The sequence below is a fragment of the Nostoc sp. genome, from assembly GCF_036917355.1.
GTDB lineage: Bacteria > Cyanobacteriota > Cyanobacteriia > Cyanobacteriales > Nostocaceae > Nostoc.
This window is the reverse complement of the sequence record NZ_JBALDP010000092.1, coordinates 57,672-157,857: the sequence shown is the minus strand read 5'-3', so window position 1 is coordinate 157,857 and position 100,186 is coordinate 57,672. Positions and strand designations below refer to the sequence as shown.

The following is a 100,186-nucleotide window of genomic DNA, read 5'->3' as shown; positions in this document are numbered from 1 at the left end:
TCTGCGATTTCAATCTCAAAAGGACGGCTCATGAGTATTCAAATTTATCAAGTTTGCTTCCCTCTATTATATGCAGCTTCATATTAAATTGGTATCAGGAAATATAGATTAGGATTTAACACTTGACACAGAATCAAGAGTATGATTAATTTCTTCGGTAGAAACCAATATCATTGCTCTTAAATCTTCAGAGGGATTTGGTAAAAAACTACTAGGAAATCTATCTGCTAGAAGACTGATTTCCATAACTTGTTTTTTTGGATACATATTTCCTTTTATCTATTTAGTGCGTAAATTTTAGAGATAACAGTGTTTAGTAAGAGTAAAAGTTGGATATATTTGCCAAACCAAAATATCATAATCTTTGTTTAGGCATTAAACTCGCAACTCAAGGCTAAAAGTATGACTTTATCGATCGCACATTTAGGACCCCCCGGCACTTATGCAGAACAAGCAACTATTTTTTATGTCGACTGGTTGAGCAAAAGTAGGGGAATTGAAGCTAGATTATGTCCCTATCCCAGCATTTCTCAATCACTGCACGCTGTTGCGAATGGTCAAGCGCAGTTGGCTGTTGTGCCAGTGGAAAATTCAATTGAAGGGAGTGTTACTACAACACTGGATACACTTTGGCAGTTGGACAGTTTGCGAATTCAGTTGGCTTTGGTATTACCCATTGCCCATATGTTAATTTCTTGTGCGCCTAATTTAGATAGTATTAAAACTGTTTACTCTCACCCCCAAGCTTTGGCACAATGTCAGGGATGGTTAGAGCGGTTTCTGCCTACTGTACAGATTATTCCCAGCAATTCTACAACCGAAGCACTACAGCGATTGGAGCAAGAGACAACAACAGCAGCGATCGCTTCTAGCAGAGCGGCTCAACTCTACAAATTGCCGATACTTGCCAGTAACATCAATGACTATCCAGAAAACTTTACTCGTTTTTGGGTAGTAAGTCAGGGAGAAGTGGACGCTGGATATGAGACAACAAAAGCGGCTACTAGTCACACATCGCTGGCTTTTAGTATGCCTGCCAACACACCCGGAGCATTAGTCAAACCTTTGCAAATATTTGCTCAACTAGGGATTAACCTCAGTCGGATTGAATCTCGTCCGACGAAGCGATCGCTAGGAGAATACTTGTTTTTCATAGATTTAGAAGCGGATGCAAAGGAAGCACAAATGCAATCTGCTTTAGCAGAATTAACTACCCACACAGAGATTTTAAAAATTCTTGGCGCTTACAATGTTTTACCGATCGCCACCCTTACTTAAAAAGTTAGAAGTTATTTGTTAAGAGTTATCATTTAGGATTTACCAGTTATCAGCTAGGAAATATAAATTATAAGTTGTCGAGCTTTTATTTTTGTTTTTTCTTCCTAACTCCTCACCCTTAACTCCTAACTCCTCACTTTTCAGTAAACGTATCTTTGAGAACAGCGCGAGCTGCCAAGTGATTCCGAGTAGAAGTTAAAATTTCTGCTTCCCGCTCTAGACGAGTTACAGTATCCTGCATTTCTAGCAATAATTGCTGCTCTGCGGCGACGCCATAAAGGTTACTGGCTACCCAATAAGATAACTCTGTTGGTAGATCGGGCAAATCTTCTGGGAGCTCGATATTTTGTTCGGTTAATTTTGCTGATAGACGCACCACATCTCGCAGTAGTTGTTCTACTTCAGTTGATAAAGGTCGCAAATCTTTAGTCGGTGGTTGGTCTTCAATCCATTCAACTAAGCCAACGCGATATGGTTTTTCACGAACATACTCTAAGACACGAAATCTTTGCTGCCCCAAGGTCATCATCTTGATCCGATCGTCTGGCAGCCGTTGGTGATGAATGATTTCGGCACAGCAACCAGTGTTTGCAATTGTACCTTTGACTGGATCAAACATTAAAACACCGAACCTGCGATCGCTCTCCAAAATCGTATTCATCATGATTCGGTAGCGAAATTCAAAGATGTGCAGGGGTAATGGTCTGGTAGGAAACAGAACTACTTCGGGTAACGGGAACAGAGGTAGTTCGCGAACTGCAATTTTAGAAGATGATGTCATTGTTACTTTGGGATAAACTTAATCTTTAAAATTTCTTTTTCTCTGCTTTTCCCGTACTTTATCTACATTCTATCATTTGTTTCCTAGCTAAATAAAAGCCCTGAGATATATTTCTTCAGGGCTGTGTAAATATTCATACTAATGTCATTTGTCTTTTGTCCTTCGTCCTTTGTCATTTGCTAATGACAAATGACCAATGACTAAATTAAAGTTTGACTTCAATATCTACACCCGATGGTAGATCCAATTTCATCAGGGCATCAATAGTCTTAGAAGAGGGCTGGTAAATGTCAATAATCCGGCGATGAGTACGGGTTTCAAAGTGCTCCCGTGAGTCTTTATCTACGTGGGGCGATCGCAGCACACAATAGATCCGGCGTTTTGTTGGTAAAGGAATTGGGCCTATAGCTGTAGCGTTAGTGCGGTTAGCCGTGTCTACAATCTTCTCGCAAGATGTATCTAATAAACGCCTGTCAAAGGCTTGTAAGCGAATTCTAATCTTCTGCTGCTGTAGAGTTGCCATCTTTAATTTTCCAGGTTCTGCGTAATTAGGGGAGTATTTACAGGTTAACGGTTACAAGCTATCGGTTACAGAAAACTATTACCTGTCCCCTGTAACCTATTACCTTATTTATAAGAGGGAAGAGAAAGGAGCAGAGAGGCAAAATAAATACCATCTCTGCTCCTTTGTTATGAGCAAAAAGGTGCTTGCTACTTGATAATTTTGGAAACGACACCTGCACCAATGGTGCGACCACCTTCGCGAATAGCGAAGCGCATTCCTTGTTCAATCGCGATCGCGTTGATCAATTCTACTGTCATCTTGATGCGATCGCCTGGCATCACCATTTCTACTTCTTTGCCTTCATCGGAAGTGTAGGCTTTGATAGTACCAGTTACATCGGTTGTCCGCACGTAGAACTGGGGACGGTAGCCAGCGAAAAATGGAGTCTTACGACCACCTTCTTTTTCTGTTAAGACATACACCTCACCTTCAAATTCATTGTGAGGTTTAATCGAACCAGGTTTGGCGATGACCATACCTCGTTCAATATCAGCCTTCTGGATACCCCGGAGTAGTACCCCAGCGTTATCTCCAGCCATACCTTGGTCGAGACTCTTCTTGAACATCTCAATACCAGTTACGGTAGTAGCGCGAGTATCTCTGATACCCACTAGTTCAACGTTATCGCCAACTTTGACTACACCCCGCTCAATCCGACCGGTGGCGACAGTACCACGACCTGTAATTGAGAACACATCTTCTACAGCCATCAGGAAGGGTTTATCAACATCCCGCTCAGGAGTGGGAATGTAAGAATCTACAGCATCCATCAGTTCATAGATTTTGTCTACCCACGGATTTTCACCGCGTTTGGTCTTGGGATTCTTGGTCATTGCTTCCAGAGCTTGCAGACCAGAACCTTTGATAATAGGGATATCATCGCCAGGGAAATCATAGCTGCTTAACAGTTCTCTCAGTTCTAGTTCCACTAGTTCCAGGAGTTCTGGATCATCCATCAAGTCTTCTTTGTTCAAGAAGACAACCAGACTAGGAACACCAACCTGTTTTGCCAACAGAATGTGTTCGCGGGTTTGGGGCATAGGGCCATCGGTAGCAGCAACTACGAGGATACCTCCGTCCATTTGGGCAGCACCGGTGATCATGTTCTTCACATAGTCAGCGTGTCCTGGACAGTCTACGTGAGCATAGTGCCGACTTTCGGTTTCATACTCTACGTGAGCAGTATTGATGGTAATACCCCGTGCCTTTTCTTCTGGGGCATTATCAATTTGGTCGTAGCCCTTAGCTACAGCTTGACCAAGAGCTGCCAATGTCAGGGTGATGGCTGCTGTCAAGGTAGTTTTACCGTGGTCAACGTGGCCAACTGTACCGATATTAATGTGGGGTTTATTCCTTTCAAACTTTGCGCGTGCCATGAATACTCATTTCCTTATTTTAACTAAGCGTTCCCTTTGCTTTTTGCAATGATAGTTTCAGCTACGCTGCGAGGCACCTCTTCGTAGTGGCTGAACTCCATCGTGAAGATACCCCGACCTTGCGTTTTTGACCGGATATCAGTGGCGTAGCCAAACATGGTCGCCAGTGGAACTTTGGATGCGACCTTAGCAAGTCCCTGTTCGGTGCTTTGGCTTTCAATCTGCCCTCGGCGGGCGATGAGGTCGCCAATGACGTTCCCGATATAGTCTTCAGGAACTTCAACCTCAACTTTCATCATAGGCTCTAAGAGGACGGGTGAAGCTTTCAGCACAGCCTCTTTCATCGCCATTGAGCCAGCGATTTTGAAAGCCATTTCCGAAGAGTCCACATCGTGGTATGACCCATCAATTAGCGTTGCTTTAACGTCAATCAATGGATATCCAGCTAGAACACCGGATTCGCAGCTTTCTTTCATTCCTTGTTCTGCGGGGCCAACGTACTCTTTAGGTACTGAACCACCGGCAATTTTGGAAACGAATTCAAAGCCAGTACCGGGGTCTCCAGGCTCCAAATTGATCACAACGTGACCGTATTGACCTTTACCACCACTTTGGCGGATGAATTTGCCCTCAACTTTGTTCACAGCTTTCCGAATTGTTTCTCGGTAAGCTACTTGTGGCGCACCTACATTCGCTTCCACCTTGAATTCTCGTAACATCCGGTCTACTAGAATTTCTAGGTGTAGCTCTCCCATCCCCGCGATCACGGTTTGGTTTGTTTCGGGATCGACGCGGACACGGAAGGTGGGGTCTTCTTCTGAGAGAGATTGCAGAGCCTTGGACAACTTGTCCATGTCGTTTTTGGTTTTGGGTTCAACCGCCACCGATATTACAGGCTCAGGAATGAATAGGGATTCCAGAATTACTGGCGATCCATCATCACAGAGCGTGTCACCTGTCAAGGTGTCTTTCAATCCCAAAGCTGCTCCCAAATCACCCGCTCGCAGTTCATCGACATCTTGCCGATCGTCTGCCTTCATTAGAACTAAGCGGGAAATCCGTTCTTTTTTATTCTTACTAGCGTTGAGAACGTAGCTGCCCTTTTTCAGGACACCAGAATAAACACGAACAAATGTCAGGCGACCGTAAGGGTCAGCCATAATCTTGAATGCCAAAGCTGCTAGGGGTTCGTTGTCATCAGCCCGCCGCTCAACAGTATCGCCATTGGGCAGTAAGCCTTGAATTGGCGGTACTTCACTTGGCGCTGGCAGGTAATCTACAACGGCATCCAGCATCAACTGCACGCCTTTGTTTTTGAATGCTGAACCGCAAAGTACTGGTACAATTGTCCCCGCAATTGCGCCTTTACGCAGGGCAGTCCTAACTTCCTGTTCTGTAAGTTCTTCGCCGTCGAAGTACTTAGTCATCAGAGCATCATCGGTTTCCGCCGCGGCTTCTATTAGTTTGGTGCGGAATTCGTCTACCTGCGCTTGCAATTCTTCCGGGATATCAGTTTCCTGAATATCAGTTCCTTGGTCATTAGCGTAAATATACGCACGTTGCCGTACTAGGTCAACGATACCTCGGAAGTCGTTTTCACTACCAATTGGTAGTTGAATGGCGATCGCATTCGCCCGCAGGCGATCGCGGATTTGCTCGTGAACTTTATAAAAGTTCGCTCCGGTGCGATCCATCTTGTTGATAAAGGCTATCCGAGGAACTTTGTAGCGTTCTGCTTGCCGCCACACTGTCTCAGACTGCGGTTGCACGCCGCCCACAGAACAAAATACTGCGATTACACCATCTAACACGCGCATGGAACGCTCAACTTCAATTGTGAAGTCTACGTGACCCGGAGTATCGATAATGTTAATTTGATGATCTTTCCAACTGGTACTGATAGCAGCGGCAGTAATGGTAATTCCCCGTTCCCGCTCCTGCTCCATCCAGTCTGTGACGGCAGTTCCTTCATGAACTTCGCCAATTTTATGAATTATCCCAGAGTAAAATAATATTCTCTCTGTTGTTGTTGTTTTGCCCGCATCTATATGCGCCGCAATACCAATGTTGCGTACTTTCTCTAGCGGGATCGTGCGTGCCACAGCTACCTCCTATAGTTTTTGCCTCATGATATCTTGTATATTACTCTTTGTTAAGATTCTATACTTTTACGGAAAACCGTCTTTTTTTGTAAATCTACGATATACCGCTTTGGCAAGGCGATATATCGCTTTTTTACTTAGTAACGATAATGTGCGAATGCTTTGTTAGCTTCCGCCATCCGGTGTGTTTCTTCGCGTTTGCGAATGGCATTGCCAGTTTCGTTGGCAGCATCCATTAACTCATTTGCCAATTTGCTGGCCATTGTCCGGCCTGGTCTTGACCGGGAATATTGCACTAACCAACGCAGTGCTAAAGTAGTGCCCCGTTCTGTACGCACTTCCATTGGTACTTGGTAGGTTGCTCCACCAACTCGCCGAGCCTTTACTTCTACTAAAGGCGTGGCATTTCGCACTGCTCTTTCAAAGGTTTCTAAGGCACCAGCACCAGTGCGTTCTTCAATAGTTTTTAATGCATCATAAACAATGCGTGCGGCAAGTGATTTTTTGCCATGACGCATGATCCGTCTGATAATCATGCTCACAAGGCGACTGTTATATACGGAGTCAGACGGAACTGGGCGCCTTTGAATAACACCACGACGAGACATACTTCACCTTTAATTCGGAATTGGCAACGAAATTATATGCTATCAGACACCGGAAACTAAAAGTGGTAGAACCCAACCCTCAGACTTCCTCTATTTTTTTTCGACCGTTGTAGCAAGGCTGACTTATTTACTGCCAATTCTTGATTTTTGATTTTTGATTTTGGATTAAAAGTTTTCGGTATATATTCCGATCGCAAGGATCTGAACAAATCAAAAGTCTGTAAGCCTAATTCCCTTGTGGGTTCGACCAATCCAAAATACGCTCAATAACTCGCTAACGCTACGCTATCGCAAATCTAAAATCAAGAATTGTTTGACTTACTACCTGCAACTGAATACTCAAGGCGACAAGATTATAAACTTTAATGTTCAGATGAGGAATTCGCTGTGGGTTACAGCATTTTCCTCCTCAGAACTTCTACACTTGCTCGCTTAGTGTAGATGTAGCTTGCTTGATTTTTTGAAACAGACTTTAGCAGCTTTCATCACTACTGTTAGAACAAAGACGGCGCTCCTTCTTTTACCCTTGGGCGTTTTTAAGGTAGACGATTAATCGTATTGGATGCGATTAATCGCCTAATCCTATTTTTTCGCTTCTTTAGGACGCTTGGTTCCATACTTGGAACGGCCTTGCTTGCGGTCTTTGACTCCGGCTGTATCTAGGGTGCCACGGATAATGTGGTATCTCACGCCTGGTAGATCCTTAACCCGACCGCCACGAATCATCACAACTGAGTGTTCTTGTAAGTTGTGACCAATGCCTGGAATGTAAGCTGTGACTTCAAATCCAGAAGTAAGTCTGACTCTTGCTACTTTGCGTAGGGCTGAGTTAGGCTTTTTTGGTGTGGTCGTGTAGACTCTGGTACAAACTCCCCGACGTTGGGGACATTGTTTCAGAGCCGGGGACTTGGTTTTCTGACGCGCTTGTTCGCGCTCATTTCGTATTAGCTGCTGTATTGTTGGCATGAGTTACAGCGCGTAAAGCTGCTTATGGTCTAAGTTTTAACAAATCCTGATTATATCTTTTTTTACGGCTTTATGTCAATTTCTATTTTTTCTTAGCGATCAAACATCTGTTTTTTGACTAATTGTTCAATCACTAAGGACTCAAGGAAAAGGAATTGCCACAGCCACAGGTAGCGATCGCTTGGGGATTGTGGAAGCGAAAGCCACCACCCATTAAGTCTTCTGAATAATCAACTCTCAAACCGTTGAGGTAATTTAAGCTTGCGGCATCTATGACCACTTGAATCTCATCCAAGTCGAAAACCTGGTCGTCTACTTTTATTGCTTCATCGAAGGACATATCATAAAAGAACCCGGAACAACCACCTGGTTTTACTGCCAATCGAAACAAGACATTTGGCTGCTTGGACTTTATTCGTCCAATCTCACTTACGGCTGCTTGACTCAGATGAATCATGGAACTCGTTTTTTGCAATTGAATACCCCATCTTCCATTTTACAGATAGGTTGACCCTTGCTTGTGCAAAATTCCAAATTACCCAAGGTATGAGCGCGATCGCTATTACTACATTTATAACACTAACATGCTTCAGCCCCCACCTTAACTAGGTAGGGACTTCTGGGGTGTAGTAGTTCGTTTACAAAGACGGTTTACACAAAAATGTATTCAGCTTTGGGATTAGAGCTTTAATAGCGTTCTTTTGGTTTTAATCTTTGGTACGGGCATAGTCATCTTGGTAGCGGATAATATCATCTTCTCCCAAGTATTCGCCATTTTGGACTTCAATCAATACTAAGGGGATCACGCCAGGATTCTCTAAACGATGAGATGTACATTGGGGTACATAAGTTGACTCATTATTGCTCAGTAATACTTCTTTCTCGCCACAAACTACTCTAGCTGTACCAGAGACGACAATCCAATGTTCGCTGCGGTGATGGTGCATTTGTAGACTGAGGCGGTGTCCAGGCTTAACTTCGATGCGCTTAATTTTGTATCCGCGCCCTTCTTCTAAAACTGTAAAAGCACCCCAAGGACGTAATTCAGTTGCAGCAACGCCCCTGGAAGTTATGGTTGGAGGGAGGTGTAGAGTTTCAGTCTGTGTAGTTTCTTGATATCGAGCCATAGTTACCTCATTTGAAGACATAACAAACCGTTGGTACTCTTAATTATTGATAAAAAATCTGGCGCTATCTTGCAACCTTGAAAATCAGCAGTTTTGTCGCACTTTGATAAACATAGCAAAATCAAACCTTATGGTGTAAACCATCACTACTAAAATTCTGATGTCTACACCAAGTCTTCATCAAGCAAAATGACGGCTTGTTCTAAACTTTAAAAAGTGGCTAGGATTGGGGATTGAGTTTTTTCCCTATTCCTTCATTTTCGTGGTTGCAAGAAAATACCAATTCCGTTATGAACACGAGCAGCGGTACTGGGCGATCGGTCGAGTAGTTGCCCTCCTAAATAAAGGCTGGTAGAACTACCGCCATCCAAATTTAAAGCATCCACACAGCCCATCTGTTGCATCAATTGAGCATGTTCTGCCAAATTAGGCCCATAACCGCCAACACGATTATGTGTGGCAGTAATCATCAATGTGCCTGTTGGTGTTGTGCAAATACCACTACGAATAGCCTTTTCGGCAATAAAGGCATTGCTGAATTTTTCGCCTTTGGCATCAAGGACAATTTGACGATTTTGGACTAATAGCGGCCCAGCACCGATAATGTAGGGATAACGACTAAAATCAGCTGGAGTAGTGGTGCTGGAAAGACTTACTGCGCTTCCAATAGGTAGCTGGGAAGCAGCAGTAGTAGCGTTAGCGCGTAAAGTTAGCAGGTAGCCATCCTGGGGAATCGGAACCGCTCTCGCACCAACTTTGCCGCCTGGTAACTGATTAGTAATTTGGTCTTTTTCTACCACTAAGATAATTTCGTTATCTGTTAGGGGTGTGTAAGTTGATCCCCAAGCTGAGGTGTAACGAGCAATGCCACTCTGGACGTAGCCGCTGTTGAGAAACAAAATTGGTAGGCGCTGGTCATTTGCTGCAATTAAAGTTTCTTCTAAGGTGAGACGACCAAAGTAAAATTGGCCTGAATTATTCCAAGCGATCGCACCTCGGTTAAGAATCGGGCCTGATAACCACTGACTATCCCGACGAATCGCACCCAATGGCAATCTATTATTACGGTTAAAATAACCACCATTAATTCCAGCTACAGCTAAGTAACGTTGTGCTGTTTGAATTATGGGAGCAGTACCCGCAAGCCCATCAGGACTAGCCCACATAGGTTTTAAGGTTAGCCCAAATTTGCGAGGATTAACTTCTAACCAGACTATAGGAAAACGCTCTGTGCCTAAGTTGACATAATGCTGTCGCCAACGCAATCCTGGGGCCCAAGCAATATCTCGTTCTTCTAGAGGATCGGGTCGAATATTGATAATCAGGCGATTGGGGTTATCTACAGTACTAACTTGAGGTGATAAACCAAAGGGAACGCTCAGACTAATAATCGTTTGGTTTTTCACCACCTCCACTTTTTGAATCAGTGGTTCAGGGGTTGGAGCTGGTGCTATTGGTATTGGTTGTGTTGGTGTAACTGGTAACAATTGTTTGAGCAAGTTTGGCAGCAATGTTGGTGGTGCTGTCGGTGCTACTGGTGGCTGGGGGGTATAGCGTTCTATCAAAACGGGATCGGCGATTCCATCAAGAGTAATTGTCCACTCTCGATTTGGTGGTGCAGTGGGTTTGGAAGTTGGCGTGTCTGGATCAGAGGATGGAGTTTGGGGTTTTGCGATCGCTGACCCTTGTGCAACTTGCCAGGGAGTGGGACGATCTAAATCGACAAGAATCCGAGTCTGTTGCAAAGGGGTACTCGCTTCTGGAGGTTCCTGACTCTGAACAATATTTGTGATTTGTGTTTTTGGGGTAGCAATCACCAAAGTGTTGCCATTAGCTTGAATTTGCCAGCCAGATGTTTGAGCAAAATTAGTGATATCCAGATAGCGATATGCTCCTAGTAGCCTGGTGGCTAATACCAGTGGCTTTGTCACCGATGAAAACCACTGTATTGGTTGCTTCGCTGAATTACTACTGTTTAAGAAATTTACTCCAATTAATTGCCTAAATGCCCCATCACTGATGTTGGTTGTCACCTGGCCAGATTTTCCAGGCCGCTGTAACCAAGTTCCTGGTACAGTACGACCATTGAGGGAAATTTGATTACCAGAGGATGCTACACCTGCTAAAGGAGGTACTGGTGACTGGGAGATTAACCTGGATATAAATTTGGTCGTTTTCGGGGACTCCTGGGCGTTGGTAGCACAAGTAGTCGTTAAGCACAGTACGGTTAAAAGTATTGGTGACACAGTAGCCCGGAAGAATCTGCGATCGCCCTTGGCCTTTGCAGAGCCATCGCTAATCTCTGATTGGCAACAATTCGGCATTTTTACCATATTTTACTAGATACTTTGGAAAACTATTACCCAAGGTCTAAACTAACCAATTATTTGGAAATATAAAGGAAACATGACTTTATTTTTGAATAAATATGGTAATCTATATATTGGCTACTTATCTCTTTTAGAAACACATTAATTTATTTAGACGCTAAAGCCACTGCAATCAAGTTTTTTAACTCCCACTAATTCTAACCACACTATATACGGTAGTTTTGGTTATCAAAATTGGATTAAGATATTTAATCCTAGCTGAAGGTTGCTACTGTTATTACTTCAGTAATGTCTAGTTAATAGTAATACATGCGGCAAGTGGTAAGCGGCAAAATTCTAGACAACAACAATATTTGGGAATTGTCAAATGGGTATATATTGTAATACGCTGATTTTATTGCTGGATCGGGATAACCAAATAATTACTAATTCGTAATTCGTAATTCGTAATTAAAAGGGTACACCACATCAGACTCAATTTTTAATTCAATGCTTAACAAGACAATGGAGGGTAGAACCCCTCATTGATTGCAACCACGAATTAAGGTAGCGTAGCGTAAAGCCTTTAGCATAGCTTCTCTAAAAAACGCAAGGCGAGTGGTTAGAGTGAGTTCTTGATCGTCACGATCAATTACGAATTATCTGGGCTTTGGCTTTAAATATAGTGCAGCGTTCAGTTTTAGTTTTGTTTCAGGTGAGCCGAAATAGGCTCCATAAGTAGCTAGCGTGCATCTGGAAAAAGAAATTGAAAAAATACTTAGCTTCAAAATATAAAAAAGAAACTGTCAGGGCAAAAATGATGTCTTGGCGGAGGTAATTTGTCTAACACCGCATAAATACATAAAAAATACGCAAATATTTTAACACGGGTTGACTAACAAAGTAAAACCGAAGTTAAAATTTTTTTTCCCTAAATTTCGGTGCTTATATATTTTTCCATCGCTGAATTTAGAAATTTTTTCCCACAATGTAGTGGCAAAATTGGTAACTCAATACTTCAGGAACAGGGTATGAATAATAAACCGATGAATCAAGACCAGAAAATCACAGCGGATATCAACTCAAGAGATACCTATCAGGGGCAAAAGTGGTTAGTAGAGGAACGAGATGCCTGTGGTGTCGGTTTTATTGCTCATCGCCAAAATCATACCAGCCACGAAATTGTCGAAAAAGCCTTAGCTGCTTTAGCCTGCTTAGAACATCGAGGAGGTTGTAGCGCCGATCGCGACTCTGGTGATGGTGCTGGAGTATTGACAGCAATCCCTTGGGAGTTGTTCCAACAAGACTTTGCCCAAAGGGGGAAGGAATTTCCATCTAGCAATAATATAGCTGTGGGAATGATATTTCTACCACAAGACCAGCAAGCTGCACAACAAGCGAGGGTGACTGTCGAGCAAGTAGCTGCTGAAGAGAAATTAATTGTATTGGGTTGGCGAGTTGTGCCAGTGCAATCTGATTTGCTGGGGGTACAAGCAAGAGAAAATCAACCCCAGATTGAACAAGTTTTGTTAGCTTCCGTTGACAAAAGCGGTGATGAATTAGAACGGCAGTTGTACATTACCCGCCGCCGCATTAGTAAAGCTGCAACTAACATCTCAGAAGAATTTTATATCTGTTCGTTGTCAAGTCGCACAATTGTCTACAAGGGTATGGTGCGTTCCGCTGTCTTGGGCAGCTTTTATGACGATTTAAAAAATCCAGCTTACAAAAGCGCCTTTGCTGTTTATCACCGCCGCTTTAGTACCAATACCATGCCCAAGTGGCCCCTAGCCCAACCGATGCGGCTTTTGGGTCACAATGGCGAAATCAATACCTTATTGGGTAACATCAACTGGATGATGGCGCGAGAAGCTAGCCTGAATCATCCTGTATGGGGCGATCGCATCCAGGAACTCAAGCCATTAGTTCATATTGATAACAGCGACTCAGCTACCCTAGACAACGTAGTGGAATTACTGGTTTGCTCTGGACGCAGCCCCCTGGAAGCTTTAATGATTATGGTTCCAGAGGCTTACCAAAATCAGCCTTCTTTACGTGAATCTCCCGAAATTGTTGACTTCTACGAATATTACAGTGGTTTGCAAGAAGCTTGGGACGGGCCAGCACTTTTAGTATTCAGCGATGGCAAAAAGGTTGGTGCAACTCTAGATCGTAATGGTTTAAGACCAGCTCGTTACGCGATTACCAAAGATGATTACATTGTTGTAGCTTCGGAAGCAGGGGTGGTGGATTTCCCAGAAGCCGATATTGTCGAGAAAGGTAGACTCGGCCCTGGGCAAATGATTGCCGTGGATTTAGAAAATCATGAAGTGCTGAAGAATTGGGATATAAAGGGGCGCATTGCCAAGCAGCACCCTTATGGAGAATGGCTGCAACAGCACCGTCAAGAATTAAAGTCATTGGTCATTGGTCATTCGTCATTAGCAAATGGCAATGGCAAAGGACAAATGACAAATGACTCAGGACAATTGACTATTGACAAGCAAACCTTACTTCAGCGTCAAACTGCTTTTGGCTACACCACAGAAGATGTAGAAATGGTGATTCATCCAATGGCGATCGCCGGTTCAGAACCGACTTTCTGCATGGGTGATGATATTCCCTTAGCGGTGCTGTCACAAAAGCCCCACCTGCTTTATGACTATTTCAAACAGCGCTTTGCTCAGGTGACGAACCCAGCGATCGATCCCCTGCGGGAAAAGCTAGTAATGTCTCTGAAAGTTGAATTAGGTGAAAGGGGTAACTTATTAGAACCTAAGCCAGAATATGCTCGGAGATTGAAACTCGAATCACCAGTGTTAACTGATAGTGAATTAGAGGCAATTAAGCTGTCAGGATTTGCTACGGCTGAGTTGTCAACCCTATTTGCGATCGCTAGCGGCCCAGAAGGACTGAAAGCCGCAGTGCAATCTTTACAAGCACAAGCAGCTGAATCAGTCCGAGCAGGTGCAAAGATTTTAATATTAAGCGATCGCGATCGGGTCAATGACAGTATCAACACAGAATATACCTACATTCCTCCCCTACTAGCAGTGGGTGCAGTGCATCACCATCTGATTCGTGAGGGGTTGCGAATGAAAACATCCCTGATTGTGAATACTGCTCAATGTTGGAGTACCCATCACTTTGCTTGTCTGATTGGCTATGGTGCTGGTGCAGTTTGCCCGTACATGGCTTTAGATACGGTGCGTGATTGGTGGTCCGATCCCAAAACTCAAAAGTTAATGGGTGTGCAAAAAATTCCCACCCTCACCCTAGAACAAGCTTTAGGAAACTATCGCAAAGCAGTAGAGTCAGGTTTGCTGAAAATTCTCTCCAAAATGGGAATTTCTCTGCTTTCCAGCTATCAAGCAGCCCAAATCTTTGAAGCTATTGGCATCGGTGGAGATTTAATCGACCTGGGATTCCGTGGGACGACTTCCCGCATCGGTGGTTTGAGTGTTACCGAACTTGCTGATGAAGTGCTTTCCTTCCACGTCAAAGCTTTCCCAGAACTAACGACCAAGAAGTTAGAAAACTTGGGTTTTGTGCAGTACCGTCCTGGCGGCGAGTACCACATGAATAGCCCCGAAATGGTTAAGGCACTGCATAAGGCTCTAGATGGCAAAAACTACGACCACTACGAAGTTTACAAAAAGCACCTCCAAGGCAGACCAGTAACAGCCTTGCGAGATTTACTAGACTTTCAAGGCGATCGCACCCCAGTTCCTCTAGAAGAAGTGGAATCGGTATATGAAATAGTCAAACGCTTCTGCACCGGTGGCATGTCTTTAGGCGCTTTGTCAAGAGAAGCCCACGAAACTTTAGCGATCGCCATGAACCGCATTGGCGGTAAATCAAATTCTGGAGAAGGCGGCGAAGATCCAGTCCGCTACACAGTTTTAGATGATGTAGACGAGTTTGGTCACTCGCCAACCCTACCTCATTTAAAAGGATTGCGAAATGGCGATCGAGCTTATAGTGCCATTAAGCAAGTGGCATCGGGACGCTTTGGTGTCACCCCAGAGTACCTAGTCAACGCCAAACAAATTGAAATCAAAATTGCCCAAGGTGCAAAGCCTGGGGAAGGTGGACAACTGCCAGGGCCCAAGGTGAGCCAATACATTGCGATGTTAAGGCGCTCCAAGCCAGGTGTGACGCTGATATCGCCACCACCGCACCACGATATTTATTCGATTGAAGACCTAGCACAACTGATTTTTGATCTGCACCAAATTAACCCCAAGGCAAAGGTGTCGGTAAAGCTAGTTTCAGAAGTTGGCATTGGCACGATCGCGGCTGGTGTAGCTAAGGCAAACGCTGATATTATCCAGATTTCTGGTCATGATGGTGGTACAGGTGCATCGCCACTCAGTTCGATTAAACATGCTGGTTCACCGTGGGAACTGGGTTTAAGCGAAGTGCATCGCGTCTTGATGGAAAATGGCTTGCGCGATCGCGTGATTTTACGCGTAGATGGCGGACTCAAGAGTGGTTGGGATGTGGTAATAGGTGCATTGATGGGCGGTGAAGAATTCGGTTTCGGCTCCATTGCCATGATTGCTGAAGGCTGTATCATGGCGCGGATCTGCCATACAAATAATTGCCCCGTGGGTGTCGCCTCTCAGAAAGAAGAACTCCGCAAGCGGTTTACGGGAATACCGGAACAAGTTGTTAACTTCTTCTACTTCATTGCCGAAGAAGTGCGCAGTTTGTTAGCCCGACTTGGCTACCGTTCTTTGTCAGAAATTGTTGGACGTGCAGATTTATTAAAACTGCGCCCAGAGGTAAATCTCACCAAAACGCGATCGCTAAATCTCGACTGTTTACTTCAGCTACCAAATAGCAGAGACAATCGTAGCTGGTTGGTGCATGAAGAAGTTCACAGCAACGGCGTAGTTTTAGATGACAAGTTCCTTGCCGATCCTGACATTCAGGCTGCTATTAGGGATCAGTCTACTGTCACCAAGACTTACCCAATTATCAATACTGACAGAACAGTGGGCACAAGATTAGCGGGTGCGATCGCTTCTCAATACGGTGACAGTGGCTTTGAAGGACAAATTAATCTCAACTTTACAGGTAGTGTTGGGCAAAGCTTTGGTGCTTTCAACCTCCCAGGCATAATTCTGAGCCTAAAAGGAGAAGCAAACGACTACGTAGGTAAAGGGATGCATGGTGGTGAAATCATCATCAAACCTCCAGCTGATGCTACCTATAATGCATCACAAAACGTGATAGTTGGCAATACCTGCCTTTATGGTGCTACTGGTGGCATATTATTTGCCAATGGTCTAGCAGGAGAACGCTTTGCTGTGAGAAACTCCAAAGGCATCGCAGTGATTGAAGGCGCTGGGGATCACTGCTGTGAATACATGACAGGTGGTGTGATTGTCGTCCTTGGCAAAGTAGGACGTAACGTAGCTGCTGGAATGACTGGTGGACTCGCATACTTCTTGGATGAAGACGACTCATTTCGTGAGTTAGTCAACCCAGAAATTGTCAAAATTCAGCGGGTGATTACCGAAGTAGGTGCAAAGCAACTGCAAGAATTAATCCAAACTCATGCAGAACGCACTGGTTCACCAAAGGCGAAGAAAATTCTGCAAAACTGGCAAGAATTTTTGCCGAAATTCTGGCAGTTAGTTCCGCCTTCTGAAGCTGATAGTCCAGAAGCCAATCCTGAAAAAACAACTGAGTTCAGTTTAGTCAGCAGTCATTAAGAGACTTCCAACAAATAAATTCAATCTTGTGAGGCAGGCCAGAAGGCCTGCCTTTTAATAAAACAAGGTTTTCAGCGGCAAAAAACTTTCGTAATAGTTATGTAATAACTATCAATACAGGATAAATATTTGGGCAATCGTTCTTTGAAGAAAAATTTTTGGTTCACAGCTAGAGTGCCCTTAATTATCAGTCTCTAACCGAACGCAAAAATAACCATGTTAACCAAAAAAGATAATTTTAGTATTTAGCCAATTACTATTGACTAATGACTAATTATTTATAATTAATAATTATTACTTTTTGTTAGCAAGCAACTTTTGGTCTGTATCTTCGAGTTCTAAAAGTTCTGGAATAGTCACAAAGCGATAGCCTTGCTTTTTAAAATTGTTAATAATTTCTGGTAAAGCTTGCACAGTTCTAGAACGATTACCACCACCATCATGCATTAGCACAATGCCACCAGGTTTAGAATCTTTAATCACGTTATCGATCAACTTTGGTACAGTTGGTAACTTGTAGTCTGTGGAATCAGCCGACCACATCACCACAGCATACTTTTGTCCTTTAGCATAACCAGCTAATCCATTGTGTAGCATACCACCAGGCGGTCGAAACAGATTTGTTTTGACACCTGTAACTTGATAAATTAAGTCTGTTGTGCGCTCAATTTCAAAAGCAGCTGCTTGTTGATTAAAGAAGTGATACCAGTGATGCCAAGTATGGTTGGCAATGACGTGACCTTGAGCGACAATCTGCTTTCCTAACTCTGGATAATTTTTTAGGTTCTGCCCGACTACAAAAAACGTCCCTTTGATATTATTTGATTTCAGAATACTTAGAACTTGCTCTGTAGTCTGAGGCCAGGGGCCATCATCAAAGGTGAGAGCAATCACTTTCTCACCCTGAGTAAGCTTTGCATCCTTAATGATTTCCCCTTGAAAACGTGATGGTATGGGGTAGGCTAGACCCTTTGTTTGTGCTTCTTGCTGCCAACTTGTAAGCATCGCCGCCTTTAATTTCTCAATACGCTGCTGAGTTCCTACGTTTGCAGATACATCCTTGATATTTATACTTGGTCTACTCTGAGCATCCGAAGCATTTGGTCTTAGAAGCATCATAAAAGCAAGACTAAAAACACCGCCTAAAGCAAGTAGCGCAATTAATATTCCTTCTGGCCACAGAAACGACTTATTATTTTCCACCTCAACGCTCCTTCAAAGATCGAACCATCACCACGGTTATGACGGTACGTTATAGCACATTTTTATTAGATATTTAGATACCAGTTACTTTCTGGTAATCATGAAAATTTGGATTGGTACTAACGGGAATTCAGAATTGATAAGACAGACTATATTGCTTTAACTGAAATCTATATGCTCTAGATTTGGACAGCGTTGAATATACAATACTTGCTACTGTTTAATTTCAACCCAGTCATAAAAGTTAAGCTTTGCGCTTCCACATTCTTACCACTAGCTCTAAGAAGGAGAGGAACACAATCAAATAATTAACCACACCCCAAAATCCTCTTAAATAGGAGTTCTGAATTAGTTGCTGTTTTTCGCTTCACCGCTAAGGCAGCATTATCCTTTCAAGTTTTATAGCTTTTCAAATAAGATGAACTTAGTTGTCATACCTACAATTTGCACTTTTAGCAGACTGAAGTTTTTTTAGTCAGACTTTCTTACTGTGAAACTGTATAGTTTACAACTTAAGTGAATTGTTTGATTAACATACAAAATTACTTAAAAGGGTGGGGTTTCTTGAAAATAAGAGTCTGGTAAACTATTAGTTCTATCTTGATAAGATATATTTTACTGCCTGTTGCCATTATTTCTTTTTTAAGAAAAAGTTAAATTTTCAACTGACAGAATGTTACCTTGTACTTTCTATGAAATAGACCAGACGAAAATTGATTCAATATAGTTTCTTATTGCCAAGGGCCATTTATTCTTTCAATCTAGTCACCTTTGAGTTATTCAAGAAAAATAATTCTATCAGCAGCTTACTTCGATTTCGGATGCTGATACTTTAGCTCAAATTGCTAGTAGCTTTCTGTCTGTGAATGTTTTTCTAGATAATTAAGTATGTTTATATCTTAATTAATAGTACAGTTTAATATGCACTGTCACCGTGTAATTACGGAAATTAATTTCGCAGATGTAGGTAAGTGATTAAAATCACAATGGAATAGAATTTATCCATTGAAGCAATAAAGTCTATATTTCATCTCTGAAAGTAGTATTTTTTACTAAAAACGCTGTTTTTAACCAGATTTATGCATTTATAAATACATTTAAATTTTGGCTAGATTTATGTAATATCACTTAATGATATAGACCAAAATATATTTTCTTGCAACTCAACCTCCAGCAAGACTGTCCTCTGACTTTTTCAGTAAAGTGAGGTAGATACTGTCAAACATGAGGTAGACTATTTTGCAACTCTATGACCAATTTTCTGTTTAAAGAAAGAACCTAGTGGTTGTATCGCTCTAGCAGTATGTAACTAGCTTCTTTTGCAGGAAGAAAGAAAACTTACAATTTTCTCATAACTTGCCTTATAATTACAGCAATTAGAATTTTTTATTTTTAATTATCTATTTAGCAATCCTAATTATTAGCTTATATTACCTTAGATAAGTCATAGTTTCTTTACAGTACTTTTGCTTATCTTTAGCAAATGGATAAGTGTATTATTTAATGTCTGTATAGGTTGACCCGAAACCCTGTTTTCCTATTAATATAACTTTTGAGTCAAAATAATCAAGGTATTTGTCTCACTTCTGAAACTGGCTAGAAACTTTTATGATTCCTCACGAAAGTGATGCAAAAAAAGAGCGTGCGTCGTTAAAAGTATGGCGTAGTTCGCAAGAAAATCTGATTTTAATTGCGATCGCACTGTGTTTGGCATTCTTAATCAGGACTTTTATTGCCGAACCTCGGTATATACCTTCTGACTCTATGTTACCCACCTTACATACTGGCGATCGCTTGGTAGTTGAAAAAATCTCCTACCATTTTCACCCTCCCATAACTGGGGATATTATTGTTTTTCAGCCACCCGCAGAACTACAACGTCGAGGATATCCCAAAGACCAAGCGTTTATCAAGCGAGTTATTGGCCAGCCTGGTGAGGTAATTAGTGTTGCTTCTGGCAAAGTCTACCTCAACGGTCAACCTTTGGCAGAAGACTACATCGCGGAACCTCCAAATCAGCCATACCAACCAGTAAAAGTCCCAGAAGACGAATTTTTCGTTATGGGAGATAATCGCAACGATAGTAATGACTCTCGCTATTGGGGCTTTTTACCTAGAAAAAATGTCATCGGTCGGGCAACGTTTCGCTTTTGGCCTCTCGATCGCATTGGGTTCATTTAATCAATTTTGGATTTTTATTTCAATCCAAAATTGCTAGAGTTAGGAGTTATTTTAAGACTTCTAACTTTTAACTTAAAACCTCAAATAATACATTATCTGGGCGATCGCATCACCAGTTAACTCCAGCCGTCGCTGGAAATCAGCCAGGTTACGGTAAGGACCGGCTGATTGCCGATTTTGCACCACTGTTTGCGCTAGAGACAAATCTATAAATGGAATTTGTGCTAATTTTTCAACGGTTGCTGTGTTCGGGTTAATTAAATGGATAGGATTTTCTAAAGATTCGTGGTCATAGTAAATAAAATTCAGCAGAGGCTTTAATGGCTCTAAGCGCGGCGCTGGTATACCCAAAGCCGCAGCGATATCTTCAATACAGTAAAATTTCACACCTGAATGTGAAAGTTCTACAAGCGATCGCGCTTGGTGAATTGACAAACCTGGCAGACGTAACCAATCATCTACAGTCGCTTGATTAGCATCAATGCGGATACCTAATTGAGCCGCTATCTGAATTTCTTCCCCAGATTGTAGGCGATAGTAGGGATCGTTGAGGAGCTTGGCGCGGAGTTTTTGCAGCCTGGAATTTAAAGGTAGCCAGTTATTCATGATTGTTGCTTACCTCAAGAAATCTGGTCTAGCAATTGGCGGCGCTTTTGTTCAAATTCATACTCTGAAATCAGTCCATCCTGGCGCAGAGCATCTAATTCCCGCATTGCGTCAGCGATCGCTCCTACCTGATTAATCGCTTTTTGTGAGTTTCTTGCCGCTGACTTGCCGAGATTAAAATTACGATCAAAAGCTTCTTCGTCTTGGGCTAAATACCAAACTCCCTCAATCGCACTAGCTACCTTGGGGATCGGTGTCCAAGAAAGCAACACATACAAAACACCCCACAGCGGCTGTCCCAGGTAGAATTTATGTAATCCTGAAATTGTCAGCGTGCCAGAAAAAGCTAAAACAGCGGCAACACTTCGACTTTTGCGCTTAGTCAACATATTTCTAATAAATATACGAATACCATAGTTCCTACAATAAGATAGCCAAAAGGCACAGAAACAATTAAAAATGTTCGTGTAGCGTCTCGTAGAGAAGAACGCATGGCTGCGGCTGCCCCTAAGCTTTAAGGAAAACAAATTGAATAAATTTCGCCATGTCGAGCATATACACCAAAACCATCAGCAAATTGAATTGCAGGCTCTCCATCGGTATGGAGTTTACCTCGATCGTCAAGCAGTAATTTTGTTGGACGATCGCAAATTATGTAATGTCTAGGCGATGGTAGAAACCACCAGCCACACTCACTACATACAGCTTGGTAAACATTCCATTGCTCTTGATCGTGTTGATAACTTAGTTCGTTGATACAAAAATCGAATAACCCAGCGTAACTTGCCCATTCTGAGTCAAGATCAATAAAGTTATCGTAAAAACGGTAATAAGCATTAGGAGTATCTTTCAACTCACTCCATAACCTTTCGGTAAGACAATTCCATAAAATTTTCCACAACTGTTTATGAATTGTCATACCTACTTCATCTACAAGATTTTTTGTTAAAACTTCCCAAAGCTCCTGATTAATTTGGGGATTCAATTCGATAGGAGATAAATACGTATGCAAATCAAACCATAAATCAGTTCTTACCTGACCCTCACCACGAAGAGTTTGTAAACTAGCTACTTCATTGATTACCTCATCATCAGTCAGACCGTTAAAGTTAGCTGTTGCAAGTATCAACTCAGCACTAAAGGCACCATAAGGACTCTCAAAAAAAATGACTTCAGGCATTGGGCCACCTTCAGGATACAAACTATATACTTCCTCAAGTACAGCTAATAGTTGCTTGCGGTCAATACGCTCTGTTGATAAGCTAATTGCTCTCCATTTTCGTTGATATGATGCAATCAACTCTTGTTGTTGAGGTGTCAATTTTGTAATCATTACTTGAATTTATGTTCTTTTATTTAGCTCGACTTTATCCAAATTAAGAACTCAGTTTTCTATATCCAGCAAAAACCCTGACTCATTTATGTTTCGCGGATGAGTCTATTTTAGTCAACTACCCTGTTTTGCCCTGCCGACTTTTGGGTGGTAAGCCCCACAATTTAATATTTAAATAAATTTGAGTAAGTTTCACATGACTGTGCATTGAGCTTTGATGTTAATTTTAAGTTTTTAACGGATCAGATTACTGCAATGTCACAGACCTTCCTACCGCCAGAATGGTTTAAACAGCTTTGTGATCCTTACGCTGTGCTAGGAATTTCTGTGAGTGCTGACGATCGCCAGATTTTTAAACGCTATCACACTTTAGCGAAACTGCTACATCCCGATCGCTATGCTAAAAGCTGCAATCCAGACCAAGAATTAGCAACAGCGATACTTAGCTATTTAATCAATCCAGCTTATGAACAACTCAAAAATCGACACAAGCGCTTGATTGCCATAGCCATGCTGCGATCGGACGCAAGAGTATTAAAGCAGCAAGCTTTGTGTGGGCAAAGTGCCATAGCTAAGGAAATTATAGAAATGTCTGCACCCCAAGCAGAACTATTTTACGAAGAAGCGATCGCCTCCTATGCAGAAGCTCAATACAAATCACTCCACCAGTTTTATCAAATTACACAACAAATTAGCATACTGAATTTAGTTTACTTACAGTTGCATAAACCTGACTTGTTTATACCGCAAAAAGCTGTTCGCATCACCCCTGAGATAGAAGTCAAGCCAGTTGAATTGACATTAAATGAAAAAACTAATGTCAAACCAGTTTTGACAAACTACGCTCAACGTCACTACCAGCGAGCTATTGAGTACGTCAGGCTAGCCAATTGGCCCCTAGCCGTACAAGAACTGCGAGATGCTATCAAGTTAGAGCCAAATAACAGCGACTATTATGCCTTATTAGGTTTAGTACATCTAAAACAGAAATTTATCGGCATGGCCAGGGTTTACATCCGTCAAGCATTAAAACTTAACCCGCAAGATTTACTCGCTCAGAAATACGCTACCAGGTTGAAAATTGAACCAGGTGAAAATACCAATCCTAAATCAATGGCTAAAGCTCTGAGTATCGCGGCTTTATTAAGTCGATTTAACAAGGGGAAACCTTCTCAAGTCAAGTGTTGAAATTTCGGTAACAAACCGTACCAAAACCGAAGCTTCGTGACTAGATTACTCCCCTAGACTAAAATAATAAATAGAAGTAAAACTATTAAGCTACTGAGCCTGGGTGCTCAGTTTAATATAAGCAATATGGGATTCTTCGATTCGGAAATAGTTCAGCAAGAAGCAAAACAGTTGTTTGAGGATTATCAAGCGCTGATCAAGCTTGGCAACAGCTACGGCAAATTTGACCGCGATGGCAAAAAGCTGTTTATTGAGCAAATGGAAACCATGATGGATCGGTACCGTATCTTTATGAAGCGCTTCGAGCTATCAGAAGATTTCATGGCACAAATGACAGTAGAACAACTGAAAACGCAATTAGGTCAGTTCGGTGTCACCCCGCAACAAATGTTTGACCAAATGCACCTCACTTTAGAACGGATGAAAGCCGAGCTAGAAAAACAGCCTTAGTCAATTTTAGATTTTGCGGAAAGTCAGATCGCCGGGAGTCGACGTTCCAACTTTCCAAGACAGATTTTGGATTCATTGGCCATCCAAAATTCAAAATCTAAAATTCAATTATTGTGACTTGGGACGAGAAAACTGGGAAGGGGGCTTGAAGTTTTCTACAGGTACGTTCTTAAGTGCCTTCTCCATAAAATCTTTCCAAATGGGAGCAACCATAACACCACCTGTGGCATGGTCAGCTAATTGTCTGTTGTCATCTCTTCCTACCCAGACAGCAGTTGTCAACTGTGGCACAGTACCAACAAACCAAATATCTTTTTCTGATGATGTTGTTCCGGTTTTCCCTGCGGCTGGGCGACCGAGAGCAGCACCTTTACCTGTACCTTCAGTGATTACCGATCGCATCACATCTAGAATTGCGGCTGATGCCCAAGGATCGAGGACTAGCTGTGGTTTAGGGGTGTTATCTAGCAACACGTTACCACTACTATCGGTGACACGGGCAATTACAGTTGGTGGAGATTGCCAGCCATAATTAGCAAAGGTAGCGTATGCACTAGCCATTTCCAGAGGGGTGACACCAATTGCACCAAGTGGTAAGGAAGTCACAGGTTCCATTGGACTCATAATGCCCAAGGTACGACACGTTTCTATGACTCTATTCATCCCCACAGCCTTACCAATCTTGATCACCGGAATGTTGCGCGATTGGGCTAAAGCTCTGCGGATTGGCATAGCTCCACTAAAACCGCCATCATAATTTCTGGGAAAGTACCAACCGTTACCATCTCGATAGCTAACTGGAGAATCTACTACTGTTGAGTCTGGCCCATATTTACCAGTAGCAAAAGCAGTATAGTATACAAACGGTTTAAAAGAAGATCCGGGCTGGCGCTGAGATTGAGTTGCACGATTAAATTCACTGGTCTTAGGATCTATACCACCCACCAGTGCTTTGATAAAATGTGTGCGCGGATCGATTGCCACTAGGGCCATTTGATTCTTAGATAATCCTTGTCCCAGAAGTGTTTTATGCCACTTAACGACAGTTTCCTCAGCCATGATTTGGAAGTTGGCGTCAACTGTAGTTTGCACCCGCATTCCGCCTTTGAGTAGTGTCTCACGCCCAAACTTTTTAGCCAACTCCTGCGCTACGGTATTGGTTACATAAGGTAAAGCACTACCTTGAAAGGATTTAATTCTGCCAAGTTTGATTTCTTGCTTGAGGGCATTGTCGTATTCTGACTGGTTGATCCAGTTCAATTCCAGCATCCGTCCTAGCACTTCTTTTTGTTTCTGTTTTGCCAGCTTCATGCTCACAAACGGGCTGAATTCTTCTGGTGCTTGGATCAAACCCGCCATCATTGCTGACTCACCCAAGCTTAAATATTCTGATGATTTATTAAAGTAACTGCGGGCTGCCGTTTGTACACCATAATTGTTATGACCCCAATAAACTTGATTGAGGTACATTTCTAATATTTGGTCTTTAGTGAGAATTTGCTCTAACCGAATTGCTAGCACCCCCTCCGCTAACTTCCGGGTAAAGGCGCGCTTACGAGACAAAAATAAGTTTTTTACCAATTGCATAGTAACAGTAGAGCCACCCTCTTTAACTCCACCGGCTACAGCGTTAACTACTACAGCACGTCCAACACCAGTAGGGTTGATACCGTGGTGATCGTAGAAGTGGCTATCTTCACTTGCCAATACTGCCCGTTTTAAATTTGGGGAAATTCTATCTAAGGGTACGACTTCTCGGTTGGCTTCCCCGTGAATACTCGTTAAGAGTTTGCCCTTAACGTCATAAATGTAAGTCGTTTCTGAGGGAAAGAAGTTACGTAGCTGTCTCACATCTGGCAAATTACGGAAACTGATGGCTAAACCAACCAGTCCTCCGGCTACAATGGAACTTGCCAGCATGGTGATTGAGAGGAGAGTACCGCCAGTTACCTGACCGACTCCTTTCAAAAACTCAAAACCTGATGAAGCCCGACGCTGTGGCTGTTTATCTTCAAAAGTCCTAGACGACGACACGGCTATTTCACTTCCTCACTTGTAAATTTAACTGTAATTGATTGGGTGAAGCAAGGCGGTTAGTTTTTTGCAATTATAGTAGTTTGGCAGATGAGAAAGTGGATAAATTGCCAGTGAATATAACCAACTTAACTTCTAGTGTGCAAAACATAGCTAATAATGAATCTCTTGGAATGACGCAAGATTTTGCTTGGTTGCGTCGTGGTGTAGTAGAAGTATTCCCACAATCAGTTGATGTTAACAGCGAAAGTCTAGAAAGGCTCTTACTAACTACAAACCAACCTTTAAGGGTAAAATTAGGGATTGACCCTACTGGTACTGATATTCATCTAGGTCATAGCATACCAGTACGAAAACTGCGAGGTTTTCAAGATGCAGGTCATACAGCAGTTTTAATTATTGGCGATTTTACAGCACGTATTGGCGATCCAACTGGTAAATCTGAAGTGCGTCGTCAGCTTACAGAAGCAGATGTAGCTCAAAATGCTCAGACTTATCTGGATCAAGTACGTCCTATTTTGGATTTTGACACACCAGGAAGGTTAGAGGTGCGCTATAACTCCGAATGGCTCTCTAAGCTCAACTTAGAGAAAATTTTGGAGTTACTCTCCACGATGACCGTGGGGCAGATGTTAGCGAAAGAAGGATTTGCCGATCGCTATAAAAAAGAGAATCCAATTTTTATCCATGAGTTCCTGTACCCGTTAATGCAAGGTTTTGATTCGGTTGCAGTTGAGGCAGATGTGGAATTAGGCGGCACCGATCAGAAATTTAATATTGCTGTAGGCAGAGATTTGCAGCGCCATTTTGGTCAAAAGCCCCAATTTGGAATGCTGCTGCCAATTTTGATTGGCACGGATGGCGTGCAAAAAATGTCTAAGTCTTTAGGTAATTATATCGGATTGTCAGAACACCCAGGACAAAAGTATCAAAAGTTGCAAGGAGTTCCCGATAATCTCTTAGAACAGTATTTTGAACTGTTGACGGATTTACCTTTGGATCGACTGCCAGAAAATCCTCGCGATCGCCAAACACTCTTAGCATGGGAAGTTGTTAAACAGTATCACGGCGAAACCGCAGCCCAAGAGGCAAAAGAAGCAGCCCAAAGCGGCGGCAAGGAAGGTGCAGTTCCAGAATTTTCTCTAGCTGGCGTGCAGCAGTTCCCTACTAAGTTAGCGTATATTCTCAATGTCACTGGCTTGTGCAAAAGTACGGGAGAAGGAAAGCGGAAAATTCAAGAGGGTGGAGTGCGCCTAGATGGCGATCGCATTACCGATGCTGATACTACTTTCGATGCTCCTGGTGAATTACAAGGTAAAGTTTTACAAGTTGGGAAAAATAAGTTTGTGCGCTTAGTGCTTTAAATGGGGAGTGGGGAATGGGGAATAGGGAACAGTTAGAACAACGAGTTATTGTGGCTTTGGATGTACCAGATGAGCAAGCTGCGATCGCTCTTATAGATCGGCTACCGCAAGTTAGTTTCTGGAAAGTCGGTTTAGAGTTGTTTACCAGCACTGGCCCGAAAATTCTAGAAGTGTTACAGTCTCGGCAAAAGCGCATTTTCTTGGATTTAAAGTTTGATGATATCCCCAATACCGTTGCTGGTGCTTGCCGGAGTGCAGCTAGATACGGAGTGGATTTACTGACAATTCATGCGACTGCTGGTAGAGATGCCCTGAAAGCCGCAACTGAGGCAGCTCAGGAAGGAGCTGCAAAAGCAGGTGTACAGCCACCAAAGTTAATTGCGATTACCCTGCTAACAAGCATTTCTGCTCGGCAGTTGGCATTTGATTTAAAAATCCCCCTAGAATTGCCAGAATATGCTCTAGAAATGGCCCTCTTGGCTCAAGAATCTGGTTTGGATGGGGTAGTTTGTTCGCCTCAAGAGGTGGCACAGCTACGACAAACTTGTGGAAATGACTTTTTGCTAGTTTGTCCGGGGGTTAGACCAATTTGGGCAGATAAAGGCGATCAAAAGCGATCGCTCACTCCAGCCCAAGCAATTATTGCCGGTGCAGATTATCTAGTGATTGGGCGTCCCATCACCACTGCTACTGAGCCTGAGCTAGCCTGGAAGAGGATTTCTGAGGAGTTAACCACGGTGGCATGAAGCTAAGAGTCAGTGAGAAACTCAGAGTGCAGGGTGTCGGGGAGAACAATCTTGCCTGTTCGCTCAGTCAGAAAAATTATAGTTTCCTTTTTGCTTGTGGCTTCTGGGTTGTAGTCTCAAATAGCTTTGCTTACCCAGCCTTCTCGATAAACCCTACCCCTAAACCCTCGGCGCTAGCAAAAAGGGAAAATTTCAACAGTGGTGCGAAGTCTTTGTGTTCTGAGCAAAATTTAGAAACATTAACTATACAGCTACTGCAAAAATTACCTAGTTATACCAATCGTGCTAGTCAACGCGCCCGCCGCCTCACTAGAAGCAGTCAGGTTTACAGTTATATGTTAGTGGCAGGAAGACCTGAGTTTATTCCTCTGCCCCTTAACCTTGAAGAATATAGTGCAGATGCATCTAAAAGCGCTGCATCAGGAGTTGAGCAAGTTTTCTTTACTACCTTGGAGCGGCAGTACATAGGTAAGAAAGTTGTAGAATTGCAACAATTTCACTGGCTGTTATTGACTAAAACTAAAAGTGGTTGGCAACTAGTGATGATGTTTTCTCAAGCTGGTTCCCATTCACAACAGCAGCCACTATCCCCGCCACGCGATAGTAGTAATGGGACTGTTGCCCAAGGGGTTAAAGCTTGGCTGCGCGATTGTGAAGCTGGAAGTTTACGTCAATAAAACCAAATTCCTAATCTTCCTAAATTAGAAGAATATTAAGTAATGTCTAAAAATACTTACTCAAATTCTCTATAAACAGGATTATAACTTGTGGTTAAAAACTACATTGAAATAATTGCAAGAACGAAATTTAGAGCATCTTGATTGGGATCATTTGATTAAGGAGATTGAAAAATTGGGTAATGAGCAAAAACATAAGCTCGAAAGTTATTTACTTCCTTTGAAATGCTCTAGCGCGGCATAGACCCTTGCTCAAGATCGGCTAAATTTTTACAGCATGGCATAAATAAACTACCCATTTAAAATTAGTAAAATGCTTACACTGTATTCATTTTAAATTTTATTAGCGAGTCCGCAAGTGTCATTATGAATTTTGAATTCACCTTGGGCTACTCAGTTTCTTTGATGAAGATACATCACTTAATTAGCTTGTATTAGTATGATTTTGCCTGTATCTTTAGGAATATTTTTAGGAAAAATAGCTAATAAATAGCCAAAAAAAGCAGACATTATTTAAAAACGCAGATTGGCTTGAATTTAAGCGTTGTAACTCCCGTTTTTTGGCGATAACATGGAAAGAAGTTTATTTCAAGCTTTATCAAACCGCGTTTAGCGTCAGTTTTTTTTATGGACATTCAGTTAATCAACATCGGCTTTGGTAACATCGTGTCTGCCAACCGAGTAGTTGCCATTGTCAGTCCAGAGTCTGCCCCGATTAAGCGGATTATTACCGATGCACGAGACAGAGGTCAACTGATTGATGCAACTTACGGTCGTCGGACTAGGGCTGTAATTATCACCGATTCCAGCCACGTAATTCTGTCAGCGATTCAGCCAGAAACGGTAGCGAATCGCTTTGTGATTTCTCGCGAGCATCAAACTGTAGATAATTGACTAGCAGTGGGTTTTTCCCACTCCTCTTTGCACCGTATCGGTAGTACCATGTGAATTAGACAAATTTTCTGTCACTCTTGCTACAAATTTTTTAGTCACCAGTGGACTAGACCAGGAACACAAGACTAATGAATAATATGTATTGATTGATTCACAGGTTGAGGGGATGATGCCAGTTTTACCCATCCAGAATAGTGCGACTACCGAAGAATGCTTACATTTAGGCAGGTTAATTGTTTTAACTGGTCCCAGTGGGGTCGGTAAAGGCACTTTAATGCGATCGCTCCTAGAGCGTCATCCAGAACTCTATTATTCCGTATCCGTGACAACTCGTTCTCCCCGTCCAGGGGAAATCGATGGAAAAAGTTATTACTTCATCAGCCGCAGTAAGTTTGAACAATTAGTTGCTGAAGGTGAATTTTTAGAATCGGCAGAATTTGCTGGTAACTATTACGGCACACCCCGTGAAGCTGTACTTAACCAAATTCATTCCGGTAAGTTGGTGGTGCTGGAAATTGAACTAGAAGGGGCAAGACAAATTCGTGCTTCCTTCCCCAGTGCCCTCAGCATTTTTATTTTACCGCCTTCCTTTGATGAATTAGAGAAACGAATACGCTCTCGTGCCCAAGATTCTGAAGAAGCGATCGCCCGTCGTCTGCTCCGTGCCCAAGAAGAAATTCAAGCCGCAGATGAATTTAATATTCAAATCGTTAATGACGATTTCGAAACTGCTTTAAATGATATTGAAGCTGTTTTGTTTAAATAAGTTAGGAGTTAAGAGTTAGAAGTCATGAATTTAAACTCCTAACTCCTAACTCCTAACTCCTAACTTCTAACTCCTAGTAATTAACCAAATAGACCTTGAATTAGTGCCAAATTACTAGTTAAAAAGTAAGCAACTACTGCACCACCAATACCACCAATCAAGAAAGAACTGGCGAAGTTGTTCCAGCTTTCTTTAGAGTTAAAAGCATCTGCTGGTGGCTTAGGTACTGTAACACTAGGAAGTGCTTTAGGTGGATTGCTATTGGCATACAGCGATAGGGCGCCAGTAAGAACAACAACCAGGCCGATACCTCCCAGTAACCCAGCTAAGTTAGCATTATCTGTGTCCCGCAGTGGGCCTAATTTGGCAAAGGGGCCAAATAGCCAGTAACCATGAGCCATACCAACTTCTAAACCGCGTCTAGCAGGAGCCAGACCTGGGCGGTAGGCAGGTAAATTATTAATGAACCCCTTGATCAAGGGAGAAGAATTAACCGGGGTTTCTAGATTGCCTAGCTGTGGATCGCCGAATGCGGGAAAAACAACTTCCCGATTTCTGGGATCGCTGGGAAGATTCTTTGATGCATCTACTGCTTGTGCCATATTTTATGTTCAGCCTCTAAATTAAAATGGTGGCATTTTTATATTAATAATAATTGTAGCCAAAGATGTCTTTTTGCTAGGAAGTTTAGAAAAATTAATTTAGCTTATTTGAAAACTGTGAAACTCGCGATCTGTAAACAGTATCACGAGTTTCAAAAAACTATTTTTGCTGTCTATTTTGGTGATAATTCTGCCTAACTAAGCTGAATACATCAACTACACAATATTAAGCAAGAAACAATACATTCACTCAACAGTCCTAAATCCCATTTGACACTTATGGCAGTGGGTGGAAAAGTAGGTCGGGGAAAAAGCGGTTGAATTCAATCAAGATACCTGCTGTGATCGTCAGCCAGATGGTAGCTGCTACAGGCGCAGTGGAAATGAATTTAATCAAATAAGCTGATTGGTCGCCTTTGTCTGCCATGAATTTAGTCTCCAAAACAAATGAATTAGTGAAGCTGATTTAGCGTGGAGAAATGGGGATTTCTGTATCCTTGGCTGCTAATTTTCCAGAGAGAAATTCTTGGACTGCTGCTGCTGGCCAAGCAAAACCTGACGCTATTATCGGTAGTGCCAAACCAAGATCGATTTGGATTTCTTTGAGTTCAGTGTCAGATTCCTTTTTGATTGCTTGCAGATAGGCACGACCTACCCAACCAATCCAACCAGCAATATATAGAAACAAAATGCTGGGGATTAAAAAGTCACCAGCACGATCTAGACGACCATCAACAATCAAGTGAGGATATCCTTCAGGGCCGCACAGCGCCTGAGAATAACGCTCAAACCGCTTTCTCCCAGATTCGGGATCGGCGGTAGTATTACGGGCATTAGCAGCTAGCTCTTGAAAAGCGGGATTGTCTTTACACGGTGTCAAATTAGCTCCTAAAGCTTGCGCTGGGGGGGCAAAGTTGAACCAAAGACTAATCGCTAACATCAAAGCAAACAATCGTCGCATAGAGTTGTTTCCTTTTATTACAAAACAAGAAGTTTTTTGTACAAAACGAAGCGGCTTGTACAGTTGTTTATTTGCATAACTAGGAAGTCATCATACTCTTGGGTGGGAACCGAGTAAAGTTTAAGTAAATAAAAGTTAAAGCTTCTCAACCAAAATAGAGTGTTGAGTTCCCAGTTAGAGCGTCGAGTATAAGAATTGTTGTTGTAGGGTAGTAAAGAAGCAAGATTTTCTCTCTATTCTCTATTACTCAGGACTCCAGACTCAGCACCCAGCAGTGATTACTCTCAATGACAACCGTTTTAGCAATAGAAACCAGTTGTGATGAAACAGCCGTCGCAATTGTTAACAATCGTAAAGTTTACAGCAGTATTGTAGCCTCACAAATTCCAGTCCATCAGCAGTATGGCGGGGTAGTACCAGAAGTCGCCTCTCGCCAGCACCTGGAAACGATAAATGTTGCGATCGCACAAGCCTTAGAGCAAGCCCAACTAGACTGGGGAAAAATTAACGCAATTGCCGCCACATGTGCCCCTGGACTCGTAGGAGCGCTATTGGTAGGGTTAACTGCTGCCAAAACTCTAGCGATGGTACATAACAAGCCATTTTTGGGAGTTCATCATCTCGAAGGTCACATTTACGCAACTTACTTGAGCGAATCAACTTTAAATCCCCCTTTTCTTAGCTTACTGGTTTCAGGCGGACATACAAGCTTGATTTATGTCAAAGATTGTGGTATTTACGAAACCCTGGGACAAACCCGTGATGATGCTGCAGGTGAAGCCTTTGATAAAGTAGCGCGATTATTAAAACTGGGTTATCCGGGTGGGCCAGTGATTGACAAGTTGGCACAGCAGGGTAATCCTCAAGCCTTTGCTTTACCGGAAGGAAGAGTTTCTCTACCCGGTGGGGGGTTTCATCGTTATGATGCGAGTTTTAGTGGCTTAAAAACGGCTGTATTACGTTTAGTGCAGCAGTTAGAGAAAGATAGCGGACAAATACCAGTGGCAGATGTAGCAGCTAGCTTTCAGGATGCGGTAGCGCGATCGCTAACCAAAAGAGCGATCGCCTGTGCCCTTGACTATGGTCTAGACACAATTGCCATTGGCGGCGGTGTAGCAGCTAATAGCGGGTTGAGAAAAAATCTTCAAGCCGCCGCTGTTAAACATAACCTACGCGTCCTATTCCCACCTCTAAAATTCTGTACCGATAATGCTGCTATGATTGGCTGTGCCGCCGCTGACCATCTATCCCGTGGTCATACGTCTCCCTTGACACTAAGCGTTGAATCTAGATTAGGGCTTACTCAGGTGATGAAGTTGTATCAACCTGTTGAGTAGTCATTTGTCATTTGTCATTTGTCATTTGTCATTTGTCATTTGTCATTTGTCATTTGTCATTTGTAACTACCAATGCCCAATACAACTCTTGGAGAGGCTGCACTTCTCTACGAGACGCTGCGCGAACGACTACGCTCAGTGACCACGCCAACGACTTCTCTTCGAGACGCACTCGCTTTCGCGGTAGTTGAATCTCGACTTCGCTCGATTACCGCGCAGCGATGCACTGAGCGCAGTCGTTGTGTCGAAACTCAGTACAAGTGCCCAATGCCCAATGCCCTATACCCTATAACTATTGACTATCGCCCGGATGTGATCGGCTACTGCATCCGGCTGTTCCAACATAGCCAGGTGTCCGCAATTAGGAATTTCCAGAACATTGTCCCCACAATATTGAAAAAGCCTGTGAAAGCTAGCTAAATGGCGCACATACTTGGGTTCCATAACCTTGTCTTCCGCGCCAGCCAAAAAATAAACTGGCTGCTTCAGTTGGGATACTAGCTCAGGTAAACGATTGATTTCTTCTTCAGTTGTGGAGTCTAACAAAGTTCCTAGAGCCGCTTCTGGGTCAGCCACAACGAAATCTATTACTCGCTGACGTGCCCAATAGCGCTCCAAAGGACGAGCCACACTAGCTCTGGTAAACAGCAAATCAATCAAAGGCACTTGGGACAGCCAGCGCGGACGGACTTGCAAAAATTTCTGACCCGCCGAGCGAAACTGCTCAAAGGCTTCTTTGAGGTAAATACCACCGCCAGCGTTGATACAGATAACTCCCTTAACACGCTCAGGCATTTGATCTGCTCCCCAAAGAGCGATCGTCCCGCCTAATGAGTGACCAATTAGCCAAGCACTTCTAATATTCAACTGTTTCAGGAGAGCTGCTAAATCTTGAGTATACGCAGCAGGAGTATAAAGAGAATCGAAAGATGAGTCAGCCGTACTACTAGAGATGGGCGTCAGACTCAAAGACGTTTGTGCTCGACTAAAATCGGTTTTTACCTGGGATTGGGATTCACCAAAACCCCGCAAATCATAGGACAGGCACTGCAAATCATCTGATAGGCGGGAAATCACAGGTTGCCAATATCCACGGCTATTGAGCCAACCGTGGATAAATACTAAAGCATGGGGGCAGGAAGTGGGAGCCGTTAGCTCGTATGCGTGTGGAACGCCCAAGATTTCGATAGTTGCCATACTTGTATCGTACCCTTAAGGACGGGTGCGACTAAATACTAAAATGGAAAGAGTTAGAAGTTAGGAGTGAGGAATTTTGAACTCATAACTCATAACTCATAACTTCTCACTTTTTTTATTTACCGAGCAACCTCTGTCGCACTCCTTCAGCAATTTTGTGACCCAGATATTCAGGAATGAGGCTTTCATTCGGCCCTAACAAGTAGAGAATTAGCCGTGTACGTCCGCGCCAAACCAATAAATTGGCATTGACTACCAAAAGGTCTTCCTGCCAGATAGCGTACATCACTTTGTAGAATAATCCTGGTTGATTATCAGCTTCAATAACTAGGGCAGGGAGATGAAATACTGGATCGACATAAAACTCAGTTTGTACCTGCTCTAAGCCAGTGTCAAGATTAAATTCTACTGCCAGCATCTCTTCTACCTCAAACCGACCTCCTAAAGCCTCGCGAATGGCGCGACAGACATTTTCTGCGGTTTTCTCGGTCAAGGCTTTACTACCACGAGATACCAACAGTTTGATAAAAACTAACATTGGCGGACGGATTTGACCGTATAGACTTAAGCCGTGGATAGTCAACCCATAAGCTGCTAGTACACCAAAAATATCGCTGAGGAGAAAAGACTGGTTGCGGTAAGCAAAATGCAGGGCACTTTTGCTACCTTCCGGTTTCAGCTCTATAACAGCGCGTCTAGTTTTATAGAGACGGTAGGCTAGCCGCAAATTTTGCAGTTGAATTTCACTACTGACGAATTGCTCATAAAACTGGGGAAACGCTCGGTTAAAGCGCTTTAGAAGTTCCAGTGTCGAAGATTTTAAACCAGAAGCCATTGTTAAGGGTAAAACTCGCTTGCTTTCGTCATCTGGGGGCTGGGTGTTGGGGGCTAAGTGTTAATGGCTGGAGACTGGGAAGACAAGGGGATAACACGAAGAGTGTTCTCGATACCCAATGCCCAATCCTGTGTATACAATTCACTCCTAAGCTAACCTGCATTTAAGCTCTATAGGAGCAATTGCCAGGATTAGGTTTTTCCATTATGAATTTTGAATTTGAAATTGTTTATATCCTTACGCTTTTGGTGAATTTCTCCTAGCCTTTACAACAAAATGCTAAAGTTGAAAATGATTGGTGTGAAACACGCTCTAACTGGCTGTTACCATTGCAAATCCCGAAAGCAACCGAAAAACTTTGAGTGTAATAGGGTAATAAATGGGGGTAGCCATGTTAAAAGTGAATCAACACTCCTGAGAGTGGAAACCAATTCAGTTATACTACCCGAACCGCGTTGGCATGGGTTTTTGGAAAACTTGGTTTAGTACTCCTGAATCTGTAGGGACAAGTAGGACAAATCTCTTTGAAGAGCATACAGCAGAAACTGCGGGCAACTCTAGCCCCAGTAGCATTAGCGAAGCTGCTTCAAAGGAGGCTCGGATCGTGTTCAGCACGGAACGAGATATTGACCTATATGAGCTAGAAGAACTCTGTGATGCAGTTGGTTGGTCGCGTCGTCCTCTAAGAAAAGTAAAAAAAGCTATTGAGCATAGTTTTCTCGTTGCTTCAATGTGGCAAGTGAGAGGAAACCAAAAGCGGCTCATTGGTTTTGCCCGTGCTACCTCAGATCACGCCTTTAATGCCACTATCTGGGATGTAGTGGTTCACCCAGACTTTCAAAGTCAAGGGCTGGGCAAGGCGCTGATGAAATACGTTCTCAAAAAACTTAGGAGTGAAGAAATTAGTAATGTCACTCTCTTCGCTGACCCCCATGTTGTAGATTTCTACCGAACTATGGGGTTTATGGCCGATCCAGAAGGCATCAAAGGTATGTTCTGGTATCCTCACTAATGCTCAATCCAAATAAAACCCGATTCGCACAATAAAATCAGGTATAGTAGTACAAATCTATTATTTAAATTTGGTTTGACGAGGTTTAGCCGACGAACGCACAAGTAATATCTCTTGTAAAACTAAGTCGGCAGACAAACCTTTATCAGTCTAAATATCTAATCTAGCTAGTATTTGCAGAAGATATAAATATATTAGGCATGAGCGGTGTTATGTGATATGATTGCCTTAACGCTTTTGTGAAAGCGCGATCGCTTTGATGGGGAGTTAAAACCAAACCCAAAAAAGTGGATAAGTATAACGGGATGTAGCGCAGCTTGGTAGCGCGCCTGCTTTGGGAGCAGGATGCCGCAGGTTCAAATCCTGTCATCCCGATTTAATTAATATAATTAACAGTTAAGCAGTTAGTTAGGTTTTGTTTACTAACATCTGCAATTTAATTGGATATTTTTATGGAGAAGACTAATTAAGCTGTTTTCCTGTTGAAGCTTAACAGGTAAATTTCATAATTAAGTAGTAAGGTAATTTTTAACACTGAGCTTTGTATAGATTTGAGAAGATGTTAAAGCAATCGCAGATGGAACGATTGATTAACTAATAGCGTCAACCAATTTTAGAAAAAGCCGATAAAATGGCATTTATCATCTCTAAGCTTGGAGAGATGGAGAGACTTTTTGCTGTTTGAGAAGACATATAATAAGCATCTACGGCATTTCGCGGTCAATAGCGAAGCAAAACCTAGAAAAACATAACGTTAGCACAGCCAATTTGTGAAAACGATACCATAGCAACTCTCAATAGTTAAGGAACATTGGATTTTGACCGTTGAGCTTAACACTCAACCTCAACGCGCACAATGAATTTTTCACAACTGAAATAGATTGCTATATAACTAAAGCTAGTTGGTGCTGTGCAAATCCAACCATTTGTTTAATTTAATTGGACTATTGATGCGAGGAGCAGTCATGAAATCATTTATTCGCTTAGGCGCAACATTGGGTATAGCTGGCAGTGTATTTTTAACAGGGCTTTCAGGAATAGGCAATATACCAGGAATGGGCAATCTAGAGGCGATCGCTCTGCCACAAGATCAGGTAGTGAAAAAGCTCCAAGAAGTACCAGTATTCACGCTCACCAATCCTAAAGGCGAATTCGTAGTTCTTTCGAGAAACAACGCATCCAAGCCTGTATCACAAGTGGGATTTTTTATTAGCAAGCAAGATGCTCAGAAATTCCTTGATAATCGACTCAAAAAAGAAAATCCCCAGTTGGCAAGCACTCTACAGGTTAGACCTTTGTCCTTGGCAGACTACTATAAAATAGTCCAAGAAAGCAAAAAGAAATCAGATTCTGTGATTTATACTTTAGTCCCGACGCAAGCACAGGTAGCTTCGGCAACAAGTATGCTCAATCAAAATGGTAAAAAGGGAGAGCAATTCAATGGTATTCCCTTATTTGTACCCAAATTTAAGAAAGATAATAGTTATTTGACTATTCCCCTTGCCAAAGGTAATGAGCGATACATCCCTTTCTTTTTTGAGAAAGAACAAGCAGTGGCTCTATTAGAGGAATTCAAAAAAGCCGTGCCAAAGGAAGGAGCCAATACTGAAATTCAGGTAGTGGATTTGTACGGTGTTATGGAAGCTCTCAATAGCAGCAGCGATCCTAGTATCAATAAAATTGTTCTGTATCCATCACGGGAGTCGATCAACTTTATTCGCTCCCTAGCGCCAAATCAATCACCCGCTGCCAAGCCAGCTGCTGCCCCCGCTCCGAAAAAATAACGGATATGCGCTCCAAGGTTGAGGTATGGGGGAGAAACATCTGATAGTCTCTGGTTTACAACTTTGGCAGTGGCGGAATGCAGCTCTCGAAGCAGCGATCGCCACTGATGTTCCACCAATGGAGGTAGATTGGCTGCTTCTTGAAGTTGCAGGTTTAGACCGCTTGGCACTACGTTTGGAGTCTTTTAAAAGCTGGCCGCAAATTCAACTGCAATTGCCGCTAGAAGAGTTAGACCATCTGTGGCAGAGGCGATTAAACGATCGCTTACCAGTGCAGTACATTGCTGGTGTGACACCTTGGCGTAACTTTCAAATTGCAGTGTCGAGTGCGGTTTTGATTCCCAGACCAGAGACAGAGTGTTTAATCGATTTAGCTAAAGCATCTACTAGCAATACTTCAGGACATTGGGCAGATTTAGGGACTGGGAGTGGAGCAATCGCCATCGGATTAGCAGATGTCTTGTCAAAAGCAACAATTCATGCAGTTGATTACAGTTTAGAGGCTCTGGCGATCGCTCGAACCAACGCTGATAATTTGGGTTTTGCTGACCGGATTCGATTTTATCAAGGTTCCTGGTGGGAGCCACTGACATTCTTAAAAGGTCAGTTCAGTGGTATGGTGTCGAATCCCCCTTACATCCCCACCAGCACCTTACTGACTTTGCAACCAGAAGTCGTTAACCACGAACCACATCTAGCTTTGGATGGTGGCCTTGATGGCTTAGATTGCATTCGTCATTTGATCGAAGTCTCCCCTAGTTATTTGCAATCGGGTGGCGTGTGGCTAATTGAGATGATGGCTGGACAAGCGAATGCAGTGCGAGAACTTTTACAAAATCAAGGTAGCTATTGTAAGATTCAAATTCACGCTGATTTAGCTGGAATTGAACGTTTTGCCCTGGCCTACAAAAGTTAGGAGTGATGAGTTATGAGTTATGAAATTCCTCACTCCTAACTTCTAACTCCTAATTTTGTAAACATGACCCAAGTTTCTCTAATAAATCTAATAGCTGGCGCACGTGCTGGTCTTTTGGTAAGCTTTCCGACGGATACTGTTCCGGCACTTGCAGCGATGCCAGAAAAAGCAGCATTAATTTTTGCTGCGAAGCAACGCAGTCAAGATAAACCTTTGATTTTGATGGCGGCTAGTGCTGAAGATTTGTGGCCGTATGTCAAAGGCAGTGAGAATGAGTATAAAATTTGGCAAAAATTAGCAGATAAATATTGGCCAGGAGGGCTGACATTAGTTTTGCCAGCGAGCGAACGCTTACCAAAAGTTATGAATCCCATCGATCCAACAACAATTGGGATTCGAGTACCAAACAGTGCGATCGCTCAAACTATTTTGGCGCAAACAGGCCCTCTTGCCACCACTAGCGCCAATTTTTCTGGTCAGCCGCCTTTGCAAACAATGACAGAAATTGAGACTCAATTTCCCCAGGTTCTGACTTTAGCAACGACAGAATACCAGAGTGAAATACCAGGGATGGGTATACCTTCCACCGTTGCTAAATGGACAGGGATAAATTGGCAGATTTTACGACAAGGTGCCATCGAGTTAGATTTATCGAGTGATAACCAAGTATAGGTAGCTATAATGTTGTTTTCGTGGTGTTAACAACAGAGAAATCTGAAACTTTAGTTTGCGCTGTTGTACTTAATTAGCAAATTAATAATTGCCAGATATGAATTGGAGCAACTGGATATATCTAGGAGCAGGAATAGCACTAGGTATGATTTTCCGTCAGTTATTTGGGCGATGGCTACGCCCAAAGCAGGCATCGCCTAATGTTTCATCTAGCTCATCCCCAGCAGTGCCATCAGATCAACAGGGTATGTCACCAATATTGCAACAGCTACAGCAAACACAGCTGGCATACCTGATGGCAAGGGAAATGAGCCAGTTTAAAGCTGGTTTTTTGGCGCGGACTACCCATGAATTGCGATCGCCTTTTAATGGTTTGATTGGCTTACATCAATTAATTTTGTCAGATTTGTGTGAAAATCCAGCTGAAGAGCGAGAATTTATTGCCCAAGCTCACGAGCGAACGCTGAAGTTGCTGAAGCTAATGGATGAAATTCTCAACGTTGCTAGAACTGAACACGGCACCAATAAATTAGATATTCAGCCAAGACCCTTAGCTCAAATTTTAGAGGAGGTTCATGACTTAACTTATATGCTGGCGGCAAATCGCAATTTTCCCTTAAAATTATTACCCACCGACTCAGAAATTTATGTTTTGACAGATTACCTCTGGCTCCGCCAAGTATTGATAAGTTTAATAGACACTGCCATTACTCAAATGGAGGAAGGCAGCATTTGTATTTCCAGTAGCACTCTACCTACAAATAATTTTGTAAACATTTGGCTAGATTTACCAACCCATGCTGTACCATCGAGCGAACCGATTGATTTGCTCAAATTTGAAGAGCGGTTGACTCCGATTGACCAAAAGAACGCTGTTCTTTCCCCAGGAATGAGGCTATTAATCAATCAGACTCTGCTGGAAGTTATGGGAGGAAAGTTAGAAATCCTGCCCTCGACCATTGTGAAGGAACCACTTCAACAGCTTACCAGACTACAAATCTCTATCCCCCTAGCGATTTCTGAAACTGAGCTTCTGTAGCAGAAACGAAAGTATGGTTAGCTTGATTGTGTAACACCATCGTAGTGGTAGTGTTGCTTTGAAAACCAATCTTTTCGTAGAAACCCTGTTGGAAAGTAGTCATCAGGTAAACTCGCTCAACCGACTTCATACGAGGATGTCTCAAAACGGTTTCTACTAAATTGCTTCCCAACCCACTATGTTGATACTCTGGATGAATGACAACATCCCAAATTGTGGCCCGATAGATGCCATCAGATGTTGCTCTTGCAAAGCCAATGAGCCGATCGCTATTCCAGACGGAAATCACTGGCTCACTATTGGCAATAGCTATACCTAAGTCTTCAATACTGCGTCCCTTTGCCCAGAAAGCGGAAACGTTTAACAGTTCTTGGATTTGGTAAAGGTCAATTTCAGACTTGCGATCGCTAAATTTAATCTGAAGATCGTTCATGTATGGCATCCACTTTTAGCAGTATCTTTGAGCAGACATTTGGTGAAATTAAATATGCATGATCCAGAAATCTTGTAGAGACGTAGCACTGCTACGTCTCTATATTCTTTTTCAGCAGATGTCTAGTAGTTCGCCAAGGAAACTTGGCGGGGTAATGGGGAAGGGGGAAGGGGGAAAGGGTTTAAATCCCTTACCTTTTTCCCTTTCCCCTTTTCCCAGTCCTCACTTAGCATTTTTGGGTTGGCAGACTACTAGTATGGTTAAGTCATATTTTGCTATAAATTGCTGTACGTGTAGAGAAAGAAAATTTAATGACAAACCCACTTCCATAGAGGATGAGTTGCTCCCTGTTGACGTATCCGATAAACTTGTTTTTCTAAACGTTGTTTTTCCTGCGGTGGCAGTCCGAGTAGAATATTCCGACTTTGCCAAACTAAAACAGCAGCAGTCATCCCCAGACAAAAGGCGAGACCGAAGGTAGACAGTGGATGGTAGAATAATCCAAATCTCACTGCCACCCAAGTAAAATATTGTTGCCACAGAGCAATTTCTGCACGTAGACCCCACAAGGAGACAGGCGCAATGGTCAGCCACAAACAGCCTACAAATAGCCACCTGCCATACACTGTCAGTTGATGTAGCCTTTGTACTTGTTGAGCAAACGATGGGTCAGATTTTTCTAAGTCTGGGACAGTATTTAATCGTTCTTCCGGTTGATCCATAGGGGAATAAAATTGCAAGGCGTGGGTGAGCAATTCAAAATGCTTTCACCCAATTGTGAAATATACACAAGTTTAACTATCCTGGGAACTGGGAGATGTATCAATTGAATCAGCGTTGTCTAACACCTGGGATTCCCCTTTACGCTCTCGCCACCAAGTTAGAAGAGTACTAGCGATGAAAATACTCGAATAAGCTCCCATTGTGAAGCCAATAATCAAAGCCAGGGAAAAGTATTTCAGTGTTTCTCCGCCAAATAGAAAGATTGCAGATAATGTCAGTAATACGGTTAAGGTAGTGTTGATCGATCTTGTCAATGTTTGGTTAACCGCATCATCTACAATTTCGGCAATCGGCTGTTCGGGATGGATTTTAAGGGTTTCCCGAATGCGATCGTAAATTACCACTGTATCGTTGACCGAAAAACCTGTGATCGTAAGTAAGGCGACGATAAACAGGCTATCTACTTCGATGCCCGCTACCAAACCCAAAATTGAAAAAGCCCCTACTGTGATCAAGATATCGTGGAATAGGGCAACGATCGCAAACACAGCATAATCTAACTGGAAACGGAAGCTCATGTAGATAGTAATACCGATGAAGGAAACTATCAGAGCTAACATCCCAGATGTAAACAGTTCTTTTCCTAATGTGGGGCCAACGGAGTCAATCTGGTTCTTTTGTGGGTCAAAAACGCCAATTTCTTCGCTCAAAGCGTTTTGTAATTTGGTACGCTGATCGACACCCAAATCTTTTGACCGAATTAGTACACCATTTTCTACACCATTTTCTGAGACAAGTTGGATACTGCTATCACCTAGTCCCTGTGCTTTTGCTACTTCCCGGACAGCGTTGATATCAATTGGTTTGTCGCAGTTACCGGGTTTGGTGCAATCTCGGACAAACTGCAACCGCGTACCACCGATAAAATCTAAACCGGGGCGTAAGGGGGAACGAATATTGGGTTGTTGCCAAGAAATCACCATTGAGATGATACCAGCGAGGATGATAGCGGCAGAAATAGTCCACCAAAGCGATCGCGATTTATTAATACTCAGTTTCATGGAGTCACCTCTGCCTTATTCGATGCTGGCAGGTTTGGACAGAAAAGTTCTGTCTTCCGCAAGGAGTGAATTGAAATTGCCAAAAATAGCAATGTCCGACTACAGGTAATTGCGGTAAACATACTCACAGCTACCCCCAAAGCTAAGGTAAGAGCAAAGCCTTTGACTAAACCAGACCCCAGCCAAAACAGGGCAGCGCAAGCAATCCATGTAGTGACGTTGCTATCTAAAATACTAGAAAATGCTCGATAAAAACCAGATTCCACAGAACGATACAGAGATTTACCTGCCCGCAATTCTTCCCGCGTCCTTTCAAAAATTAGCACGTTGGCATCAACTGCCATCCCAATACTGAGAATAAAACCAGCAATTCCCGGCAAAGTTAGGGTAACGCCCAACAAAGCAAAGGTTGCCCAAGTTAAGAGGGAGTAGATCACTAGTGATATATCCGCAATCAATCCTGGTAGTCGATAGTAAACCACCATGAATATTAATACTAAAGTCAAACCACCGACTCCAGCATAAATACTACTTTGAATGCTATCTTTACCCAAGGTTGCTCCGACTGTCCGTCTTTCTGCGATTTCTACTGGTACGGGTAATGCGCCACCGCGTAACTGCACGCCTAAGTCATTGGCTTGCTGGGCGGTAAACCGTCCTGTAATCACGGCAGAACCACCAGTAATACCAGTAGCGGCAAATTCTATACCTACAGTAGGAGCGCTAATTAGTTCATTGTCCAGAAAAACACCAATGCTACGCCCAGTACCGGCGAGATTTTTCGTCAAATTGGCAAACAGTTCGCCACCCTTTTGATCGAAGCGAATAGCAACATTCCAGTTGTTACCTTGAGTGGGTTCACCATAGGCATCCTTGAGGTATTTGCCAATTAGCGGTGGATTAGTACTTTCAAACAATTCTGCGATCGCTTGATTATTTTTTTGTAAGTCTTCTTGATTCTTAACAATTGCCGCTTTGTCAGTACTCTTTCTTAATTCTTCTTGCTTAAATTTCAATTCGGCTCTTGATGCTTGAAAAGCAAGCAGTTGAGTTTCTGTATTCGCCTTTTGGGTACGAAATTCTAACTGTGCTGTACCCCCTAGCACCCGTTCAGCTTGTTCTGGATCGTTGACTCCTGGTAGTTGCACCAGTATTTTATCTGTGCCGACTGTTTGGATTACTGGCTCAGAAACACCTAAACCATTAATCCGGCCTTCGACAACTTTTTTCACACCTTCCAATTCTCTTTCGGTGATTTTGGGAATATCCGCTGATGGTTTCACCTGAATTGTGAGCTGTGAACCTCCGCGCAAGTCCAGCCCCAGGGGTATCGGAATTGTGGCAATCACCGTAATAGCGGCGATTATCAGGACTAAAATCAAAATTAATAGCGATCGCTGTCTTTGCATACCATAACTCGCAACTGACAAACGCTATAATAGCGTTCTTTTGAGGAGTTATGAGTTGGGAGTTTAGGGATGGGGCATTGGGCATTGGGCATTGTTATTCTTTTCTTGCCCCTCTGCCCCTCTGCCCCTCTGCCCCTCTGCCTCGTCAGTCTTTAGTCCCTAAACTCGCAACGCTACCATTTTTTCCACAGCTTCTACTATTTGCTCTGGTTGGATGATTGTTAGTCGTTCCAGATTGCCGTTGTAAGGTGTGGGAATATCTTGGGAAGAAAGGCGAAGTACTGGCGCATCCAATTCATCGAATAAGCGATCGTTTATTGAGGCGATGACTTCTGCTCCAATACCCGCAGTTCGCATCGATTCTTCCACAACAATAACTTTATGGGTTTTACGTATTGATGCACCAATGGTATCAAAATCTAATGGTTTGAGGGATATTAAATCGATAACTTCTGGATCGTATCCTTGTTTTTCAAGAGTTTTTACCGCTTGCAGCACATGATGGCGCATCCGCGAGTAAGTAATAATCGTTACATCTTTACCTTCACGCACAATTTCTGCTTTATCTAGGGGAAGCAAGTATTCTTCTTCTGGTAAATCTTCTTTCAAGTTGTAAAGTAAAACGTGTTCAAAGAACAACACTGGATTATCATCGCGGATAGCGGATTTTAGCAGTCCTTTAGCGTTTCTTGGCGTGGAGCAGGCAACAATCTTTAACCCTGGTACAGCTTGGAAGTAGGTTTCTAGTCGCTGGGAATGTTCTGCGCCTAGCTGCCGTCCCACACCTCCAGGGCCGCGAATTACCATCGGAATTTTAAAGTTACCGCCAGAAGTATAGCGGAGCATCCCAGCGTTGTTGGATATTTGATTGAAGGCGAGCAGTAAAAAGCCCATGTTCATGCCTTCAATGATCGGACGCAAGCCAGTCATTGCGGCTCCCACAGCCATCCCAGTAAAGCTATTTTCAGCGATGGGGGTATCTAGAATGCGGAGTTCGCCATATTTTTGGTACAGGTCTTTGGTAACTTTATAGGAACCGCCGTAATGTCCTACATCTTCACCGAGAACGAATACGCTGGAATCACGTGCCATTTCTTCATCAATGGCTTCCCGTAAGGCGTTGAAGAATAGTGTTTCTGCCATTTAGACCTTTTAGTACGATTATGGTTTTAGAATTTTATCGTGCTGCTGTCACAAATATAGTGAGCGATCGCACTAGTTAGAGTTTAGGTTTTTTAAATAAACGGCCCCTAGCATAGAGCGAGTGATTGCCATAACTATATCAAAGCTATTTAATTCCGATTTTAGATGTTTTATGAGCTTTATGAGCGATCGCCTGACACTCTAGTAAATACGGCTAATTTATTTATGTAATAAGACGCAAAGCTAATGTATAAAATACATTTGAATCTTCCTGATTGAAAAATACCAATTTAACATCAAGTTTTTTAGAAGATAAGTATCCGCGGCAAAACCCGCCATCAAATTGACTAAAATATGTCAATAAAATTTTAGGAGTTTTAGCTAGTGGTGTCCGCTGAAAAAACTATAATCAAGTAGCGATCGCATCCCTAAAACACCCGCTCAAAAGGTTTTTTCCGATAATGTCGATAAATATCAAAATCACTGTCTAAGGTGGCGTAGGCGTAGCCCGCCGCAGGCATCGCAGCAATATCTAAGCGTTCCGAAATGACAATCAAGGATAAATCTGCAAAATCCCCTGGTAAATCTCTGTACTGAGTATTCAACTCAGCAATGCGCGAAAAATCTTGCGGCAATATTTGCTCATACTCGTAGAGTTGTTTCGCAACATCTAGAAGAAACTCGTTTTGTGTACGCCAATCAAAGTTGAGCAACCACACCACTTCTGCAATACAAATGGGCGTAGTCACCAGCCTAGAAGTACAGTTTTCAAAGAAGCGACGCACCTGTTGGTGATACTGATCTTTAGCGCTGTAGTACGCAAACAAAAACCCGCTATCTGCGAGTATAAGCGGATAATAGGTCATGAATGCCGCTTGTTGAGATATTGAGCGATCGCTTTTTTACGGTTTGAGCGTTCCGATAAATCCGTTGGTGCATCTTGTAGCAGATGTTCAGGGTGTCCACCCCGCCTCTCTAGCAAAGTTTTACCCGCTTGTAAGGTTAGCCAACGTTCAGCAATCAAGCGTCGGATCAATTCACTCTTTTCCGTTTGCTCGTAAGCTAAAATATCGGCTAGCTGCCGTTCTGTTTCTTCATCCAGCCTGACACTGAGCATAACTTTTATTATCTTTGTAATACACGTATGACAAGGATAATGCGGATTAGTTAAATTTTGTTTGAATTTCGCACCAGCCAAACCCAAAATACAAAGAATCTCACGCCCAAACACCAAAACACAACTCTGCGTCTTCGCGCCTCTGCGTGAGATTTCCCCCTAAATTAGTATTCAATATGCCTAGCCTACTTTAACCATCTCGCCGCATCTTTAGCATGATAAGTCAAAATCAAGTCTGCACCAGCCCGTTTAAACCCAGTTAAAGTTTCCATAACCACCCGCTCTTCATCAATCCAACCATTGAGAGCCGCAGCTTTTACCATCGCATACTCACCAGAAACATTGTAAGCCGCAACTGGTAAGTTACTCGCTTCCTTGACGCGCCAAATAATATCCATGTATGCCAAGGCTGGCTTAACCATGAGCATATCAGCACCTTCAGCGATATCTAATTCAATCTCTTTAATCGCTTCGCGGGCGTTACCTGGGTCCATTTGGTAAGTTCTTCTGTCCCCAAATTGTGGTGTCGAGTCTGCTGCATCTCGAAATGGGCCATAATAACCCGAAGCATACTTAGCAGCATAAGACAAGATCGGCGTATCTTGAAATCCTGCTTCATCCAAACCCTGACGAATTGCTTGCACAAACCCATCCATCATTCCCGAAGGCGCGATGATATCAGCACCAGCTTTCGCTTGAGAAACCGCTGTTTTCTTCAATAATTCCAAAGTTGGGTCATTTAAAACTCGTCCTGTTAAATCACCAGTTTGTAAATAACCACAATGACCGTGACTAGTATATTCACATAAACAAGTATCAGCAATTACAACCAAATCTGGTACTGCTGCTTTTACCGCCGTCGCCGCTTTTTGGACAATTCCGCAATCATGCCAAGCGCCAGTGGCATCCACATCTTTATCAGCTGGAATACCAAATAGAATAATAGAAGGAATTCCTAAGTCGTAAACTTCTTTTGCTTCTTCAACAATTTTATCTACCGAAAGTTGGTAGACTCCGGGCATCGATTTCACCTCATTAGCGATTCCCTCACCTGGTACAGCAAATAGTGGGTAGATTAAATCGCTTGTTGTTAAAACAGTTTCACGAACCATCCGGCGCAATTGGGGATGTGTACGCAGACGACGGGGGCGATGTGTAGGAAACATAAAATTTTATCAAGAAAAACAACGCAAATAGACACAAAACAAAGCGTCACAAAAGCAGGCTAAAATTTTCCTGCCGTCAGACAGACTACAAACAGTGCTTAACTGTCCTTTGCCCTACTCTTAATCAAGTTGTAGGGCAATTTTGTATTCTACAGCTTGGTTGCACCTATCCGACGGACTGGAAAAAAAAACATTATGAAGAAATTCAAAAATTTAAACGCAAAGTGGCACAAAGGTAAACGCAGAGGCACGCAGAGAATTTGCTACTAAGTTTAATGAAATGTTGTGCTTGGTAGTAAATAACTGACAATTACCAATGCTCTATGCCTAATCCCATAAATTTGTGTTAGAAAACTCGGAAAATATAGGGATAACGGAAGGGTATATCAGGATTGCTAAAAACTCCAATGAGCGCCCAAATTGTTAATCCCCAGTGTAATAGATATCCCAGACCGGCTAGTGGCCCTAACAATAATAGTGGTAGCACTAACCAACCGAATAGGAAGAACAGCGCTCCCAGAATTGCACCATAAAACCAGACATTAAAGTGGAAATTGATCGATTCTTTGGCGTTTTCTTTAACAACAGGATCGTCAGATACGAGCAGTATGGCGATAGGTATGCCTACAGATACCAATGTTGTGCTGAAAAAAATAGCTCCATGAGACAAGGCAGATAGAAGCTTTCGCTTGTCTGTGTCGTACATTGCTTTCTCCTATTTAGTCAGATTGTTGGTTATACTACGACCCTATCATGAGCATCGTTGTCTTAAGATTAAAAGACTTACCAGAGTCAGAAAAAATTAAGCAAGCTTTCAAACAAATACATTTATGTCTACTGAACTTCAGTCTGAACTTATTCAAGCAGTTGAACTTCGCCGCAACTTTGCGATTATATCTCACCCCGATGCTGGTAAAACTACACTAACTGAAAAGCTACTCCTGTACGGGGGTGCAATTCACGAAGCTGGGGCGGTTAAGGCGCGACGGGCACAGCGCAAAGCTACTTCTGACTGGATGGCGATGGAACAACAACGGGGTATTTCTATTACCTCCACAGTGTTGCAATTTGAATACCGGAACTGTCAAATCAATTTATTAGACACTCCCGGACACCAAGATTTCAGTGAAGATACTTATCGCACCCTCGCCGCCGCCGATAATGCCGTGATGCTGATTGATGCAGCCAAAGGTTTGGAACCACAAACCCGCAAATTGTTTGAAGTGTGTAAGTTACGGGGTATCCCAATTTTTACATTTATCAACAAGCTCGATCGCCCAGGAAGGGAACCTCTGGAATTGTTGGATGAAATTGAGCAAGAACTGGGATTGCAAACCTATGCAGTTAACTGGCCGATTGGGATGGGCGATCGCTTTAAAGGTGTTTTTGACCGACACAAACAACAAATACACCTGTTTGAACGCAGCGCCCACGGCAGCCGAGAAGCCCGCGATACAATAGTGGAATTAGGCGATCCGAGAATAGAAGAACAACTGGAACAAAGCCTTTACCACCAACTGAAAAACGATTTAGAACTGTTAGAAGGAGTTGGGCCAGAGCTAGATTTACAGTTGATACACGAAGGCAAAATGACGCCTGTGTTCTTTGGTAGCGCCATGACTAACTTCGGGGTCGAGTTATTCCTCAAGTATTTCCTCGACTATGCCCTCAAACCCGGTTCTCATATCAGCAGTGTTGGCGAAGTTCCCCCTACATACCCGGAGTTTTCGGGGTTTGTCTTCAAACTGCAAGCGAATATGGACCCGAAACACCGCGATCGCGTCGCATTTATCCGGGTTTGCACTGGTAAGTTTGAAAAAGATATGATGGTGAATCACGCTCGCATTGGTAAACTCATCCGTCTTTCTCGCCCGCAAAAACTCTTTGCTCAAGAGCGAGAATCGATTGATGTGGCTTATCCTGGCGATGTGATCGGTTTGAATAATCCCGGTGTTTTTGCGATCGGGGATACAATTTACACGGGACAAAAGCTCGAATATGAGGGGATTCCGTATTTCTCGCCGGAACTGTTTGCATCTTTGAGGAATCCCAACCCCTCGAAGTCTAAACAATTCCAAAAAGGCGTTGCGGAATTGCGAGAAGAAGGTGCTGTGCAAATTATGTATTCAACTGATGAAGCCAAGCGCGATCCAATTTTGGCAGCGGTGGGTCAGTTGCAATTCGAAGTGGTACAGTTTCGCTTACAAAACGAGTATGGTGTAGAAACCATATTAGATTTATTGCCCTACAGTGTCGCCCGTTGGGTTGAGGGTGGTTGGGAAGCATTAGAAAAAGTGGGACGAATATTCAATACCACTACAGTTAAAGATAGTATGGGACGGCCAGTGTTGCTATTCCGCAATGAATGGAATTGTCAACAGTTATTGGGCGACCATCCAGAGTTAAAATTAAGCGCGATCGCTCCAGTATTTTCTAGTCAACAACCAGTGGAGGAGTGAAGAAGAATACAGAATTCAGAATCCAGAATTCAAATGAAGACTCAACTGAATTCTGACGACTGACTCCTGAATTCTAATCTTTATTATTCACTTGACAAACAAAACTTGAGCGCGGTTGATTTCCACGGCATCCGAGGTTCGCGCTTTTGCACAAACGTGGATCATTTAGAAGAGATTGGAGTGCCAGAATTTGTATGCCTTCACATGCCAAACCGTCTTTGGAGGCTGGTTTAGTTGCCCTCAAGCAGGGAAATTACCAAACAGCGATCGCCCAACTAGAACCTATTGCTAGCAGCCAAAATAATGGGACTGCTAGCTTACAAGCTCAGGTTGGTTTAGTGATGGCTTATGCTCGCACTGGCGAAGTTCCCAAAGCGATCGCTATTTCCCAGAATCTCATTGAGAGTAACAATCCGCAAGTTCAAGAGTGGGCAACACGCGCTCTCGAACACCTGACAAAACGTAAAAAAACCGAGCAAGAATCAAAAAAAGTCGAAACTGGATTTGTTGCTTTTGAGAATTCAACCCCAGATTCAACACCAAATTCAACCCCAGTTACTCCCCCGGAAACTCCTACATTAGAGGAAAAACCGAACGATCGAGTCATAGAAACCAAAAGCGACGACATCCCGCCGATGGTGCCACTAGCTAGACTCAAAGCTACATTAGCGACACCGCCACCACCACCGCCACTAGCTGCGCCCCTAAACGGCTTCATGGGTTCTGTTACCCGCACCCAAGCCAAACTATTCGGCGTCATTTATTGGCGACAAGCACAACGCGCCAGAGCATGGCAACCACTACGTAAACCAAAATTAATTCCCTTACGGCTACTGTCCGCAGGAACATTCATCGCCCTGTTTTGGGTAATACGAGAAATCCTCAAGTTAGCCCTGGGATCGATCAATCAGACTTTAGTCAAACTACCTTATTTGGAGCCGATACAGCTTTTATACCACGACCCTACTCAACTGTTGCTGATCGCATTGGTGATTTTAATCGGAGTATCACCTTGGTTGCTGGATCTGCTACTGGCGAATTTGTATGGTCAGCGAGAATTTCCGAAAGATGTATTGAATACTCATAGCCGCGAAGCCGTTCGGGTGCTACAACGTTGTTCCCAACAGCGGCACTGGCCGTTACCCAAACTGCGAATTTTACCAACGACTGCACCAATTATTCTGACTTATGGTAGTTTACCACGTAATGCCAGGATTGTTGTGAGTCAAGGGCTATTAGAGCAGCTGGCAGATGATGAAATCGCCATTATTTACGCCACGCAGCTAGGGCATATTGCTCACTGGGATTTTGCTGTAATGTCTTTGTTGCTGCTGGTGACACTACCAACTCATAAGCTATATCAGCAAGTGTCGGAGTTGGGAGACAAAATATCAGCGAAAATTTGGCGCTGGCCAGTGACAATTCTGGCGAGTCTCGTTTATGGAGTTTGGTGTTTGCTGACTGGAACTGCATTGTGGTTATCGCGGTTGCGGCTTTATTATAGCGATCGCGTCGCTGCTGAAATTACTGGTAATCCCAATGCCCTGATTCGCGCTTTACTCAAAATCGCCATTGGCATTGCCGCTGATATCCAAAAACAAGAACACACCAGTTGGCAACTAGAAAGCTTAAATCTTTTAACACCAGTCAGCTACCAACAGAGTTTATCTTTGGGCACTATTGCCAGTAATCTATCTTTTGAATCCTTTTTGAAGTGGGATACAGCCAATCCCTATCGCCGATGGTTTACGATTAATAATAGCCATCCTTTAATGGGCGATCGCCTCGAACGCCTCTGTCAAATAGCCCGTCACTGGCATCTAGACACCGAACTACATTTTGCAAGCGAACCATCAAAGGTTAAGCGTCAGTCTTTTCTATTACAAGTCGCTCCCTGGTTGGGAATTCCTCTAGGGATTCTGTTTGCAGCTTTCGTCTGGCTAACCTGGCAACTAGCATTCACACTCAAGTTTTTAAATCTAAAGTGGATATATGAAGATTGGTCTTTCATTACAGGCTGCCTTCTGATTGGCTTTAGCATCGGTACTGTGATGCGGATTAACTCTTTCTTCCCCGATATTAAACCCGCCACCGTACAAACTGAAGACAGCTTACCCAACCTGTTAGCTGACCCTTCTGCCTTACCTATTGATAGCGTCAGCGTGCGTCTAGTGGGCAAATTATTAGGTCGTCAAGGTACTAGTAACACCCTAGCGCAAGATTTAATCTTGCAATCCAGCGCAGGTTTGGTGAAATTACACCACATTTCTTGGCTAGGACAGTCAGTCAATCACCAGGATCTAATCGGGCGGCAAATTATCGTCACAGGTTGGTTCCGGCGAGGAGCAACGCCTTGGATCGATATCCAAACCCTAGAAACTCAAAGTGGTAAAACCATTCATAGCCCTCATCCCATTTGGTCTACTTTTTTAGCTGTTGCAGCACAGGCTTGGGGCGCATACGTCTTTCTCACTGGTTAGTCATTGGTCATTAGTCATTGGTCATTGACAAGGGACAAAGGACAAGGGACAAAGGACAAAGGACAAAGGACAAAGGACAAAGGACAAAGGACAAATTGGAATGTAAACAAAAGTTGCAGGTTTTCTTAACAAGTGTTACATTTATTTACACAAACAAGAGCAACCGACATAACTCAGCATAACCGCTTAGTTGTGAACTCAGGTGCTTTTTCCCCGCTCTATACCTTTTTATCCTCCCAACACAGCAGCAAATTAACCAGCCAGTGGCTGGTTTTTGTTTCAAAATATGCTCACTTGCATAAAAAAATGTGTTTTATGTTACGATGCACTAATACTAATGCCGAAAAGTTATGCGCTAAACTAGCTACGTAGAAAATACCGTGGTAATGTAAGGAATGGTATTTGATTCTGCGAAAAAGGGCATAGAAGAAAGCGTGTACTTTAGCAGGCAATAGGCTATTAAATTTACAATTCTTAGAATTAAGGTGTTATTAGCTCACCATAGTGTGAGCCTTTGGATTAAACAAGCTTGATCCCGACGAAAAACTGTATTGTTGTATAGGTTGACAGTTTCGAGCAAAAAAATTGGTTTATGGCAGTCTTGGTCAATAGCATCTATTTAAAAGCCAAAGCTAAGTGATTGTTTTCTTGCCTTGCCATGTTCATTCAACTCTGGAGGTATAGTTCATGTCCGTTCGCCTATATATAGGTAATTTGCCTAAAGATGAAATAGATCGTCAAGATCTGCAAGCCGTTTTTGCAGCAGAAGGTGATGCTGTAACTACTAAATTAATTAAAGACCGCAAAACTGGCAAATGCCGTGGTTTCGGTTTTCTTACAGTCAACAATGACGAACAAGCTGACGAAATTATTGAAAAGTATAATGGTCAGATGTTCAAAGATACTCCCATTAAGCTAGAGAAGGCATTACCTCGGACAAAGGGTGAAGAGGGCGACGAGCAAGCTCCTAAACCAGTTACTCTTGCTAGTAATAGTACGCCGACTCCTAGCCCGAACAGAGAAGGTAGCCGTCGTGAGAAAAGCTCTAAGAAGCCTCGTCGTGGCGGCGGTGGCGGAGGTTCTCGTGAAACCAGCACCACAACCACTGATTCAGACGCTATTCGTCCAGATCCTCGTTGGGCTTCGGAATTAGAAAAGCTGAAGCAGATGCTAGCTGCACAAACTACGAATTAATCCTCAAGGGAGAGACATTAAAAATTAAAAATCAGAATTTTTTTTTGATTTTTAATTTTTAATTGTTGATAATTATCTAGCTGCTTAGTTTAATGAACTCGCAGCTAATTTTGTAAATGCGTAGGCGCAGCAAACTGTAGGTATCACATCACTACTAATCACACTAAGGCGTAGCTGAAAGTTAGCAGCTAGGAGCGTGCAAACGGCCCAAGCTTCACAAAATTTATCTGGATTTCAATCAAATCAAACTACACATAAATTTCACTAATTCATCATACTTGCGTAATAGAAAAGTATATATTGATGCAACTAGAGTTTCTCTAGACTTATTGTTAAAGCTTGCTTATAAAAAAATAAAATTAAGTTTTTGTGATTACACACATCAAAAAATCCGATCTTTCCCAATGCGATCGCCGTAATTATCTGGATTTGATAAATTATAGTCAGTAATGGAAGCTTCATAATGCCAAGTGAACCGGAGGCGCGATCGCTCTAAAGATAATCTACACTCAAGGAGATACCGATCGTTTTCAGCTTCTGTTATGTCCTCAACTCTAGATTCTTTGCCACCTGCGCTCGCTAAAATTGTCCAGCGCTTTCAACGCGCTTCCGAACCGAAGCGACGCTACGAACAGCTAATCTGGTATGCTCAGAAGCTCAATGAGTTCCCAGAAGCTGATAAATTACCCGAAAACAAAGTTACTGGTTGCGTGTCTCAAGTTTATATTACCGCAGCCTTAGATAACGGTAAGGTTGTGTTTCAGGGCGATTCCGATTCTCAGTTAACCAAAGGATTAGTAGGGCTTCTGGTTGAAGGATTGCATGGACTAACGCCAACTGAGATTGTCCAACTAACTCCAGATTTTATTCAAGAAACAGGCTTAAATGTTAGCCTGACACCTTCCCGTGCTAATGGATTTTACAATATTTTTAAAACCATGCAAAAAAAAGCATTGGAATGTAAGTTAGATTTGCCTAGCTAAACTTGGTTATCGGTCATTTGTCATTAGTCATTGGTCATTTGCAAAGGACAAAGGACAACTGACAAAGGACAAAAAACGTACAACTACCAAAATTTAGTGTCATGTCAACCAATGTATTATCTACCTCTGCTGCTATTGGCTTTGGTGGAGTAGTTCAAGAATATCTCTGGAACTGGGAAAATCAGCAATTGCGCGTTGTTTATGAAACCCTCGGTAAAGGTTCACCGCTATTGCTGCTACCATCTTTCAGCAGTGTTTCGACGCGTTTGGAAGTTGGCGAACTTGCCAAGTTACTAGCTCCCAATTTTCAAGTTGTAGCCGTAGACTGGCCTGGATTTGGTGAATCTTCTCGCCCTAGTTTGAATTATCGACCAGAAATATATCAGCAATTTCTGGAAGATTTTGTCAAAGCTGTTTTTAATACTCCTGTTACTGCGATCGCGGCGGGTCATGCTGCTAGTTATGTTTTACAATTAGCTGTCAAACAACCTGCTACTTTCTCACGAATTGTATTGTTGGCTCCTACTTGGCGTGGGCCTTTGCCGACAATGGGGGCAAGTCAACAGATAGCTGGCATGGTGAGAGAATTGGTGCGATCGCCTATACTTGGTCAAGCTCTCTACAAACTCAACACTACCCCATCCTTCTTAAGTTTGATGTATCGCCGTCATGTTTTTACTGACGCGGCTAAAATTACACCCAGTTTCATTGAGAAGAAGTGGCACACGACTCAACAACCAGGAGCGCGATTTGCATCTGCTGCCTTTGTAACTGGTAATCTCGATGCTGTACGCGAACAGTCTGATTTTCTGAAACTTGTGCAGTCTTTAACCGTACCGCTCATGGTAGTAATTGGGGAATCCAGCCCGCCCAAATCACGAGAAGAAATGAACGCTTTGATAGCCTTACCAGGAGTGAGAAGCGTTGTTATTCCTGGTTCTTTGGGACTGCATGAAGAATACCCAGCAGTTGTTTTAGAAGCAGTTCAAGATTTTTTGTTCTCTTCAGAAAATTAAATCCTCACTTCTCCATGAAAGTCACTAGACTAAGAACTTTTGCCAATGACAAAAAATAGTAGCCTGTGATACCGTTTTGGGAGAAATGTGTAAAAGCTGAGTGCTTCGAATAAATTATAAGTTTAGCTTATTGTTAAAGCCCAAAAATAACCAAAATCACCTTGATGGTAAACAAACTTCGCAGGCTATCCCATAGTTGCGGTCTACGGCTTGACGTAGAAACTTAAGCATCTGTTTCAAGGTAAATAGATGAGAGAAAACTTGTCTAGTGGTTCTTTTTAAAATGCTGACATATAATGCCACTATGCTTGAGTCTTAAGCTCTTTCATACCAATTAGACAGCTATGGTTGTACATTCACTCTAACCTCTCACGAGTGGGGTTATTCGTTCCGAGGGTGTTAGGTTTCTTTTCGTCAACCCAACCTTGTATTTTAGAGGAGTGGTGGATCAGCGATCACACTCTTGCTTGATTCAAGCTCTGCGTCACACTATCCTTCAATCTTAATTCCACCCACCCCTTGTTCGTAAAGTTTCCGAGTCGGGGAACTAATGGTACCTTTCAACCAGCACGATCCATTTTGAGGAACCCAATAGTAAGCTTGACACTGCCCATCCGTTTGACATAGCAACAAGCAGTCGGCATTACTCAAACCTGTAAAAGACCTGTAGCTCGCATATGGACTAGGATCAATCTGGTTCAACACATAAATTGTTTTATCTGCTAAGGCTTGACTAGGCATGATGGCAAAACCGACAAAAAAGCTTAGGGTAAAAATCAAATTTCTGGATTTCATTGAATCAATCCTTATACAAAAACCTAATCCCACTATTCTAAAAATTCCTATTCCTTTTCGTAAAATATGCTTGAAAATCTTTATTTTTGTTTTCAGTTCTCAATAAACTTAAGCTTTGTAGCACAAATATTATTAGTGGGATAGGTTCAATCATAAGAATCAGCAGTCTGACTTATCAGCAATTCCAAATTCAAATTTTGACAACGGCTAAAGTCTATCTTGAGGATAACAGGACTTACGTAACTGGCACAATGCGCTCGCCATCTATAGTAAACAGATACATAAAAATGTTTCTTGATTAAATTATGTAATGATTTTGCTGAAACCCAAAATAACAGCAAGTTCGCACAAAAATATAAAAAGATTTATCATAGGCGATAATGATTATCCATAAGGTGAGACAAGAGGAATTTAGAGTATGGTGGCTGACGTAATCAACAATTCAGTTCCCGTTACTGTTCTTACAGGCTATTTGGGAGCAGGTAAAACGACTCTACTCAATCACATCCTCACCTACGAACACGGCAAAAAAGTTGCTGTGATTGTCAATGAATTTGGGGAAGTGGGTATTGATAATCAATTGATTATCGATGCCGATGAAGAAATATTTGAAATGAACAATGGCTGTATCTGTTGTACAGTGCGCGGCGATTTAATTCGTATCATTGGCAATTTGATGAAGCGACGGGATAAATTTGACCATTTAGTAATTGAAACAACTGGATTAGCCGATCCAGCACCAGTGATTCAGACATTTTTTGTTGATGAAGATTTACAAAGCCAACTGTCTCTAGATGCAGTGGTGACAGTCGTAGATGCCAAGCACATCTCGCAGCACTGGGATGCCGACGAAGCACAAGAACAGATTGCCTTTGCCGATGTCATTTTACTTAATAAAACAGATTTGGTAGCACCAGAAGAGTTAGATGAATTAGAAAAACGGATTCGGGCGATGAATGCGATCGCAAAAATTTACCGTACCCAAAATTCTGAACTAGGAATGGATGCTTTGTTGGGTGTAAAAGCCTTTGATTTAGAACGCGCATTAGAAATCGATCCAGATTTCTTAGGCGAAGATGCCCACGTACACGATGAAACTGTCTATTCTGTGGCTTTAGTAGAATCAGGCGCAGTCGATGGAGAAAAATTAAACACTTGGCTTTCGGAGTTACTGCGTACTCAAGGGCCAGATATTTTTCGGATGAAAGGCATTTTAAATATTGCTGGAGAAGATAATCGATTTGTATTCCAAGGAGTACACATGATCTTTGATGGCAAACCCGATCGCCCCTGGAAACCAAGCGAAACCCCCAAAAACGAATTAGTATTCATCGGCCGCAACCTTGATGCAGACCAACTCAAGCAAGATTTTCTCGCTTGTCTAGCTTAATTTAAGGAGTGGGGAGTAGGGAGTAGGGAATTCCCCCTCCCCATTCCCCATTCCCCACTCCCCCTTTACAAATATGAACTCCACAACCAAATCTAAGGAATTTGAACAACACTATTCCGGGACACTTTCAGATTATGTAACAGCGATCGCTTGGTCGCCACAAGGTAAAACTTTAGCAGCAACTTCCGCTGCCGGTGAAGTAGTTTTGTGGAATGATGGCGAACTCACAAGTTTACAAACTGGTAATGGTAAATCATTAGACTGTCTAGCTTTTTCACCAGATGGAAAATTTTTAGCCGTTGGTGGACAAGATGGACAGGTTAAAATTTGGCGCGATACTGAATTAATCGCCACCTTGGAAAATGCCCCCGCATGGGTTGACAAGCTAGCTTGGAATTACACCAGTAACCAACTGGCTTTTAGTTTAGGGCGTTACGTCCAAGTCTGGGATGCAGATACTCATGAAATTGTCGTCACACTGAATTTTGACAACTCTTCAGTATTGGGTATAGATTGGCGCATTGATGGACAGTACTTAGCCATTAGTGGTTACAAGGGAGTGAAGATTTGGCACAGTCAAAACTGGGATGAAGAACCATACAGCTTAGATATGACTACTGTCAGTTTAGCTATGGCTTGGTCGCCCGATGGTAAATTCCTCGCTTCTGGCAACATGGATCGTAGTGTCACCGTTTTAGAATGGAACAACCCCGACCCTTGGGTAATGCGTGGCTTCCCCGGTAAAATTCGCCAATTGGCATGGTCAGAAGCTATGACCAAAGTAGGTGCGCCAATATTGGCATCTTCTAGCGTAGAAGGTATTGTCGTGTGGGAAAAGCTAGAGGATGATACTTTAGGTTGGGAAGCACGAGTTTTAACAAATCATGTAGGTGTGATTAATGCGATCGCTTTTGCACCTAAAAGCTTCCTTCTCGCTTCTGCTGCTGCTGACGGCTGGTTATGTTTGTGGAACAAGGCTAAGGAAGTATCCCAAATTATCACAGGTGTCTCAGCAGGATTTTCCACCCTAGCTTGGCATCCCCAAGGCAAGTTACTGGCCGCAGGCGGTGAACAGGGCGAATTACTTATATGGTCAAAGGTTTTGCGGGGTCAAGGATTCGGGCGTAGTTAAGCAATACTTGGTAATTAAAATTGAAGCTGGGCAATTTATTAGCTATGCTGTATCAGCAAAGCTATCTTTGTGTGAATTATGAAAATTGTCAAACTGATTTTACTTGCCTGGCCCGCATTTCTGGTATACATGCTGCTGGTAGTCAATCCAGCAAACGCATCTAGCCTAAAATCTACATACGCTACCCAAATTATGACGGTAGTATCTACACAACAAATTCCCGATCTGGCAACACCAAATTTGATTCAAACATCTCATCCGATTATCGATCGAGTTGGTTGCAATTGTGCCAACTGTGTTCAGTCTAAATTTCAGTTGCTACAAGGCAAGCTACCATCAGTCGGTTTTTAATAAAGTTAGGAGTTATGAATATTGTTGGGGCACAGCAATGCTGTGCCCTTATTAATTTTATAAGCTTTTTGTACGTAACTATTGCACTGGTTGCAGCATAATTATTGATGATATTCGCTAAAAGTCACGCCTAAAAAGTGAGGTAGGAAAGCTGTTAAGTGAATCCCTGGATACTGAGAAAGCTGCTGGTAAAGTAGTAAGATTGGTGCGTTCGCGTAGCGTGCCGTAGGCAATCGCCATCTGCATCCAAGCTGTTAAGCTCTTGTTAAAAGAGCTAGTCCGGGGATTAGAAAACTTGCTAGAGTGAACAGAGTTAGCCTTAATGTCTAATCGCCAAAACCTATACATCTCATGGATTTTGCTAATATTGCATCCCAGCTAAACGCTGGAACGATTTTACCAGAGGGAATTGTTATTCTCACCCTCTTGGGGGTTTTGATTGTTGATTTGATTTTGGGGCGTACATCCGCACGCTGGATTGGATATCTAGCGATCGCAGGTTTATTTGCTTCGATTGTCGCCCTCTATTTTCAATGGGACTCTCCTAATCCCATCGGTTTTACCGGTAGCTTTAACAGTGATGACCTGAGTATAGTCTTTCGCGGTATTATTGCCTTGTCTGCGATCGCGACTATACTGATGTCAATTCGCTACGTTGAGCAGAGCGGCACCGCTTTAGCAGAATTCATCGCTATTTTGCTGAGTGCTACTCTGGGAGGGATGTTTTTATCCGGGGCTAGCGAGTTGGTGATGATTTTCATCTCCTTAGAAACCCTGAGTATCTCCTCTTATTTGTTGACAGGTTATACCAAGCGTGACCCCCGCTCCAATGAAGCAGCGCTGAAATACTTGTTAATTGGAGCTTCCAGTACAGCAATATTTTTGTACGGTGTATCCCTGCTGTATGGATTATCTGGAGGACAAACTGAACTAAGTGCGATCGCTAATGGCATTGCCACAGCGAAAGTGGGACAATCTTTAGGTTTAGTGATTGCCCTGGTTTTTGCAATCGCAGGTATTGGCTTCAAAATCTCCGCCGCACCCTTCCACCAGTGGACACCAGACGTTTACGAAGGCGCTCCCACCCCAGTCATTGCCTTTTTATCTGTCGGTTCCAAAGCAGCTGGGTTTGCCTTAGCTATCCGCTTGCTAACAACAGCCTTCCCCCTTGTTGCTGACGAGTGGAGGTTTGTCTTCACAGCTCTAGCCGTTCTCAGCATGATTTTGGGTAACGTAGTCGCCCTAGCCCAAACTAGCATGAAACGGATGCTAGCTTATTCATCCATTGCCCAAGCTGGGTTTGTGATGATTGGCTTGATTGCTGGTACTCAGGCGGGCTATGCCAGTATGATATTCTACCTACTGGTTTACCTGTTCATGAACCTGTGCGGCTTTACCTGCATTATTCTATTCTCGCTACGCACCGGAACCGACCAGATTGCCGAATACTCTGGCTTATATCAAAAAGACCCACTCCTAACACTGGGGTTGAGTATCTCCCTGCTTTCCTTGGGTGGTATTCCACCATTGGCTGGGTTTTTCGGCAAGATTTACTTATTCTGGGCTGGTTGGCAAGCAGGACTTTATTGGTTAGTTTTGTTGGGCTTAGTTACCAGCGTCGTCTCCATCTACTACTACATTCGCGTAGTTAAGATGATGGTAGTCAAAGAACCCCATGAAATGTCCGACGCAGTGAAGAATTATCCACAAGTGCGTTGGGATTTGCCTGGGTTAAGACCTTTGCAGGTCGGGTTAGTAGTAACATTAATTGCCACTTCCATAGCAGGGATTTTGTCAAATCCACTGTTTACATTGGCTAACAATTCCATTTCCCATACCCCATTTTTGCAAGCAACAATCAACAGTAACGTAAAAGCAGAAAATCTCTTGCTTTTACCAAAATTAGATTCGGTTAGTCAGTCTCAATCCTCAGTTGACTCTACTGCTAAGATTTAACCGAGTCTAAACTAAACTTTGTCCTCAAAGACACGCCTGTTTGCAAATTAGCAGACAGGCGTTGTCATGTCTTTTAACTGAAATTTTATGAGGCTGATTGAAGAGGTATCTTAATTACAAATTCTGCACCTTTTCCTGGAACAGAAAAACAATTAAGTTGCCCGTTATGTTTTTCGACTATAATTTGATAGCTTATATATAGCCCTAGTCCAGTACCTTTGCCCACAGTTTTAGTGGTGAAAAACGGATCGAATAGCTTTGAGCGAACTTGTTCATTTATCCCCAAACCATTATCAGCAATACTAACGGCTATCCATTTTTGGTCGAGTAGCTCAGTTTTAATTTGAATTTGGGGATTATTATTTATCAGTTTTTTACTTTCAGTTTTTTGTGTATTTACTTCTGAATACTGACTGTTGAGTGCCGATGCTTCCAATGCATCAATCGCATTAGCCAGAATATTCATAAACACTTGGTTGAGTTGACCAGGATAGCAAGTTACATTCGGTAGTTGACTATATTTTTTGATGACTTTGATTTCTGGGTACTCATGCCTAGCTTGCAGGCGATGCTCCAAAATCATCAAAGTACTATCAATGCCTTCATGAATATTGACTTGCTTAAGTTCTGCTTCATCCAGCCTGGAAAAATTACGTAGTGATTTAACAATTTCCTGAATGCGTTCTGTTCCCACTTTCATGGACTGGAAGAGTTTAGTTATATCTTGAATCAAAAAATCTAAATCTATTTCTTCTACTTGCTGTTGAATTTCTGGAAGAGTATTTGGAAAAGCTTGTTGATAAACTTCCACCAATTTCAGTAAATCTTGAGTGTATTTATGAGCGTGGTGAAGGTTCCCATAAATAAAACTCACGGGGTTATTAATTTCATGAGCAATACCAGCGACCATCTGACCTAAACTAGACATTTTCTCAGCTTGGATAAGCTGAGTTTGGGTAAGCTGTAGTTCATTTAGTGTGTCTTGTAAAGCAGTTGTACGTTCCTCGACCCGAATTTCTAGCTCTTGATTCGCTTTTTTAAGCGCTTCCTCTGCTTGTTTTCGTCTCTGAACTTCTTTGGCTAACTCATCAATTTTTTCGTTCAAAAGAACGAAATTACTACTGGTCAGAGTTCTATTTTCCAGGCGTAAGAGAATTAAAGCTGAAGATTCAGGAGACCAAGGTTGAATAACGGCTCCTTGGCTACGACATATTAACGTTTGTCCATCATTCTTTCGTAAAGTCAAAGAGCCAATCACCATTGCCCTACTACTTGAACAAGCTTGTAAATACTTTACAATATCGTTGCTAGACTCAGTTACGAGTTCAAAGAGCATTCTTCCCCGCAATTCTTGACGGCGCAACCCCAACATATCTGCTGCTGGTTGATTCGTAGCTAACAGCTGACCCTCTCCACTCACCAGAAGTAAAGGTTCTGGTAAAACTCTGGCAAATTCAAGAAATTGTTCAGGAGTCATGGGGCTTCCACTTTCACGGTTTGACTCTACTTTACATATCTGCACCAAGCTTAATCCTGGAATTATTTTGTTTGATGCTGAAGATTTACACAGATTCTAGTCCCCTAAAATATTCTCTACCTTCTGCATCTTCTGCCTCTTCTGTAAGTTTTAAGTAAACAATAACTTTACATCCAGAATAACCTTGTGCTATCGTCTCTTGCAATTCTACTTTTGCATATCCTAGATTATTAGCTGCGATTGTTCCAAAAACGTTTGAAGTCATCATGCACATGGCAGGGCGATTAAGTACTTTGTCACCAAATGGGCAAACACGGTTGCCAAAGACAATTTTTTCATCATTCTGCTCAATGACATAAAAATCGCCCTGGATTCGTTTTTTTAAATCAATCAAGACATCAGCTACTTGCTTACGAGAAAGGTTAGAGATTTCCAAGGCAGATTTATAATCTTGGTTAATCTGCCTTCCCATCCTTTCACCAACAACGCTAATAAATCCCGAAGCTTCTTCTAAACCAACTACATCCTGTAAAGTACCAGATAATTCTCTGATTAGTGTACGTAAAAATATATCGCGTTCTAAAGAAAGATTAAGCGTAGCTATTGAGTGCTTGGGTACATTGATCATAAATTTTGAGGATAAAATCTAGGAAGTACAGTTATAGAGTTCCCCAAAATGTCTCTAAAGTAACTACTTAATATTTTTATTCGGAGAATTTAATGTTTGCTTTTGGTTCTAATGAAAAATAATCTCCATAATCAATTCTGAGCCTTATCGTTGTGACAGTTTACGGTTTTGCATAGTCTCTTCTAGGTTAAGTCCCCATTATCCTTTCTAACCCTCCTTAAACAGTGGGGAATTAGATCGAGTCTTAAAAAGTTAGCCAGCAAAATATTCAGTGTTTTCCACATGAGGAGTAGGCTTTGGTTGGGAGAATCTTCTGAGGCAAAATATTGTTAACGCTAAAAATATTTTATTATCAACCTGCGCAAAAATCTACTTGTTTGCAACCAGGATACAATTTTTTTGTTTTCTATAAATAAAAATTTTTGCTTTGAAAATGTAATGAATTATGAGGTAAGAAGTCGAAAAATTCCATAACTGTAACTTGCTATTGTCTGGGATATTTATTTTTTAAGTACTTTAAATAATTTATACTTATGATCGTTTAACAAATAGGTATATTGATGAAAAATTCAGAACCTTTTCCTAACACAGAATTTACTTCTAGAGTTCCTTTATGTTTTTGGACAATTATTTGATAAGCAATTGATAACCCTAATCCTGTTCCTTTTCCCACAGGTTTTGTTGTGAATAAATGATCGAATATTTTTTGCTGAACATCAGCCGATATTCCCACCCCATTATCTTGAATCCGAATCGAGACATGATTCTTATCTTCAGTGAGAGCAGTATGAATTGTAATTTGATTAGGATTTAGCTTAATATCATTAAAACTCAGTCCAGCATTAGACTCATCTAAAGCATCAATGGCATTTGCCAGTAGATTCATAAATACCTGATTCAATTGTCCGGGAAAGCATTCTACTAAGGGAAATTCTTCGTAAGATTGAACTACTTGAATAGCAGGACGAATTTTATTAGCTTGTAACCGATGCTTGAGAATGAGGAGGGTACTGTTAATGCCTTCATGAATATTAAACAGAGTTTTTTGTTCTATATCTGCTCTAGAGAAAGTTCGCAGGCTGTCGCTAATCTTGGAAATACGATCTGTACCTTCTCTCATTGAAAAAATAAGTTTAGGTAGATCCTCGCGCACATATTCTAGATCAATTATTTGGATTGTTTCTTGAATTTGCTGAGATGCTTTAGGATAGGTCTGCTGATAGAGGTCAATTAGATGTAATAAATTCTCAATATATTCTTTAGCTGGAGTCAGATTACCTACAATAAACCCAACTGGGTTATTAATCTCATGAGCTACATCCGCTACCATACTTCCCAAAGTAGACATCTTGTTCTCCATTATCTGAAGATTAAGAAGCATCATTTCTAGCTCATGGCTTCTTTCTTCTAACTTATTTTGATATTCCTTTAATTCATCAATTACTCTTTTGAGTAAAGATTCTTTTTTTCGATTTGTTTCTTCAAGTTTTCTTCGATCTGATTCAGAGCGTTCTAATTTCTTTTGAATAATTCGATTGGCTTTTTTTAATTCCTTAATTTCTTGTTGATAATCTAATATTTCCATTATTTTTTACTGATTTCCCAAAATTAAAGTTACAAAAGTCTCATTGTGGAATTGCGTTTGGCTAATTCCATCTATAGGAGCAATTTCTCCATAAGAATAAAATCCACAGGCAGGTAAATAGTCAGTCAGACAAAGTTTTGTATTTTGATACTCTTCTTGTGCCCTAGTACCAAGTATTTGCCGACGAGCTACACATGAAAAAAATAAAGCAGCACTTGGTTCTGTACCAGGATAATTATTTAAGGCATTCATAAATGATGCTTTGGAAGCTGCCAAAATATCTTCATAATCTGCTTCGGAAATTTGAATAATTGCTCGATCGGGAATATCTCCAAAAAAGGTTATGCTACTAGATTCTTGATTGTAAGCAATAGGTGCTCTTATATAAAAATTTTCTTCATTCTCATCAAATACTGCTAGCGGATATTCCATTGAAGGTGGAAGTAAACCTAGATAATGATGATAAAAATCTAAAGCTGGTTTACCATCTATTTCATAGACTATGTTTTTATCTACCTTAGTCACTTTGCTTGTTTGACCAATGGGATGCCAACCACTGGCAACAGCGTGGGAAAATAATATTGTGCCGGAAAAAAGTAGAATTGGTACAGAATCACTTAATACTTCTGTTTTATAAAATTGATATGTACTTTGATATCTTGATTGATCGCCTGCCAAACCACCGAATATTGGCACATATTGACCAAGAGCTAGCTTTAAGCCATTTAATATAGAGACACCACTAGTTGTGAGGCTCTCTGGATGAGTTAAGCATAGCTTTGGAGCTGCGGTACTTTTTGCTTTGGCTTGCTCCACAGCTTGTTTAGTTGCAGTAATTGGATCGTCTGAAACTTTACGTCCAACTCCTGCATGAATTTCAACTTCGTCTGAGCAAAACAACATCAAGGTGATTGAGTCTTGCTGAAACTCTAAGACTGAAGAAATTTCTCCATCTGTTGTTCCACCAATCAACTCAATCCCCGGAAAAGCCCGATCGATTTGCTGCAAAATGAGAGAATGATCAAAATCAATTGCAGCAAAAATAATCCCAGCTTTTGGTATATTTCCTGCAAGAGAACTGGCACATTGGTGAAGAATTTCTTCAACTGCTGCTAGAGAATCTGGATCGTTACTGTGACCTACTACTGCCTTGAACATAAATTTATTTATTATGTTGATAAACGGAACTTATCATAATTATTAAATGGGAAGTTTAATGATAAACTCTGAACCTTGCCCTATTGATGAGTTTACCTCTAAAGTTCCTCCATGTTTTTCGACAACAATTTGACGAGCAATTGATAACCCTAATCCTGTACCTTGACCCACAGGCTTGGTGGTGAATAAATAGTCAAATATTTTTTGTTGGACATCAGCCGACATTCCTATGCCATTATCTTTAATCCTAATCAAGATATAATTTTTATCTTCAGTGAGAGTAGTTTGAATCAAAATTTGATTAGGATTTGCTTCAATCTCTATATAGCTAAGTCCTACATTAGATTCCTCTAAAGCATCAATAGCATTAGCTAATAAATTCATAAATACCTGATTGAGTTGCCCGATAAAACACTCTAAGTCTGGTAATATATCGTAATCTCTAATTACTTGAATATCGGGTCGATTTTCGGATGCTTTTAAACGGTGTTTGAGAATCATAATTGTACTGTCTATGCCATCATGAATATTGCAATAAACTTTGCGATCGCTATCTGCTCGAGAAAAGGTTCTCAAGCTGGTACTAATGTTGCGAATGCGCTGAACTCCCTCTTTCATTGAGGAAATTAAATTAGGTAGATCGGCAAGTATATACTTCAAATCTATCGCTGCAATTTCCTCTTGAATTTCTGAAACTGGATTAGGATAGTGCTGCTGATAGAGGTCAATAATGTTAATCATGTCTTGGAAATATACTGAAGCGTGTCCAAGATTGCCATGAATGAAACCAACTGGATTATTAATTTCATGAGCAACTCCTGCTACTAATTGACCAAGGGCAGACATTTTTTCTGTCTGTACGAGCTGAAGTTGAGACTCTTGTAGGTCTTTTAATGCCCTAGATAATGCTGATGTCCTTTCTAAAACTCGTTTTTCTAAAGTTTTTGTGAGATTTCGTAATTGAAGATGGGTTTTAATTCTAGCTAATAATTCTTCTTCATGAAAGGGTTTTGTAATATAATCAACTGCTCCTATATTTAGACCCTTTACCTTACTATGAGTATCAGAATTTGCTGTCATAAAGATTACAGGAATATCACAAGTAGCTGAATTTGCTTTCAGTCTTTTACAAGTTTCAAATCCATCGATTCCTGGCATCATCACATCTAACAAAATTAAATCAGGAAGTTGATACTCAACCTGCTTTAGGGCTCTTTCTCCATCATTCTCTGTGATAACTTTAAAGCCTACATTACTTAATGTATTAAAAACAATTTCTAAATTAGTAGTAGTATCATCTACCACTAAGATTAAACTATCTTCTGGGGTATAAATCATTTTCATTTCTGGTTTTTCATTCATATATTTAAATTAATTTTATTTATTGTTAGTTCTTCCTATTTGCTGTGCGATCGCACCTAAGTCCCCTATATTTTATTAGTAGACAGACTGCAAATTTATCGTCTGACAACCCTATAGTTCCCAAAACTCTGATAACAGCAACATTTTCAGACTAAATTGCCTATAGCTTTGGGCTGGGGCGATCGCTACATAAGAAATATTAACCACCAATCTTAATTTCAGTAGAGATAAATATTTTCCTTTATAAAGGCGATGGCTCGGAAATTAGTCATTATTACTCTTGTCTTTTTATAAAAGTAGTGCCTTGCTAGCTCAGAAAAACATTGTTAATGCCATAGGTTAATTGTTTCATTTAGTTAATAGTGTTTATCATGAGTATTTCTATATGTGAATTTTTTTTACAAAAAATATAATTACATATAATTACGCTATAGTTACAACTATGTTTTTTAAAAAACATAACTAATTAAGTTTGCAAATATTCACATAGATTTACATGCCACTATCAGTAACGTAAATATAATTTATACACTGTAGAACATGTGGTGTTACAGTAAGTTCTTTTCAAAAATTTGTCATAGGCTTTTTATAAGTCTATTGATTTTTTTCTCCTGTAATTCATGTTCAGGACTTCTGACTTCTAACTCTGACTTCTAACTAATAATTGCCATGAAGGAACTACTTTCCTCCGATTTATACTGTCCATTTTCATCCCATATCAATAAGCATATTGATGTTTTAGAAGAGTATGCTCTTGAATGGGTAACTTGCTTTAACCTACTGGCAAATGAATCAGTTTATTGTCGTTTCACCAAGTCAAATTTTTTCCAGCTCGTAGCAGGTGCTTATCCTTACTGCAATCTGGAAAAAATAAAGATTGCCAGTGACTTGTTCAGTTGGCTGTTTATTTGGGATGACCAATGTGATATGTCAGATTTAGGTCAACAACCTGAAGCACTCAAGCTTTTTCACCAGAGATTTATTGAAGTATTAAATGGAGCAGAACTTACAAACAACGATATACACCTTAGCTATGCTTTAAGTGACCTACGACAGCGGATGCTCCAAATAGGGAGCATAAAATGGTTCCAGCACTTTGTTTTTAGCTTTGAGGAATACTTCGCCGGGTGTGTACAGGAAGCAAGTAACCGCGCACAGAAAATAATACCGGATATTGATACTTATATCAGAATACGGAACTTAAGTTCGGCGGGGGATCTTACCGTAGTATTGATTGAATTTTGCGATCAATTGCTGATTCCTGATATTTTACGACAGCACGACATCCTTAAAAAACTCAAGGAGAAGACAATTAATATTCTTGCTTGGTGTAATGATATCTTTTCGTACTTTAGAGAAATGGCAAGTGGTGATGTTCACAATCTAGTATTAGTATTGCACTATCAACACCAACTACCTCTAGAAATAGCGATTAAGCGTGCAGTCGACATCCACGATCAAGAAGTACGAGAACTGATCGAACTAGAAGCATGTCTGCCATCTTTTGGAGAAAAAGTAGATGCTGAACTTGCAAAGTATATTTCAGGAATGTATGCCTGGATACGGGGCAATCTAGATTGGTACTTTAATTCCGATCGCTATCAAACTATAGAAAGACTGGAGTTAGTAGAAACTTTAGAGCTAGATAAATCTCAAAGCAATATACAAGTACTTTCAAACATGAAAGTTTTACTACCATCATAAGGAAAAATATACTATCTCAGAGAATATTTTCCACGATGCTCCCAACGATTTTTTTAAAGGTGTTGGGAGCATCTAGAATTTTACTGCTTCAAAGTTAATCAATATTACCCCATAACTAACAATACAAAAATAACGCAATTTCAGTATGAAAAATCAAATGCAACTACCTAATCCACTAAAAACTTCCCCTTTGCTCCAGAAAATCCAGTGGGTTGCAGACCCTGTTAGTTTTATGGAAAATGCAGCTCAGCAATATCCTGACATTTTTACTGCTGAGGTAATTGGTTTTGGGGAGACTGTGGTTTTCGTGAACCATCCTCAAGCAATCAAGGAAATTTTCACTAATGATAGGAAGAAGTTTCTATTCGTTGGTAAAGTGAACAGAATATTTGAACCCTTAGCCGGGGAATATTCACTCCTTATGCTGAACGGTGAACGCCATAAACGGCGGCGAAAACTCACAATGCCTTCCTTTCATGGCGACAGAATGCGAGCCTACGGTTCTTTGATTTCTAATCTCACCGAACAAGTCTTTAGTAAGTTACCACTAAATCGGCCCTTCTTAGCTCGTACTGCAATGCAGGAAATTTCTCTGCAAATCATTTTACAAGCTATTTTTGGCTTGCATAAGGGAGCACGTTACGACGAAATCAAGCGCTTAGTAGCCTTGCTTTTGGATCTCTTTAGCTCACCCTTTACTTCTAGCTTCCTTTTTTTCCCCTTCCTGCAAAAAGATTTAGGAGCTTGGAGTCCTTGGGGATGGTTTCTGCGTCAACGGCAACAAATTTATGAATTGCTTTACGCTGAAATTGCCCAACGCCGGGAAGAACCCAATCCAGATCGCATCGATATCCTATCCTTGCTGATGTTAGCGAGGGATGAAGAGGGTAATCCGATGACAGATCAAGAGTTGCGTGATGATTTGATGACACTGATGGTAGCAGGACATGAAACAGTGGCAACAGCAATGGCTTGGGGATTGTATTGGATTCATCATTTACCGAAAGTCCGAGAGCAATTGCTTCAAGAACTTGATTCCCTCGGAGATTCTCCAGATCCCATGAGCATTTTCCAACTGCCTTATCTCACGGCTGTTTGTAATGAAACTTTGCGAATTTACCCAATTGCAATGTTCGCGTTCCCCAGGATAGTCCAAGAACCTTGTGAACTACTAGGACATCCTTTAGCTTCTGGAACATTATTGGTTCCCAGTATTTACCTGACTCATCAGCGTGAGGATTTATATCCGCAGCCTCAGCAATTTAAACCAGAACGCTTTTTAGAACACGAATTTTCTGCTTATGAATTTTTGCCCTTTGGTGGTGGAGTTCGTCGCTGTATGGGTGAAGCTTTAGCTGTGTTTGAAATGAAGCTAGTATTAGCAAAGGTACTGTCAGGCTATCAACTTGCTCTAGCTGGTAAGCGGCCAGAGCATCCTCAACGTCGAGGTTTTGCACTTGCGCCTGCTAATGGGGTGAAGATGGTAGTTACAGGACGACATGTGCGTGAAGAGCCTCGAGTGAATATGACAACTACACCCGTCTTTTAGTAATCTGTCAGAGCGATTTTAATGAATATTAAAAACGCAGCTTTTCACAAAAACTGCGTTTTTAGTACTCTTAGATTTGGACTTAGATCAATTACTCATCTAGTACAGCTTGGCGTAAATAAACATAAACATAGCATTTCAAATGGCGCAAGAGCTTGGAATACAATTCTTTTGACTTTTGACTTCCGCCTTGCGGTACTAGCCCTCTAACTGTTGCATTGGTATCTCAATAGTAAACTCAGTCCCTTTTCCTGGTGTAGAATTACAGGTTAAACTACCTTTGTGTTTGTCCACGACAATCTGGTAGCTAATCGACAACCCTAAACCCGTACCACTTCCTACTGACTTGGTTGTAAAAAATGGGTCAAATATTTTCTGCTGCACGGCTTTTGTAATGCCAGAACCGTTATCAGTAATCCTAATTATCACCGTATTAGAATCTGTTAGTTCAGTAAAAATGTGAATTTGTCGTACACGAAGAGAAGTCGGTGACGTATCTATATCATTTGTTAATTCTTCTCGATCGTTTACTAATGATGGATGATCTATGATAAATAACTCTTCTAAAGCATCAATTGCATTACTCAGGATATTCATAAATACCTGATTGAGTTGACCAGGGTAACAAATAACTTCTGGTAATTGTCCATATTTTTTGATGACTTCAATTTCTAGTAAATTGCTATTAGGTTTCAGTCGGTGCTGCAAAATCATTAAGGTATTGTCTATTCCCTCATGAACATCTACAGGTTTCATTTCAGCTTCATCTAAGCGAGAAAAGTTACGTAAGCCCAAGACAATATTTCGGATACGCGAACTTCCTACTTTCATTGAATCTAGAATCTTGAGAAGGTCTTCTGATAAAAAATCTATGTCAATCTCCTCAGATTTCTCTTCAATTAAAGGGGAAGGATGGGGATATTCTTGCTGATAAATAACTATTAAATCCAGCAACTCTTGGACATACTCACTAGCATGATTGATATTGCCATGAATAAAGTTAATCGGGTTATTTATTTCATGAGCAATTCCCGCCACCATTTGTCCCAAAGAAGACATCTTTTCACTTTGAATTAATTGGATTTGGGTACTTTGCAATTCTTGTAAAGTTTGTTGTAAACATTGATTTTTGTCATTGAGTTCTTGGGTTCTTTCCTGAACCTTTCCCTCTAGGGTATGGTTGTATTCCTCCAAGCTTTCTTTAGCTTGTGCCAAGTTTTTATAAAGAATAGCATTCTCTAAGGATATTGCTGCTTGAGTTGTGAGAAGTTTGAGAACTTCTATGCGATCGCGTGTAAATGCTCCTGTTGTCAGACGATTTTCTAGGTAAAGAATCCCAATCAATTTACCTTGATTTAGAAGAGGTATAGACAATAAGCTCTTAGGTTCTTCACTAGTTATATAACTATCATTTGCTAGAAAAGAAACAGCTATTGGATCATCAATAACCAAGATTTCTCTAGAGCGTTTAACATAGTTAATCAAAGTAATGGGAACATCGTAGCTTGATTCAAGGCAAGTTGATGGAAACTCAGTGTAGGTATGCTCAAAATTTGAACTTGAACAAACTGCTGTGACAGTTAATGCTAAGTTATCACCTTCACTCAAAATTAAAGCACATTTAGAAGCTCCTGCATTCTCCATAACAACTTCCATTAAAGTAGAAAGTAGTCGCTCAAGCTCGATTTCCCCAGAGAGTGCGTGAGATGCTTTAATGAATGCGGTTAAATCCAGAGAATCAGAAATACTTGTCTTCGAGCCAATAACAGTTTGTTGATTACTTAGGGTAGATAAAGATGATATAGATATGCTATTGAAAGAAGCGCTTTCCTCGCTAGCAGGGATACTCAGTTTTTGTTGCTGGGATATAGGAGTGAGTAATTGGGGATAGCGTTTTGCTAAATCGTCAACTTTGGCTTTTGCTCCCCAATTAACGTATCCATAATAGGCATCAATTAAGTAGGTTTGGGCAATTTTCTGCTTGCCCCATTTTAGATAAAATTTGGCTGCAAGTTCCTGAGCTAAAGCTACTTCATTCTTGTAGTCGTGTTCTTCAGCTAGGGAGATAGCACGGTCGTATTCTTCCATTGCTTCAAAATATTTCCCTTCAATTCGATGCCTTTCTGCTTCTACCAAATAAAATTTATGCCAATTATTCATTGGGGCATGATATGCCCAATATTGCATCTTTTCCTGATTAGCTTGCACCCGCTTGAGAATATGCTTTTGCTCTGAATCAGGTGCATCAGTGTACACTGCCAGTTTAGCCAGAGAATCGTAAAAATAGAAAACAGGAACAACTAGTTGTCCTGTACCACTATCTAAATACTTTTCAGCTAGGGTGGCATTTTCAGCTGCTTGAGGGAACTGCTGAAACAAGTAGCATAAATGTAGTTTATGGAAATATAGATATAAAAGTCCGATTCCATCCTTGGCTTCCAAATGCAGTGGCAGCATTTTCTCCTCATCATAGGCTGCACCAATTAAACGACAAGGATCTTCTACAAACCCCAGTAAATTTAAGACACTTTGTTGATAGATACAATTCCAGTTAAACGCTCTTTCTTGCTTGATTTGCTTCAGGGCATTGCTGTAGTTTGCTATCTCGCGTTCCAGCCCTGTAAGTTCTTTACCAATGGAATAACAACAGAAGCAATAAAACTGAAGAAATAAAGCTGCAAATTCTAAATCTCCTGTTTCTATAGCTAGAGAGTAAGCTTCTATTATAGTATTTAATGTTTCCTTAGGATGCTCCTTCCAATGGCGGATACCTGCATGAAATACCTCCATAACTTTTGCTTCAACTTCTTTAACATTGTACTTAGTCACCAAACTTAAAGCCAGTTTGCCAAAATCATAGCCAGACTGAATATCTCCCTTTTCGCTACAGAGGATCGTTCCGTAAAGAACGTATGCAAAGGCAGACAAGGGGGCATTGCCATATTTGAGCGATAAGTTGATTTGTTTAAGAACAATCAATGAAAAAAGTTCAGGAGTGACTGCATAGGCGAAAAAAAGCGCATTCGATAGAATCCGCATAACTACCAATGTTTGTTCTGCCGTCATTTCTGGCAGATCAATTAAATCCTCAATCCGCTTTCCATTTAAATTTGATGTTAATTCAGCGATCGCTAGCTGAATATCTGACTGGCTGGGATTTTCGGGCAACTCAACTTCCAATAACTTTAGAACACTTAGTGCAGTCCTGACAGATTCTAGTGCTTGGTTCTGCGCTCCATAAGCTTTAATTTTGACTTCATAAACTTTTACTTTTTCTAGCAGTGTTTTTGCTCGTGCCAACACTACCTCTACTAATTGCTCCATTTGCCTAAAGTCGCCAGCTAGATACGCCGCCTCGGCTGCTGTCTCATACAAAGCTAGGATTAGTTGATATTTAGTCTCCCAACTATCACTTGCCAACACTTGGATGCCGATAGTTAAATACTTAACAGCAGCGGGATAAGCTGTTGATGCTAAAGCTTTACGTCCAGCAATTAGATTCATCTGGGCCAGTTCATCTCGTTTAGCTTGAGGGGAGATGAATTCTACTGCGATATTAAACTGATTGACAAGCTCAAAAATCTTTTCTTCCTGTTTTGCAACAGGAATATTGTTCAATAACAGTAGCCCAATTTTTAAGTGAATTGGCTTTTTTTGCTCTTCAGGAATTAAAGAATAAGCGGCTTGCTGCACTCTATCATGGACAAATTTATACTTGGGTAGCTGTAAATTAGAATTTGAAAATTGTGTAGATTCTATTCCATGAACAATGAATTCTTGATTAGTATTATCTTTTGAAAAAATGTTGTAATTTTCAGTTTGTGGTAAAACTAGCCCATCAAGTAATGCTTGCCACAAGTCTGATGCTGTATCTACTAAAGATTTTTCATTAACGATCGCCAGAGTTTTTAAGTCAAATTGATTCCCAATACAGGCAGCCAGTTTCAAAACTTTTTGGGTATATATTGGCAATTTTTCTATTTGTATGGCGATAAATTCTACTACATCATCCGTGAGAGCTAAATCTTTAACTCTGGAAATATCATACTGCCAATAACCAACATCAAAATTTAATACAATTAGCCCATCATCGTGTAAAGATTTGAGAAATTGAACAGAAAAGAAGGGGTTGCCTTTAGTTTTAGCAAACACCATCTGGGTGAGAGGAACAGCAACTAATTCTGGACAATGAAGTGTCTCAGCAATTAGATGATTTAAATCACCCAGATTTAAAGGTGCTAAGGTAATCGTATTGATGATTGCTCCTGTTTTTTGAATCTCCTGTAGTGTGAAATAAAGCGGATGTGCTTTAGAAACTTCATTATCTCTATAGGAACCAACTAACAAAAAGCCTCCTTTTGTTTCACGCATTTGTTCTGTCTCTTCTGAAAGAGAAGACAACCCGCTGTCACACATTAATAACTGAATTAATTTCAAAGAAGCTGTATCTGCCCATTGCAAGTCATCGAGAAAGATAACTAGGGGATGTTCTTTAGTTGTAAAGATTTGGATGAATTTTTGAAACAATAAATTGAAACGATTTTGGGCAGCGCTGCCAGAGAGTTCAGTAACCGGAGGTTGTTTACCAATAATCTGTTCGAGTTCAGGGATGACATCAATAATCACCTGAGTTTGTGTACCCAATTCTCGTAGAATTTTGACTTTCCATTGTTGAATTTGAGCATCAGTTTCTGAGAGCAGTTGCCCGATTAAGTCCCGAAAGGCTTGCACTAATCCTGACAAAGGAATGTCACGTTGAAACTGGTCAAATTTTCCTTTGATGAAGTAACTACGCTGCCGCACAATAGGTTTGTGGACTTCATTGACCACGGCAGTTTTGCCAATGCCAGAGAAACCTGCGACTAATATCATTTCTGTTGCCCCGTCTGTCACACGCTTAAAAGCAGCAAGTAGAGTTTCAACTTCACTTTGGCGACCGTAGAGTTTTTCGGGAATTACGAAACGGTCAGAGATGTCTCTCACACCGAGTTTAAAGGGTGCAATATTTCCTGTTTCTTGCCACTGGCTTTGGCACACCTCCAAGTCATGCTTTAACCCCAAAGCACTCTGATAGCGGTCTTCGGCATTTTTTGCCATCAGCTTGCTGATGATGTCAGACAAAATTAGCGGAATACCGGAGTTAATCCGACTGGCTCTTGGCGGTTGTTTGGCAATGTGAGAGTAAACTAACTCTGTCGGATCTTTGCTGGTGAAAGGTAACTGTTCGGTGAGGAGCTGAAAGAAGGTGACACCGAGGGAATAAAAATCAGTGCGGTAATCAATACCTCGGTTCATCCTTCCGGTTTGTTCTGGGGAAATGTAAGCCAGAGTACCTTCTAAGATGTTGGGATTCGTGAGAAATTGAATTTCTCTTGGCAGAAGGGTGGCAATACTAAAGTCGATGAGTTTGATTTCATTTGTGCTAGGGTTGATGAGGATGTTGGCAGGTTTGATATCTTTGTGAATGATGCGATCGCGATGCAGTCTTTCCAGGGTAGAAACAATTTTAATCGCAATGTGGAAAAACTCGTTCAGGGAAAGCCAGTTTTCCTTTTTTCCTTTGCCCTCTATTCGCCAGTTTTGGAGGGAAATGCCACCAAAGTCTTCCATCACTAAAACATAGCTGTTACGGTAATTTTCTAAGCTATAGGTTTTGACTATGCCAGGAAAATCGAGGTTTTTGGTGATGATATATTGATTTCGGAACTGAGCTATTTCCGCAAAGGTAGGATATTCATTCCGCATCAATTTGAGAACGACTGATTTTTGGTCTTCTTCTCTAATACCTCGATAAACTAGAGTTTTACTGCCTGAGTAGATTTGTTCAGTAATGCGGTAGCCAGGAAACGAATATAATGTATCTAATACTACTAACATTGCGGACTATGCTCATAATTATTGTTTCTATGGCTTATTATTCCCGCGCAAAGACTATCCTCATCATAAAATAGGATTTTTTTTGTTTAATTTGTATTAGAAAATATGACTTTTAATATATTTTTTTACTAAATATCTGAATCTTAAACTGTAGTGTTTTCTCATTAAGTGAAGTACATATCAAAATCTCAACCACAACCCCTCTCCGAACTTACGAAGAGAGAAGATAAAGTACAGCTTTACCGGGCTAAGGTCAAGCTGTACCTCACTAAATAATGATGATTTATCAACATAAGTGTTTTTGAACTAACTATTTTTATCCGCTTTTAATCGGACACCAGTATAGATGGTGTATTTTTGGCTGCGATAATAATAACGAGCACAAATACTACTTGATTTTTTGTTTAATAAAAGTCACAACCTGAGTTAGCTGTTTCTTCAAACCATCAATTTCTGCTTGCATTTTGACAATTTTCTCATTCAATGCATTAATTTCTGCCTCGGAGACTCCTCCAGTACTGGGGGTTGTGATGCTGGGAGCTGCGACACTAGAGTTCGCAACGCTAGGAGCTACTACCGTTCCATTGGCGACACTAGAGGTTGCTACTGTGCTATTTTTGACAGCAACCCCTGCTCCTACTGTGACTAGTTCTGGGCGTGGCTGTTTCGCCTTAGCCATAGCTAACTTAATAGCGCCAATTAGTTGTTTCTGATCAAAAGGCTTGCCCAAAAATTCAAAATATTCAAATGGTTCTGTGATTTTTTCAGTCACCTCTTCCTTGCGACCAGACATGATCACTAAAGGAATTTTCCTTAACTCTGGATCGGCTTGAACTTTCTGGAAAACCTCCCAGCCACTCATTTTAGGTAACAGGAAATCCAGCATAATCAGGCTGAGTTTTTCCTGAAGAATGAAATTTAGTCCTTCCACACCGTCTTTTGCTTCTAGTACCTCAAAATTGCCCGGAGGCAACATTTCTCGTACTTTTACCCTGACAACTGTAGTGTCATCGATAACTAAAATCTTGTTGCTTGCCACGACTGTTTGCTCTAACAGAAACTATAAGTGTAAATAGCGGCTTTGCCGATTGTCCTTGAGAATCCTCCCACTATATACATAATTTCTAGCAATTGGGGGATAGTATATTTCGGTATAAATGACATTGTTAGAGGTGTTTTGCAAAACTTTTGCTTGCGCTCTTTTAAATTTGTGTCATTGTGATATTTAATCAACAGACCACTACATCTATATCCGCATCTTGCTTGGATGTCTATGATTTCGTCACAACAAGCTGAACTAAAGTCTGAAATTATGGCAATGCCTAGCTGGTTACGTCGCCCAATTGGCAAAGCCAGTGAAATCTCTACCGTACAACACATTATTAAGCAGCGCCAAATTCACACGATTTGCGAAGAGGGTCGCTGCCCTAACCGGGGGGAGTGCTATGCCCAAAAAACTGCAACTTTTTTGCTAATGGGGCCTACTTGCACACGGTCTTGTGCTTTCTGTCAAGTAGATAAAGGTCATGCACCAATGCCTCTTGATTTAGAAGAACCTGAAAAGGTTGCTCAGGCGGTGCAGCTTTTGGGATTACGTTATGTGGTGCTGACTTCTGTAGCCCGTGATGACTTGCCCGATCAAGGTGCAGGGCACTTTGTAAAGACGATCGCGACTATCCGCCAATTGAATCCAGAAACTCAAATAGAAGTGCTGACCCCAGATTTTTGGGGTGGTGCTGGTGTTGGAGAGTCAGGTCAACGCCAGCGGATAGCGATGATTGTCAAAGCCAAACCAGCTTGTTTTAATCACAATATCGAGACAGTGCAACGGTTAACTGGCCCAGTGCGCAGGGGAGCCAAGTACGATCGCTCGCTCTTAGTGCTGGCTATGGTTAAAGAAATCGATTCGACAATTCCCACCAAATCAGGTTTGATGCTGGGACACGGAGAAACACTTGATGAAGTCATTGAAGCAATGGCTGATTTAAGGGCTGTGGGATGCGATCGCTTGACTATTGGGCAGTATATGCGCCCTTCTTTAGAACATTTGCCAGTCCAAAAATATTGGACTCCAGAGGAATTCGATCGGCTTGGCAGATTAGCATGGGAAATGGGATTCAACCATGTTCGTTCTGGGCCTCTGGTTCGCAGTTCCTATCATGCTGGAGAGGAGGAAGTAGGGGATAAGGCAGCAGGAGGAGCAGGGGAGGCAGGGGAGGCAGGGGGAGCAGGGAAAAAATAACTAATGCCCAATACCCAATGTCCAATGCCCAATTCCTCACTCCCCAATTCCCAATTCCCAACTTCACACAAATATTCTTAAAGAATTTGAGTATTTGGTACGCCAGTTTGGTATTTCTTAAAAAGTCCTGACATAAGGAGAATCGCATTATGACTTCTAAAAGCAAAGATTTACCAGTTGCCGACAGTGGAGCTAAACCTCCCTACGCCTATCGCACAGGCTGGGCACTGTTCTTGTTAGCTATCAATTTCCTGGTAGCAGCCTGGTATTTCCACATTATTGAGTAGTTAGAAGTGGATAGGTGCTGCTCAAATCGTTCCTTTGAATAAACCTTTGGGACGAATGAGCAGCACCAAAATCATGATTAACAGTGCTACACCTTGTTTGTATTGTGAACCCAGCCAAGGAGTGCTGATTTCTTGGACGATGCCAATGATAAAAGCTGCTGCGATCGCACCGTAGGGGTTGCCAATACCACCAAGTATTACTGAGGCAAATAATGGTAATATTAGGAACCATCCCATGTTTGGGCGCACGGCTGTAATTAACCCATACATACTGCCGCCCAATGACGTAAGAGTACCAGCAATTACCCAAGTCCAGAAAATTACTCGGTCGACATTGATACCTGAAACCCTGGCTAAGTCCAGATCGTCGGCAACTGCTCGCATCGCCTTACCAATTTTGGTATTTTGCAGCAGGTAATGCAGCGCCAAAATTGCTAGCACCGCCAACCCTAATACCAATAATTGATTTTGCGGTATCTTTAAACCCAAAATATCTAAAGCCGGAGTAACAGGTAAATTATAATTTTGGTTCCTGCCACCCCAGATAAAAATAATCCCATTGCGAAGAAATAAGGCAAGTCCAATAGAAATAATAATTAGCGTAGTGGAAGTAGCACGGATAGAGCGCATCTTTGACCACAGTAACTTTTCCGATAACAGCATTGCTGCTACTGTTCCCGCCGCCGCGAGAATCATCGACAGCCAAATATTAACTCCAATGGTGTTTATCAACCAGGTGAGATAGGCTCCTAAAGTGAGAAAGTCACCATGAGCAAAGTTCGATAGCCGTAAAATTCCATAAGTAAGAGTCAGTCCGACTGCGGCTAGAGCAATAATGCTCCCCACCGCAATTCCATTCACGATTAGTTGGGCGAATTGTGCATCCATAAGTCTTAAGTTGCGTTTAAAAAATTTTAGGTTAGTGGTTCATACAATAATTTTTTTTTGGACTAGCTGCTAAACTCAACATCATAAGTTATGGTTTATAACAACATAAGTTATCGTTTATAAATAAAAAAGAATTGTCCGCTAATATACATAAAATCCTGTTGGGATTTTTATGCGTAGCTAAACTTGTTCAGCGGTCTAGTTGACCATGCAGCAGTATTCAAGCTTACCAGACCAGAAATCACTGATAGATGCAACGCCAAAACTTTTGACAACAATTGAGCAACTTCGCGCGCAGCTGTGGCTGGAGAGCAGCTTAAACCAGTTGCAAAGTCGCCTTAATGATTGCTTGCTTTCTGCTTGTAACACTGTCCCACAGTCAGAAGCAGCACAAGCAGAAATTTTCCAAACCGTGGTTAACGAGATTAACAGTGCTGTTCACAGCAGTAATCTGGCACTTACAGAATGTGCTGTAGGCATTGCTATGTGTCAACCACAAAAAACTGTTGCCACAGTTTGCTATGTTTCTCGTTCTCCATCCCCAAATTCACCACCTTTATTTCTAGAAGTGCTGACAGCAGAAAAAAAGCTGCTGTTGAGATTGCAAGAAGTCATAAAAATTGAAGACTTGCAACAGCTTGAGAATCAGCAACTACCGAGCGCTTGGCGGTTGGCGGATGATTCTGGCAGTGTTATAGGCTGGCTAATTCTTGCCACAGCGCCCCTAAGTTCTCATAATGAGTCATTCATAGAATCGCAAGCTCAACTCAGATCGCAATTGATAGCAAGATCTGCCAAATGCTGTAGTACAGCCTTGGTACAACTTAAGCACATCCTGTCTTGGCCGCAACGGTGTCAACAGTTAAGTAACTCTAATCAAGAATTGGAGCGCACCAATCAACTGAAAAATCAGTTTCTGGCAAATACCAGCCACGAAATTCGCACACCGCTTAGTTCCATTATTGGGTTTACCCATCTGCTTTTAGCTCCAGGGTACGAACCAACTAAAGAACGGCAGCAAGAGTATTTAAATATCATTCAGTCTAGCGGTAAACACTTACTAGCTCTGATTAACGATATTTTGGATCTCTCTAAAATTGAAGCAAATCAGCTAGAAGTACAGTGGGAAACAATAGATGTGCCAATACTGTGTAACAATGTTTTGGCATTGGTGAAAGAGAAAGCTGCTAATAAGGGTTTGAAACTGTGTCTAGAACTTGAACCCGATATTACAACCTTAGTAGCTGACCCCTTACGACTCAAGCAAATGTTGTTGAATTTACTCTTCAACGCCCTAAAGTTTACCAGCAAAGGAAGTGTTGGCTTACAGATTGCTTCCAAAGGTGTATTTGTGCATTTTACAGTTTGGGATACTGGCACAGGCATTTCCCAAGAAGACCAAGTTCAACTGTTTCAGCCATATTTCCAAATTGCCAAGGCCGTAGCAGATGGTATTGAAGGTACTGGTTTGGGTTTAGCAGTGACTCAGAAACTCGCTCAAATTCACGGTGGTTGGGTGAAAGTTGAATCGGAAATAGATCGTGGCTCCCGTTTTACCCTTGTACTTCCTCTTAAGCAAGAGATGGAAGTTAGGGTAGATGAGGAAGCAGAAGAAGCAAATTTTCCCTCATTTCCTCTGCCTTTGACACCTAGTTCTTCTGTAGAAATTTTGCTGGTAGAAAATGATTTACCCAATGCTGATTTGATGCAAATTTATCTACGTAAATTGGGATATCAAGTGACTTGGGTTAAGAATGCTGACGAGATGTGGGAAGCCCTAACACAGTTAGATCCAGCGGTAATTTTAATGGATGTTTGTTTGGCAGATGGAAATGGTCTTAACTTGGTACAACAACTGCGAGAACATCAGCAATATCGGACGATTCCGGTAATTGTTCAAACAGCAATGGCGATGAAAGGCGATCGCGAAACTTGTCTAGCTGCTGGAGTAAATGATTATATTTCTAAACCAATTGATTTACCACTTTTAGCTAGTCTGGTGGCTAAGTACAGCAAACCGCCAATATAGAGAGGCAGAGGGAGACGAAAAAGCAGGGGAGGCGAGGAAAATAAATAACCCATTCCCAATGCCCAATGCCCAATGCTCCATAACTAATGACTACAATATAAATGATTGGGTGCTGTAGGGTTTTGGCAGGATTGGGAAATGATGCTGACAGAAAAATTTGAGCAATTAAGAGCCTTATTTACAGAAATGGAGCAGGCGTTGATTGCCTACTCTGGGGGCGTTGATAGCACTTTGGTTGCCAAAATTGCTTATGATGTGTTGGGCAATCGCGCTTTGGCTGTGACTGCTGTTTCTCCTTCCCTGTTACCAGAAGAATTGGAAGACGCGAAAATTCAAGCTGCAACAATTGGGATTCCTCATAAAATCGTCCAGACGCACGAGATGGAAAATCCCAATTACACCTCTAACCCGGTTAATCGCTGTTATTTTTGCAAAAGTGAGTTGCACGACACTCTCAAACCTTTAGCTTTAGAACTGGGTTATCCTTATGTGGTGGATGGGGTGAATGCTGATGATTTGCATGATTATCGCCCAGGAATTCAGGCGGCTAAAGAAAGAGGTGCGCGATCGCCTTTAGCAGAAGTAGGTGTCACTAAAGTTGAAGTTCGCCAACTTTCGCAACAACTCGGTTTACCTTGGTGGGATAAACCTGCTCAACCTTGCCTCAGTTCCCGGTTTCCTTACGGTGAAGAGATTACTGTCGCTAAGTTGCAACGAGTCGGCAGAGGAGAAATTTATCTGCGAAAGCTAGGTTGGCAGAATTTGCGCGTGCGATCGGAAGGAGATACAGCACGTATTGAATTACCACCAGAACAAATTAAAGAGTTTGTGTTGACTAACGATTTACAAACATTAGTTTCGGCATTTCAAGATTTTGGATTTATCTACGTAACCTTAGATTTAGAAGGTTATCGTAGCGGTAAGTTAAATCAGGTTTTAAATAGGGAAGCCTTGGGCGTTAAAGTATAGGATTTTAGTTCTATAAAATAGAGTTTATTTACCTTCTAGAGCAACTAGAAAGCAACCGTTAATTCTCCAAATATTATTGGGCTGTTTTTCCATAAAATATAAAGCCCTCAGGGGAACTCCATCAGGAGCAAGCAGCAGCACTGGTTGAGTTATGTTTCCCTGGATGGTTGTTATTTTCTCAAAAAATACAGAACGAGGACGGTATACTGCTTGGTAGCTTGTTTTTACCATCTGCATAAAATTTTCTGGGGTTTCGAATTGCGCCTGAATCGCCGGACTAGCAAAGGCAAAAGCGCCTTGGGCATCATCTTTTTTAAAGGCTGCCAATTGGTATTCAATTACAGAACGTATGTTGATGGCATCAGTATCAGTAACTTCCATAAATTTAAAAATTGCGTAGGCGCAGCCCGCACTTCGGCAAGCTCAGTGACCATCGTAGACATTGCTCCTAGTGTCGGCAAAGCGATCGCTCAATTCTCACGCTGAGTGAGTGTGTATTCTATCTGCTGTAGTGCCGTTCGCCACACATCATATCCCTCTTGAGACAGGTGCAACCCGTCTGTGGTTAATTCTGGGCGTAAATTGCCTTCCATATCCGTAAACCAGCTATAAATATTGAGATAATTAGCGCCTTCTTGTTTGGCAATCACGGTTAGTTGGATGTTGAGATGACGAATACGGCTATTGGAAATTTTTGGTAGACGAGTAGGCAAAATTGATTGGACAATAATTTGAGCTTTGGGGTGAATCTGGCGTAAACGCCGGACAATACGGCGATAATTATGCAAAATTGTTTCATCACTAGCGCCTTTTCGTAGGTCGTTAATCCCAGCCATGATGTAAATAACATCTGGGCGCGTTGCTGAAAATGCACCCAATCTTTTTAAAACGCCACTAGAAGTATCTCCAGATATGCCTTGATTCAGCCACAATTTACCAGCAGGCAGTTTTTCTCTCGGAAACCACATGCTCAAAGAATCACCAACTAAAATACTTAGATGATTGGCACCTTGACCTTGAGCGATCGCTCTTGCTTCTAAAGCTAATAAACTTTTCCAGTCATCATAAGTTAGCTGACGTTTCTTGATCGACTCCCACAATGATTGCAAATTATCACTATCTACGCGTGTATAAATCTGACCTGTTTTCAGAGCTGCCAATCTTTGGTAGTAAAGTTGATTTCCAGATGTCAATAGGAGGCTAGTTGCTTGGGTGCTGGGGTTGAGTGATGACTCTGTTGATACTGGTAATCCCTGACTGCTGAATTCTGGTACGCTAGGGACGTTTTTCTCACTTACTATTGGCTGCGAACTTTTTAGGGGTTGGAACGCTTGGCCGCTGAGTTCGGGTAAGGAGAGATCAACGCTGTTGATAATTTTTGTACTGACTATTGTCTGTGAACCTTGTTTTAAATCCCACAGGAATCTAGAACTTTCTGGCAGGACAATTGACAGATGTGGAAGAGCCGATGCTGGTATTGCTAATCCTGTTAACAAGCCTGCTGCCAACAGATAAGGGTCCCTCATCGCTTTCTCTCTCCTCTACTCACTGCTTTTCCTTATGACGGCATTAATTGGCTGTATTCAGGAAAATTTTACTTCGGTTAAGTTATTATTCTTATTTACGCTGTATAGTTCTGTAAAGCGTGTTCATGAGATTATATTTGACAATTTACGATCTCTTTAAAGTACGGTTTTCCCGGTGGTATACAAGTCTCGTTTATGCGAATACTTCTACTGAGGGCACTGTTTTCTTTAGCTGACTACTTTTCATAACTCAGTTTGCACAAATATTGCAAGTGTTTGCAAACTAGGCGATTAGTGAGTGATTTTGAGGATCTCAGGACAAAGGTTTTTGCTTTTGATGTTGCTCGTATATGAAATAAGCATCAGATTTTAGGTTTCTAGATTTTAGTCAATTGTCGCGATCGCATAAAAGTTAGCTCTACAAGCCGTTTCTTTACAAGACGCAAATACGTCTACATTTTCCGTTTTGTCATGTGAAATTAAGCAGTGCAAATGCACCAGTTATCAAATATGTGATTAGTTCAGATTAAAGCTTCGAGAAGTAGCACAAGTGAAAGTGTGGTCACTAAAAGAAATTTCTGACCATAGTGGGGTAATTTGCAGCACAGTTACAATTTATGCGCGTCGTCAAAAAATGACAAAAGTTGAATTTCCTGCTATATCCAAATAAGCTCATATCTTTTAATATGATGATTGAGGACTTAGTAGAAATTTTAGAAAAAGATAGCCTAAATTTTAACTGCTGAGATTATTGATATCATACGATAACGTGTCCTCAATGAGCAAGTATCAGGTTTGCCATACTGAGAATTTGATAACTCACTAGACGTAATTTAATTTTTATGTTTACTCATTGAAGTATGAGTTGAAACACATTTAAATTAAGTTTTAACTCTAGAGAATAACCTCATTGAAAGTGCTAAGATTTAGGCTGAATCATTAGTGTTTTCCTTTTCTTCTGTGGCAAGAGCTAGTACAGCGATTGGTGTCAGTCCCATTATTAAGGAGATTGTGCAAAAACAGGCACATTCTACACGTTTGACCCTGAAAGAAGTTATTCTGATGGGGATGTTAGCTATTGATAAACTAGATGATCGAGGTCGTCAAGAGCTAGCCGATCAAGTTCATAAAATGCAGGTGAATGGGGAAATTTAATTGAGTAGCTATGAGTTAAGAGTTATAAGCGATGCCCTGAGCCTGCCGAAGGGTTATCAATTTTAACTTCTCACTCCTGACTCTTTACTTAATTTGGTTATTGGCTAAATCGATAACGACTTCCCATTACATAATTTTCATTAATTTCAAAAGATATCCATCGGCGTTGCAGAGTTTCAGCAACAAAGCCAGTTGTATTAGAACCTGCAAAAGGGTCTAATACTATATCACCTTCATCAGTTAAGAATTTTATGAAGAACTCGGCGAACCCTTGAGGAAACCGTGCTGGATGGGGTCTAATTTCTGCTGTTTTACAGCGTCGTAAATAAGCACTATTCGATTCAGTATTAGCAATTTCTAGCAAATTCGGCGGAATTGCACCCTGGTTATCCTTTTGAAATTTATCAGAAATATCATGTCCACTAGGACGTATTTTTGCTTTATAGCCATTTTTGAGTAACTGTTTCATACTTTGGCTATAGGGCTTTAAAACTTTTCTGTTATCTGCTTTAGGATTTGGTGTTTTAGACAACCACCAAACTGTATTTACAGAATCTTTCACACGAATTCGCCTGATTGTCACCCACTCAGCAGGGGTTGGCAGTCGAGCCGGATTGTAGTGGTAAAATTCTTGAGCAAGAAAGAAACCTACTTCTTTGCATAATTTGACTAAAAGTTCGTATTGGTAGATACTCCGCACGGGATTACCAGGTAGGTAAGCGCCGCCTAAATCTAATACGAATGAGCCATTATCTGCCAGGACTCTTTTAAATTCATAAGCAAAAGGTAGGAACCACTCAATATATTTTTCAGCGGTTTCATTACCGTATTCTTTTTTGCGGGTCAGTGCAAATGGAGGTGAGGTAAGAATTAAATTAATACTATTATCATCAATGAATTTAATAAGTTTAAGGCTATCACCTAAATATGCAGCCCCGTTCTGCTGGGTATAAGAGGGATTAAAAATTATTTCTTTTGGTGGCGTTATTGGTTCTTCTTGCAAAATTTATAAAATTAACTTGTTTTGGTGTTGTTCAAGGATTTAATTTTGACAGTTATTTTTTTAACGCAAAGTAACGCAGAGGAATATATCAGCTTCAGACTTTTAATTAGCCTGGTAATTAGATTGTGCTAAATATTTTCTACACCGAAATTGATTTTTTCATAATACAGGCAACCTCACCATAACCAGGATTTCCAGTTAACCCTTGTAAATTATTATGCTCTATATCTTCAAGTGATCCAAGCTTACTTGTCCATTTACCAGTAGGTAGTTGTCTAGCAACGTGGGTTGGTATTTTATTGGAATTAGTATATATAGCTATTTTTTGAAATCCCTCTTCTAAAACATCACTTTGGCAGACTTCATAGCCAAGCATTTTATATACTTCTTGAAAAGCTTTAAGGGTTTCTTCTCTAGGGACATCTGGTGGCCAGTAGTATTGATGTTGAATATCTGGCCACCACCATGTTTCATCATCTTCTGCTGCCCAAGCAATACAGTTGTAATCAATTGTATCTGGACTAGTAAGTTTGTATCCATAGACAGTGAGGTTAGGATAATCACGCTCGATTTTTTCTGTGACAAACTTAACCCAAGCGTTATTACCTACCACCTATAGCCTCTTTGCTTACCCCACTCTAGCCAAGCTTTAGTCATCTCCTTTACCTTTCCCCTAGATTCTAGAGGAACAGGATCTTCTCTGCTGATAGATTTTAATGCCCAGAACCAGTGTCCAGATTTCTTTTCAAGCTCCCTAAGTAAAAGTGGGATTACAGCTTTTCCCATACCAATAATTTGCTGGTATGCAGGGTGCATCGACATTTGATTAGTAGATGACACACTACAATTTTCTTCACGCCATTGGTTAACAAGGGACGTAAAGGTGGCTTCTAAGTCTACATCTCTAGAAGTAGTACGATATCGATAGCAATCTTTGTGTCCATATTTACGGACTTTAGGACTTTTGAAGAAGAGTAAATTGTCAAGATTATTTTCATCACGTATTCTTCGTTTATCCTCTGAATAATTCCAGTCTTCACTTTTTAATTTGAGTTTACTCACTTTATAATCAGGCTGAGAGTGCTTTAAACTCTTATGATTACTAGTAAGCCAAGAATTAGCCTTTTCTGCGACTACCATTTTTCTAACCTTTACTCTACGTCCCGATAATTTAAGAATGTAATATTTGCTTGATTTAGCATTAACTCGATAGCTTTTGCTTTTCTATCTGCTCTATCTAATTGTTCACGTAATTGCTCTAAATCTATTGAATCTAAGGCTACAAAAAACTCGTGTTTGCTGTCTGAATCTGCATACTCAATTTTGAGCATATGAACTATTGCTATACCGGCTGGCCCTTTTTCTAAGTCTGATTCAAAGATGGGACGCATATCAGTAAGAACACGAGAACGTGTAAATACACGTTCATGATCCCGTATAACTTCGATTGCTTTAGAGGTAACACTAAGTACCCCGTCAAACTCTAAAAAAGTAGTCAATCGCTGCTCAAGTTCTTGTTTTTGTTTGTCAGAAATATCTGGAAGTTCTTCATCATCCTGAACAGCCTGACTGATGCTCTTTACTAAGTCATCTATAGATGTACCAGTGTAATCTCGGAAGTTGTATAAGGAAATTAAGGCTTCTATGACATCTACTACTTCTTCTACAGTCAAAACCTGAACCTGCGAAGCCACTGCTGATGCTAAATCCTCAATAAGTAGCGAGGGCGAGGCTTGCCTCAAAGCATTAATTAATTTTTCTACAGTTTTGCTGTCGATGCTTAAGAGTTGCTTGAACCCAGGCTTATATCTGTCTGGGATTTGCTGTTCTTCCATATTGCCCCTATCGCACTACAACAACCTAATACAGAAAATAACTAGAAAACTGTGCAGGACTGGTAAATGGTTTGCTTAAAACTCATACCCCTTTTTAACATAACTTTATTCTAGTAAATCAATAATAATTTTACCAAATACATTAATTCCTACTCCAAAGAGTATACACCTGTCAACAATAGCCAATTTTATGTAAAAATCCCCTACCTTGCGGCAGGGGATTTAAATTACTTATCTACAAAACTAGCAGTTGAATTAACCAAACTTACCAGCAGTAGAAGCAATCAAGAATGCTGCGTAAGTTACGACGTAGCCAACAGTGAAGTGAGCTAGACCAACTACACGAGCTTGAACAATTGACAGAGCCACGGGCTTGTCTTTCCAGCGAACTAGGTTAGCTAGAGGAGTGCGTTCGTGTGCCCAAACAAGGGTTTCAATCAACTCTTGCCAGTAACCTCTCCAGGAGATTAAGAACATGAAACCAGTAGCCCAAACTAGGTGTCCAAAGAGGAACATCCAAGCCCAGACAGACAGGTTATTCACGCCGTAAGGGTTATAACCGTTAATCAACTGAGCAGAGTTAGCCCAGAGGTAATCGCGGAACCAGCCCATGAGATATGTAGAGTTCTCATTGAACTGAGCTACGTTGCCTTGCCAAATACCTAGATGTTTCCAATGCCAGTAGAAGGTCAACCAACCAATGGTGTTGAGCATCCAGAATGTAGCGAGGTAGAAGGAATCCCATGCTGAGATGTCGCAAGTACCGCCACGACCGGGGCCGTCGCAAGGGAAGGCATAGCCGAAGTCCTTTTTATCGGGCATCAGCTTAGAACCACGGGCATCCAAAGCACCTTTGACCAAGATCAAGGTGGTGGTGTGCAGACCTAGAGCGATCGCATGGTGTACCAAGAAGTCGCCAGGGCCAATTGTCAAGAACAGGGAGTTAGTACCAGCATTGATGGCATCTAACCAACCTGGAAGCCAAACGTTAGCGTAGTTGGGCCATGCTGTGTAAGCAATACTATCTGGGTTAGATAACAAAGCATCTAAACCGTACAGTACTTTACCGTTAGCAGCTTGGACGAATTGAGCAAATACTGGCTCAATCAAGATTTGCTTTTCAGGAGTACCGAAAGCAACTACTACGTCGTTGTGTACGTACAGACCAAGGGTGTGGAAGCCCAAGAAAAGGGATACCCAGCTAAGGTGGGAAATAATCGCTTCTTTGTGCTTCAGCACGCGCTCAAGTACGTTGCCTTTATTTTGCTCTGGGTCGTAATCACGTACCCAGAATATTGCTCCGTGAGCAAAAGCACCGAGCATCAGGAATCCAGCAATATACTGGTGATGCGTGTACAACGCTGCCTGAGTTGTGTAGTCCTTCGCAATAAATGCGTAGGAAGGCATGGAGTACATGTGCTGCGCGACCAGGGAAGTAACAACACCTAGCGCTGCTAAGTGCCATCCCAATTGGAAGTGCAGGGAGTTGTTGTAGGTGTCGTAGATACCTTGGTGAGGTAGGTTGAACGGACCTTCAACAGGAATGCCGAAGAAACTCTTGGCATTTAATGCTTCCTTGAGACTGTGACCAATCCCAAAGTTTGTCCGGTACATATGACCGGCAACGATGAATAAAACTGCGATCGCTAAGTGGTGATGAGCTATGTCAGTCAGCCACAAAGCTTCTGTCTGGGGATGGAAACCACCCAAGAAACTCAGAATTGCAGTTCCTGCACCTTGCGATGTCCCGAAGATATGTCCAGGAGTGTCAGGGTTTTGAGAGTAAACACCCCAGTTGCCTGTAAAGAATGGTGTTAAACCTGCTGGGTGGGGTGGGGTATTTAGGAAGTTATCCCAACCTACGTGCTGACCGCGAGATTCGGGGACAGCAACGTGAATTAAGTGACCAGCCCAAGCCAATGAACTAACACCAAACAAACCTGCTAAGTGGTGGTTTAGGCGGTGTTCAGCGCTCTTAAACCATGCCAAGCTAGGACGGTACTTGGGTTGCAAGTGCAGCCAACCAGCAAACAGTAATACAGCAGCGAATACCAGCAAGAACACTGAACCGTTGTACAGTTCGCCGTTATTCCGCATACCGATGGTATACCACCAATGGTAGAGACCAGAGTAGGTAATGTTTACCGGATTACTAGCGCCAGCTTGGGTAAAAGCTTCGATCGCTGGTTTACCAAAGTGGGGGTCCCAAATCGCATGGGCGATGGGACGGATGTGAAGGGGATCTTTAATCCACTGTTCAAAGTTACCTTGCCAGGCTACGTGGAACAGGAGGCTGGATGCCCACAGGAAGATGATTGCCAAGTGACCGAAGTGAGTTGCGAAAATCTTTTGGTAAAGATTTTCTTCCGTCATGCCATCATGGGTTTCAAAGTCGTTGCCTGTAGCGATCGCATACCATATCCGACGAGTCGTCGGATCCTGTGCGAGATCCTGGCTAAATTTCGGAAATTTTGTCGCCATAGGTTTAATAAATCCTCTGACCTTTAGCCATCAAATATCAGCGTCTAGAGTCCTGAGTTCTGAGTACCAAGTTTTGAGTATTTTCTCAGCACTCAGCACTCAGCACTCAATAACTGATTGCTACCCTACTGAAAGGATGTGTGCATGGAAGAATGCCCAGGTTGTGGCAATTCCTCCCAAGAGGTAGTGAGCTACCCCTACAGCCCGACCCTGAATAATGCTCAGAGCGCGAGGCTGAATTGCTGGTGCTACCTTCAGTTTGTTATGCGCCCAAACAATGGACTCAATCAGTTCTTGCCAGTAGCCGCGACCACTGAACAGGAACATCAAGCTGAATGCCCAGACAAAGTGAGCGCCTAAGAAGAGTAGACCATAGGCAGATAGCGCGCTGCCATAGGAATTGATGACTTGTGTAGCTTGTGCCCACAAGAAGTCTCGCAACCAACCGTTGATGGTAATAGCACTTTGGGCAAAGTTACCACCAGTGATATGAGTTACAGTCCCATCTGCATCTACGGTTCCCCAAACATCTGATTGCATCTTCCAACTGAAGTGGAAAATTACAATCGATATGGAGTTGTACATCCAGAAAAGTCCGAGGAATACGTGATCCCAACCAGAGACTTGACAGGTACCGCCACGACCGGGGCCGTCGCAAGGGAAGCGGAAGCCCAAGTTTGCCTTGTCTGGAATCAGACGAGAGCTACGGGCGTACAGCACACCTTTGAGCAGAATTAGGACGGTGACGTGAATGGTGAAAGCGTGAATGTGGTGAATTAGGAAGTCCGCTGTGCCCAAAACAATGGGTGCAGCTGCCACTTTACCGCCAACAGCCAAGACACCGCCGCCAAAGACATAGCTAACTGGTTCTAGGGCATTGGGTGCAGTTGTACCAGGAGCCAAGGCGTGGATACCTTGTATCCACTGGGCAAATACTGGCTGCAATTGAATCCCTGTATCAGAGAACAAGTCTTGAGGACGACCCAATGCACGCATTGTGTCGTTGTGGATGTAAAGTCCAAAGCTATGGAAACCGAGGAAAATACACACCCAGTTCAGGTGAGAAATAATCGCGTCACGATGACGAATCACCCGATCCAGCAAGTTGTTTTGATTCACAACTGGATCGTAATCCCGCACCATGAAGATCGCAGCGTGAGCTGCTCCACCAACAATCAAGAAACCACCGATCCAAATATGGTGAGTGAATATGCACAACTGCGTAGCGTAATCAGTTGCCAAATATGGATAGGGGGGCATCGCGTACATGTGATGCGCGATGATGATGGTCAGCGAACCCAAGAAGGCCAGGTTAGTAGCCAACTGAGCGTGCCAAGATGTGGTCAGGTTTTCGTAGAGACCTTTGTGACCTTCACCAGTGAAAGGACCTTTGTGGTTTTCGAGGATCTCTTTAATGCTGTGACCAATACCCCAGTTGGTACGGTACTGATGACCAGCAACGATAAAGAGAACTGCGATCGCTAAGTGGTGATGAGAAATATCAGTCAACCACAAGCCGCCTGTTACCGGGTTCAGACCGCCCTTGAAGGTTAGGAAGTCAGCATACTGACCCCAGTTCAAGGTGAAGAAAGGTGCTAAACCAGCTGCAAAGCCAGGGTACAGTTCGGTCAACAAGTCTTTGTTCAAGATGAACTCGTGGGGCAGGGGTATGTCTTTGAGAGCAACGCCTGCATCCAAAAGCTTGTTGGTCGGTGCGGACACGTGGATTAAGTGACCTGCCCATCCCAAGGAACCACAACCTAGCAGTACTTGCAAGTGGTGATTCAACATTGATTCCACATTCTGGAACCATTCCAGTTTGGGAGCGCGTTTGTGGTAGTGGAACCAGCCGGCAAATAAGAATAAGCCTGCTAATACCAATCCACCAATCGCTGTGCAGTAAAGCTGGAAGGAGTTTGTGATTCCCCAGCCACGCCATACTTGGAACAAACCGGAGGTGATTTGAATACCGTGGAAACCACCGCCAACATCACCGTTTAGAATGTCTTGTCCGACAATGGGCCAAACGACTTGAGCGCTAGGCTTAACGTTTAACGGGTCACTTAGCCAAGCTTCGTAGTTAGAAAACTTCGCGCCGTGGAAAATCATCCCACTCAACCAGATTGTCACTACTGCCAAGTGGCCGAAGTGGGCTGAGAATATCTTGCGGGAGATGTCTTCTAAATCGCTTGTATGTGTATCAAAATCATGGGCGAGTGCGTGCAGGTTCCAAATCCATGTGGTGGTTTTGGGACCTCTGGCTAAGGATCTGTCAAAGTGTCCAGGTTGCGCCCATCTCTCGAATGAGGTTGGAACTGGATCGTTATCGACGATTACTCTTGCCTTTTTTTCCTCTCGCTCCGGAGGACTTATTGTCATTCGACCTCCTCTCTTGATAAGGAATGAGGAATCATGTATACCACAAAATGAACCATTACCGCATACTCCAGAATTTTACTGAAGCCGCGATCAAGACCCGATGTGGAGAGTTGTTTCTCGTTGAATTATAGAGTCTTCACTTGTACATTGTTGGAGATATTTTAACAATAATTCAAACTTGCTCAAATATTGCTGAAATTCATGCCTTAACTGGCTTTTAACTTCAAACTTTTTGTCCAAAAGTCAATAGTTTAGCTATTTAATTTACAAAGAATAACAATTCGTAAAATTTATGGTTTGGCTGTATGTAACCGATGTCCCAACTTTTACTGCTATTACTCATGAATATTTATGTCATATTTCAATTTTTGCAAGTAAAACGCTGTAGTGATTATGATTTATTTTAAAATTTTATGAGAATACCAAGGAAAACTTATGTGATGTGAGGCAGATTTCACCTTTTGTTTGGGCTATAGTTCCAGATGGACAGTTTGAGCCAAAATAATCTGTCAATTGTCGAAGACTATCACTGGATGCAACGCATGAACTCGTGGCAGAAAAGGGTGTTAGAGAAGCTCCTCCCTCAGAGGTTCCCGATTCTCAGGTGGGTAATGATATTAGTGCTGGTATTAAGCTTGACTAGTTGCGGAGAGAAAGCCGACAGCCAGGAAATATCTACTGGCTATAAAGAAAACTCCCCAAAGATTTCTCAAATTTCAAAGCAATTTTCGGAAGTTTCCCCTCCATCTGTTATTCAAGAACTGCGTCCAATTTTGGAAGTTTATCAGCCACAAGTGACAATTGTTACTCCAAAATTTGATGAAGTTCTTCAAGACAACAAAGTTACAGCCAGTTTTCAGGTTAAGGATCTACCAATATTTAAAGACCCACAATTACAACTCGGGCCACATTTACACGTAATTCTGGATAATCAACCTTATATACCTGTTTACGACCTGAATCAGCCCTTAGTTTTGCCAGACTTGTCTCCAGGTAGTCATACCCTGCGCGTCTTTGCCTCTCGTCCTTGGCATGAAAGCTTTAAGAATGAAGGTGCTTATGCCCAAACAACGTTTCACGTCTTCACCAAAACCGACGACAACACCCCAGATTCTAAATTACCCCTATTAACTTACAGCCGTCCTCAAAGCAGCTACGGAGCAGAACCAATCTTACTAGACTTTTACCTAACTAATGCTCCTCTGCATCTCGTTGGTAAGGAAAACCCCAACGACGAGTTCAGTGATTGGCGCATCCGCTCCACTATTAATGGTGAAAGCTTTATTTTTGATCGCTGGCAAGCAGTTTACCTTAAAGGCTTCCGTCCAGGGAAAAACTGGGTAAAGCTGGAATTTCTCGATAATCAAGGAAATGCTGTCAAAAATGCTTTCAATACTACAGTTAGATTGATTGACTACCAGCCAAAGGGCAAAGACACGCTGTCGAGAATTGTCAGAGGAGAACTCACAGCAGCTGAGGTGCGCGCTATTGTAGACCCAAATTATAAACTTGCACCTAAACCCACACCCACACCTTCTGTTGAACAAACACCCCAAATACAACCCAAGATAGAAAAACAGCCTATTCCTGAAACTGAAATTCCAGAACAATCCAAAACACAGCCAGAAAAACCAAAATTAGAAGTTCCAATGGCTGCACCATCTCCCAGCTTGTCCCCAACGTCACCAGAAATTATTGAGTCCCCAGTATCAGAACCACAGCCAGAGGTAACACCAACTCCTAAATCAACGCCGTTACCCGAAAAAGTAACGCCTCAGCCAACAAAACCTAAATTTGGTGGATTTTTTAACCGTGGGGCTGGTAAAGTTCCCACCCCACAAGTAACAATTGCACCATCTCCTAGTTTGCCGCCTACACTGCCAGAGATTATTGAGTCTCCTGCACCAGAAATTATTACCCCAACACCAGAACCACAGCCAGAGGTAACACCAACTCCTGAATCTACACCGTTACCCGAAAAAGTAACACCTCAGCCAAAAAAATCTATATTTGGTGGATTTTTTAATCGTCTAACGAGTAAGACACCTACTCCACAAGTAACAATTGCACCATCTCCTAGTTCGTCACCCACACTGCCAGAGATTATTAAGTCTCCTATTCCAAAAATAATTACGCCACCAGCAGAACCAGAGACAGAGGTAACGCCAAATTCTGAATCTACGCCGTTATCTAAAACAACCGCTCCCGATCCAGAAAAACCAGAATTAACCAAAAATACTCAACTGTAACTCTTGCGCTAAAACTTCAACCAATGCGATCGCTCCTACAGGATTTCCGATATTATCCAATCCAGGACTGTAACAGGCGATCGCTCCCTCACCTGGTACTATTGCTACAAGTCCACCACCAATCCCTGATTTCATCGGTAAACCAATTCTGACTGCAAACTGAGCAGAAGCTTCATACAGTCCACAAGTTAACATTACAGCATTGACAATTCGGCGGTTTTGTGGTGATATAGAGATATTTTCAAAAGCTAAGAGTTTTCCTAACAGGGCTAAATCTTCAACTTGCCCAGAAATACAGCATATTTGCTCGTAAGTGTCAAGTGCTGTTTCAATATTTTCGAGATGATCGGCTTGAGTGAGATAATTAGCGATCGCTTCATTAGCTGTTGAACGGGTTAATCGCACTGAAGCCAGCATTTTCTCATCTAAACTTAGTTGGCAACCTGCTAATTGGTTAAGCCATTGACAAAATAAGAGAGTGCGATGATTAGCGTCCTTTCCTGGTAACTTATCAGACAGGGTAATTGCCCCACTATTAATCATCGGGTTACGGGGATGACCGCGATCGCTAATTAATTGTTCTAAAGAATTGAAGGGTGCATTTGATGGTTCTACCCCAACCCAACCGAAAACCTTTTCTGCTCCTAGATGTTCTAGCAAATAAAGTAGAGAAAATGTCTTAATCACGCTCATTAACGGGAAGACACAAGCGGTATCCCCAAAGCTGATATTTTTCCCCGATTCACAGCAGATGTGAACTGCAAACCAAGCAGAATCAGCCAAAGCTAATAGCGGAATGCGATCGGCAACTTGCCCTCGTTCAACTTGGGTTTTAGCTAGCTGCACCCAGGCTGATAACTTCGTAGTAGTTAGTTGTTCAAGTCCTTTCAAAGTGTAAACTTTTTAACAATTTATTTTTTAAACGGCAACTAACAGTATAGTCTGATATTAATAGCTGAATTTACCCCTAAGTGGTTACGCAAAATTAAATTATTTATGTCATTGCAGGCGGAATGAAATGTAACATCTCGTAGAGAAACAATTCCAAAGCGTAAGCGAATTGCCTCATTTTGCTTCGCTTCATTCACAATGACAAATGTATACAGCGTTTCCTAAGCAACTAAGGTACACCTAAATCTTTTCTAACAAAATAAGCAGCTTTAAAAAGGTACCTCGCCAGGTCAGGAACCACCGTATTTAATTTTACACTACTACTTATCACACCTCAGCATTGTTTATAAACAACAGAACTGTATTGGAGGTAGGTTTGTGAAATTATCTAAACTGTCTAAAATTCTAGGTTTAACAACAGCATTTGCAATTGCATCACAAGCTACGTTGCTGATTCAACAAAACAAGGCTCTAGCGGTTACTAGTATATCTGTTACTAGTATATCTATCGTTACATCTCTTACATCTATCCTTAATACAGGCGAATACTTATTTGCTGCCACTAATCAATACTTGATTTCGCCTAATGGGGTATATAAAGCTATCCAGCAATCTGATGGAAACTTTGTTCTTTATGCTAACAGTACTCCTCTGTGGGCATCAAACGTTCTTGACACATCAGTTTACTACACCCTCATGCAAACCGACTGTAATTTAGTCAGTTATAATTACAGTGGAAACCCTGTGTGGACAAGTAATACAGCTGGGTTTGGTTCTAATTGTCGTCTCGAAGTTCAAGATGATGGAAACTTGGTAATTTATAGAGGTGATAATGTTCCTGTATGGTCAACAAATACCAACAGATGAGCTACCTTGTATATACCATTTCTTTATGAAGCTGTATAGAAATAACGCCACCGCCTGCGGCATCTCCTTGATGCTTTGAGAGGAATGAAAGTAGCGTTTATGAAATACTTTGAGACTTTTAAAACATCTTTTTAACTCGACTTTATCCAAAATTAAAAACTTGGTTCTCCTTAATAGAGTAAAAACCCTAACTTTTTAGCAAAAACTTTTTCTAAGTCACTGATTCACGGTGAAATATAAAAAGTAAAAATAATATTCCATATAGGTTTTAGCATTAGCGTTAGTGTAACGACTCCGCAGGAGTATCGCGTTGCTAGAAAATGGATAAAGTCGAGCTTAATTACGAATTACAAATTAGTATGATTCCCCGTGTCAGAGCGCCAGAATTACCGCAAAATTACTTTTGGCTCAATACCGATAAACCATTGTCTCTTAAACAACTTAAGGGTAGAGTCGTAATTTTAGACTTTTGGACATACTGCTGTATCAACTGTCTGCATATTCTGCCAAACCTGAAATATTTAGAACAAAAATATAAAGATAGTCTTACTATTATCGGCGTTCACTCTGCCAAATTTGATAACGAAAAAGAAACAGAAAATATTCGCCAAGCCATCCTGCGATATGACATTGAACATCCAGTTGTAGTTGACAGCGGTTTTCGGATTTGGGAAGAGTATGCTGTGCGTGCTTGGCCTACGTTAATAATTATCGATCCAGAAGGTTACGTGATTGGCCAAATTTCTGGTGAAGGAAACCGTGACACCTTAGATGAGTTGATTCAAAAGTTAATTCAGCAACACCAAGACAAAGGCACAATTAATTTCCAAGAAATCAGCTTAACTTTAGAAAAACAGCACCAACCATTAATTACACCTTTAGCTTTTCCTGGTAAAGTTATAGCTACTCAAGCAGGTTTGTTTATCGCTGACTCTGGACATCACCGCCTGATTATGAGTAGCTTTGATGGGGAAATTTTACAGTTAATTGGGACTGGAAAATCTGGCTTAACCGATGGTGCTTTTAACGAAGCGCAATTCTTTGCACCGCAAGGAATGGCTTATGATGCCGAAAATCAGATTCTTTACGTTGCTGATACAGAAAATCATGCGCTGCGGCGAGTTGATTTCAAGCGCCAAGTAGTTGAAACTATTGCGGGAACTGGCGAACAAAGTTGCAATATCCATCCTCATGGAGGTGCTGGTTTAGAAACCTCACTGAATTCCCCTTGGGATTTAGTGAAAGTGGAAAATACCTTATTTATTGCAATGGCTGGGCCACATCAAATTTGGCAAATGGATTTAGAAACTGGCATCATCAAAACTTATGCTGGTACTGGTGCAGAAGCGTGTATTGATGGTTCACTTACTGAATCTGCCTTTGCCCAACCTAGTGGTATTACTAATAATGGGCAAGAATTATATATTGCTGACAGTGAAGTTAGTTCAATTCGCGGTGTGGGAATTGTAGAACCGTATCAAGTAAGAACTGTTTGCGGTAGTGGCGGTTTATTTGGTTTTGGTGATGTAGATGGACAAGGTGAAGATGTCCGTTTACAACACTGTTTAGGAGTGGAATACGCGCAGAATTTTTTGTGGGTGGCAGATACTTATAACCATAAAATTAAATTAGTTAGCCCCAGTGGGAATTGTCAAACAGTTTTGGGAGATGGTTCTGCGGGTTTACAAGATGGTCAAGGTAAGAACACTCGTTTTTTTGAACCTTCGGGATTGAGTGCTATAAATTCATATCTATATATCGCCGATACCAATAATCATGCTATCCGGCGTGTAGATTTGAATACTCTTGAGGTGACAACCCTGGAGTTTCTTGGCTTGTGTGCGCCGGATGTTTGTATTCCGCCTAATTTATAGGATGACAAACTCATGCGGGGATGAAAATAAAAACTCTGCATGTGGGCGTGATATTTTAAAGATATGTATGAACAAAGTACAGTACAACAATATTGAAGTTAATAATGTTAAAAATTATAAATTATATTGACTTACACTATGCATAAATAATAAAGTAAACATCGCTTTTGCAAAATTGCTATGAAAAACTTAGTCAAACAATTAATAATATTTGTTAGTACAGTAGTTGTATTGACAAGTTGTTCTAATAGTACTTTAGAACGATTTAATCTAAGTACATTTTTAAATTACAGTATTGAACTTCGTAATTTTTCAATATTATGGTTTTTACCAGCTTTTCTCCTTTCGATTGATCATGATGAAATGAAAAGGGGATATAGTTCTAGTGGTGAAACTGTTTTTGTACCAACAGGCAATAAAATAAAAGGAAGTCCTGAATTTGGTCTTTTCTGGCTAATACATTGGCCTTTTATTGGTTTGTACTTTTTTTATTTTTTACAACAAAACACGATACCATTTTTAACTGAATATAAAAATATTAATTTTTTCTTATATTACTTTGTTGTGCCTATCTGTATACTTATTATATCTATAGTATTGCAAGGGTTACTCACAGCTATATTAAAAGAAAATTTAGTAATGACTCTTTATACAATTCTTTGGTCTATACCAGTTGTAAATTTAATTGGTTGGATTTTATATTACGTGATAAATTTTTCTTTACAATTTAT

At 41.7% G+C, this 100,186-nt stretch carries 84 protein-coding genes and 1 tRNA gene (1 of these 85 running past the window's edge); 38 read left to right on the top strand and 47 right to left on the bottom strand.

Annotated elements, in window-relative coordinates:
* Positions 1–402: 402 nt before the first annotated feature.
* Complete coding sequence (pheA, locus tag V7K53_RS28730) at positions 403–1,278, top strand: prephenate dehydratase (protein ID WP_335200847.1); 876 nt, start codon at positions 403–405, stop codon at positions 1,276–1,278.
* A gap of 133 nt (positions 1,279–1,411) precedes the next feature.
* On the opposite strand, the gene V7K53_RS28725 is transcribed toward pheA, so the two are convergent.
* The 9 genes from V7K53_RS28725 to V7K53_RS28685 form a co-directional block, all read right to left on the bottom strand.
* On the bottom strand, positions 1,412–2,059 hold the full coding sequence (locus tag V7K53_RS28725; protein WP_335200846.1) for an LON peptidase substrate-binding domain-containing protein: 648 nt from the start codon (positions 2,057–2,059) through the stop codon (positions 1,412–1,414).
* Between the two features lie 205 nt (positions 2,060–2,264).
* Positions 2,265–2,582: a 30S ribosomal protein S10 gene (rpsJ, locus tag V7K53_RS28720; RefSeq protein ID WP_008232935.1), complete on the bottom strand. Its 318-nt coding sequence runs from the start codon at positions 2,580–2,582 to the stop codon at positions 2,265–2,267.
* Between the two features lie 188 nt (positions 2,583–2,770).
* Positions 2,771–4,000, bottom strand: a complete 1,230-nt coding sequence (gene tuf / locus V7K53_RS28715) for an elongation factor Tu (RefSeq protein ID WP_118168986.1) — start codon at positions 3,998–4,000, stop codon at positions 2,771–2,773.
* A gap of 23 nt (positions 4,001–4,023) precedes the next feature.
* Positions 4,024–6,102 (bottom strand): elongation factor G, encoded by a 2,079-nt coding sequence (fusA, locus tag V7K53_RS28710; RefSeq protein WP_335200845.1) that lies wholly within the window; start codon positions 6,100–6,102, stop codon positions 4,024–4,026.
* Between the two features lie 137 nt (positions 6,103–6,239).
* Complete coding sequence (gene rpsG, locus V7K53_RS28705; RefSeq protein ID WP_069070112.1) at positions 6,240–6,710, bottom strand: 30S ribosomal protein S7; 471 nt, start codon at positions 6,708–6,710, stop codon at positions 6,240–6,242.
* 582 nt (positions 6,711–7,292) lie between these two features.
* Positions 7,293–7,676: a 30S ribosomal protein S12 gene (rpsL, locus tag V7K53_RS28700; RefSeq protein ID WP_012410236.1), complete on the bottom strand. Its 384-nt coding sequence runs from the start codon at positions 7,674–7,676 to the stop codon at positions 7,293–7,295.
* A gap of 133 nt (positions 7,677–7,809) precedes the next feature.
* Positions 7,810–8,133, bottom strand: coding sequence for a HesB/IscA family protein (locus tag V7K53_RS28695; protein WP_292776392.1), 324 nt, complete (start codon positions 8,131–8,133; stop codon positions 7,810–7,812).
* A 250-nt stretch (positions 8,134–8,383) separates the two neighbouring features.
* Positions 8,384–8,803: a cupin domain-containing protein gene (locus V7K53_RS28690; protein ID WP_099099760.1), complete on the bottom strand. Its 420-nt coding sequence runs from the start codon at positions 8,801–8,803 to the stop codon at positions 8,384–8,386.
* Positions 8,804–9,057: 254 nt separating this feature from the next.
* On the bottom strand, positions 9,058–11,136 hold the full coding sequence (locus V7K53_RS28685) for a phosphodiester glycosidase family protein (RefSeq protein ID WP_335200844.1): 2,079 nt from the start codon (positions 11,134–11,136) through the stop codon (positions 9,058–9,060).
* A 1,007-nt stretch (positions 11,137–12,143) separates the two neighbouring features.
* On the opposite strand from V7K53_RS28685, the gene V7K53_RS28680 reads away from it, so the two are divergent.
* Positions 12,144–16,835 carry a glutamate synthase-related protein gene (locus V7K53_RS28680; protein ID WP_335200843.1) on the top strand — a complete coding sequence of 1,564 codons (4,692 nt, stop codon included), beginning with the start codon at positions 12,144–12,146 and terminating at the stop codon, positions 16,833–16,835.
* Positions 16,836–17,129: 294 nt separating this feature from the next.
* Here the strand turns inward: V7K53_RS28680 and V7K53_RS28675 are convergent, their stop codons facing one another.
* Positions 17,130–18,038, bottom strand: coding sequence for a polysaccharide deacetylase family protein (locus V7K53_RS28675; RefSeq protein WP_335200842.1), 909 nt, complete (start codon positions 18,036–18,038; stop codon positions 17,130–17,132).
* A 1,608-nt stretch (positions 18,039–19,646) separates the two neighbouring features.
* Between V7K53_RS28675 and lepB the strand changes: the two genes are divergently transcribed.
* Positions 19,647–20,219 carry a signal peptidase I gene (lepB, locus tag V7K53_RS28670; RefSeq protein ID WP_334813911.1) on the top strand — a complete coding sequence of 191 codons (573 nt, stop codon included), beginning with the start codon at positions 19,647–19,649 and terminating at the stop codon, positions 20,217–20,219.
* A gap of 72 nt (positions 20,220–20,291) precedes the next feature.
* Here the strand turns inward: lepB and V7K53_RS28665 are convergent, their stop codons facing one another.
* From V7K53_RS28665 to V7K53_RS28655, 3 genes are all read right to left on the bottom strand, one after another.
* A complete protein-coding gene (locus V7K53_RS28665; RefSeq protein WP_335200840.1) occupies positions 20,292–20,825 on the bottom strand; it encodes a ComEA family DNA-binding protein in 534 nt (177 codons plus the stop codon).
* 14 nt (positions 20,826–20,839) lie between these two features.
* Positions 20,840–21,214 carry an NINE protein gene (locus V7K53_RS28660; RefSeq protein WP_194042368.1) on the bottom strand — a complete coding sequence of 125 codons (375 nt, stop codon included), beginning with the start codon at positions 21,212–21,214 and terminating at the stop codon, positions 20,840–20,842.
* 125 nt (positions 21,215–21,339) lie between these two features.
* Positions 21,340–22,158, bottom strand: a complete 819-nt coding sequence (locus tag V7K53_RS28655; protein WP_335200839.1) for a DUF6745 domain-containing protein — start codon at positions 22,156–22,158, stop codon at positions 21,340–21,342.
* A gap of 255 nt (positions 22,159–22,413) precedes the next feature.
* Here V7K53_RS28655 and V7K53_RS28650 point away from each other — a divergent pair, with 255 nt between their 5' ends.
* A complete protein-coding gene (locus tag V7K53_RS28650) occupies positions 22,414–23,346 on the top strand; it encodes a J domain-containing protein (RefSeq protein WP_335200838.1) in 933 nt (310 codons plus the stop codon).
* Between the two features lie 126 nt (positions 23,347–23,472).
* A complete protein-coding gene (locus V7K53_RS28645; RefSeq protein ID WP_094349476.1) occupies positions 23,473–23,796 on the top strand; it encodes a DUF1825 family protein in 324 nt (107 codons plus the stop codon).
* 108 nt (positions 23,797–23,904) lie between these two features.
* Here V7K53_RS28645 and V7K53_RS28640 read toward each other — a convergent pair whose 3' ends face one another.
* Entirely contained in the window at positions 23,905–25,830 is a 1,926-nt protein-coding gene (locus V7K53_RS28640; RefSeq protein WP_335200837.1) for a transglycosylase domain-containing protein, read from the bottom strand.
* A 173-nt stretch (positions 25,831–26,003) separates the two neighbouring features.
* Between V7K53_RS28640 and tyrS the strand changes: the two genes are divergently transcribed.
* The 6 genes from tyrS (at position 26,004) to gmk (ending at position 30,277) form a co-directional block, all read left to right on the top strand.
* Positions 26,004–27,194 (top strand): tyrosine--tRNA ligase, encoded by a 1,191-nt coding sequence (tyrS, locus tag V7K53_RS28635; RefSeq protein WP_335200860.1) that lies wholly within the window; start codon positions 26,004–26,006, stop codon positions 27,192–27,194.
* 14 nt (positions 27,195–27,208) lie between these two features.
* Complete coding sequence (gene pyrF, locus V7K53_RS28630; protein ID WP_335200835.1) at positions 27,209–27,940, top strand: orotidine-5'-phosphate decarboxylase; 732 nt, start codon at positions 27,209–27,211, stop codon at positions 27,938–27,940.
* Complete coding sequence (locus V7K53_RS28625; protein WP_335200834.1) at positions 27,937–28,617, top strand: hypothetical protein; 681 nt, start codon at positions 27,937–27,939, stop codon at positions 28,615–28,617. Before pyrF ends, V7K53_RS28625 begins: the two co-directional genes overlap by 4 nt.
* A gap of 115 nt (positions 28,618–28,732) precedes the next feature.
* On the top strand, positions 28,733–28,861 hold the full coding sequence (locus tag V7K53_RS28620; RefSeq protein WP_335200833.1) for a DUF29 family protein: 129 nt from the start codon (positions 28,733–28,735) through the stop codon (positions 28,859–28,861).
* A 383-nt stretch (positions 28,862–29,244) separates the two neighbouring features.
* Positions 29,245–29,511 (top strand): extracellular matrix/biofilm regulator RemA, encoded by a 267-nt coding sequence (gene remA / locus V7K53_RS28615; RefSeq protein WP_041233849.1) that lies wholly within the window; start codon positions 29,245–29,247, stop codon positions 29,509–29,511.
* Positions 29,512–29,677: 166 nt separating this feature from the next.
* Entirely contained in the window at positions 29,678–30,277 is a 600-nt protein-coding gene (gene gmk, locus V7K53_RS28610; protein ID WP_335200859.1) for a guanylate kinase, read from the top strand.
* 80 nt (positions 30,278–30,357) lie between these two features.
* On the opposite strand, the gene V7K53_RS28605 is transcribed toward gmk, so the two are convergent.
* From V7K53_RS28605 to V7K53_RS28595, 3 genes are all read right to left on the bottom strand, one after another.
* Positions 30,358–30,879 carry a photosystem I reaction center protein subunit XI gene (locus V7K53_RS28605; RefSeq protein WP_292745206.1) on the bottom strand — a complete coding sequence of 174 codons (522 nt, stop codon included), beginning with the start codon at positions 30,877–30,879 and terminating at the stop codon, positions 30,358–30,360.
* 277 nt (positions 30,880–31,156) lie between these two features.
* A complete protein-coding gene (psaJ, locus tag V7K53_RS28600) occupies positions 31,157–31,306 on the bottom strand; it encodes a photosystem I reaction center subunit IX (RefSeq protein WP_094339707.1) in 150 nt (49 codons plus the stop codon).
* 39 nt (positions 31,307–31,345) lie between these two features.
* Complete coding sequence (locus V7K53_RS28595) at positions 31,346–31,840, bottom strand: Photosystem I reaction center subunit III (RefSeq protein ID WP_335200832.1); 495 nt, start codon at positions 31,838–31,840, stop codon at positions 31,346–31,348.
* Between the two features lie 287 nt (positions 31,841–32,127).
* On the opposite strand from V7K53_RS28595, the gene tsaD reads away from it, so the two are divergent.
* On the top strand, positions 32,128–33,177 hold the full coding sequence (tsaD, locus tag V7K53_RS28590; RefSeq protein ID WP_335200831.1) for a tRNA (adenosine(37)-N6)-threonylcarbamoyltransferase complex transferase subunit TsaD: 1,050 nt from the start codon (positions 32,128–32,130) through the stop codon (positions 33,175–33,177).
* Positions 33,178–33,456: 279 nt separating this feature from the next.
* Here the strand turns inward: tsaD and V7K53_RS28585 are convergent, their stop codons facing one another.
* Together V7K53_RS28585 and V7K53_RS28580 are read right to left on the bottom strand one after the other, a co-directional pair.
* Positions 33,457–34,374 carry an alpha/beta fold hydrolase gene (locus V7K53_RS28585; RefSeq protein WP_335200830.1) on the bottom strand — a complete coding sequence of 306 codons (918 nt, stop codon included), beginning with the start codon at positions 34,372–34,374 and terminating at the stop codon, positions 33,457–33,459.
* 115 nt (positions 34,375–34,489) lie between these two features.
* Complete coding sequence (locus V7K53_RS28580) at positions 34,490–35,209, bottom strand: hypothetical protein (protein WP_012410214.1); 720 nt, start codon at positions 35,207–35,209, stop codon at positions 34,490–34,492.
* A 460-nt stretch (positions 35,210–35,669) separates the two neighbouring features.
* Here V7K53_RS28580 and V7K53_RS28575 point away from each other — a divergent pair, with 460 nt between their 5' ends.
* The 6 genes from V7K53_RS28575 (at position 35,670) to V7K53_RS28550 (ending at position 40,632) form a co-directional block, all read left to right on the top strand.
* On the top strand, positions 35,670–36,221 hold the full coding sequence (locus V7K53_RS28575) for a GNAT family N-acetyltransferase (protein WP_289795344.1): 552 nt from the start codon (positions 35,670–35,672) through the stop codon (positions 36,219–36,221).
* A 301-nt stretch (positions 36,222–36,522) separates the two neighbouring features.
* Positions 36,523–36,596 (top strand) — tRNA-Pro (locus V7K53_RS28570).
* A gap of 590 nt (positions 36,597–37,186) precedes the next feature.
* Positions 37,187–38,005 carry a Tic22 family protein gene (locus tag V7K53_RS28565; protein WP_335200829.1) on the top strand — a complete coding sequence of 273 codons (819 nt, stop codon included), beginning with the start codon at positions 37,187–37,189 and terminating at the stop codon, positions 38,003–38,005.
* Between the two features lie 25 nt (positions 38,006–38,030).
* Positions 38,031–38,921 carry a peptide chain release factor N(5)-glutamine methyltransferase gene (prmC, locus tag V7K53_RS28560; protein ID WP_335200828.1) on the top strand — a complete coding sequence of 297 codons (891 nt, stop codon included), beginning with the start codon at positions 38,031–38,033 and terminating at the stop codon, positions 38,919–38,921.
* Positions 38,922–38,984: 63 nt separating this feature from the next.
* Positions 38,985–39,593, top strand: coding sequence for an L-threonylcarbamoyladenylate synthase (locus tag V7K53_RS28555; protein WP_335200827.1), 609 nt, complete (start codon positions 38,985–38,987; stop codon positions 39,591–39,593).
* A gap of 97 nt (positions 39,594–39,690) precedes the next feature.
* Complete coding sequence (locus V7K53_RS28550; RefSeq protein ID WP_335200826.1) at positions 39,691–40,632, top strand: sensor histidine kinase; 942 nt, start codon at positions 39,691–39,693, stop codon at positions 40,630–40,632.
* Here the strand turns inward: V7K53_RS28550 and V7K53_RS28545 are convergent.
* From V7K53_RS28545 to V7K53_RS28505, 9 genes are all read right to left on the bottom strand, one after another.
* Positions 40,595–41,065, bottom strand: coding sequence for a GNAT family N-acetyltransferase (locus tag V7K53_RS28545; protein ID WP_335200825.1), 471 nt, complete (start codon positions 41,063–41,065; stop codon positions 40,595–40,597). The genes V7K53_RS28550 and V7K53_RS28545 overlap by 38 nt on opposite strands.
* Before the next feature lie 308 nt (positions 41,066–41,373).
* Entirely contained in the window at positions 41,374–41,787 is a 414-nt protein-coding gene (locus V7K53_RS28540) for a hypothetical protein (protein WP_335194445.1), read from the bottom strand.
* A 72-nt stretch (positions 41,788–41,859) separates the two neighbouring features.
* Positions 41,860–42,849: a protein translocase subunit SecF gene (gene secF / locus V7K53_RS28535; RefSeq protein ID WP_335200824.1), complete on the bottom strand. Its 990-nt coding sequence runs from the start codon at positions 42,847–42,849 to the stop codon at positions 41,860–41,862.
* Positions 42,846–44,258, bottom strand: coding sequence for a protein translocase subunit SecD (secD, locus tag V7K53_RS28530; RefSeq protein ID WP_335200858.1), 1,413 nt, complete (start codon positions 44,256–44,258; stop codon positions 42,846–42,848). Before secD ends, secF begins: the two co-directional genes overlap by 4 nt.
* A 159-nt stretch (positions 44,259–44,417) precedes the next feature.
* Positions 44,418–45,401, bottom strand: coding sequence for an alpha-ketoacid dehydrogenase subunit beta (locus V7K53_RS28525; protein ID WP_099100369.1), 984 nt, complete (start codon positions 45,399–45,401; stop codon positions 44,418–44,420).
* Positions 45,402–45,829: 428 nt separating this feature from the next.
* Complete coding sequence (locus tag V7K53_RS28520; protein ID WP_335200823.1) at positions 45,830–46,267, bottom strand: type II toxin-antitoxin system VapC family toxin; 438 nt, start codon at positions 46,265–46,267, stop codon at positions 45,830–45,832.
* The gene (locus V7K53_RS28515) at positions 46,264–46,518 is read right to left on the bottom strand and encodes a hypothetical protein (RefSeq protein ID WP_335200822.1); all 255 of its coding nucleotides are present in this window, start codon (positions 46,516–46,518) and stop codon (positions 46,264–46,266) included. Before V7K53_RS28515 ends, V7K53_RS28520 begins: the two co-directional genes overlap by 4 nt.
* Before the next feature lie 185 nt (positions 46,519–46,703).
* Positions 46,704–47,684 (bottom strand): porphobilinogen synthase, encoded by a 981-nt coding sequence (hemB, locus tag V7K53_RS28510; RefSeq protein WP_099100363.1) that lies wholly within the window; start codon positions 47,682–47,684, stop codon positions 46,704–46,706.
* A gap of 346 nt (positions 47,685–48,030) precedes the next feature.
* On the bottom strand, positions 48,031–48,390 hold the full coding sequence (locus V7K53_RS28505; protein WP_322640530.1) for a DUF4870 domain-containing protein: 360 nt from the start codon (positions 48,388–48,390) through the stop codon (positions 48,031–48,033).
* 124 nt (positions 48,391–48,514) lie between these two features.
* Here V7K53_RS28505 and prfC point away from each other — a divergent pair, with 124 nt between their 5' ends.
* The 5 genes from prfC to V7K53_RS28480 all read left to right on the top strand — a co-directional run bounded on the left by prfC (position 48,515) and on the right by V7K53_RS28480 (position 55,816).
* Positions 48,515–50,143 (top strand): peptide chain release factor 3, encoded by a 1,629-nt coding sequence (gene prfC, locus V7K53_RS28500; RefSeq protein WP_335194451.1) that lies wholly within the window; start codon positions 48,515–48,517, stop codon positions 50,141–50,143.
* A gap of 194 nt (positions 50,144–50,337) precedes the next feature.
* Positions 50,338–52,623: a M48 family metalloprotease gene (locus tag V7K53_RS28495; protein WP_335200821.1), complete on the top strand. Its 2,286-nt coding sequence runs from the start codon at positions 50,338–50,340 to the stop codon at positions 52,621–52,623.
* A 687-nt stretch (positions 52,624–53,310) separates the two neighbouring features.
* A complete protein-coding gene (locus tag V7K53_RS28490) occupies positions 53,311–53,817 on the top strand; it encodes an RNA recognition motif domain-containing protein (protein WP_335200820.1) in 507 nt (168 codons plus the stop codon).
* 542 nt (positions 53,818–54,359) lie between these two features.
* Positions 54,360–54,800, top strand: coding sequence for a SufE family protein (locus V7K53_RS28485; RefSeq protein ID WP_335200819.1), 441 nt, complete (start codon positions 54,360–54,362; stop codon positions 54,798–54,800).
* Positions 54,801–54,901: 101 nt separating this feature from the next.
* The gene (locus tag V7K53_RS28480) at positions 54,902–55,816 is read left to right on the top strand and encodes an alpha/beta fold hydrolase (protein WP_335200818.1); all 915 of its coding nucleotides are present in this window, start codon (positions 54,902–54,904) and stop codon (positions 55,814–55,816) included.
* A gap of 489 nt (positions 55,817–56,305) precedes the next feature.
* Here the strand turns inward: V7K53_RS28480 and V7K53_RS28475 are convergent, their stop codons facing one another.
* The gene (locus tag V7K53_RS28475; RefSeq protein WP_335200817.1) at positions 56,306–56,611 is read right to left on the bottom strand and encodes a PAN domain-containing protein; all 306 of its coding nucleotides are present in this window, start codon (positions 56,609–56,611) and stop codon (positions 56,306–56,308) included.
* 418 nt (positions 56,612–57,029) lie between these two features.
* Between V7K53_RS28475 and V7K53_RS28470 the strand changes: the two genes are divergently transcribed.
* The 3 genes from V7K53_RS28470 to V7K53_RS28460 all read left to right on the top strand — a co-directional run bounded on the left by V7K53_RS28470 (position 57,030) and on the right by V7K53_RS28460 (position 59,484).
* Complete coding sequence (locus V7K53_RS28470) at positions 57,030–58,001, top strand: CobW family GTP-binding protein (RefSeq protein ID WP_335200816.1); 972 nt, start codon at positions 57,030–57,032, stop codon at positions 57,999–58,001.
* A gap of 73 nt (positions 58,002–58,074) precedes the next feature.
* Positions 58,075–59,133, top strand: a complete 1,059-nt coding sequence (locus tag V7K53_RS28465) for a WD40 repeat domain-containing protein (RefSeq protein ID WP_335200815.1) — start codon at positions 58,075–58,077, stop codon at positions 59,131–59,133.
* A 78-nt stretch (positions 59,134–59,211) separates the two neighbouring features.
* The gene (locus tag V7K53_RS28460) at positions 59,212–59,484 is read left to right on the top strand and encodes a hypothetical protein (RefSeq protein WP_335200814.1); all 273 of its coding nucleotides are present in this window, start codon (positions 59,212–59,214) and stop codon (positions 59,482–59,484) included.
* A 117-nt stretch (positions 59,485–59,601) separates the two neighbouring features.
* Here the strand turns inward: V7K53_RS28460 and V7K53_RS28455 are convergent, their stop codons facing one another.
* The gene (locus V7K53_RS28455; protein WP_335200813.1) at positions 59,602–59,832 is read right to left on the bottom strand and encodes a hypothetical protein; all 231 of its coding nucleotides are present in this window, start codon (positions 59,830–59,832) and stop codon (positions 59,602–59,604) included.
* A 3-nt stretch (positions 59,833–59,835) separates the two neighbouring features.
* Between V7K53_RS28455 and V7K53_RS28450 the strand changes: the two genes are divergently transcribed.
* Complete coding sequence (locus V7K53_RS28450) at positions 59,836–61,440, top strand: NAD(P)H-quinone oxidoreductase subunit N (protein ID WP_335200812.1); 1,605 nt, start codon at positions 59,836–59,838, stop codon at positions 61,438–61,440.
* Positions 61,441–61,525: 85 nt separating this feature from the next.
* Here the strand turns inward: V7K53_RS28450 and V7K53_RS28445 are convergent, their stop codons facing one another.
* The 5 genes from V7K53_RS28445 to V7K53_RS28425 form a co-directional block, all read right to left on the bottom strand.
* The gene (locus V7K53_RS28445) at positions 61,526–62,917 is read right to left on the bottom strand and encodes an ATP-binding protein (protein ID WP_335200811.1); all 1,392 of its coding nucleotides are present in this window, start codon (positions 62,915–62,917) and stop codon (positions 61,526–61,528) included.
* A gap of 85 nt (positions 62,918–63,002) precedes the next feature.
* Complete coding sequence (locus V7K53_RS28440; RefSeq protein WP_335200810.1) at positions 63,003–63,545, bottom strand: methanogen output domain 1-containing protein; 543 nt, start codon at positions 63,543–63,545, stop codon at positions 63,003–63,005.
* A 541-nt stretch (positions 63,546–64,086) separates the two neighbouring features.
* Entirely contained in the window at positions 64,087–65,130 is a 1,044-nt protein-coding gene (locus tag V7K53_RS28435) for a sensor histidine kinase (protein WP_335200808.1), read from the bottom strand.
* A gap of 6 nt (positions 65,131–65,136) precedes the next feature.
* Positions 65,137–66,288, bottom strand: a complete 1,152-nt coding sequence (locus tag V7K53_RS28430; protein WP_335200807.1) for an FIST signal transduction protein — start codon at positions 66,286–66,288, stop codon at positions 65,137–65,139.
* Positions 66,289–66,330: 42 nt separating this feature from the next.
* On the bottom strand, positions 66,331–67,650 hold the full coding sequence (locus tag V7K53_RS28425) for a hybrid sensor histidine kinase/response regulator (RefSeq protein WP_335200806.1): 1,320 nt from the start codon (positions 67,648–67,650) through the stop codon (positions 66,331–66,333).
* 669 nt (positions 67,651–68,319) lie between these two features.
* Here V7K53_RS28425 and V7K53_RS28420 point away from each other — a divergent pair.
* Positions 68,320–69,354, top strand: a complete 1,035-nt coding sequence (locus tag V7K53_RS28420; protein WP_335200805.1) for a terpene synthase family protein — start codon at positions 68,320–68,322, stop codon at positions 69,352–69,354.
* Between the two features lie 157 nt (positions 69,355–69,511).
* A complete protein-coding gene (locus tag V7K53_RS28415; RefSeq protein WP_335200857.1) occupies positions 69,512–70,903 on the top strand; it encodes a cytochrome P450 in 1,392 nt (463 codons plus the stop codon).
* Between the two features lie 198 nt (positions 70,904–71,101).
* On the opposite strand, the gene V7K53_RS28410 is transcribed toward V7K53_RS28415, so the two are convergent.
* Both V7K53_RS28410 and V7K53_RS28405 read right to left on the bottom strand, forming a co-directional pair.
* Positions 71,102–76,780 (bottom strand): ATP-binding sensor histidine kinase, encoded by a 5,679-nt coding sequence (locus tag V7K53_RS28410; RefSeq protein ID WP_335200804.1) that lies wholly within the window; start codon positions 76,778–76,780, stop codon positions 71,102–71,104.
* A 388-nt stretch (positions 76,781–77,168) separates the two neighbouring features.
* Positions 77,169–77,819: a response regulator gene (locus V7K53_RS28405; RefSeq protein WP_335200803.1), complete on the bottom strand. Its 651-nt coding sequence runs from the start codon at positions 77,817–77,819 to the stop codon at positions 77,169–77,171.
* A gap of 234 nt (positions 77,820–78,053) precedes the next feature.
* Between V7K53_RS28405 and lipA the strand changes: the two genes are divergently transcribed.
* Together lipA and V7K53_RS28395 are read left to right on the top strand one after the other, a co-directional pair.
* Complete coding sequence (gene lipA, locus V7K53_RS28400) at positions 78,054–79,022, top strand: lipoyl synthase (RefSeq protein ID WP_335200856.1); 969 nt, start codon at positions 78,054–78,056, stop codon at positions 79,020–79,022.
* Positions 79,023–79,171: 149 nt separating this feature from the next.
* On the top strand, positions 79,172–79,309 hold the full coding sequence (locus tag V7K53_RS28395; protein ID WP_292810722.1) for a photosystem I protein PsaX: 138 nt from the start codon (positions 79,172–79,174) through the stop codon (positions 79,307–79,309).
* 21 nt (positions 79,310–79,330) lie between these two features.
* On the opposite strand, the gene V7K53_RS28390 is transcribed toward V7K53_RS28395, so the two are convergent.
* A complete protein-coding gene (locus tag V7K53_RS28390; protein WP_322669295.1) occupies positions 79,331–80,197 on the bottom strand; it encodes a branched-chain amino acid ABC transporter permease in 867 nt (288 codons plus the stop codon).
* A 208-nt stretch (positions 80,198–80,405) separates the two neighbouring features.
* Between V7K53_RS28390 and hrmK the strand changes: the two genes are divergently transcribed.
* Together hrmK and larE are read left to right on the top strand one after the other, a co-directional pair.
* Positions 80,406–82,226 (top strand): hybrid histidine kinase/response regulator HrmK, encoded by a 1,821-nt coding sequence (gene hrmK / locus V7K53_RS28385; RefSeq protein ID WP_335200802.1) that lies wholly within the window; start codon positions 80,406–80,408, stop codon positions 82,224–82,226.
* A 141-nt stretch (positions 82,227–82,367) separates the two neighbouring features.
* On the top strand, positions 82,368–83,195 hold the full coding sequence (gene larE, locus V7K53_RS28380) for an ATP-dependent sacrificial sulfur transferase LarE (RefSeq protein ID WP_335200854.1): 828 nt from the start codon (positions 82,368–82,370) through the stop codon (positions 83,193–83,195).
* 24 nt (positions 83,196–83,219) lie between these two features.
* Here larE and V7K53_RS28375 read toward each other — a convergent pair whose 3' ends face one another.
* Together V7K53_RS28375 and V7K53_RS28370 are read right to left on the bottom strand one after the other, a co-directional pair.
* The gene (locus V7K53_RS28375; protein ID WP_335200801.1) at positions 83,220–83,576 is read right to left on the bottom strand and encodes a DUF4864 domain-containing protein; all 357 of its coding nucleotides are present in this window, start codon (positions 83,574–83,576) and stop codon (positions 83,220–83,222) included.
* An 89-nt stretch (positions 83,577–83,665) separates the two neighbouring features.
* Positions 83,666–84,721 carry an SGNH/GDSL hydrolase family protein gene (locus V7K53_RS28370; RefSeq protein WP_335200800.1) on the bottom strand — a complete coding sequence of 352 codons (1,056 nt, stop codon included), beginning with the start codon at positions 84,719–84,721 and terminating at the stop codon, positions 83,666–83,668.
* Between the two features lie 942 nt (positions 84,722–85,663).
* On the opposite strand from V7K53_RS28370, the gene V7K53_RS28365 reads away from it, so the two are divergent.
* On the top strand, positions 85,664–85,876 hold the full coding sequence (locus V7K53_RS28365; protein WP_335200799.1) for a hypothetical protein: 213 nt from the start codon (positions 85,664–85,666) through the stop codon (positions 85,874–85,876).
* A 97-nt stretch (positions 85,877–85,973) separates the two neighbouring features.
* On the opposite strand, the gene V7K53_RS28360 is transcribed toward V7K53_RS28365, so the two are convergent.
* The 6 genes from V7K53_RS28360 to psaA form a co-directional block, all read right to left on the bottom strand.
* A complete protein-coding gene (locus V7K53_RS28360; protein WP_335200798.1) occupies positions 85,974–86,879 on the bottom strand; it encodes a DNA-methyltransferase in 906 nt (301 codons plus the stop codon).
* 139 nt (positions 86,880–87,018) lie between these two features.
* A complete protein-coding gene (locus V7K53_RS28355; RefSeq protein ID WP_335200797.1) occupies positions 87,019–87,492 on the bottom strand; it encodes a DUF7689 domain-containing protein in 474 nt (157 codons plus the stop codon).
* On the bottom strand, positions 87,486–88,019 hold the full coding sequence (locus V7K53_RS28350; RefSeq protein WP_335200796.1) for a hypothetical protein: 534 nt from the start codon (positions 88,017–88,019) through the stop codon (positions 87,486–87,488). The genes V7K53_RS28355 and V7K53_RS28350 overlap by 7 nt, the downstream gene beginning before the upstream one ends.
* Positions 88,020–88,030: 11 nt before the next feature.
* Entirely contained in the window at positions 88,031–88,714 is a 684-nt protein-coding gene (locus V7K53_RS28345) for a hypothetical protein (RefSeq protein ID WP_335200795.1), read from the bottom strand.
* Between the two features lie 255 nt (positions 88,715–88,969).
* Positions 88,970–91,195: a photosystem I core protein PsaB gene (psaB, locus tag V7K53_RS28340; RefSeq protein ID WP_335200794.1), complete on the bottom strand. Its 2,226-nt coding sequence runs from the start codon at positions 91,193–91,195 to the stop codon at positions 88,970–88,972.
* Between the two features lie 120 nt (positions 91,196–91,315).
* A complete protein-coding gene (gene psaA / locus V7K53_RS28335; RefSeq protein WP_335200793.1) occupies positions 91,316–93,574 on the bottom strand; it encodes a photosystem I core protein PsaA in 2,259 nt (752 codons plus the stop codon).
* A gap of 542 nt (positions 93,575–94,116) precedes the next feature.
* Here psaA and V7K53_RS28330 point away from each other — a divergent pair.
* Entirely contained in the window at positions 94,117–95,823 is a 1,707-nt protein-coding gene (locus V7K53_RS28330) for a hypothetical protein (RefSeq protein ID WP_335200853.1), read from the top strand.
* Here the strand turns inward: V7K53_RS28330 and glsA are convergent.
* Positions 95,800–96,714 (bottom strand): glutaminase A, encoded by a 915-nt coding sequence (gene glsA / locus V7K53_RS28325; RefSeq protein ID WP_335200792.1) that lies wholly within the window; start codon positions 96,712–96,714, stop codon positions 95,800–95,802. The genes V7K53_RS28330 and glsA overlap by 24 nt on opposite strands.
* A 378-nt stretch (positions 96,715–97,092) precedes the next feature.
* On the opposite strand from glsA, the gene V7K53_RS28320 reads away from it, so the two are divergent.
* The 3 genes from V7K53_RS28320 to V7K53_RS28310 form a co-directional block, all read left to right on the top strand.
* Positions 97,093–97,581 (top strand): hypothetical protein, encoded by a 489-nt coding sequence (locus V7K53_RS28320; protein WP_335200791.1) that lies wholly within the window; start codon positions 97,093–97,095, stop codon positions 97,579–97,581.
* Positions 97,582–97,940: 359 nt separating this feature from the next.
* Positions 97,941–99,455, top strand: coding sequence for a thioredoxin-like domain-containing protein (locus tag V7K53_RS28315; protein WP_335200852.1), 1,515 nt, complete (start codon positions 97,941–97,943; stop codon positions 99,453–99,455).
* A gap of 180 nt (positions 99,456–99,635) precedes the next feature.
* On the top strand, positions 99,636–100,186 hold the 5' portion of the coding sequence (locus V7K53_RS28310; protein ID WP_335200790.1) for a hypothetical protein. Its footprint extends 34 nt past the window's final position; 551 of the gene's 585 nt are visible here — the first part of the coding sequence; it begins with the start codon at positions 99,636–99,638; the stop codon falls past the right edge of the window.

What these genes read in the sequence shown, in the direction of transcription:
- pheA (WP_335200847.1), top strand. Translation starts at nt 403, where the DNA reads ATGACTTTATCGATCGCACATTTAGGACCCCCCGGCACTTATGCAGAA.
- V7K53_RS28725 (WP_335200846.1), bottom strand. Translation starts at nt 2,059, where the DNA reads ATGACATCATCTTCTAAAATTGCAGTTCGCGAACTACCTCTGTTCCCG.
- rpsJ (WP_008232935.1), bottom strand. Translation starts at nt 2,582, where the DNA reads ATGGCAACTCTACAGCAGCAGAAGATTAGAATTCGCTTACAAGCCTTT.
- tuf (WP_118168986.1), bottom strand. Translation starts at nt 4,000, where the DNA reads ATGGCACGCGCAAAGTTTGAAAGGAATAAACCCCACATTAATATCGGT.
- rpsG (WP_069070112.1), bottom strand. Translation starts at nt 6,710, where the DNA reads ATGTCTCGTCGTGGTGTTATTCAAAGGCGCCCAGTTCCGTCTGACTCC.
- rpsL (WP_012410236.1), bottom strand. Translation starts at nt 7,676, where the DNA reads ATGCCAACAATACAGCAGCTAATACGAAATGAGCGCGAACAAGCGCGT.
- V7K53_RS28695 (WP_292776392.1), bottom strand. Translation starts at nt 8,133, where the DNA reads ATGATTCATCTGAGTCAAGCAGCCGTAAGTGAGATTGGACGAATAAAG.
- V7K53_RS28690 (WP_099099760.1), bottom strand. Translation starts at nt 8,803, where the DNA reads ATGGCTCGATATCAAGAAACTACACAGACTGAAACTCTACACCTCCCT.
- V7K53_RS28685 (WP_335200844.1), bottom strand. Translation starts at nt 11,136, where the DNA reads ATGGTAAAAATGCCGAATTGTTGCCAATCAGAGATTAGCGATGGCTCT.
- V7K53_RS28680 (WP_335200843.1), top strand. Translation starts at nt 12,144, where the DNA reads ATGAATAATAAACCGATGAATCAAGACCAGAAAATCACAGCGGATATC.
- lepB (WP_334813911.1), top strand. Translation starts at nt 19,647, where the DNA reads ATGATTCCTCACGAAAGTGATGCAAAAAAAGAGCGTGCGTCGTTAAAA.
- V7K53_RS28665 (WP_335200840.1), bottom strand. Translation starts at nt 20,825, where the DNA reads ATGAATAACTGGCTACCTTTAAATTCCAGGCTGCAAAAACTCCGCGCC.
- V7K53_RS28660 (WP_194042368.1), bottom strand. Translation starts at nt 21,214, where the DNA reads ATGTTGACTAAGCGCAAAAGTCGAAGTGTTGCCGCTGTTTTAGCTTTT.
- V7K53_RS28655 (WP_335200839.1), bottom strand. Translation starts at nt 22,158, where the DNA reads ATGATTACAAAATTGACACCTCAACAACAAGAGTTGATTGCATCATAT.
- V7K53_RS28650 (WP_335200838.1), top strand. Translation starts at nt 22,414, where the DNA reads ATGTCACAGACCTTCCTACCGCCAGAATGGTTTAAACAGCTTTGTGAT.
- V7K53_RS28645 (WP_094349476.1), top strand. Translation starts at nt 23,473, where the DNA reads ATGGGATTCTTCGATTCGGAAATAGTTCAGCAAGAAGCAAAACAGTTG.
- tyrS (WP_335200860.1), top strand. Translation starts at nt 26,004, where the DNA reads ATGACGCAAGATTTTGCTTGGTTGCGTCGTGGTGTAGTAGAAGTATTC.
- pyrF (WP_335200835.1), top strand. Translation starts at nt 27,209, where the DNA reads ATGGGGAATAGGGAACAGTTAGAACAACGAGTTATTGTGGCTTTGGAT.
- V7K53_RS28625 (WP_335200834.1), top strand. Translation starts at nt 27,937, where the DNA reads ATGAAGCTAAGAGTCAGTGAGAAACTCAGAGTGCAGGGTGTCGGGGAG.
- remA (WP_041233849.1), top strand. Translation starts at nt 29,245, where the DNA reads ATGGACATTCAGTTAATCAACATCGGCTTTGGTAACATCGTGTCTGCC.
- gmk (WP_335200859.1), top strand. Translation starts at nt 29,678, where the DNA reads ATGATGCCAGTTTTACCCATCCAGAATAGTGCGACTACCGAAGAATGC.
- V7K53_RS28605 (WP_292745206.1), bottom strand. Translation starts at nt 30,879, where the DNA reads ATGGCACAAGCAGTAGATGCATCAAAGAATCTTCCCAGCGATCCCAGA.
- psaJ (WP_094339707.1), bottom strand. Translation starts at nt 31,306, where the DNA reads ATGGCAGACAAAGGCGACCAATCAGCTTATTTGATTAAATTCATTTCC.
- V7K53_RS28595 (WP_335200832.1), bottom strand. Translation starts at nt 31,840, where the DNA reads ATGCGACGATTGTTTGCTTTGATGTTAGCGATTAGTCTTTGGTTCAAC.
- tsaD (WP_335200831.1), top strand. Translation starts at nt 32,128, where the DNA reads ATGACAACCGTTTTAGCAATAGAAACCAGTTGTGATGAAACAGCCGTC.
- V7K53_RS28585 (WP_335200830.1), bottom strand. Translation starts at nt 34,374, where the DNA reads ATGGCAACTATCGAAATCTTGGGCGTTCCACACGCATACGAGCTAACG.
- V7K53_RS28580 (WP_012410214.1), bottom strand. Translation starts at nt 35,209, where the DNA reads ATGGCTTCTGGTTTAAAATCTTCGACACTGGAACTTCTAAAGCGCTTT.
- V7K53_RS28575 (WP_289795344.1), top strand. Translation starts at nt 35,670, where the DNA reads ATGGGTTTTTGGAAAACTTGGTTTAGTACTCCTGAATCTGTAGGGACA.
- V7K53_RS28565 (WP_335200829.1), top strand. Translation starts at nt 37,187, where the DNA reads ATGAAATCATTTATTCGCTTAGGCGCAACATTGGGTATAGCTGGCAGT.
- prmC (WP_335200828.1), top strand. Translation starts at nt 38,031, where the DNA reads ATGGGGGAGAAACATCTGATAGTCTCTGGTTTACAACTTTGGCAGTGG.
- V7K53_RS28555 (WP_335200827.1), top strand. Translation starts at nt 38,985, where the DNA reads ATGACCCAAGTTTCTCTAATAAATCTAATAGCTGGCGCACGTGCTGGT.
- V7K53_RS28550 (WP_335200826.1), top strand. Translation starts at nt 39,691, where the DNA reads ATGAATTGGAGCAACTGGATATATCTAGGAGCAGGAATAGCACTAGGT.
- V7K53_RS28545 (WP_335200825.1), bottom strand. Translation starts at nt 41,065, where the DNA reads ATGAACGATCTTCAGATTAAATTTAGCGATCGCAAGTCTGAAATTGAC.
- V7K53_RS28540 (WP_335194445.1), bottom strand. Translation starts at nt 41,787, where the DNA reads ATGGATCAACCGGAAGAACGATTAAATACTGTCCCAGACTTAGAAAAA.
- secF (WP_335200824.1), bottom strand. Translation starts at nt 42,849, where the DNA reads ATGAAACTGAGTATTAATAAATCGCGATCGCTTTGGTGGACTATTTCT.
- secD (WP_335200858.1), bottom strand. Translation starts at nt 44,258, where the DNA reads ATGCAAAGACAGCGATCGCTATTAATTTTGATTTTAGTCCTGATAATC.
- V7K53_RS28525 (WP_099100369.1), bottom strand. Translation starts at nt 45,401, where the DNA reads ATGGCAGAAACACTATTCTTCAACGCCTTACGGGAAGCCATTGATGAA.
- V7K53_RS28520 (WP_335200823.1), bottom strand. Translation starts at nt 46,267, where the DNA reads ATGACCTATTATCCGCTTATACTCGCAGATAGCGGGTTTTTGTTTGCG.
- V7K53_RS28515 (WP_335200822.1), bottom strand. Translation starts at nt 46,518, where the DNA reads ATGCTCAGTGTCAGGCTGGATGAAGAAACAGAACGGCAGCTAGCCGAT.
- hemB (WP_099100363.1), bottom strand. Translation starts at nt 47,684, where the DNA reads ATGTTTCCTACACATCGCCCCCGTCGTCTGCGTACACATCCCCAATTG.
- V7K53_RS28505 (WP_322640530.1), bottom strand. Translation starts at nt 48,390, where the DNA reads ATGTACGACACAGACAAGCGAAAGCTTCTATCTGCCTTGTCTCATGGA.
- prfC (WP_335194451.1), top strand. Translation starts at nt 48,515, where the DNA reads ATGTCTACTGAACTTCAGTCTGAACTTATTCAAGCAGTTGAACTTCGC.
- V7K53_RS28495 (WP_335200821.1), top strand. Translation starts at nt 50,338, where the DNA reads ATGCCTTCACATGCCAAACCGTCTTTGGAGGCTGGTTTAGTTGCCCTC.
- V7K53_RS28490 (WP_335200820.1), top strand. Translation starts at nt 53,311, where the DNA reads ATGTCCGTTCGCCTATATATAGGTAATTTGCCTAAAGATGAAATAGAT.
- V7K53_RS28485 (WP_335200819.1), top strand. Translation starts at nt 54,360, where the DNA reads ATGTCCTCAACTCTAGATTCTTTGCCACCTGCGCTCGCTAAAATTGTC.
- V7K53_RS28480 (WP_335200818.1), top strand. Translation starts at nt 54,902, where the DNA reads ATGTCAACCAATGTATTATCTACCTCTGCTGCTATTGGCTTTGGTGGA.
- V7K53_RS28475 (WP_335200817.1), bottom strand. Translation starts at nt 56,611, where the DNA reads ATGAAATCCAGAAATTTGATTTTTACCCTAAGCTTTTTTGTCGGTTTT.
- V7K53_RS28470 (WP_335200816.1), top strand. Translation starts at nt 57,030, where the DNA reads ATGGTGGCTGACGTAATCAACAATTCAGTTCCCGTTACTGTTCTTACA.
- V7K53_RS28465 (WP_335200815.1), top strand. Translation starts at nt 58,075, where the DNA reads ATGAACTCCACAACCAAATCTAAGGAATTTGAACAACACTATTCCGGG.
- V7K53_RS28460 (WP_335200814.1), top strand. Translation starts at nt 59,212, where the DNA reads ATGAAAATTGTCAAACTGATTTTACTTGCCTGGCCCGCATTTCTGGTA.
- V7K53_RS28455 (WP_335200813.1), bottom strand. Translation starts at nt 59,832, where the DNA reads ATGTATAGGTTTTGGCGATTAGACATTAAGGCTAACTCTGTTCACTCT.
- V7K53_RS28450 (WP_335200812.1), top strand. Translation starts at nt 59,836, where the DNA reads ATGGATTTTGCTAATATTGCATCCCAGCTAAACGCTGGAACGATTTTA.
- V7K53_RS28445 (WP_335200811.1), bottom strand. Translation starts at nt 62,917, where the DNA reads ATGACTCCTGAACAATTTCTTGAATTTGCCAGAGTTTTACCAGAACCT.
- V7K53_RS28440 (WP_335200810.1), bottom strand. Translation starts at nt 63,545, where the DNA reads ATGATCAATGTACCCAAGCACTCAATAGCTACGCTTAATCTTTCTTTA.
- V7K53_RS28435 (WP_335200808.1), bottom strand. Translation starts at nt 65,130, where the DNA reads ATGGAAATATTAGATTATCAACAAGAAATTAAGGAATTAAAAAAAGCC.
- V7K53_RS28430 (WP_335200807.1), bottom strand. Translation starts at nt 66,288, where the DNA reads ATGTTCAAGGCAGTAGTAGGTCACAGTAACGATCCAGATTCTCTAGCA.
- V7K53_RS28425 (WP_335200806.1), bottom strand. Translation starts at nt 67,650, where the DNA reads ATGAATGAAAAACCAGAAATGAAAATGATTTATACCCCAGAAGATAGT.
- V7K53_RS28420 (WP_335200805.1), top strand. Translation starts at nt 68,320, where the DNA reads ATGAAGGAACTACTTTCCTCCGATTTATACTGTCCATTTTCATCCCAT.
- V7K53_RS28415 (WP_335200857.1), top strand. Translation starts at nt 69,512, where the DNA reads ATGCAACTACCTAATCCACTAAAAACTTCCCCTTTGCTCCAGAAAATC.
- V7K53_RS28410 (WP_335200804.1), bottom strand. Translation starts at nt 76,780, where the DNA reads ATGTTAGTAGTATTAGATACATTATATTCGTTTCCTGGCTACCGCATT.
- lipA (WP_335200856.1), top strand. Translation starts at nt 78,054, where the DNA reads ATGATTTCGTCACAACAAGCTGAACTAAAGTCTGAAATTATGGCAATG.
- V7K53_RS28395 (WP_292810722.1), top strand. Translation starts at nt 79,172, where the DNA reads ATGACTTCTAAAAGCAAAGATTTACCAGTTGCCGACAGTGGAGCTAAA.
- V7K53_RS28390 (WP_322669295.1), bottom strand. Translation starts at nt 80,197, where the DNA reads ATGGATGCACAATTCGCCCAACTAATCGTGAATGGAATTGCGGTGGGG.
- hrmK (WP_335200802.1), top strand. Translation starts at nt 80,406, where the DNA reads ATGCAGCAGTATTCAAGCTTACCAGACCAGAAATCACTGATAGATGCA.
- larE (WP_335200854.1), top strand. Translation starts at nt 82,368, where the DNA reads ATGCTGACAGAAAAATTTGAGCAATTAAGAGCCTTATTTACAGAAATG.
- V7K53_RS28375 (WP_335200801.1), bottom strand. Translation starts at nt 83,576, where the DNA reads ATGGAAGTTACTGATACTGATGCCATCAACATACGTTCTGTAATTGAA.
- V7K53_RS28370 (WP_335200800.1), bottom strand. Translation starts at nt 84,721, where the DNA reads ATGAGGGACCCTTATCTGTTGGCAGCAGGCTTGTTAACAGGATTAGCA.
- V7K53_RS28350 (WP_335200796.1), bottom strand. Translation starts at nt 88,019, where the DNA reads ATGGTAGTCGCAGAAAAGGCTAATTCTTGGCTTACTAGTAATCATAAG.
- V7K53_RS28345 (WP_335200795.1), bottom strand. Translation starts at nt 88,714, where the DNA reads ATGGAAGAACAGCAAATCCCAGACAGATATAAGCCTGGGTTCAAGCAA.
- psaB (WP_335200794.1), bottom strand. Translation starts at nt 91,195, where the DNA reads ATGGCGACAAAATTTCCGAAATTTAGCCAGGATCTCGCACAGGATCCG.
- psaA (WP_335200793.1), bottom strand. Translation starts at nt 93,574, where the DNA reads ATGACAATAAGTCCTCCGGAGCGAGAGGAAAAAAAGGCAAGAGTAATC.
- V7K53_RS28330 (WP_335200853.1), top strand. Translation starts at nt 94,117, where the DNA reads ATGAACTCGTGGCAGAAAAGGGTGTTAGAGAAGCTCCTCCCTCAGAGG.
- V7K53_RS28315 (WP_335200852.1), top strand. Translation starts at nt 97,941, where the DNA reads ATGATTCCCCGTGTCAGAGCGCCAGAATTACCGCAAAATTACTTTTGG.